The sequence below is a fragment of the Allobosea sp. 05T439 genome, from assembly GCF_056396005.1.
On sequence record NZ_JBFTKP010000007.1, the window covers coordinates 170,375 to 272,625 of the forward strand.

Below are 102,251 nucleotides of genomic sequence, written 5' to 3' on the forward strand. Positions count from 1 at the left end.
CKAAGAGATGTTTCAGGTCGATATGCGCGTTGTCCTTCCGCAGGCCGGTCGTGAGGTCAAGGATGGTGCCATTGCAATCTGGAAGCACGACCTCCAGACCCAGAACCTGTCGCCGCATGGCGCCATAACGGAGGAAGCGAGCGCCACCGGTGTTCGTGGCAATCATGCCGCCAACCATCGGATCTGCGCCGAGATCGATCGGCAGAAAGAGCCCATGCGTCGCGAGGGTCTCATTCAGCGTCGACAAGCGAACGCCGGCCCCTACCGTCACCGTGCGATTGGTCAGATCGATTTCGAGCGGAGCGCTCAAGCGGTCGACGCTGAGAACGACCTGCGTTCCCGACTGATCGGGAGTGGATCCCCCGACCACACCCGTATTCCCGCCTTGGGGCACGAGGCGAATGCCATTCGAGACCGCATAGGCGACGATGCGGGACACCTCTTCGGTTGTCCCGGGCCGGACGACGAATAGCGCCCTCCCCTCGTCATACCGTGCTCCGACCTCGTATCGGCGCCTATCGGCAGCGTCTGTGACCAATCCCTTGGTCCCGACGATTGCGCTGATGGCGTCAAGATGTCTGGTGTCGCTCATGTCTGTGCTCGATCGCTGGCAAATCCGGGCGTGTTGATCGGAACCGTTTGGGAACTCTCGCCCCGTCAGACGGATTCGCTTTGCTTGCACCGGCCACTGATTGTGCCTGGCCTTGCCGACCTAAGGTCAACAGGCGGAGTTCGGTCCGGGTGGGCTCGGCCGACAGCCCTGCCCGCCCGGGGGTTCTCAAGATCCAGTCCGTCAATCCACTCCATCGACGGGACTATTGCGGAGGCGACATGTCGGACTTGAACCATTTCATCGACAGAGTCTTGATCGTGCCATCCGCGAGTGCCTGCTCGATCGCCTGGTCAAAGCGTTGCTTGAGCTCGCCATCGTCCTTGCGCAGGCCGATCGCGACGCCACGACCAAGCAGTCCGCCGCGAAATGACGGCCCCGCAACGGTCATGCCGTTCAGTTCCTTCCTTTCACGCGACGACATCGCAGACGCGTAATCGACGAACACCGCATCGATGCGACCTGCGGAGAGATCAAGATCATGCTGCTCGGCTGTCTTGTACTCCCTGATCTCGATGTCTCCCTTGAAGTAGGTCTCCAGGAATGCAAGGGCGTTGGTCGATGTCTGCACGCCGATCGTTTTCCCCTTGATCAGCTTTTTCATCTGCTCAATCGTGTTTTTGCCGTCGTCGTTCAGAGATGTGATGTCGATCAGCTGTCCGCTCTTGGGCAGATTGAGCATTTCGCGATCGGTCATCGTCGCGAAGACGTGGCGGCTCGTGGCGTAGGGCCTCGAAAAGCCGATCACCGCCAGCCTTTTGTCGGTGATGTTCATTCCCGTCATCACCGCATCGTGCTTTCCGGCCTGGAGAGCCGGGATGATGCCGGCCCAGTCCTGACCGACGACCTTGCACTTGGCATTCATCCGGCGGCAGAGATCGTTCACCAACTCGACGTCGAAACCGCCGAGCTTCCCGCTCGGCTCGGTGTAGTTCCAGGGCATGAAGGCACCTTCGGTTGCGATGGTGATCTCCTTTCCCTGCTGCGCTTCGGCGGCAGTCGCCAGGAATGCGCAAGCGCTCAGCGCCAGCCAGCCCAGTCGAAATCTCGGGTTGTTCATCGTGTCCCCTCCTAACGATGCTCAGAGATGAATTGTCGAAACCGTGGCGATGTTGGTGCGCTGAATACTTCGCCAGGCGGCCCGTCCTCCTCCACCATCCCCTTGTGGAGGAACACCACGCGGGACGAGACATCCCGGGCAAAACCCATTTCGTGCGTGACCACGAGCATGGTGCGGCCCTCTTCCGCCAGCGATCGCATGACGCGCAGGACCTCGCCGACGAGTTCGGGATCGAGCGCCGAGGTTGGCTCGTCGAACAGCATCAGCTTCGGCTTCATGGCGAGGGCGCGCGCGATTGCGGCACGCTGCTGCTGGCCGCCCGACAGATGAGCCGGATAGTGGTTGCGCTTGTCGACGATGCCGACCTTCGCAAGCAGCGCCTCGGCCTCGGCGATGCACTCCGCCCTTGGTCGCTTTTGCACATGGATCGGCGCCTCGATGACGTTCTCAAGCACCGTCAGGTGCGACCAGAGATTGAAGCTCTGGAAGACCATCGCGACGCGGGAGCGGATCCGGTCGACCTGGGAGCGATTAGCCGGCTCCGTGCGTCCGTTTCGGCCCTTGCGCAGTGCAATGACTTCACCGCCGATCGCGATCTCGCCGGCGTCGGGCGTCTCCAGCACGTTGATGCATCGAAGCATCGTTGACTTGCCGGAGCCCGACGAGCCGAGGATTGAGATCACCTGTCCCTCGGCCGCATCGAGCGAAATACCGCGCAAAACTTCCAAGGAGCCGAAACTTTTGCGCAGATCGCGCACCGAAACGGCTGGCGTGGACAATGAGGTCACCGATCGTCTCCGCTACTCATGGACCGGCTCAAGGCGCTGAATGGGCATGGGCGCGTCCCGCAGATGCGGCGAAAGCCTGTGCTCCAGGGCTTGAATGGCCCGCGTCACGAGGAAATTGAGAATGAGGTAGATGGCCCCGGCGCAGATGAAGATCTCGATCGCGCGGAAGCTCTGCGAAATCAGCTTATGCGCAATGCCGGTCACTTCCATCATCGTGATGATCGAGGCGAGCGAGGTCGCCTTCACCATCAGGATGATTTCATTGCCGTAGCCCGGAAGTGCCTGACGGACAGCAATCGGAACGATGATCCGCCGATAGAGGAGAAGCGGCGACATCCCGCAGGCGCGTGCCGCTTCGATCTGACCTTGCGGGACGGACTGCAAGCCTCCGCGGATGATCTCGCTCACATAGGCGGCGGTATTCAGGGTCAGGGCGAGCAGAGCGCACCAATACGGCTCGCGGAAGAAACCCCATAGGTTCATGGCCTGCAGGGCCAGCCGAAATTGACCGAGCCCGTAGTAGATGAGGAAGATCTGAACAAGAAGCGGCGTCCCGCGGAACACGAACACATAGCTGCGCGCAAGCCAGTCCAGGACCGGCACCCCTGACATGCGCATCGTCGCGAGGGCCATCGCAACGATCAGACCCAGAGTGACGGATGAAAACGTGAGTTTGAGTGTGAGGGGCAGTCCTTCCAGCAGCTTGAGGAAGGTTTCCCCCATGAATGCGGCGTCAATCACGGGCTTCGCTTCTCAGGATGCTTGAGGGTGATGGGCATGTGAGCGGGCTGCATTCAGGCTCTCCGGACGCCGCGCATCGCGTAGCTCTCGGCGCGCCGGAATCCCCATGAGGAAACCGTGGTGATTGCCAGGTAGAGCACAGCGGCAGCGAGATAGAAGCTGAACGGCTCACGCGTGGAGCCGGCGCCAATGGCCGACTGGCGGAGCAGCTCGACCAGCCCCGTGACCGAGACGAGGGCGGACTCCTTCAAGGCCAGTTGCCAGACATTGCCCAGGCCCGGGATGGCATATCGCAGCACCTGTGGCGCGATGATGCGGCGGAACATCAGCGTGCGGTGCATGCCCACGGATTTCGCCGCCTCGATCTCACCCCAGTTCAGCGCCGTGTACGCGCCTCGAAAGACCTCTGACTGATAGGCGCCGGAGATAATGCCGATCGCAGCGGCACCCGCGGCGAACCCCGACACACCGACGAAGCCCCCGGGACCGAAAAGTCCCGCGATGCTGCTGAGCAGCGCGCTCCCCCCGAAATAGAAGAGGTAGATGATGAGAAGGTCCGGAATGCCGCGAAGAATCGTGGTGTAGGCATCGGCCGCAGCGCGAGCGACCGCACCGCCTGACAGCTTCACCCAGGCAACAAGGCCACCGATCACAGAACCGAGGAGGAAGCCGCAGGCGGCGACTGATAAGGTCACGCCGGCAGCGACCAGCATCGCCACGCCCCAACCGTCGGAGCCCAGACTCATCAGCGACAATGTCGACATAGGCAGCGTCTCGCGGGCTCAGGCGGACAAGACGCTCATACCAAGCCCGGAACCAATGCCCGCGGCTCCAGGGCACCTCCGCTGGGCTATGCATCCGCCGTTCGACTCGTATGGCAGTTTGATTGCGTTCACGTCAGCCTCCCCGGATGCTGCATTCTTTGTTCTTGTCTTGAACTTAACAAGCGTTTGGTTGTCGGACAAAAAGACATACTAGAAGATGGCCGTCAAGCGCGGTCGCGTTCCGCCCGACTTTGCGGATCGCGAAAACCAAGCAGCGCGAAGAATGTCCCTGAATCGAGTTACACAGCTGGGCGCGCGAGCCTTTCATAGGTTTCGCGGGAAGATGACACGCTCCGCCTGGAATCGAGCAGAGGCCTGCCCCGAGAATGTGTTCCTGCAGCATGAACAAGCGCCGCATTCCAGCGACGATCAAAGTTGCCCGACAAATATTCCTTTGATAGGGATTGGGTGAAATGAAAGCCAAGAGCGCCGGATCCACGCCTGCCGAAGAGCCTCGTCCCTTGCGACGGCCGAACCTTGCCGAGCAGATCGCCGGCGATCTCGCGGCACGCATCAGCGGGGGCGAACTCGAGATCGGCCAGAAATTGCCGACCGAGTTCGCACTCTCACGGAGCATGGGTGTCAGCCGAGCCGTCATCAGGGAAGCCATCTCGAGGCTCAAGCAGGAGGGGCTGGTCGACGCGCGCCAGGGCAGCGGCGCCTTCGTGACGAGCATGCGCGCCGCGGGATCGTTCCGGCTCGATCCACGAGAGATCGAGAATAATCGCGAGCAGCTGTCGCAGGTCTTCGAATTGCGCCTGACTCTCGAGGGTGATGCGGCGGGCTATGCCGCGCTAAGGCGTTCGGACAGCGACTTGCGCGCGCTCTCTCAGTGTCTCCACGCCATTGATGCGAATATCCGCGATGGGGATGACGGCATTGACGCGGACTTCGCTTTCCACAGCACGATCGCCAAGGCGACCGGAAATGCGTTCATTCTCGAGCTGGTTGATCTTCTTGGAGCGCAGCTCAAGAACTCTGTCCGCATCGCCCGTCTGAATTCTTCCTCCTATGTCGGCCGGCCGGAGGCAGTTCTCATGGAACATAAGGAAATCTATGACAATATTGTCGAGCAACGTGTGGAGGCGGCACGCAGCGCCGCCCGGCGGCACGTCATGAACGCAGCGAAGCGGCTGGGTCTCTCGGTCGGCTTCTAGACTCGCGCAAGGGAGGCGGATGCCCGCGCCCTGCCCCGTGAGAAGCCTCAAAATCCCTCGGTCTCCACAGAAGATCCATGCCAATCATGAACCTGGGCGATCTGCGCCCGACCCTTCCGCGCTCGGGCCGCTATTGGTTCGCCCCCGATGCCTCGATCATCGGCGACGTCATCTTCGATGACGACACCAGCGTTTGGTTCGCCGCCGTCATCCGGGGCGACAATGACCGCATATCGATCGGTGCCGGATCAAACATTCAGGACGGCGCCGTGCTCCACGTGGACGCAGGATATCCTTTGGCGGTCGGCGCCTCGTGCACTGTCGGGCACCGCGCCGTTCTGCACGGCTGCACGCTTGCCGACCGGGTGCTCGTCGGCATGGGCTCGACCATTCTGAACGGCGCCGTCATCGGAGAAAACTGCATCGTCGGCGCAAACGCTCTCATCACCCAGGGCAAGCGCTTCGAACCGAACTCGCTGATCGTGGGGGCCCCTGCCAAGGCGGTGCGGTCGTTGACGGATCAGGAGATCCACGACATCGCGGAGACCGCGGCGGAATATGTCTCCAACCACCGACGCTTCATCGCGGAGATGGCAATTGACCATCCAGCGCGGAGCTCCCGGCATCTGGTCTGACGCCGACGAGGTCAAGCGCCATGGTGGCATAGAGCCCGGCCGCTTCTTTCACGGTAAGCCTGCCGTTGCTGCGATACCAGGTGATGACGCCGTCACACATCGAGATGATTGCGAAGGCGGCAAGTGATACGTCCTTGACCGTAAACACACCCTCCGTGACCCCGCCCTGGATCACACGGCGCAGATTCTCGGTGTGCCGGCGCTGCAAGACACGCATGACGCCGCGTTGCTCGTCGGAGAGAAATTCGACCAGCGGACCCATTCCCAGGAACGTCCGGTCATAGACCCGGGCATATTCGACCTTCTCGATCTGATAGCGAACATGCGAGGCCACCAGCGCCGCGAGTTGGCGCCTTGGGTCGGGAGCTGCCTTCGCGACGGCTTCCTCGGTCGTTGCGAGGAAATCCCGTTGATTGTCCTCGAGGACGGCGAAGAGCAGCGCCTCCTTTGAGGAGAAATGGTGATAGAGGCTGGGGGCGGTGATGCCGAGCTGCTCCGCCAGGAGGCGCATGCTCACCCCCTGATAACCGCGCTCACCGAACAGCAGGGTTGCGGTGCGTACGATCGCATCCCTGCCGCTCTCCCGTTGCTCCGGTCTAAAGCTCGTCGTCATCCATCGCTTGTGCACTGGATCCCATGAGAGTTCCAGCCAGGCGTCGCGGCTCGGGCCAATCAGGCGATATGGGCCGAGCTTCCCAGGATGGTTTCGATGCAGCGAGACCAGTAGAGCAGGCGCGCATCTTCCTTGACGCAGCCGACCACCTGGAAACCGAGCGGCAAGCCTGCTGGTCCGCGAGACACCGGCAAGGTGATCGAAGGGTTGTGCAGCAGGGACCAGATGCGGATGAAGGCGGAGCTGCCGGTGCTCGTCGCCTCCGGCGCCTCGCCCAAGGTCGACGGCATGACGAGCACGTCGACATCGCGCGCGAGATCGTGGAAGGCCCTGCGGCACGCGTCCGCGGCGTCGAGCGCACGCGCATAATCGTCGGCGGAGTAGCTCTCGCCGAGTTCGAGGTATTCGATCAGTTCGCGATCGCACTTGTCCGCATGGTTGCGCTTGATGTCGGCATACTCGCGCGCCAGATCATAGGCCATGATCACATCCTGCGCTTCCCCGATCGTCTCGAAGATCGCGGGCATGACCAGCGACTGGACGGTCGCACCTGCCGCTTCCAGTTTGCGCAGATTGTCCTCGAAGATGGCCAGCGCAGCGGGATCGGCCTTATCGAAATCCTTCGTCCTCCACACGCCGACGCGCATGTCGGTACGCACGGATGTCGTTGCATCGAAGCGCGGATCGCGGGTGAAGCCGCGCATGAAGAGCGTCGCGTCTTCCACCGAGCGACAGATCGGCCCGATGACGTCGAGCGGGCGCGAATAGGTCCTGATGCCGACATAGGGAATGGCGTCCAGCGTTGGCTTGAAGCCTACCGCTCCGCAGAAGGCGGATGGCCTCAGGATCGAGCCGGCCGTCTGTGTGCCGATGGAGATCGGCGTCATGAAATCGGCGACGGCGGCGCCGGAGCCGGCCGAGGAGGCCGCCGGCGTGCGCGTCAGATCGTGAGGATTGCGTGCGGGTCCCGGCAGCATGATGGCGTGCCGCGAGACCGTGTTCTTCCCAAGGATGGTGAAGCCGAAATTGCGCGCCATCGAAACCACCGGCGCGTCGGACTGCGGCTGGCGGCGAGGAAATATCTCGGGATCGCCCAGCTCAGTCGGCATGTCGGCGGTGTCGATCGTATCCTTGAGACCGAGCGGGACGCCGTCGAACAGGCGGCTACGGCCGTTCCGGTCGAGAGCCCGCGCGTGAGCGAGGGCGGCGTCGGCGTTCACATGGACCCACGCCTTGACGCCGCCATTGCGCTCCTCGATGCGCTCCAGGCAGGCGCGTGCCCAGGCTTCGCAGGTCAGAGTCCCCTGATCGAGCGCTCGCAAGCCCTCGGTCGCGGTGAGCATGGCCGTGCGCGAGGCAGCCGGCCGTTTGGCCGTCACCGGCCGGTCGACGGAAGAAATGTCCATTGTGCCTGTCCCGTTTCTAGACGTGCGTGGAAGGTGCGTGGGGCATTGCCGCCTGGGATTGGCCGCGTCCGATATAGACGTCGCCCATTTCCTCGTTGGCTAGCAGGCTTGCGCCTGTGTCAGACAAGACGATGCGCCCCGCATCGAGGATGTATCCGCGGTCGCTGAAGGCGAGCGCCTGACGTGCCCGTTGCTCGACCATCAGCACCGCAACATCGGCCTGCGGCAGCCGCTTGACCTCCTCGAAGACCTGGTCGGTCAGCGCCGGCGACAGCGCCGCGGACGGCTCGTCAAGCAGGATCAGGCGGGGCGAGGACATCAAGGCCCGCGCAAAGGCGAGTTGCTGACGCTCGCCGCCGGAGAGGTTTTCCGCATAGGTGCCGCGCCGCCCCGCCAGAGCGGGGAAGAGATCGAACATGTCGCGGATTCGTGCGCTTTTGCCAGGCGCATGTTCCACGACCTGCAGGTTCTCCAGCACGGTCAGGGTGCCAAAGACGTTTCGGACTTGCGGCACGTAGGAAATGCCGATGCGGACGCGGTCCTCGATTTGCAGCTTCATCAGATCGATGCCGTCGAACACCATGGTGCCGGCGATACGGGGCAGGATGCCCATCGCCGCCTTGATGAGGGTCGACTTGCCGGCGCCGTTGGTGCCCGCGATCGTGACGATTTCCCTGGCGCCGACATGCATGTCGATACCGGTGATGATGTCGACATCGCCGTAACCGCCGGACAGGTTGGCGATTTGCAGAAGGCTCATATCACACCCCCCATATAGGCTTCGCGGACGCCCGGATCGGCGAGAACCGCGTCAGGCGTGCCACTGGCGATGACCTTGCCGCGATCCATCGCGTAGAGTCGGGGCACGACGCGCGCGAGCTCGGCGAGATTGTGCTCGATGATCAGCACGGCGATGCCGCGCCGGTTCAACTCGACGATCCGGTCGCAGAGCTGCTCGATCAGAACCGGATTCACCCCGGCGAAAGGCTCGTCGAGCAGGATGCATTTGGGTTCGAGCATCAGCAGCCGGCCGATCTCGAGCAGCTTCTTCTGGCCGCCCGAGAGCTTGCCCGCCAGTTCGTCCGAGACGCGCGCGAGGTTGAGGAAGGCCATCACTTCCCGCACGCGCTCGGCCAGTCGCTCTTCCTCCTGCCGGATCGCGCCGCGCGCGAAAACCAGGGCGGCGAGCTTCTCGCCACGCTGATCCCGCGCTGCCACCATCAGGTTGTCGAACACCGTCATGTGGCTGAATTCACGCGGGACCTGGAATGTGCGGGCGAGACCGCGCCGGACCCGCTGATGGACCGGCACTTCGGTGATGTCTTCGCCCTGGAAGACCACACTGCCGGACCCCGCCGGAATATAGCCGGTGGCGACCGAGAACAGCGTGCTCTTTCCCGCACCATTCGTTCCGATCAACCCGACCAGTTCGCCTTCGCCGACTTCGAGCGAAACATAGTCGAGGGCACGAAAGCCGCCGAAGCGAGCCGTGATATCGGTTATCGAAAGGAGCGCCATCAGTTGCTCCTCCGCGACGATTTTCCGAACAGGCCTTGCGGGCGGTAGAGCACGACGCAGATCAGAGCCATGCCGATGATCCAGATCCGGACGCTCGCCAGTTGGACCTCGGAGACGCCGGTGAAGACATCGCGCAGGAAACGCGAGCCTTCGAGGAACCCGACGAGCAATACGGTTCCGATGACCACGCCGCGCAATGATCCGACACCGCCCAGGACAAGGGCGATCCAGATGTAGAAGGTGATGAGCGGGACGTATTGCTCGGGGCTGATGAAGGTCAGGTAATGGGCCTGGAGTCCGCCCGCGAGGCCCGCGATTCCGGCCCCGATCATCAGGGATCGCGTCTTGAACTGGGCCGGATTCTTGCCCAGCGCCCTGACCGCTACCTCGTTGTCGCGGATGGCTTCGATCACCCGGCCGAACGGGCTCCTGATGATATGATGGATCAGCAGGAAGACCACGGCACAGACCGCAAGCAGCAAGAGAAAGATGTAGAAATCGGTCATTTTCGGATCGACCCAACCGGCAAAGAGCCTKGGGATGCCCGGCAGCCCATGCATGCCGCGCGTCAGCCATTCCTCTGTCTGCAGTGTCATGCGGACAGCTTCGGAGAAGCCGAGCGTGACGATGGCGAGATAGTCGCCGCCCAGCCGCAGCGAGATCATCCCCAACGGGTAGGCCGCGAGGGCGGCGAGCGCCGTCGCTGCAGCCAGCGAGACGGGGATCGGCACCCCTTTCAATGCTAGCAGGGCCGAGGTGTAGGAGCCGATGGCGAAGAACCCGACATGGCCGAAATTCACCAGGCCGGTGAAGCCGTATTGCAGCGCCAGCCCGCTCGCCATCAGGAGATAGATCAGCACGCTGATCGAGATCGCGATCAAATAGCCTTCCATGGCATCACCTCGCTGCAATCGGACGGCCGAACATTCCCTGCGGTCGCAGGAGCAGCACGCAAAGAAGGATCAGGAAGGCGAGAACGACCTTGTAGGCAGGGCCGACGAACAAGCTCGCGACTTCCTGCGCGATGCTGAACGTCACGATGCCCAGAACCGCGCCMACAGGGCTGCCGATCCCGCCGAGGATCACGCCAGCAAACATCGGCATCAGGAGTTCCCAGCCGAGTTCGGGCAGCACCACTGCCTTGATGCCCAGCAGCGCACCACCGAGTCCGCAGAATGCTCCGGCCACGGCCCAGAGGAAGATCATCACCCTGCGCGCTCGAATGCCGCTCGCGGCGGCCAGTTCCGAGCTGTCCGCGATCGCCCTCATGCGACGTCCCGTCGGGGTCAGATACATGACGCAGAAAACCAGCAGGAGCGCGATGATCGCAGCGCCGACGATGTAGAGATCCGTCGGCAGGATGCGGATTCCGCCGAAATTCCAGGCCCGCACCAGTGGCAGGTCCACGACATATTGGTCCTGCCCCGCGAAGAAGGTGATTGTGCTGCGAACGGCAAAGGCCACGCCGATGGAAGCAATAAGCCGGGCGACGTGCGAGCGTTCCGCCAGTGCCCGGAAGACCCAGAAATACATCAACAGCGAAACAGCGGCGGTCATCGTCATCGCGCCGAGCACGGCGGTTACGATCGAGCCTCCCAGAAACATCTGGGAGGCAATGGTCGTGTAGGCGCCCAGGGTCATGTAGTCGCCGGTGGCCGCATTGGGAAAGCGAGCAATGCCGAACACGAGCGTGATCGCGAGTGCGGGCAAGGCCAGTAACATCCCGATCACGACGCCGTTGATGACCGCGTTAGCGATCGAGATCCAATCCATCGGTGCGACCTTCCTATGCCGGCAGCTGGCCGGGGATGGTCTCTTTCAGGACGAGCTTGCCGTCCTGAATGTCGAACACACCGAAATCGGGCACCGTCTCGCCATGCTTGCCGAACTCGAGACGCGAGGACGCCCCGTCGTAATCGACCTTCTGTCCCTTGCGCAGGATATCGCGGCCTTCGACGAAGGAGTTGGCCTTGGTGCCTCCGGTCCCGGTGACCGCGCGGATCTGACCGTTGATGGCGGCGACGTCCGCCTGGGCTCCCGCAGCTTCGAGGGCAAGGGCAAGCGTGATCACCATGTCGTAGCACTGCGCGGCAAAAATATCGGGCTCGCGCTTGGTGATCGTCTTGAATTCGGCTGCGAAACGCTTGAACGCCGGATGCTGCTCGGCCGCGACATTCGAGATCGAGATCAGCCCTTCCGTCGCTTCCTTGCCGAGCGCCTTGACGAGGTCTTCGTTGGCGGTCCAGCCAGGCATGATGAACTTGCAGTCCTGGCCGCTCTGGTACCATTCCTTGAGGATGATGGTGGCGTCGGGACGATAGGCGCTGAGCGAGATGACATCCGGCTTCGACGCGAGGACACGGGCAAGCTCGGTGCGATAGCTGCTCTGGTTGGGCTCGTAGACGACAAAGGCGCTGACCTTGCCGCCATTGGCCTCCCAGGCGCTCTTGAAATAGTTCGCCTGCCCGACAAAGGTCGAGTTGTTGAAGGCCATGACGGCGGGGCGCTTGAAGCCCCGGCGCCGCGCAACCTCCGCAAAGGCATTCCCGAAGATCGCATTGGAAGCCTGGAACATCCAGGCGAGGCCCTTCTTGTTCTCGGTGAGCATCTCCGGCGCGCCGCAGGTGTTCATCGTGATCAGATTGGCGTCGTTGGTGATCGGCATCGTCGCCAGGCCGACCGAGGACGCCCAGATGCCTACGACCGCCTCGACCTTGTTGATCTCGACGAGCTTCTTGACCGCGAGGACAGCCGCCTCGGGCTTCGTCTGATCATCTTCGGCGAAGAGCTGGAACTTGCGGCCCGCCGCACCGCCCGCAGAGTTGACCTCGGCCACCGCTAGTTTGATCGCTTCCAACATGTAGGGGCCGTAGGGGCCGCCGATGCCGGTGATCGAGTTGAGCGCGCCGAGCCGAAATACCCGCTCCCCCTGCGCGAAGCTTTGGCCCGGAAGCGCCCCTAGGCCTGCTGCGGCGGTCCCTGAGACCAAAAAGGCGCGGCGTGACAGATTGTAAGGCTGTTTCATCATCGTTCCCCTATGTTGGCTTTTGCCGTTATTCTTGGACGGTTGGGGGCGGCTTTCCGCCCCCGAGTGACGGTCTATTGAACGGCGCCGCGGCCTCGTAGGCTCGCGATCTGGTCATCCGAAATGCCGAACCGACGCAGGACCCTGTCGGTATCCTCTCCGAGCAGTGGGGCCGGCTTCCTGATTGCACCTGGCGTCTTCGAGAATTTGGTCGGAATCCCGATCATCCGCATGGCACCGAGCTTGGGATGGTCGATCTCCTCGATCATGCCGCGAGCGATGTAATGCGGGTCATTCATCGCCTGTCCGAAGTCGTTAATCGGACCACATGGGACACTGGCCGCCTCGCAGCGCGCGATCCAGGTCGCAGCATCGGCGGAGGCGAAAGCCTCTTCGAGCAGGGGCTCGAGCGCCTTGATGTTCTCGAGCCGGTCCATATTGGTCACAAATCGCGGGTCGGTGATCAGTTCCGGACGGCCGATCACATCCCGGCAGAGCTTCTCCCACGTCCGCTGGTTCGCGGCTCCGATGATGATGAAGCCGTCGCCGGTGCGCAGTGCCTGGTACGGCGCCGAAACGCGGTGGCGGCTGCCCGTCGCCTTTGCCACCGTACCCTCGGCGAAATAGGCGGCAGCCTCCCAGATGAACCAGGGCAGACCGCATTCGGCGAGGGAGATGTCGATGTGCTGGCCCTCGCCGGTCTTAAGCTGATGGACATGGGCCGCGATGATCGAATAGGCGGCCGTGAGACCCGCGCCAACATCATAAATCGCGATACCGGATTTGAGGGGTCGGCCGTCGGGTTCGCCGGTCATGCTCATGATGCCGGTCAGGCCCTGGGCGACCAGGTCGAAGCCGCCCTTCCCGGAATAAGGCCCCGTCTGGCCGTAGCCGGACACCGAGCAGTAAATCAGGCGCGGATTGATCTTGCTCAGCGTCTCGTAGTCGACCCCGAGGGACTTCGTCACGCCGACCCGGTAGTTCTCCACCACCACATCGGCCCAGCGAACCATGTCGTAAAGGATATCGCGCGCCTGCGGATCCTTCAGGTTGAGGGAGATACCCTCCTTGTTCCGGTTGATCTGCGCGAAGCAAGTCGACTCGCCGTTCACATAGGGGCCCATCTCACGGGAATCGTCGCCGGTGACGGGCTTCTCGACCTTGATCACCTCGGCACCGAGATCGGCCAGGACCATGGTGCAGTAAGGACCCGCCATGATCTGGGAGAGATCGAGGACCTTCATGCCGGAGATTGGCGACGGACGGCTGCTCATCGGAATTTTACCTGTCATCTTCTTGTCAGCGCCCGACAAAAGCCGGCTTGATCTTCTGTCCGAACGCCGCTCGGCCCAGCCGGTAATCCTCGGTGTCGAAGCAGGCATAGGCTTCGTCACTTTCCTCCGGCGTCAGCGTCCCGCCCTGCCGCAGGCGCTGGATGAATTTCTTGTGCCAGCGATTGACCAGAGGCGCCGCGCCGGCGATCCGCTCTGCGGCGCCATAGGCCTCGGCGGCGACGGCATCATCATCGGCAAGCCGGGTCACGAGTCCTTTCGACAGAGCCTCCTCGGCTCCGAAGATTCGACCTTCCAGCAGGATTTCGAGCGCCGCGGAATGGCCGATGACGGCGACGATGTCCTCAAGCTCGCGGTAGTCCAGCGTGATGCCAATGCGGTTGATCGGCACTCCGAACCGGGCCGAGCACGCCGCGATCCGGATGTCGCACATCGAGGCGATCTCCAGGCCGCCCCCGACACAAGCGCCTTCGATGCAGGCGACAGTCGGGTGACGCAGGTTCTTGAGCCGGTCCGTCATCGCAAGCGTGAAGTCGGCATAGTCGCGGGCTTGCTGGCGCCCGTCGCGATCATCCCCGAAGCCGCCAATGTCACTCCCGGCACAAAAATGCCCGCCGGCGCCCCTGACGACGACGCAGCGGACCGCGTCATCACTCTCAAGCTGGGAGAAGGCTGCGCCGAACGCCTGGTACATCTCCATGGTGAAAGCGTTGCGCTTCTCGGGACGGTTGAGCAGGACCGTCACCACGCCTGTCCCGTCGCGCGAAACCTCGATGCCCATCATACGTACTCCAGCAGCAGGTCCCTGCCGCGAAGGACGGCGCGTCCATCCAGCTCGAGCGTGGCGTCGGTGAGGATGGTGTCGTAGTGGGCAGCGGCCTTTACTGTGCCGCCGATATAGGCGCTGGTGCCGAGGGCAAGCTGGATCGAGCCGTAAACGCTCTCATCGGACAGCATGGTGCCGTCGAGAACGCAGTTCGGATTCATGCCGACGCCGAGTTCACCGAGATTATAGACCAGCGGATCGTTGAAGCTCTTCAGGAGGTCGCTGAACATCCGGGCCTCGGCTCCGCCTTCGATCGCGACCGCCATGCCCTTCTCCATGTGGATGCGGACGGGCTCGTCACGGATCAGGCTCACGCCTGGAATGCTGGCGTTGACGACAATGACGCCCTCGGCCGTTCCCTCCACCGGCGCCAGGCTAGCCTCGAGACAGTAGCCTGCGGAGATGTCGACCGTGTTGGCGAAGCCATGAAGGGCGCGACCACGTCGCCCGGCGATGCTCATGGTCACGTTCGTCCCGTCGGGACTGGTGACACGGGCAGTGCCGGCCTGGGTGAAGGCATCGGCCAGACATTCGATCTGCGGCCGCAAGGCCACGAAATCCGCCTCCCAACCCTCTGCCAGGAAGAAATCGCCTTGATGCGACTCGGGCAGAACGATGACTCCCACACCGGCGCGCGTGGCCTCCTGACGCGCCTGTGTGTGTGCGATATTGGCGCGGGTCAGTCCGATGACGAGATCCGACGCCTTCATGGCTTGCGCGGTGATCTCGGAGAGCTGCCGCCCATGTCTCGACGAGCCCTCGATCTGCATGAGGTGCACGCCCGCGCCGGCTTCGGACAGGGCGATCGCCAGCGCCTCGACATTATGATCGGTGAAGAGGTCGTAAAGGACCAGAACCTGGCTGTCCGACCCGGCATTGCCGAGCAGTTTCACGACCTTGCGCGCATTTTTGAGCTTGAGAAGCGTGTTCATGTCGATCTCAGGCGCTCATTGCCAGCGGGCTGGCGCGCCGGTCTGCGGCGGCGACCGCATCGCCGAGAATGCCGAGGCCGCGCTCCAACTCCTCCGCCTCCAGCGAGAGCGGCCCAAGGAAGCGAATGACGTTGCCGTGGAAGCCAGCCTTCACCAGGATCAGACCATTGCGATAGCACTCTTCGACGATCTGAGCCGCCAGATCGCCGGCCGGCGCGTGAGATTTGCGATCCCGGACGATCTCGATGGCTCGCATCGCCCCGAGGCCACGCGCATCGCCGACGATCGCATATTGCTGCGCCCAGCCGGAGAAACGATCCTCGACGACCGCACCGATGCGGCGGGCCTTCTCCTGATAATCATCCCGTTCCATCACCGCGATCGTGGCCAGGGCGGCGGCGCAGGAAAGAGGATTGCCTCCATAGGTCCCGCCCAGACCGCCGACACGGGGCGCATCCATCAGCTCGGCGCGTCCGACTAACGCGGCGATCGGCAGCCCGCCGCCCATCGATTTGGCGAGTGTGTAAAGGTCGGCCTCGATGCCGGCATGCTGCGTCGCGAACCACTCGCCCGTCCGACAGAAACCGGACTGGATCTCGTCGGCAATGAGCACGATACCGTGCCGCGTGCAGTATTCGCGGAGCTGCCTCAGGAAGGGCGCAGGCGCAGCATGAAAGCCGCCCTCGCCCTGAAGCGGCTCGATGATCACTGCAGCGACGGCGTCGGGAGAGACCTCCATTTCGACCAGCCGAGCAAACTCGGCGAAGGCGGCCGCGCTGCAAGCCTCTTCGCTTTCATGGCCGGAACGATAGAGGACCGGGAACGGCGCGCGGTAGATCTCCGACGCCAGGGGCCCGAACCCGCTCTTATAGGCCGGCGCCTTCGCGGTGAGCGACAGAGCCATGAAGGTACGGCCATGGAAGGCTCCTTCGAAAGCAATGACAGCCTGGCGCCCCGTCGCGCTGCGCGCCACCTTGATGGCGTTTTCGACCGCCTCCGCGCCGGTCGTCTGGAGCATGACCTTCTTCGGCCATGAACCGGGAACGAGTTCGATGAGCTTCTCGGCCAGATCGACATAGCCGGGATACATAACGATATTGAAGCAGGTATGCAGGAACTGGTCGGCCTGGGCCTTCACCGCCTGCACTACGTCCGGGTGCGCGTGCCCCACGTTCAGCGTGCCGATTCCGCCCGCGAAATCCAGGAACGCATTGCCGTCGACATCCGTCAGCTTCGCGCCGGAGGCGTGTGAAGCAAAGACCGGCGGGCCATTCGCGACGCCACGCGCCACGGCGGCATTCCGCCTGTCGAGCAACGATGCGCACTCAGGGCCCGGAACGGCCAATTCTTGATTCAGCCTCATGCGGCTCCCTCCCCGGCGGCAATCGCCATGAGTGGAGTTAAGCGTGTACATTTTCGTGTGTCAACTATCTTGCAATCGATTGTACAATCTGTTGTCGAGACGATTGATCTATCTGTTCAGCCGCTCTATCGAAGGGAACCGACACCGTGAGGTTGCAGAATGCCTAGGCAAAAGAGAAAGGCGGCGACTGTCGTGGGCGCCATCGCCGACATGCGCAGGAAAATTTCCTCGCGGGCGATCAGCCCTGGCAGCCGCATTCCGGAAGAGGATCTGGCCCAGGCCTATGATTTGCCGCGAGCTAAGGCGCGCGAGGTGCTGGCGACGCTGGAAGACCGCAGCCTGATCACACGAGAACCCAACAAGGGTGCAATCGTCTCCGCGGTTGATATGGAGACCACATATCGCCTCTACGAGGTACGGGAAGCGCTCGACGGCCTCGCCGTTCGGCTGGCGACCCTGAACTCGAAAAGGGGCGATTGGGACGACATCAGCGAATTGTTCGGCCCGTCATTCGAGGAAAGCCTGAAGGCAGGCGATATCGACCGCCATGTCGAGGCAATCGAGACGTTTCGAACCCGCATAACCGAAGCCGCGCGCAACCCGGTCCTCACCGATCTGCTMGAGCGCATCTACGACCGCACCCGTGTCACGATCCGTCGGGTGGCGCTCCTTCCCGGCCGTGCCCAGGCGGGCATACTTCAATATCGGGCCGTACTGGCAGCGATCATCCGAGGCGACGCCGACGACGCCGAGATGCGCATCAGAGAACTAAACCGGAGCGCGCGCGAATACATCGAGCGTTACAAGGATTACGTCCTTTAGCGAAACGCCGGCGGCCCGGCTTCGCCCAGGTCAGGGTGCTCGCACATGGCCGAGAACGAACAAGGCGAGCGCTGCGAAGGCCCCGACGGTTGCGACCGCGGCCGACAGCAGGAGCGCACCCGCGTCGCCGTAGCGCGTGATCGTGGCCGCATAGGCGATCGGCGCCGTGGCCGATAGCAGGAAGCTCGGGGCCACGAGTGTCCCGACGAAGCGTCCATAGCTCGCCGGATCGAACAGGATGAGCGGCACGGTTCCCCGCGTGATCGTCAGCAAGCCGTTGCCGGCGCCATACATGAAGGCGAAGACAAGCGCAGCCTGCCAAGTCGACACCGCCAGGAAGCCAGCGACGAAACTGACGAGCAGGACGACGGTGGCAAAGAGGTTGAGAGCAATGGGATCGACCCGGGCTCCGAACAGGACCTCGCAGAGGCGCGCCGCCGACTGGCCGATCCCACGGAAGCTCGCGGCCATGATTGCAGTCGACGCGCTCAACCCGAGGCCGACCATCATCGCAATCATGTGCGCCGACATCGCCGAATTCAGGAAGTTCGCCAGCGTCACGATCAAGGCAAACAGGCCTGCCGCCCAAATCTTCCGACGCGGGGTTTCGATGCGGCCGGTACTGGACCGGGAGGACGACCTGATCGGCCGCGAGGGGACGGGCAATGTGATCAGCAGCGGGATCGCCAGCAGAGAAATCGCCGCATAGGCGAACACGGCTCCCCGCCAGCCCAGGGTTTCCGCAAGAGCACTGCCGATCGGCCAGAAGACCGTCGAGGCCAGGCCTCCCAGGAGCGTGATCTGGGATATCGGGCGGCGCGCGTCGCTACCCAGCAACCGCGCCAGGGTGGCGAAGGCAGCGTCGTAGAGCGACATGCGCATGCCCAGACCGAGCATGAACCAGGCCGTGAAGTAGAGCGCGAGATTGCCTCCCAGCGCGAGCAAGAGGCAGCCGAGCGCATTGAGCCACGCTCCCCCGATCATGACGGAGCGCCCTCCCCTTCGATCGATCAGTGCGCCAATCGGCGCAGAGCTCAGCCCCATCACCAGGAGGGCAAGCGAATACCCTCCGTAGACCGCCTCTCGCGACCAGCCCGTATCCGCGACGATCAGATTGCCGAACGCGCCGATCAGGTAATACGTCACCCCCCACGAGATGAGCTGCGTGAGACCGAGATTGAAGACCGCCCAGGGGCGCATCATGCCGAGGCCGATGGATACGAACCGTCATCTGGTGGCGTATGGGCTCCCTGGCCCAACGCCCTTTGCATCAGCACCGTGTCCAGCCACCCTCCCAGCTTGAAGCCGATTGCCCGAAACGTGCCGACCGGTTCGAAGCCGAGCCTGCCGTGCAAGGCGATCGAACCACGATTGTCGCTATTGCCTATGACGGCCACCATCTGGCGCCAGGGGCCCCTCTCGCAGTGGTCGATGAGGGCGGCCAGGAGCCGGCTCCCGATGCCGCGCCCTGCCATTCCCGGCGCGACATAGACGGAATCCTCCACCGTATATCGATAGGCGGGCCGGGGCCGGTAGCACGTCGCATAGCAGTAGCCGACGACCGCCGCGTCGATTTCCGCCACCAGGAAGGGCAGGCCGAGATCGAGGACAGCGGCGCGCCTGGCCGCCAACTCGTCGAGCGAAGGCGGAACGGTCTCGAAACTGGCGAGCCCATGCAGAACATGGTGCGCATAAATCTCCTGGATGGTCTCGAGGTCGCGCTCTTGCGCCGCGCGGATTGCGACCCTGGACGACGAGATGGCCGATGGCTGTGATGGGCATTCCGCCAGGCTGGGCATGTTTCGCTCTTCGAAGGTGGATCCTGGCACCCTGGCTACGCCTCCCTCCGTCATTAGGGAAGATTTGCCTCATTATACGGAGCATGAGATATTCTTTGGGTGTCCAATCTCAGTCTCGATCAGTTACAGGCCTTCGTCGACGTCGTGGAGCTGGGCAGCTTCACCGCTGCGGCCGAACGCCGAGGGCTCTCGCAGCCCGCGGTCAGCTTGCAGTTGCGCCAGCTGGAGCGGCGTCTGGGAGTGACGCTGATCGAACGGATCGGCCGCAAATGCCAGACAACCCCGGCAGGTGATGAACTCCTGGGCTATGCGCACCAGATCGGCCGCCTGGTCGGCAGCGCGACCGAAGCCATGGCACGGMATGGCAAGGGCGCGATGGGACGTGTCAGGCTCGGAACAGGCGCAACGGCCTGCATCTATCTGCTGCCACCGGTGCTGAAGGAACTCCGCCGGAAATTCCCGACGCTCGAGATCACGGTCACCACCGGCAACACGACCGATTTTCTCAAGGCCATCGAGGAGAACGCGATCGATATCGCACTGGTGACGTTGCCTGCAGCGGGCCGCATGCTGGACGTGACCCCGGTGCTCGACGACGAGTTCGTGCTCATCGCGCCGCAGGACATGCCGCTTCCCGCCAAGGTCGACCCGGCCTGGCTCGCCGGACGGCCCGTGATTCTGTTCGAGCCCGGCGGGAGGACGCGCAGCATTGCCGATGCGTGGCTCTCTCAGTCTGGGGTGATGCTCAGGCCGATCATGTCGCTGGGGAGCGTCGAAGCCATCAAGGAACTCGTCGGTGCAGGGCTGGGCTGTGCCGTCCTGCCAGGCATGGCCGTCGCAGGCCACCGAGCACCATCCGGCGTCGCGGTGAGGAGCCTGACCCCGAACCTCAAGCGCACGCTGGCGATCGTCGTCCGGCGCGACAAGAAACTGCACAAGGGCCTCATGGAAACGATCCGCGCGTTGGGCAAGCTGTCCGTCTGAACGATCCCGGCAGCGCGTTTCGGGACACTGCGAGTTCGTGGCAAGCGCGATCTTTTCAGGTGGCAGGCCACCCGGCAAAATTCTGGCACCACATGTCGGCACGGGGGCTCAAGCTTCGTCCTTGAACCGAAGGGAGGTCTGCAGATGCATTACACCGTGCTGTGCTACCATGACGAGGATATCACGACCGCCTGGTCGCGCGAGGAGGAAGCGGTCGTCGTCGACCGGTTGATTGCCGTACACGACAAATCGGGCCGGACGTTCAGGCCGGTGGTTCGGCGGATGCCCACCAATACCGCGACAAGCGTGCGCAAGAGCGGGACACTCGTCACCGACGGTCCCTTTGCCGAGACAAAGGAACAGTTGCTCGGCATCTATGTGATCGAGGTTCGTAACCCGATTGACCTGGGCTTCTTGTATAACCGCGCCTTCGAGGATCCGGACGGCCATGTCCTCGAGCTGGCGTGGATGGATATGAAGGCCGCGATGCCCGCGGCAGACACTGAGCCGGCCTGACGGTAGCGGAGCAGGTCGCGAGGCTCGGCTTTACCGTCCGCCCAGCATCGCGGCCATGTTGCCAGGTAGCCCTGCCACGCCAAAGCGCCTCGTCAACGGTGATACAAGGAAGGGCGCGCCATTGCCAAATGCGTGGCGGAGGCCGGCGCAAAGATCGAGATGGCCTTGGGATGAACCTTGAAATGGGCCGGCGTTGCAGTGACGATCTCGCCGTCAGTGTTGATCGGCATGGGCCTCTTCGTCTCGATGTCGAACTCGACGCATTTCGCAGTGCGAACCTCGCGCCACGCACCATGAGTTCCCGAGCGGAATGAACGCAGCATCAATGCCAGCTTCCAGAGGTTCGTCATCTCCAGGCTGTACAGGTCGAGATGCCCGTCATCGATCTCGGCATTCTCCTGCACCACATTGCCACCGCCATAGTGCCGCCCGTTGCCGACCGCGATCTGATAAGTCTCGACGTCGATCGCCCGCCCCTTCTCGGTGATGGTCGCGCTGAACCTCGACGCCCGGGTCATGACCTTCATGGCGGCCAGCGCGTAACCCAGCCTTCCGAAACGCCGCTTCAGCACCGGGTCGAGACTTTGCGCGAGCTCGCTGCTCAGCCCGATGCTCGCAACATTGAAGAAGGCGTGGCCATTGACCGTGCCGACATCGACCGGGCGCGTTTCGCCACGCGCGATCACATCGGCGGCTGCCAGCAGGTCCATCGGGATGTCGAGCGTTCGAGCCAGGTCATTGGCCGTGCCCATCGGGATGATGCCCAGCGGCAGGCCGCTTTCCATCGCCGCGAGCGCCGCAGAGGACACCGAACCATCGCCACCGCAAACGATGACGAGATCCGCCATGTGGCGCAGGCGTACGATATCGCGGGCGATCTCGGGCAATGCCTCGAAGGTTTCAACGCTTACGGTGAGCCCGCCGCCTTCCAGCCGCTCGAGGAGGGGCGTGATCGACTCCTGGCCACGCCGCGCCTTGGGATTGCGCAGCAGCAGCGCGCGCTTCTGGATCAATTGGCTCATCGGCTCTTGGGTTGGCAGGACATCGGGCAAGGCAGGTGGGGAAGCTGCCCGCCGATTTCAACCGCAAGGCCCCGTCTCCGGCGGTCCGACCGGGGTATGCCCTGATCGGACGGACCGGTTTCCCGATGCGCCGAAATCGGAAACCGAGCCCACCTGAGCACACTCGCGAACGGGCGTGAGGCATTGGGCCGCCCGGCTCAATCCGAAAGAACTCGCTTCCACCGAGACCTACGAAGGCGCCTTCCGGCAATCGCAGATATCGTGGGGTCCAGCGGAAACCTCAGGCTGCTTCTGCCGATGGCGGCGGCTCGGTTGGCGCCGAATCCGCTCTCACGCACAGCGCCAGCATGGCGCGCGCAATCTCGGCCTCTCCCATGATCGTCAGCGTCGCACCGCATTTGGTCAGGTGCTCGACCTCCGCATCCGAATGCGCGCGGGCGACGATCGGCAGCGTCGGGTTGTCGCGCCGGGCCTGCTCGCAAACCTGGCCGGCCTCGAAGCTCTGCGGAATCGCCACGAAGAGCCGTTTGGCCCGCGCCACACCCGCAGCCGAAAGGACTTCGGGATCAGCCGCATTCCCGACGATGATCTCGGCCCCATCGCGCCTGGCGGCTTCGATCGCATCGGACTGGTCCTCGATCACCAGCAGCTTCTCGCCATGCGCGAGCAGCCCGGCCCCCAGCAATGAGCCGACACGACCGTAACCGACGACGATCATGTGTTCGGAAAGCGAGGTCGGCACGATGTCCCGTTCGGGCTCAGGCGCCGGCGCGGGCGCCGCCACGCTCGGCTTCGGCTTCGCCGGCTGCGTCTCCGCGCTGATCTTCTCGACGATCGCGAACAGGACGGGGTTGAGAAGGATCGACAGGATCGCGCCGGCCAGGATCAGGTCGCGCCCCTGCTCCGGCAGGATCGCGAGCGAAACGCCAAGCCCGGCCAGGATGAAGGAGAACTCGCCGATCTGCGCCAGACTGGCCGAGATCGTCAGCGCCACCGCATTCGACCGGCCAAAGGCGCGCACGATCAGCCAGGCCGCCACCGATTTGCCGACCAGGATGATCGCGAGCGTCGCGAGCAGCGGGCCCGGCGCGCGCAGCAGAATCCCCGGATCGAACAACATGCCGACCGAGACGAAGAACAGCACCGCGAAGGCATCGCGCAGCGGCAGGGATTCCTCGGCGGCGCGCTGGCTGAGCGGCGACTCGCTCAAGATCATGCCCGCGAAGAAGGCACCAAGCGCGAACGAGACACCGAACAGGCTAGCTGCCAGGAAGGCGACACCGAGAGCGACAGCGAGCACCGCCAGCCGGAACAGCTCGCGCGAGCCGGTATGGGCGACCCAGTGCAGGCACCAGGGAATGACGCGACGACCGACGATGAGCATGAACGCGACGAAGGCGATGACCTTGGCGAGGGTCAGCCCGAGCACGCCCCACAGCCCCAGATCGAACTGGGCCGCAAGCGGGCTCGGCGCACCCGGCCGCGCGCCGTTCAGCGCATCGGCGACCGCCGGAATCAGGACCAGCGCGAGGACCATGGCGAGATCCTCGACGATCAGCCAGCCGACCGCGATCTTGCCCTTCTCGGTCTGGACGAGGCGACGCTCCTGGAGCGCCCGCAACAGCACGACCGTACTCGCCACCGACAAAGCGAGGCCGAAGACCACGCCTGCGACCCATGTCCAGCCCAGCAGCAAGCCGAGGCCGAGGCCCAGCAAGGTCGCGACGCCGATCTGAACGATGGCGCCGGGCACGGCAACGGCTTTGACGGAAAGCAGGTCCTTCAGCGAGAAATGCAGGCCGACGCCGAACATCAGCAGGATGACGCCGATTTCGGCCAGCTGATTGGCAAGCCCCTGATCCGCGACGAACCCCGGGGTGAAGGGCCCGACCGCGACGCCTGCGAGCAAATAACCGACGAGAGGAGGGAAGCGGAATTTCTGGGCAAGCGCCCCGAAGACGAAAGCAAGGCCGAGGCCCGCGACAAGGATGGCGATCAGCGGGCCGTGATGCATTGGTCTCCCGGAGCGGTGAGTGATGAAAAGGGGTTGTCAGACCATGGCGGGCGGAAGGTGGAATTTCAACCGCAGCGCGCCGCCCCTCTCGCTTCAGGCAGCAATAATATTGCCGATCGTGCCCGGCGAATTGTCGCAATGGGTCACTGCAGCAGCCTGATGGTGAACGGAAACTTTACGAACGCGAAGCGTTCCGGCAGCGCCCGCCACCTGTGATCAGGAGCGTGGCTTCTCGAGCAGGACCTGTCCCTGCTTCTCGACGCCGAGCTTGAGCTTCTCGGCGAAGACCGCGAGCACCCAGGGCAACATCACCTCGATGCGGACAAGCGTCTCCTCGACCTCGAGCTTGCCCCTGACGGTATAGCCGAGTGCGGCGACGCCGAACTGGACGGCCTCCCCGTCCCAGTTCTCCTCGACCAGCTGCATCTTCACCATGCCGAGCTTGTCGCGGATGCGGTCGATGCCGCTGCGCAGCCGGTCCAGGGCGGCCTCGCGTCCGAGGTCATGAGAAACGGTGATGCTGACAGGCTTGGCCATGGCGCTCTTCAATCAGGACGACTGACTGTCATGTGATGTATCGCCGCGCGATATCCAGAGGCACACCCGGCCAATGATGGCCATGAGACCGGGTTTTGGCCGAAAGGGCTTCCGCTCACCCCGAGAACGCGCTGGAGCAGAGCGAGCGCGAGGCCTGGGTATGCGCGAGCCACCAATAGTTGCGCTCGCTCAGAGCCCGGTGGCCGCGCGCAGTGACACGCCACAGGCCATCGGCCGGCTCCACGAGTCCCCGCTGCCGCAGCGACAGCAACACGGCATCGTCGAAGATGAAGTGCTTGGTCTCCTCGTCGAGGCTTTCAAGGGCAATCCATTCCGGGTCGGTCATGATGGGGTTGCACTGCATCTGAAGGTGCTGTGTTTCCATGATCATCTCCTTAGTCGATCCCGATCGGATGGTGACGACCTCGCATCCAATCTGGGCACCCTCGTGACCGGAAGTCGGCCTCAACAAGCCTTAGCCGGCAGGCTCGGCACATTTCCGTGAACGCTGACGGAACTCTGCCGCCGCAGCATCGTTCAGTTTGCACACCCGAAACGAGAGACTGGAGTGTCCGCGATGGCGACCAACAATGCGTTTCCGCCCGACATGCCGAAGGATTGGGACGAGGCAGAGGATGAGGCCAAGCGTGCCGGCAATACGATCCGCGCCAAGGCGGCCGATCTCGCTGGGACCGTCAAGGATGGCTATGATCGCGCCAAGGACGCGATCCGCGATGTAGATCCCGGCGAGGCAGGGCATTACGCCCAGGAAAAGGGCGAGGTTGCCCTGCGCGCGATCCAACGCCATCCGGTCGTCGCCTTCGGTCTCGGCGCCCTCAGCGTCGGCTTGATCGCCTGGGCGAGCATGCGCCCCGCACGACCGCAATGGGAGCCCGACTACGGGCGCCTGCGCCGGCTTTTCTCCGATTATGGCGGAGACGACATGATCAAGGCGGGGAGAGATTCGATGAAGGCCGGCGAAAGCTGGCTGCAATCGTCAGGCAATATCGCCCAGGATTATGCCCGTGATGGCAGCCGCCTGCTGGCGAAACGGACGGAGAAGGAACCGCTCGCAGCGTTGCTCGGCATTGGCATCGCGGTCTATGTGCTCGGCTCGCTGCTGACGTCATCGAGCGAGCCAGCGCCGGCTCCGGTGCGACGCCGCAGCACGAAACGCTAGAGCATCGGCCCGAGAGGTGGATCGCGGCCTTCGGGCAAGCCGATGCAAACAGAGAAGTGAAATCATTGGACGGATTTCGAGATCCAGTCCGGTGATCTTAAAAAGTGATCGGGCGAGACCTGCAGCCGGTCAACCAACCAGTGCGCGCTTCAAACAAAAACCGGGAGGCCGAAGCCTCCCGGAAATGGAATGTCACCACCAGTAGCCGGGACGGCCATAGTAATAGCCGCGACCGTAATAGGGGCGAGACGCTGCGGCACCGACAATTGCGCCGCCCACGACGCCCGCGGCAACGCCGGCGGTCACCGCACTGGCGGTCTCATTCGATGCACGGCGGTTCTCGACATAATTGGCAGAACGGCACTGCTGATAAGCGCGCGTGCCCGGACGGAAGCCCTGAGCTTCGCAGGTGATTTCTGCGTCGGCCATCGATTCCTGTGCAGTCTGGCAGCCGGCCAGCCCCGCGGCCAGAAGCCCCACGACAATAAGAGAACGCATCAATATATCCTTTTTCAGCCACCCAAGACCGCCAATTCGCATGAAAACTATCGCTACGGCAACCGTCAAGGCAGACGAGATATTAAGGTTTCCGCATGTGTGGCGTCGCGGTTACGCCTGCTAGCGGCGGGCTTTCTGCGCCGGCTTTTCCGGGGCGGCCTTTCCGGAACGGGTCAGCGAGGTGATCGCGAGAGCCGGCCTGCCGGACTTCTCCGCGATGATCTGGTCCTGTTCCATGATGGCCTCGCGCGCCGGCTCGTCACCATCGAGCCCGCCGAGCAGGTCGGAGGGAACCCGCCGGTTCGACGAGCGCGAGCCATCGGAATAGACGATGTCGAACATGACGAACTCGGCATCGAGCGGTTTGGATTTCTTGCGGGCCATGGTCGATCCTTATGCGAAAGGTCGCCGGCTGCGGCGCGTTGGGCCTGCGGCTCTTGAAGCGACCTGAGTGAAAGCGGCCCCGGGATAGAACACCTGCGTCCGCGGTTCAATGCGATCATCCGCGGCGGCCTGTTTCCCGAAATTGCAGCCAGGCGGCTGATCGTGCGAAATGTGATATGGCCACACACAGGCCTTCAGGAAAGACCCCGATGCTACTGCGCCCGATACTGCTCCTGTCGACGTTCGCACTCGCCGCCTGCGCCGTTCCGAACTCGCGCTCCAACGCAGTCGTCGTGACGGAGAACAAGGAAATCGTCCAAGCCTGCAAGCAGATCACGGAGATCAATGGCGATTCGACCATCAATCAGACGCTGCTGATCGACAGCGCACGCGACAGTGCCCTTGCCAGGCTGAAGATCCGTGCCGCCGAAGCCGGCGGGACACATGTGCTCTCACYGGTCGCGGCCCATACCTGGAAGGGACCCAGCACCGCCGGCACAGTCTATAAGTGCTGAGGCCCGCCTGAGGGATCGGCCCGAGGCTCGGATTGCGTCGGGTTTCGTTCGTTCCTTCGCGGCAGCACGACAATAGGAAACGCCGCGGCAAACGCTCGTTCGGTTCAGGAAAGACCTAGCCGAGGCGCCGGATGACCTTCTCGCCATTCGGCCAGGGGCCACGCGCGCGCCCGGAGCGTTTCTCATAAGGCACATACCGGTACCCGGACAGCACCGGCGCCGGAAACTCCGGCACAGGAGCGAAGATCCAGCATTGCCGCCTGATCCGCTCTGCTTCGGTCTGGGCTTCCGCACAGGCCATGATCTGGGAGCGCTCCCAGAAAGCCTCGGCGCGCGACGACAGTGCAGCGACGATTGTCGCTGCCGCAAGGCCGCTCAACAGAACTCTGCTCATGAGACAGTCATGGATTGGAACCTCTTCGGTCTGCGCACCCGTCTTGCACCCCCAGCATAACATCGTCTGCGTCTTACCGGGTCGTAAACACCACACTCGAAAACCTTCGGCAGTCTTCTGGCTCTGCACCGAAACTCTTCGCTTGACGATGAAACCGAGGCCGGCCCAGCTTCCCTCCGTCACGATGTGGAGACCGAATCGATGCGGCGGCACGTTTTGAAAATCGGTGCCGCAATCTGCGCCTTCGCTGGCCTGGCAGCGGGCCCGGCATTTGCGACCGAAGGCGGCGCTAGTCTTTATATCCCAGGCTTGCGCGGGGCTCTATCGGGCCTGGTGCCGCCGCCGGGCTTCTATTTTCAGAATGATTTCTACAGCTATTCCGGCAGCTTGCCGGGCTCCCGCCGTCTCCAGCTCGGCGGGGCTGTCCTCAGCGATGTCAAGGTCGAGGCGCGGGTCGATTTCCTGACACCGACCTGGGTGACTCCGCTCGAGGTCCTGGGCGGCAATCTCGGCTTCGCCGTGACCTTGCCCTTCGGCATTCCGAGAGTCAGCGCCGGAGCCCTAATTGCCGCCCCGCGCCTGGGGCGAGCTTTCGCCTTCAGCCAGCGCGACGCCACCTTCAACATCGGCGATCCCGTCGTCACCAGCTTCATCGGCTGGCATTCCGGCAATTTCCACTGGACGACCGGTGTTGCCGTCAACATTCCCGCCGGCGCCTATCAGGACGGCCAGCTGTCGAATGTCGCGCTCAATCGCTGGATTGGCGACCTCTACGGCGCCGTGACCTATCTCAACACGACCACGGGGCTGGAAGTCTCGGCCGCAGCCGGATTCGAGATCAACGGCACGAACACTGCCACCGACTACAACAGCGGCAACGCCTTTCACGCCGATCTTTCGATCAGCCAGTACCTGAGCAAGGACTTTTCCATCGGCGTGCAGGTCGGCCATTACCAGCAGGTGAGCGGGGATGGCGGCAGCGGCGCCTCGCTGGGCCCGTTCAAGGGTCGGACCACGGCGATCGGCGGAACCATCGGTTATAATTTCGAGGTTGGTGGCCTCCCGATCTCGACGCGATTGAAGGTCCTTCGCGAGGTGGGGGTCGAGAACCGCCCGCGCGGTACGATCGGGCTCTTCACAGTCGCCTTCCCGCTCGGGGGACAGGCGGCTCCGGCAGCGCCCAACCCGACCATCGTCAAGCACTGACCCCACACCCCGGCCAAGAACCTGGTCCGTCCGGCGATACCGAACTTTGCCGGCCAAGGTCGCGGACGCAGCGTCCCCATCAAGACTCCGCTCTCGCTCCACGAAGGCTGCCACAAAGCCACGCGCTGACGCTGGCCGGTGTCACCGGCATGCCAGGCTGCCGTGCCGGCTGCCTGCAGGGAATCTTGTCATTTCCGTCCATCGAGCCAAGATGCGACGCTATCATTTGCGGCGGTCGGGCCGGCCTCGCATGACATCATCCGACGGCAGCGGGCCTCGTCGTGCCAGCGCGATGCCGACGCCGGGCAATCCAGGGGAATACCATGATGGACAAGGACTCTGAGGCCGGTTCGCGCACTGCGATCGATGGCGAGATCGGAATTCTCGCACGTCGCAAGATCGAGGCCGGAATCATCGCGCCGATCTACGAGGTCATGCGTGAAAAGCTGGGCGAAGAGCTGGCACAATCCATTCTCGACACGGCGATCAGGCGGGCCGCCGTTGAGACCGGCAAGGCCTTTGCCGCCAAGACACCGGGAGGGACGACACTGCGCACCTTCCAGGAACTCCAGGATCTCTGGACGCAGGACGATGCGCTGACGATCGAGGTCATCAAGGCCACCGACGCGGAATTTCACTACAACGTCAAACGGTGCCGCTATGCCGAGACCTATCGGGAGATGGGCCTCGGCCATATCGGCCATCTGCTCTCGTGCAATCGCGACGGCGTCTTTTGCACGGGTTACGACCCACGGATCTCGCTGGAACGCAGCCAGACCGTGATGGAGGGCGCTTCGCACTGCGATTTCAAGTATCGTTTCTCGGACAGGCTCGACACCACCCCGGAGTGAGCAGCACCGCCTTCCTGCGACCTCGCTTCACCGGCACGGATCGCCGCAAGAAAGGATGCGGCTCGAGCCTAGGCGCTGGGGTCGAGCCAGATTGTCGCAGCGGGGGAACGCCGGAGCGGACCCGCGGTTTCATCCGGTTGTGACTGGCGAAGGGAGCGACTGATGGCCAGCAAGAACAGTGCCCAGCGGGAAATCCGCAAAATCGCCTATGCCCTCTGGATGGAGCAAGGCCAGCCGGACGGCCGCGATCGCGAACATTGGGAAGCGGCCAAAGTCATTTGGGCTTTCCGCAACCACGAAGCCGGCGGGACACAAGTCGGGGATACCGCGTTAGAGATCGGCTCTCACGCGGCTCGACCGCTGCCGGATCGCAGATAGTGCTCGGCCAGCTGATAGTAGCGCTCGGCCTCGATGCGATGACCGGCCAAGGCTTCGGCATCACCAAGTTTCAGGGCACGCTCATAGCGCTGCCGCGCGCCCTGGAGCGGCGCCTGTTCGGCGCKCCCGGACTGCGGCACCCGATATGGACGCGGGCGCGACGGGATGGAGTAGGTGCGAGGCATCGTTGCTTCTCCCTAACCTAGGATCTCAGCCACGATCTTGCGGAGCTCCTCACGGCTGAGGCCACAGGGTTCGGGCTTCCAGTTCGGATCTGCCCTGAGCGGGACGATGGCATTCTTCCTCAAGATCTCGGGGCGCGCACGCGCCTCAACAGGCTTCGTTTCAATGTTGTTGTGCATGTAGGTCCATTGGCCAGGCGGCGAGGCCGCAAGGCATTTGTGTTGGAGAATCGTCGAGCGAAATGCATGCGACGAGCGCGCTGCATCGAGGCAGCGATCAATCGTCGAAGGGATACGGGTTGAGGCTCCGCGCTCTCTCAGGAGACATGGGCCAAGCCGAGCATTTCTAAGTCGACCCTGCACTGTTAGCGGAACAATGTGGCGAATTCAGGTTGTCCAATTGCTGATCGAGCAACCGGCGTCGCCTTTCAGAAAGCCAGGCCATCATCCGCACCAACGGTCGGGTGCGATGCCCTGGCGCGCCACGGCGGGGCGTCGCTCAAAAAGCCAGGACCTTCGTCGCTTGCCGGGGAACAAGCGCCGCCAGCATCATGGTCCCTCCTCCCGGGGAGAGACCCAACATGATCGGATGGCTCATCCTCGCCTTCATCAGTGGGCTTCTGCTCGGAGATATCCTCGGCGCGCGTCGATGGCAGCGCCGGGCGGACGAAGCACTGCAGCTTGCAGCACAGTCTCTCCTGCTTGTCCGCCGCCGCTCGGGACCGACAGGCAATCCGAAATGAGGCGCCGGGCTTCGACCCCCAACAGGACAGATGGCGCAGATCGCATGGGCGCGGGACACCAATTGTCAGGCCCCGTTGGCAGACGATGCCGTCTGGCTCTCGCCCTTGACCTTGCACACCGTTCAAGCCCCCGCGCCCGATCATACAGATTCGCCGAAGACTGTGTCAGGAGTTGCCGCGACTGAAGCCGAAGGGGAAAAGCGATGTCCGCCCTGTGGAAAGAGGCTGCCGCCCTCCCGAACAGCAGCCTCCTCCCGCAGAACGGCGTTCCCCCGAGATTATTACTAGCCCTGCGCTCTCTCCCGGCTGACCTTACGATTCCACACGCTTCGGGAGGCCGACAGCTAGACTTTATGCTGCGTATCATCGATCTGCGGTGGTGAGCTTCGCAACTTCCGCGCGTGTCGCGCCGGGTGTCGATCGCGCCTCGTCAGTTCCGCCGCGACCGCGATGGTGAGGCGAGGGAGACGAGGCCTGGAACTGAAAACTCCGGCGCGGCGATCAATCCGGCAGACGGGTTTCCGCGAGAGTGCCGTGTCCCACAGCGTAAGGGCCCGGCGCCCCATTCGAGGAGCCGGGCCCTGTTCAAGGCTATGGCGATTGAGCCTATTTCGCGAAGCGACCTTCATATTTGAACTGCGGCGCCGCTTTCAGCTGGTCCTTGGTGGCGTTGATCCTGGCATTCCACTTCTTGTCGGTCGCATTCCAGGTGATGGCGAGCGCGTTCGGGCTGACCGCAACATAGTGCGTGCCCATTCCAAGGAAGCCGCCGACCGACAGAATGTAAGAGGCGAGGGAGTTACCGGCGATGACGACGTCCTCGATCTCACCCACATTCTCGTCACCGGCATTCTTGACGTTGAGCCCCTTGAGACTGCTGGTCAGGGCGGATGCTTCGTTCACTGAGACGAAGACCGGAGCCTGAGCCGGAGTGGGAGCGGTCTGCGCGAAAGCGGCGCTGGAAAGCACGGTGGCGGCGAGAGCAAGAGCAATGGGACGCATTTTTGGGATAACCTTCTTGTTGGGCCGCAGTCGGAGACCGCTGCGGCGTGACAGAGAGGTAATTCCCGGCCTCCCGATCGGTTCCGGGAATATTTGCAGTGCGACAAGGGGGCTCATGGCCCGGTGGGACCGCTGACATCTGCATCGCGCGCCTGGATATTCGCAGGAGCGCGCGGGCGAACATCTCTCCAGGAGATCACGATTTTCGAGAAGGACTGATCCGATCCCTGCCTCGGGCGTTTAGCCGGCAGGAGGAACGGCCATGAAACATGATCACATGCTCAAGGCATTCACCGTGATGCTTGCGACGACCGCGGTGACGCCGGCTTCAGCCCAGCAGGCCATGATCGACGAAGCGTCCTTTCTACAGGCATTCGAAGGACGCTTCACGGGCACCGGGACGCTCGAAAATGCGGGCGGATCGAGCCATAAACTGAACTGCAAATTCGACGGCGATCAGCAGGGCTCCCGGGTCACTTTAAGCGGCCATTGCTCGACCGCGCTGGTCCTCTCCACGACCGTGAAGATCGATCTGCGCTATGATCCCAGGACGCAGCGCTATGACGGTGAGTTCCGCGAGAGCAAGGGCACTGTGGCAAACCTCGCCGGCGCACGTCGTGGTGACAATCTCGCATTGTCCTTCCGCGAGACGGCGGAGAGCGTTCGGCCCAGTCCGCCGGCCACGCTAACGATCAGCCGGCACGCAGAAGGGTTGGCCCTGGCGCTCAGAGCGAGCCAGCCGGGGCAAGGGCAGAACCTCGACCTGCGCCTCAGCGGAAAACGGCGCGGCCCTTGAGGACAGGGGCTTGGCGAAGAGCAATTCGCGGATAGTCTTGCCCCATGACCAGATCTCTTCACCTCCTCGGCTCGATCGCAGCATTGGCGCTCGCTGCTTGCACGGCCGCCGGTCAACCATCCAGTGCCGCGCCGCCAAGTCCGTGCTCGCCCGAAGGAGCCAAGCGCCTTGCAGGGCAGATCGGCAAGAGCGACGCCGAGGTCATGCGTGCGACCGGCGCAAGTGTGGTGCGACGTCTTTCACCCGGCTCGCCCATGACGATGGATTACCGCCGGGAGCGGGTGACGATCGAGGTGGATGAGAGCGGAAAAATCCAGCGGGCGCTCTGCGGCTGACGCCAAACGGCGCTCCGCAGGGGGGCCATTGCTCGAGGCGATGAAACCCTGAGCGGGAAGATGGCGGACAGGGAGGGATTTGAACCCCCGATACCCTTGCGGGTATGCCGCATTTCGAGTGCGGTGCATTCAACCACTCTGCCACCTGTCCGCGGTCGCCTTCGGTCGAAGCGGGCTGGTTACTACACGCCACATCGGACGGTTACAAGTCTCCTCGCTGTCATAAATCCGACGAATCTGAAGCCTCGCGACTTGACCTGAAGAGCCGCCAAGACTATCGAGCCTCGTCCGGCGTGGGGAAACCCGCGCCTGATCTCTTTTGCGTGTCCGGCTCCGCGTTGCGGCATCCGGCATGATCGAAGAGTGAACCCGACCACGTAACGACTGCCAAAAAGCCGTCCCGCATGCGCCTCGCGAGGCCATGACAGGGCGGGGCTGAACATGGAGAACAACGATGTTCGCAGTCATCAAGACCGGCGGTAAGCAGTTCCGCGTCGCCGCGAACGATGAAATCACCATTGCCAAGCTCGAAGGCGAGCCTGGCGATACCGTTGCCTTCGGCAACGTCCTGATGCTGACCGACGGCGAGAAGTCGACGCTCGGCGCGAAGGAACTGGCCGAGATCACCGTTGCCGGTGAGATCGTGCGCCAGGCCCGCGGCGAGAAGGTCATCGCCTTCAAGAAGCGCCGCCGCCAGAACTCGAAGCGCAAGCGTGGCTTCCGCGCCGAGCTGACGATCGTGCGCATCACCGACATCCTCACGGGCGGCAAGAAGCCCGAGATGAAGAAGGGTGACGCTTCGACCGTTGCCGTGAAGGCCGCCGCCAGCGCCGTCAAGGGCAAGGCGAAGGCTGAAGCCAAGGCTGAGGCGCTCGACGCCTCGAACCTCTCGCTGATCTCGGGCGTCGGCCCGACCATCGAGAAGAAGCTGCGCGCTGCCGGCATCACCTCCTGGAACGACATCGCCGCCTGGTCCGAGGCCGACGTCGCCAAGTGGGACGAAGAGCTCAAGCTGCGTGGCCGCGCCACCCGCGAGGAGTGGGTTGTTCAGGCCAAGGAACTCCTGGCCGGCAAGCCCCCGCGCGCCAAGGTCGACCAGGCCGAACAGGCTTCCGGCGAGGACTACTGACAGCTCCTGTCAGGCAGTCTTCGGCTTTCATCTCCGAACCGGTGGCTTTTGCCGCCGATTCGGGTTAGAGAGACAACAGTAGTTTCGAGGTAGGGCGTTATGGCTCACAAAAAAGCAGGCGGCTCGTCGCGCAATGGTCGCGACTCCGAAAGCAAGCGTCTCGGCGTGAAGCGCTTCGGCGACCAGGCGGTCGTGGCCGGCAACATCATTATTCGTCAGCGCGGCACCAAGTGGCATGCCGGCGTGAACGTTGGCATGGGCAAAGACCATACGCTCTTTGCGACGACCAATGGACGAGTCCGATTCACGACGAAACTCGGCCGAGCTTTCGTGAACGTAGTCCCGGCCCAAGAGGCCGCAGAGTAAAAGGCGGATAGGGAAGTTCCTTGATCCGCCGGTTCCATCGAACCGATCGGATCAAGGGCAAGGCCCGACAAGGGTCTCCCGAAGGTCAAGCGAAAGGGGAGATGGGACCAAAGTCCCAGCTCCCTTTTTTCGTTTGCGCCGACGGAGAGACCGATGTTCCCCGAACTGACCCGCGACGATGTCTTCCGGCTCGAGACCCGCCGTCTCTGGCTGCGTTGGCCGCGCATGGCAGACGCTTCCGCCATCCTGCGCCAGGCTGGGGAGAAAGCCGTGGCCGAGATGACGGCCTCGATCCCGCATCCCTATCCGGCGGATGCGGTCGAGCCCTTCATTTTCGCCATGCGCAAGGGCAATGCGCTCGGCGAGCATCTGGCGCTGGCGATCACGCCGCGCTCCAGGCCGAACGAGCTCATCGGCATGATCGGCGCCCATAAGCAGGCGACCGGCATCCCCTTCATCGGCTACTGGCTCGGCACCCCGCACTGGGGCAAGGGCTACACGACCGAGGCCGCGCAGGCTCTGATCGACACGCTCTTCACCTTGCTCGACATTCCGGCGATCGAGGCGGACACGCGCGTCATCAACCCGGCCTCACGCCGGGTGCTGGAGAAGTCCGGCTTCCGGCAGGAGGGCTCCTTCTTGAAGTCGCTGCCGGCTCGCGGCGGGCTGTTCCCCTGCGAGCAGTACCGGCTCGACCGCTCGACCTGGGCTGCCCTGAAGAGCTGGGGAGCAACGGGCTGGACCCACGCGCCCGAAATCGAGACCCCCGGCGAATTCTGCGTCGCCTGAAACGAAACAGCCCCGGCAGATGATGCCGGGGCTGATTGCTGTTGGCCGTGAGCTCCAGGCTTACCTAACGAAGTTGCCGCCAAGCTCGTCATCGATATGGGCGCGGATGATCTCCTCGAAGCTCGCTTCCGCCTTGAAGCCGAGCGCGGTCGAACGCTGCGGGTTGAAGTTGCGCGGCCAGCCGGCAACGATGCCATCGATGACCGGGTCCGGAACCCGCTTGATCCGCTTCACCACATTCTCGCCGGCGACCTTGCGCAACGCCTCGATCTGCTCCGCCACCGTGCAGGAATAGCCGGGCATGGTCAGGGTGCGGCGAGGCCCGATGGCGCCGGTATCCATCGTCGCGGCATGGATGAGGAAGCCGACGGCCGAACGCGGCGAGGCATGCCAGTGCCGGACCTGATCGGAAACCGGCAGCACCGCCTCTTCACCGTTCAGCGGCTCGCGGATGATGTTGGAGAAGAAGCCGGACGCGGCCTTGTTCGGCTTGCCCGGACGCACGCAGATCGTCGGCAGGCGAATTCCGACGCCATCGAAGAAGCCACGGCGGGAGTAATCGGAGAGCAGCAGCTCGCCGATCGCCTTCTGCGTCCCGTAGGAGGTCAGCGGCGTGGTGAAGAACTCGTCCTCGATCTTCTCATGGAAGGGCGCACCGAAGACCGCGATCGAGGAGGTGAAGACGACACGCGGCTTGTAGCCGCCGCCGACCTTTCGGATCGCTTCGAAGAGATGGCGCGTGCCGTCGAGATTGATCCGGTAGCCCTTGTCGAAATCGGCCTCGGCTTCGCCCGAGACGATCGCCGCGAGATGGACGATCAGGTCGGGGCGGGAAGCGATCAGCGACTCGGCCTCCCCCTCGTTCGACATGTCGGAGACGACGACGTCGAAGATGAAGGGCGCTGCGGCTGGCGCGCTTGCGGCGATGACATCCTGGGCCGTGATCTTGGTGACCGGCTTGCCGCCGAGCTGACCGTCATGGGCCAGTCTTTCGATGAACTTGCGGCCGACCATGCCGGCGCCACCGAGAACGAGAATATGCATGGTGATTTCCTGGTGCTTGTTGTTGATCAGTGTGGCAGGCGCCCGCCGAGTTCATCTTCGATATGGACGCGAATGATCTCGTCGAAATCCTTTTCGGCCCGGAAACCGAGCCGAAGCGCGCGCCTGGCCTCGAAGCCGGTCGGCCAGCCGGCGACGATCTCGGTGACTGCCTTGTCCGGAGCACGGCGGATCAGATTGACCGCCTTCTCGCCGGCCACGCGCCGCAGGGCCGCGATCTGCTCCCCGACCGAGCAGAAGACGCCCGGCATGGTCAGATTGATCCGCGGGCCGAGGGTTTCGCGGTCCAGCCCGGCAGCATGGAGCAGGAAGCCGACAGCCGAACGCGGGCTCGCATGCGTGAACACGAGATCGTCGCCGACCGGCAATGACGCCTCCAGCCCGACCAGCGGCTCGCGGATGATGCTGGAGAAGAAGCCACCGGCCGAGGCGTTCGGCTTGCCCGGGCGCACGGCAATCGACGGGAAGCGAATTCCGACGCCGTCGACGAAACCCCGCCGCGCGTAATCCGCAAGCAGCAGCTCGCCGATCGCCTTTTGCGTCCCGTATGAGGTCAGCGGCGTGGCATGGAACTCGTCCGGAATCACCGCCGGATAGGGCGCGCCGAAGACGCCGCTCGACGAGGTGAAGACGAGACGGGGCACATAGGAGCCGCCATCCTTCCGTCCTTCCCGGCGGATCGTCTCGAGCAGGCTCAGGGTCCCGTCGAGATTGATCCGATAGCCCTTGTCGAAATCTCGCTCGGCCTCGCCGGAGATGATCGCAGCAAGATGGAAGATCACGAGCGGGCGGGCCCCGATCAGCTCCGCGGCGATGGCGGGATCGGCGAAATCCTCGGTGCGGATCTCGATCTCGCCGTCAAAGCCCCCCGGCGTCTCCGGCGTAACGACATCGGTCAGCGTCAGCTTGCTGATAGCCTTGCCGGCGCAAGCACCGTCAGCCGCCAGCTGCGCTGCGAGCTTGCGGCCGACCATGCCGGCCGCGCCTGTCACCAGGACGTGCATCGACGCGCCCTTCCCTGCGTCAGAGCGCGAAGCCACCATCGGCGAGATGAATCTGCCCGGTGGTGTAGCTCGACTCGTCGGAACCCAGATAGACGGCAAGCCAGGCGATTTCCTCGGCCGTGCCAAGCCGGCCCATCGGCTGGCGGTCGACGAAGGCCTGACGCGCAGCCGCCTCGGTCGTCTTCGTCACCTTGGCGAGATCGGCGATGCGCTGGTCGAGCGAGGGCGACTGGATCGTGCCCGGGCAGATCGCGTTCGCGCGAATGCCTTTCTTGATGTAGTCGGCGGCGACTGCCTTGGTCAGGCCGATCACGGCCGCCTTGGTCGCGCCATAAGCATAGCGGTTTGGAATGCCGCGCACCGAGCCGGCGCCCGAAGCGATATTCACGATGGAGCCCGCGCCCTTCGACAACATCCCCGGCAGGAAGGCCTTGGTCGTGCGGTGCATCGACTTGACGTTGAGGTCGAAGGAAAAATCCCAGGCCTTGTCGTCGCAGTCCAGAACGGTGCCGTGGTGAACGAAGCCGGCGGCATTGACCAGGATGTCGATCGGTCCGACCTTCTCGGCGAAAGCGTCGACGGCCTTGCTCGAAAGCACGTCGAGCTTGCGCTTCTTCGCCTTCGGGATTCCCTCCAGCAGCGCAACATCCTTGTCCGTTGCCCAGACCGTCGCGCCTTCCCTGACGAAGGCTTCCGCGATCGCCCGGCCGATGCCCTGCCCCGCGGCCGTGACGACGGCGACCTTGCCCTTCAAACGTCCTGCCATGTCCTTGGTCCTCTTGTTAAGCCGGCTTATTGTCAGAGCTGCTTGCGCATATGCGTCAGGCGCCGATCGGCCAGATCAGTGTGATGGGTAACCGCGAAACCCAGGCGCTCATACCAGGCGATGCGCTCGGTTAGTTTCGCGTGGGTGTAGAGATGCACCGAACCAAAGCTGAGTGCGGCGGCGCGCTCGTCGGCAAAGCGCATCAGCAGCAGACCGAGCTTGCGCCCTTGTGCCCCTGGGGAGACCGCCACGCTCCAGATCGTGAAATCGTCCGGAGAGATCTCGAGAACAAGCGCGGCATCCAGCCCGTTGTCGCCGTCGACCAGCCAGACCTCATGCTCGGCCACGACCTGCGCATAATCGGCGATCCGCGGGAGCGAAGGCACGCCGATAATGGCCTCGTTCGGCGTATAGGCTGCGCTCTTCAGCGCCCTGATGGCGGGAATGTCGCCGGATGACGCCCGGCGCAAGGACAGCCCATCGATCCCGCCCAGCATCTGGTTGAAGGTCCCGAGCGCCAGCTTCTGCCGGCCCTCGGCGTCGAAATTMGCGGGATCCAGCCAGCGCTGGAAGCCTTGCGCCCGCACCGGCCATTCGCTGTCGAGGATCGAATACCAGGCGGTGTCGCGATTCCTGCCCTTCACCACCATGTGCTGGCGGAACAGACCCTCGTATTGGAAGCCGAAGCGCAGAGCGGCCCGCTTCGACGGTTCGTTCAGGGTGTTGCACTTCCACTCGAAACGGCGATAGCCGAGCGAGAATCCGTAGGCGCCGCACAGATAGATCGCCTCGGTCGCAACCCGGGTCTTCTGCAGGCTCGGCGAATAGGTGATGTAGCCGACCTCGAAGACGCCATGCTCGGGCCTGATCTCCATCAGCCAGAGATGGCCCTTGGCCTTGCCGTCGGCCCTGTCGATCGCCGCGAACGGCACGATGCCGGCCTTCGCCGCCATCGTCGTCAGCAGCTCGCGATAGCTTTCGCGATCCTGCGGCGGATGGGCCGCCATCCAGGTCCAGATCTGATCATGCCCGCCATTGGCCTGCCAGATATCGTCAAGATGCCGGTCCGGATCGATCGGCTCGAGCCGACAATAGCGCCCTTCCAGTACCTTGGCCGGCGGAAAGGGCGGTGCTTTCCAATCAGGCGAAAGGGTCATGATTTCCCCCGCGCATGCCAGGCGGAGAGATCGAGCGAGATATTCCAGCCAGCACCGAGCTCGGCAGCGGCCGCATGGGCGAGCGCTGAACCCTCCGCCTCCCAGACAAGCCGCTCGACCTCGTTCGCGAAGGCCGACGCCGCCTCGTCCTCTTCATCGTAGATCGCGTCGAACGCATCCATCCAGGCTTCCAGCCGATCGCCGAACGCCTCGGAGAGACCGGMGTCCTCAGCGTCGATCGCCTTGCGCCTGCCCTTGGCGTCGATCATCCAGAGGCCGCTTCGCCCGAGCCATTCGGGCGCAATGACGAGTTCGCTGCTCACGAGCGCGCCTTGAGGTCGTCCTCGAAGAAATTGTTAAGCGGGACCGACGGCCCGTTGCCGGCGAAGCCTGCAAAACTGCCCTGCTCGGTGATCAGGCGTGTCGCCTCGATGAAGGCAGCCCAGGCCGCGCGCGCCAACGCCGCGCCGATCGAGATGCGCCGGACACCAAGTGCGGCGACATCAGACACCGTCAGGCCGAAATCGCCATAGATCAGCGCATTGACCGGCTTGCCGCCGGCAGCCGCGACAATCGCGGCGATCTGCTCGCGGGTCTTTGGCCCGGGTGCATAAAGCACATCGGCGCCCGCCTCGGCATAGGCGGCAATGCGCCTGACCGATTCGTTCAGCGGATCGTCATGGCCGGTGAGAAAGCACTCGGCACGCGCCGTCAGCAGAACGCCGGAGCCGGTCTCGTCAATCGCCCGCCGCGCCGCGCGGATCCGCTCGACCGCGAGCTCGAAAGGATAGAGCGGGACGTCATCGCGCCCGGTCGCATCCTCGATCGAGAGCCCGGCGACCCCGGTCGCCACACAGGCTTTCACATTGAGCGCGACATCGGCCGGTCCGTCGGCATAGCCGTTCTCGAAATCGGCATTGATCGGCAGGTCGGGTACGGCTTTCACCATATCCGCGATATGAGCGAGCATCATGTCGCGCGGCACGTCCTGATCAGCCCGCCCCTGCGTGAAGGCGAAACCGGCGCTGGTCGTGGCCAGCGCCCTGAAACCCTGCCCGCGCAGCCAGCGCGCCGAACCGACATCCCATGGGTTCGGCATGACGAAGCAGCCAGATTCGTGAAGTGCACGAAAGGCGGCGATCTGCGGACTGTCGGTCATTTTAAATCGTTTCAGATGCGAGTTGGCCGAGCGATGCCCCATACTGTCCGGGCGCGTGCCGTTTGTCAGCCCTTCACGTCATGCGTCAAGGCTCGGCACCGATGCGCAACCGGCATGGAGGCCGATCAATAGGCTGCAATCAGCTCGTAGATGAAAGCCGTGAGACCGGCCGGGCTCGGAATCCTGGAGGCAAGAGCACCGCGCAGGAGCGCAGGCAGTGCCTCCCGGTCTGAGCCGCTGAGCAGGGCAATGCCTTGCGCTGCACTCGCATCCTGCATTGTGGGAAAGGCGGGATGGGGCCTGGCCGCCAGGGCAACGCCTGTTCGGACCGAGAGGACGCCAGAACGCCCGATCAGGTCCACCAGGCTCGGTGGCGGCACCGCCTCTTCACCCGCGCCCTGCCATGTCACTCCAGCGAGATAGCGGCCGAGGCCACGCCCGGCCCGGCCCGTCTCACGATAGACAGAGCGGCTGAACGCCCCCATGGCCGGTCGCATCCTGCGCGTTTCCGGGGTCGGATTGGCAAGCAGATCGAGATATTCGGGCGTCTCCAGTGCCTCTGCCGAGCCGAGGTCGTAGAGCGTCAGATAGCGGGCGGAGGCGCCACGCCCCCCGGCGTAACGCTTCGCGGCGAGGAAGCCGGGCATCGTCAGCCGCTCCGGGACATGCTCGCCCCCGTGCCAGACCTCGTAATCCGGGCGCATGGCCGGGTCGACGCTGTTGCCGATCGCCAGGAAGACTGGTCCGGGCCAATCGGCCGAACCTGACGGCATGCCCGTCATGGCCGCAGGACGATCTTGGATGCAGTGCGACGGCTTGCTCTTGCAAAGGCGTCGAGCCCCGCTGCGAGCGGCATCTCTTCACTGATCATCCGCCGGATGCGCTCCTGTTGCGCAGCCATGAGCGCGATCACCCGCGGCCACGTTGCCAATGGCGAGCGATAACTCCCGCGAATCTGCTGGTGCCGCCGCACAAGCGCCGTCAGGTCGATTGGCGCCGGACGGGAATGAATCCCGCAGATGACAAGGACACCGCGCAATGCAAGCAGATCGATCGCCTCCCGCACCACTACCGGTGCGCCCGCGGCCTCGATGATCACATCATAGCTGACAGGCAGGCCGACGCGCGTGAGCGCCTCTCGCAAGGTCGTCCCGGCCGTGTCAACCGTCTCGGGAAAGCCGAGTGCCTCGACGGTGGCGAGGCGCACCGCGTCGTCGCGCCCAGCCACGACAACCCGCGCTGCACCAGCCACCTCGGCGGCCAGCGCCGCCCCTTGCCCGATCGTACCGGGCCCGATGACCAGCACCATATCGCCCGGTTTCACCCCGCCCGTATCGACGGCCTCGGTCGAAACCGTCATGGGCTCGGCGAGTGCCGCAACTGCATCATCGAGCTCATCGGGGAGTGCGATACAATTCTCTGTCGGAACGGCGGCAAGGGCTGCAAAGCCGCCATTGCGAGCAATGCCGATGCCGGTCCGCATGGCGCAATCCTCTGCCCGTCCTGAGCGGCAACGCTCACAACGCCCGCAGACGACGGAGGGACGCACCACCACGCGTGTCCCGACCKCGATGCCGTCGGTGCCTTCACCGAAATGCCGGACGCGGCCGACGAACTCGTGCCCGAGCGTGACCGGCATTGCGGCCGCCATCGCTTCGTACCCGCCCGACCAGTCCGCGATATGGAGATCCGTGCCGCAAAGACCTGCAGCCGTAACCTCAAGCAGCACTTCGCCGGGACCGGCACTCGGCTCGGATATCTCACCGAGCCAGAGCCCGGGCGCGGGGGCGGTCTTGCGAAGCGCGAGCATGAACCGCTCTCACTCGACCTTGATCGCAGCCGACTTGACCACCTTTGCCCAAGTTTCGGCATCCTTGGCCATGAACGCCGCGAGTTCGGCCGGCGTGCCGGGTGCCGGCTCGGCGCCGATCTCGACCAGGCGGGCGTTCACATCGGGCCGGGCCAAGGCCGCATTGATCGCGGAATTGAGCACCTGCACCACTTCGGGGGCCGTTCCCTTGGGGGCGACGAGGGCGACCCAGGCCGAGAGGTCGTAGCCGGGATAGCCTTGCTCGGCGACAGTCGGCACATCCGGCAACAGCGAGGCACGCTTGCCCGTGGTCACCGCGAGCGCCTTCATCGTGCCGCCCTTGACGTGGCTGGAGGCGCCGGCAAGGGTCGAGAACATGACGTCGATATTGCCGCTGATCGCATCGGTCAAAGCTGGCGCTTCGCCGCGATAGGGCACATGCTGGACCTTGGTATCCGAGACCAGGCCGAAGAATTCTCCAGCCAGATGCGCGACCGTGCCGGTGCCGCCCGAACCGAAGGTGATCGGCCGCTTGCTCGCCTGCCCATGCGCAGCCAGTTCCTTCATCGTATTGGCCGGATAGGATTTCCCGGCCGCAACAACGAAGGGCAGCTTCGCGATCATCGCGACCGGGACGAAATCCTTCTCCCAATCGAAGGGCACATTCGCCTTCAGCGCGGGATTGATCACCATCGTGGTCGGCGCAGCGAGCAGCGTGTAGCCGTCGGGCTCCGCCTTGGCGACGGTCTGGGAGCCGAGGATCGTGGCAGCACCGCCGCGGTTCTCGATGACGAAGCGCTGCTTGAGCACGTCGCCCGCCGCTTCGGCAACGACGCGCGTCACGACATCGACGCCACCACCTGCGGCAAAGGGCACGACAAGCTGCATGGCCCGCACCGGATAGGCCTGGGCCCGCGCCGGCCCGGCAGCCGTTGCCGCAAGCAGCCCGAGCGCCGCCGCCATCGCCTCACGCCTGCTCAGGGGGCCCGGCCGGATGGGGGTAAGCGCCAACGGGTCCGTCATGATGTTTCCTCCTGCTCTTATTGCAAACGACAAGGCCATCGATGGGGAGGGGCGACAACAGCGAATCCTGCGTCCCGCGATAGCCTGAGGCTATAGATCAGCCCCGACTTTTGAGATCTCGGCCCGCAAGGCCGTCTCGAAATGCTGGATCAGGCGACTGCGCGCGCGTTCGACATTCCGATGCAGGAAGACCTCGTACTGGGCCGGGTGATCGAGCGGCAGAAGCGCGACCACATCGCGGTTGGCCGCCAGCGCGCTGAAACGGTCGACGATGGCAAGACCGAGCCCCGCCTCGGCAAGCGCAATCGCGGTTTCGGCGAAGCGGGCGACATGCGTCCGCTCCGGCACGACGCCACCGTCGCGCAGCACCGCGTCGACGACCTGACCATGCACGGATTGTGGCTCGAACACGATGATCGGAATACCAGCCAGAGCCGAGGGCGACAGGCGCTTGGCCGAAGCCAGCGGCCAGTCACGCGGACACACGGCAACCGCCTTGCCGGTCCCGACCGATATGCTCCGGATTCCCGCATGAAGAATAGGGAACAAGGTGACGGCACCCTCGCCCTGAGCCGAGAGCAGATACTCCATCACCTGGCTGACCGACAGGATATCGAGATGTAGGCTGAGCCCGGGATGGTCGTTCAGCAGGCTGGCGGCTGCGCGCGGGATCAGGACGCGGCCAATGCTCGGCGAAGCGCCGAGACGGAGCGAGCCGGTATCGGCCCGTGCCAGCCTGAGCGCCCGCGCCAAAGCGCCTTCGAGCTGGTCGAAGGCGATGTCGACCTCACCGAGAAGACGATGCGCCTCCGCCGTCGGCGTCAGGCGGCCGCCATGCCGGTCGAACAGGGCAAACGCGCAGATATCCTCGATCCGCCGCACCGTCTTGGTCACGGTCGGCTGGGCGATACCGAGATCGCGCGCCGCACCGACGATGGTGCGAGCGCGCATCACGGCGCGGAAGACCTCGATCTGCCTCAGCGTGAGCAGCAAAGCGGCGCGCTCCTGCGCCAGCGACGACCGACTAGTGATTGTCGCGCGGAACGCCGAACTTCTTGTGGATTTTCTGGTACTTGACCGCCGGCTTCAGCACCATGCCCTCGGAGAGCTCGCCAACGATCTTGCGCTGGATCTCCTGCCAGGGGGTCTGGCTCTTCGGATATTTGTAGCCGCCGGCCGCCTTCAGCGCGACGCGGCGCTCGTCCAGCTCCTTGTCGGAAATCAGGATATCGGCCGTGCGCTTCTTCAGGTCGATGCGGACCTTGTCGCCGGTCTTCAGCAGCGCAAGTCCGCCGCCGGTCGCCGCTTCCGGCGAGGCGTTCAGGATCGAGGGCGAGCCCGACGTGCCGGACTGGCGGCCGTCACCGATACAGGCCAGCGCCGTGATGCCCTTCTTGATCAGGTAATCCGGCGGCCGCATGTTCACGACCTCGGCCGCGCCGGGGTAGCCGATCGGCCCGACGCCGCGAATGAAGAGCACACTGTGCTCGTCGATCGCGAGCGACGGATCGTCGATGCGGTGGTGGTAATCCTCCGGTCCGTCGAAGACGATTGCCTTGCCCTCGAAGGCCATTGGGTCCTTCGGGTTCTCGAGATAGCGCTTGCGGAATTCCGGCGTGATCACGCTGGTCTTCATGATCGCGGAATCGAACAGGTTGCCGCGCAGATTGAGGAAGCCGGACTGCGCCTTCATCGGCTCGTCATAGGCCTTGATGACCCGACGATCGCCGGAGAAGAAGCCTTCGCAGTTCTCGGCCAGCGTCTTGCCGTTGGCGGTGATGGCGGGCTTGATCTTGCCCTTGGCGACGAGCTCGGCAACGACCGCAGGCACGCCGCCGGCGCGGTAGAAATCCTCGCCGAGATATTCGCCGGCGGGCTGCAGGTTGACCAGCAGCGGGATGTCGTAGCCGATCGCAGTCCAATCCTCGTTGTCGAGTTTCACGCCAATATGCTTGGCGATGGCGTTGACATGGATCGGCGCATTGGTGGAGCCGCCGATCGCCGAGTTGACGACGATGGTGTTCTCCAGGGCTTCGCGCGTCAGGATCTTCGACGGGATCAGGTTCTCCCAGACCATCTCAACGATGCGCTTGCCGGTGTGATAGGCCATCTCGTAACGGTCGCGATAGGGCGCCGGGATGGCGGCGCCGCCGGGCAGGGTCATGCCCATCGCCTCGGCCAGGGAATTCATGGTCGAGGCCGTGCCCATGGTGTTGCAGTGGCCGGCCGACGGAGCCGACGACGCCACCAGATCGACGAAGCCGCGATAGTCGATTTCGCCGGCGGCCATCATCTGGCGCGCCTTCCAGACGATCGTGCCCGAACCGGTGCGCTCGCCGCGGAAATTGCCGTTCAGCATCGGGCCGCCCGGGAGTGCGATGGCCGGGATGTCGACCGTGGCGGCCGCCATGATCTGGGCCGGGGTGGTCTTGTCGCAGCCGGTCGTCAGCACGACGCCGTCGAGCGGATAGCCATAGAGGATCTCGACGAGCGAGAGATATTGCAGGTTGCGGTCGAGGCTCGCGGTCGGGCGCTTGCAGGTTTCCTGGATCGGATGGATCGGGAACTCGAAAGGCACGCCGCCCATCTCGCGGATGCCGTCGCGGACGCGGGCGGCGAGCTCGATATGATGGCGGTTGCAGGGCGCGATATCGGAGCCTGTCTGGGCGATGCCGATGATCGGGCGGCCCGACTGCAGCTCTTCGCGCGACAGGCCGAAATTCATGGTGCGCTCGATATAGAGCGCGGTCATGTCGGCATTGGCGGGATTGTCGAACCAGGCCTTGGAGCGCAGCTGCTCCGGCTTGATCTTGCGGACCGACTTCCTTGCAGGCGTCTTGGCCATCCCCGTCATTCCCTCTCGCACCGGCGCGCAGCCTTCGCGCCGCGTCCGCCATGGTCTTTAAATCGATTTGACCAGCCAATCATGCCGATCGCCATGCGCGCGACAAGAGCCAAATTCGACCAAATCGCGTCACCTGCATTCTGCATACAGCACACAAATTACTTCGCCAATCCATGCAGATGCCGGCTGCGCAGGAAAGGTCGCCGCCCTGCAGTTTGCAAGTGTTCCAAATGCGCGGGCGCCCGGCGGCCGGTGCAGACGGCGGGCTTGCATCGCCGCTGCGTTTCCGGCCAAGACAGCGCACCACGACAGCGCAAGGCCCACGACAGGGCCGCCTCGTCGAGAGCTTGCAGAGGAAAACGCACCATGACGCTGCAGACCGTCTCCTCCTTCGCCCGGATCGGCGAGGAAAACGCTTTCGCCGTGCTGGCACGAGCGACCGAGCTGCAGCGCAAGGGCAAGGACATCATCAATCTCGGCATCGGCCAGCCCGATTTCCCGACGCCCGACCACATCGTCGAGGCCGCGGTGAAGGCGCTGCGCGACGGCCATCACGGCTATACGCCGGCCAATGGCATCCTGCCGCTGCGCGAGGCGGTCGCCGCCGACCTGCACAAGCGCTTCTCGGTCGACGTCTCGCCGGAAGAGGTGATGATCGTGCCGGGCGGCAAGGTCACCATGTTCATGGCGATCCTGATGTTCGGCGAGCCCGGCGCCGAGATCCTTTATCCCGATCCCGGCTTCCCGATCTATCGCTCGATGATCGAGTTCACCGGCGCGACCCCGATCCCGGTACCGATCCGCGAGGAGAACGGCTTTGCCTTCTCGGCCGAGGAGACGCTCTCGCTGATCACGCCCAAAACCCGGCTGCTGATCGTCAATTCGCCGGCAAACCCGACCGGCGGCGTCACGCCGAAGGCCGAGGTCGACAAGCTCGTCGCCGGGCTCAGCCGCTTCCCCGATGTCGCGGTGATGTCGGACGAGATCTACGACCAGATGCTCTATGACGGCGAGAAGCACGTCTGCCTGCTGAGCTATCCCGAAATTCGCGACCGGCTGATCCTGCTCAATGGCTGGTCCAAGACCTATGCCATGACCGGCTGGCGCATGGGGTTCTCGGTCTGGCCGAAGCCGCTCTACGACAATGCCCGCAAGCTCGCGGTCAATTCGCATTCCTGCGTCAACGCCCCGGCGCAATGGGCGGGGCTCGCCGCGCTCACCGGCCCGCAGGACGCGGTGCATGCCATGGTCGCAGAGTTCGATCGGCGCCGGAAGGCGGTGGTCGCCGGCTTGAACGCCTTGCCCGATGTGTCCTGCGCCGTGCCGAAAGGCGCCTTCTACGCCTTCCCGAATATCTCGAAGACCGGGTGGAAGGCGAAGAAACTGGCCTCCGCCCTGCTCGAGGATGCGGGTGTCGCGACGATCGGCGGGCCCGATTTCGGCATCCATGGCGAAGGCTATATCCGCCTGTCCTATGCCAACTCGCTGGAGAACATCGAACGCGCGCTGGAGCGGATGAAGAGCTTCCTCGCCAACGCGAAGGCAGCATGACGATGATCACCTGCCATTTGAGCTATATCGTTGATCCCTACCAGCTGCCGGCCTTCGAGGCCTATGGCAAGCTCTGGATCAGGCTGGTCGAGAAATTCGGCGGCAAGCATCACGGCTATTTCATGCCCTCGGAAGGCACGTCGAACGTCGCATTGGCGATGTTCAGCTTTCCGTCGCTTGCGGCCTATGAGGAGTATCGCACCGCCTCGTTCAGGGACGAGGAATGCCTGGCGGCCGTGGCGATGAACGAGAAGCACCGCTTCATCATCAGCTATGAACGCTCGTTCTTCCGACCGGTCTTCGAAGACGATCAGGGTGCGCGCCGCGCACCCTGATCGCGCCGATTGGAACGGCGTCAGGCTTTCGCCGCGCTCGCGGCCGCGTCGATATTGGCGACCAGTTCGGCATCGAGCCCGACCGAGCCCGCAAGCCCGGCGAGGAAGTCCTTCTCCGCGGGCGTATCAGGATTGATGGCGATGCGAGCCGCCGTGTAGATCTGCGCCGCGAGTTCCGGCGTTTCCGCCGCTTCGGCGAGGACATCGACCGAAGCCGGATTGGCCATTTCATGGGCGAGCCAGGCATTGGCTTCCGGATCGAAACCGGCGTCGCGCAGGCCGCTGAGAATGGCATTGCGCTCCTCGGTGTCGATATGACCGTCGGCGGCAGCGGCTGCGATCATCGCCCGGGTGAAGATCAGGGCCGTTGCCTCGCTTGCGGCCTCCGGCTCGAAACCGGTCCCGACTGGTGCCGGCAGAACCTCCTGACGCTTCAGATCGAGCAGGGGTTTGCCGGCTTGATGGTTCTGGTAGGCCTTGTAGGCGAGGCCGCCGATCAGCGCGAGGCCGCCGAGTTTCGCCGCAGAGCCGGCAACCGAACGCCCTGTCGAGGAACCGAAGAGCAAGGCGCCGAGGCCGCCGAGCACCGCAGTCGCCACGGCCGGATTGCTGCTGAACATCCCCTTGGCCTGTTCCAGCAACTGGTCGGGCGTCTTGCCGCCGGAGACCTGGCCGAGAACGTCGCTCGCCTTCTGCTCCAGCCCTGTCTGGCGCGCGGCATCCTGCATGCCCTGCGTCGCCTGGCCGAGCACGCTGCCGACGAGGCCGCCAATGMCACCCGAACCACCGGCCTGCTGAACCTGTTGCGCCAGATTGCCCAGCATTCCGCCGAGCCCCCCGGACTGGCCGGCCTGCTGACCGGCTTGATTGCCGGCGCTGACCAGCGCGTCCAGCAGAGATTTTGCGTTGAACATCGAGAGGCTCCCTCGTTTAGGCCATTCACCGCAAAGCGGCGGCGTAACCTGCACCCGGGTCACGGGCTTCACAAGCCGCCCCGCATGGAAGGGAACCTTGACGCGATCATGACGAAGGCAACGGCAGGAGCCCCGGCTCCTTCAACGTCTCGAGCGCGATTTCCGAGCGGACCCGCGCGACGCTTTCATGCGGCATCAGGATCTCGTTGACGAAGCGCGAGAGCTCCTTGAGGTCGCCGACCGCAACCTTGAGCAGATAATCCGCCTCACCCGTCAGGGCATGCGCCTCCAGGATCGCGGGAGTCAGCCTGACGAGATCGCGAAAGCGGCGGGCATTGTCGCGCGAATGAGTGTTCAGCGCGACATGGATGAAGACGGTCACGCCGAGCCCGACGGCTGCCGGATCGATCAGCGCGCGGTAGCCGCGGATCGTCCCCTCCTCCTCGAGCCGTTGGCGCCGGCGGGAAATCTGGCTCGCCGACAACCCGACCTTCTCGGCCAGCGCGCCATTCGTCAGGGAGGCATCCTGCTGGAGCGCATCGATCAAGCGCCAGTCGAAGGAATCGAGACCGCTCACATCACGCACCGTTGGTGACCTCCCTGCACAAGTTGTGCGGATCTCGCGCCATGACGCGGCATTTTGCAAGCTCCTTGCCTTCGCCGTGCGCGACCATGTCGGCAATCACATCGAGAGGAGAACGCCATGGGTCCATTTCCGCACGACACCGCCCCTCCCGCTATTTCCGAGGTCAATCCGATGGGAACGGACGGATTCGAGTTCGTCGAATACGCCCATCCCGAGCCAGAGAAGCTCGGCCCGCTCTTCCAGCAGATGGGCTTCACCGCCGTCGCCCGGCATCGCTCCAAGAAGGTCACGCTGTACCGTCAGGGTGACGTGAATTTCGTCGTCAATGCCGAGCCGGATTCCTTTGCCCAGCGCTTTGCGGCCGAGCACGGCCCCTGCGCTTGCGCCATGGCCTTCCGCGTCGTCGATGCCAGGCATGCTTTCGAGCGCGCCGTGTCGCTTGGCGCCGAGCCCTATGAAAGCAAGGTCGGCCCCGGCGAGATGCAAATTCCCGCCGTGAAGGGCATTGGCGGCTCGATCCTGTATTTCGTCGAGCGTTATGGCGCGAAGGGCTCGATCTGGGATGTCGATTTCGAGTGGATCGACGAGCCGGATCCGCACCCGGAGCAGGCTGGTCTCTATTACCTCGACCACCTCACCCACAACGTCCATCGCGGCCGCATGGACCATTGGGCGGGCTGGTATGGCAAACTCTTCAACTTCCGCGAGATCCGCTTCTTCAATATCGAGGGCAAGCTCACAGGCCTGATCTCGCGCGCCTTGACCTCGCCCTGCGGCAAGATCCGCATCCCGATCAACGAGTCGCTCGACGACAAGAGCCAGATCGAGGAGTACCTGCGCCAGTACAAGGGCGAGGGTATCCAGCACGTCGCGCTCGGAGCCCACGACATTTACGCCACCGTCGAGCAGCTGCGCCGCAACGCCCTGCCCTTCATGCCGGCGCCGCCGGCAACCTATTATGAGCGCGTCGAGGCGCGCGTTCCCGGCCATGGCGAACCGGTCGAGCGGCTGAAGGCCAACGGCATCCTGATCGACGGCGAGGGTGCGGTTGCGGTCGGCTCCAAGGAGGGCCGGATGAGCAAGGTCCTGCTCCAGATCTTCTCCGGCACGGTGCTCGGGCCGATCTTCTTCGAGTTCATCCAGCGCAAGGGCGATGACGGCTTCGGCGAGGGCAACTTCCGCGCCCTGTTCGAGTCGATCGAAGAGGACCAGATCCGTCGCGGCGTGCTGAAGGTCGAGGCGGCCGAGTAACCTCCGCGATCGCGGCACAGGACGCGGCGCCGCCCCCCACGGCAGCGCCGCGTTTCGCTTGTCGGGGAGCCAAGACAAGCGTAGCATTTTCGGGAGCGCGCACGCAGCCAAGTGCGCGTCTCGAGGGACTGCCCATGTCGACAGCTGCGATCACGCGCGGTCATCAGGGTCCCTGGTGGACGCATCTCTACGTCCAGGTGCTGACCGCCATCGCGATCGGGGTGCTCGTCGGGCATTTCTATCCGCATACCGGCGAGGCGATGAAGCCGCTCGGCGACGCCTTCATCAAGGCCATCAAGATGATCATCGCGCCGATCATCTTTCTCACCGTCGTGCACGGCGTCGCGTCGATGGACGACATGAAGAAGGTCGGCCGCGTCGGCGTGAAGGCACTGCTCTATTTCGAGGTGGTGACGACGCTTGCGCTCATCGTCGGGCTCATCGTGATCAATCTCTGGAAACCCGGAGTCGGCATGAGTGTCGATGTCGGCGGGCTCGACACCAGCTCAATCACCGCGTTCACGGCCAAGGCGAAGGAGCAGAGTACCATCGGCTTCCTGATGGACATCATCCCGGCGACAGTGGTCGGTGCCTTCGCAACCGGCGAAATCTTGCAGGTGCTGTTCTTCGCCCTGCTCTTTGCCTTTGGTCTGCAGATGCTCGGCGAACGCGGCAAGCCGGTCCTGCACTTCGTCGACGATATCGCCCAGGTCTTCTTCAAGATCGTCGGCATCATCATGAAGGCGGCACCGATCGGTGCTTTCGGCGCGATGGCCTTCACGATCGGAAAATTCGGCATCGGCACGCTGCTGTCGCTGGGCAGCTTCATGGCCGCCTTCTACACGACCTGCCTCATCTTCATTTTCCTCGTGCTCGGCACGATCGCCCGGCTGCATGGCTTCAGCATCGTGAAGTTCATCGCCTATATCAAGGAAGAGCTGCTGATCGTGCTCGGCACCTCCTCCTCCGAGAGCGTCCTGCCACGGATGATCGCCAAGATGAGCTATCTCGGCTGCAAGGAGAATGTCGTCGGCCTGGTCATCCCCACCGGCTATTCCTTCAACCTCGACGGCACCTGCATCTATCTGACGATGGCCGCGATCTTTCTCGCCCAGGCAACCAATACCGAGCTGAGCCTGTCGCAGGAGATCGGCATCATCGCCGTGCTGCTGCTGACCTCGAAAGGCGCGGCCGGCGTCACGGGCTCCGGCTTCATCGTACTCGCCGCAACACTGGCCTCGGTCGGCACTATTCCCGTGGCGTCGATCGCCCTGATCCTCGGCGTCGACCGCTTCATGTCGGAGGCGCGCGCCCTCACCAATCTGATCGGCAATGGCGTCGCGACGATCGTCGTGGCGAAATGGGAAAATTCGCTCGACGAGCGTCGCATGCAGCGCATCCTCGCCAAGGAAGCCGATTACGACGCCGCCGAGCCCGAGCGCGTCGTGGCGGTCTGAGCGCTGCCAGATCATCTGACGGGATATCGTATCCAGCCCGATGATCTCACCTTTGTGTTTGCATCGGCTTTCCCGAAAACCGCGATCCACTTTTCGGGCCGATGCTTAGGGCGCGAGCTTGCGCAGCATCAGCGGTGCGCCCACCGCAGGGTCCTTGCGCCATTGGCCGTTCTCGAAGACGAGATCGACGCTGTGCCCCTTGCGTGCAACCAGCGAAAGGCGCCCGGCCGCATAGCGCCAACCGACGGGATCGAAGATCGTCAAGCCAGTATCGTCGCAGCGCCCGTCGAAACGGGCGGGAGCGCCACCCGGAGAATTTGCGGGGCCGGCCGCAAGCATGAGGCGACATCCCTCGCGGTTCTGCTGGCGCATCGTGACATAGCGGCCGGGCACGGCGTCGGTGGCAGGCGCGCCCGCAGGGTCGACAACGGTCGGCCGGGCCGCAGCGGTCGCGGCGCGCTCTGCCGCGCTCGGAGGCACTGGACGCGCGCTGCGTGGATGATCCTTCGGATCCAGCAGATAGTCCTGCCCGTCCGTGCCCTTGCCATTCAGGCCGGCGCCGGACTTGCTGAGCGTGATCACGGCCTTGCCGGCCTCGTCATTCAGGCGCAGCCCGCCCCCCTCAGCCACACTCCAGGACACAATCTGCCCGATAATGGGCAATGCGCGGCGGCAGGTGGCAGGGAAGCGCAATTGCCGCCCCTGTCCCGACTGTTCCGCTCCAAGGGTAATGGTGCATTGGCGCGGCGCGCCGACCTGTTCGAGGTTCCAGGCACCGATCATGGGGCGAACGGTGTCAGGCGCGGTCTCCGCTCCCTTCGGAAGCGGCGGCTTCTGCGCCTGTACGGGCCCCGCGAAAAGGACGCCCGCCACAAGCGGCAGGCATCCGCGCCTCATCTGAACCAAAACGTGGTGTCTCAGGCTTTCTTCCATGGTGTCTCGGCAACCGGCGTCAGAGGACCCCTGCCATCGAACCATGAAACCAGGTTGTCGACCAGAAGCTGGCCCATCTGTTCACGCGTATGCACCGATGCCGATCCGACATGCGGCAACAGCACCACATGATCCATCGCGATCAGTTCGGCCGGCACGCGCGGCTCGTCCTCGAAGACGTCCAGGCCGGCCGAAAGGATGACCTTGTTCTTGAGCGCCTCGATCAACGCCTGTTCGTCGACCACCGAACCGCGGCCGACATTGATGACGATGCCATTGGGGCCGAGCGCCTTCAGGACGTCGGCATTGATCATGTGATGAGTCGCAGCGCCGCCAGGCGCAACCGAGATCAGGGTGTCGACATCGGCCGCCATCTCGATCAGCGAAGGATAGTAGCGATAGGACACATCCGCCTGGCGGGTGCGGCCATGATAGCTGACCGGCAGGCCGAAGGCCTCGATACGCTGCGCCACGGCCTTGCCGATTCGGCCGAGCCCAACGATGCCGACCTTGCGGGTCCGCAGCGAGGTCGTCAGCGGATAGGCCTTCTCCAGCCACTTGCCGGCGCGCAGGTACCGGTCGACCTGCGGCAGCTGGCGCACCGTCGCGAGCAGCAGGCCGAGTGCCAAGTCCGCAACCTCATCGGTCAGCACGTCCGGAGTATTGGTGACGATCAGCCCGCGCTTGCCGGCTTCCTTGGCATCGACGGTGTCGTAACCGACGCCGAAATTGGCAACGATCTCCAGTTTCGGCAGGGCGTCGAACAGCGTGCCATCGATCCTGACATGCGCGCCGCCCCCGGCGACGCCACGAACCTTGCCGCCGATCTCCTTCAGCATGGCGGTCCGGTCCTCTGCCTTCCAGAGTTCATGCACCGTGAAACGGGCCTTCAACTGGTCGGCAGCATAGGCCATCAGCGGGCCGGTCATGATGATGTCGGTCATATCGTGAACTTTCGTCGGGCGTGAGTGTCAGAGCGGCTGGCTTGATTTCAATTCTTTAAAACGATTAGATCGCGAAACCTCAAGGCCTCCGCCACGCGGCATCGGCAGAGCAGTACTACACGGGCTGCAGAGCGAGAAAAGCGCGTCGTTGTCATATGTAGTATGACTTATTCAGGCGATTTTCGGGGTGCTCTGCTGTCCGGCCCATGCCAGGAAGGTGAGCGTGGTGTTCAGGCTGTCCGTTACCAGCGCACTCATCCGGGCCGCGGCGAGATCGCCGTCCCGCTGGATGATCGCATCCAGCACCCGCTCGTGATCGAACAGCGACGTGACATAGAACCCCTGATCGTCTCCCGACTTCAGCAGCAGCGACCATTGGATCGTCGCCGAGACGACGCTTGCCAGACATTGCAGCGTCGAATTCTGCGCGGCAGCGAGGATCGCCTCGTGGAAAGCCAGGTCGGCACGAATGGTTGCCTCGGCATAGGGCGGGTTGTCGATCATGCCGTGATAACCCGCCTGGATTCGTACGAGATCGGCGGGCGTACGCCGCAGGGCCGCAAGGCGCGCTGCGCTCGGCTCGACAAAACTGCGCAACTCGAACAGGTCGCGGATGAATTTCTCGTTCGGGTCGGCCTCGAAATGCCAGGACAGCACGTCGGGATCGAGCAGGTTCCAGCCGTCGCGCGGCGCTACCCGCGTGCCGCTCTTCGGGCGCGCCTCGACCAGCCCCTTCGCCGTCAGGTACTTCACAGCTTCGCGATAGGCCGTGCGCGAGACCGAGATTTCGGATTTCAGATCGGCTTCGTTCGGCAACAGCTCGCCGGCTTTGAACGTCCCTGAAATGATCGCGACCGCGAGCTTCTGAGCCACCTGCCCGAACAGGCGGTCGGGATTCAGGGTCGTCGGCCGCGAAAAGTCGCGCACCCGCATCTGCTGGCGTCCTCACCCGTTTTCAATCGCGCCCAAGCCGCCGGAAGGCGGTTTCATTGGAGCGATTCCGGCGCTTGACACGCCTGTCCGTATCGTATGACTTTATCGTAGATGAAACCCGGCGCAACAGGCACTGCCTGGTCTGCGGCGCTTTTCGTCGGTCGGTCACGAGAAGCCGACAGCAGCGGCGGTGCGGAGTGCCCGGACACGGGACGATACCGGACCCCAGAGGAAACTTAAGTCCGGGAGAGGGTTCAGATGGCCTCAGTCCAGATCGCTGATGTGCGCAAGGCTTACGGCTCGACGCAGGTCATCCATGGCGTCGATATCGACATCAACGATGGCGAGTTCGTTATTCTCGTCGGCCCCTCCGGCTGCGGAAAATCGACCCTTCTGCGCATGATCGCCGGGCTGGAGAATATTTCCGGAGGCGAGATCCGCATCGGCCCGCGCGTCGTCAACGACGTGCCGCCGAAAGAGCGCGACATCGCCATGGTGTTCCAGAATTACGCGCTCTATCCGCACATGACAGTGGCCGACAACATGGCCTTCTCGATGAAGCTGCGGAATGCCCCCAAGGCCGAGATCGACGAGCGCGTCAACAAGGCTGCCGGCATTCTCGGCCTCAACAAGCTGCTCGACCGCTATCCGCGCCAGCTTTCGGGCGGTCAGCGCCAGCGTGTCGCCATGGGCCGCGCGATCGTGCGCGATCCGCAGGTCTTCCTCTTCGACGAGCCGCTTTCGAATCTCGACGCCAAGCTGCGCGTGCAGATGCGCACCGAGATCAAGGAACTGCATCAGCGTCTCAAGACCACGACGGTCTATGTCACGCACGACCAGATCGAGGCCATGACCATGGCCGACAAGATCGTCGTGATGCATGACGGCATCGTCGAGCAGATGGGCGCTCCGCTCGACCTCTACGACCGGCCGAACAACCTTTTCGTCGCGGGCTTCATCGGCTCGCCGTCGATGAACTTCCTCAAGGGCAAGATCACCGCGGCCGGGTTCGAGACCGAGGGCGGCGTGATCTGGCCCATCGGGCAGCATCCGGCTGACTCGAACGGCAAGGCCGCGGTTTTCGGCATCCGTCCGGAGCACCTCCAACTCAACCCCAACGGCCTCAAGGCCGAGGTCGTGGTCATCGAACCGACCGGCTCCGAGACGCAGGTCGTCGTGCGCTGCGGCGGGCAGGAACTGACCTGCGTCTTCCGCGAACGCATCACGGCCAAGCCCGGCGAGACCATTGGCATCACGCCGGACACCAGCGTCACGCATCTGTTCGACGCCGCCACCGGCAAGCGTATCTGAGCTTCTGACTGCTGCGGAGGCCCGCGCCTGATTGCGCCTTGGCCCGCATGACATGACGTTACGACAGGCCAGCACGGACACCGGCTGGCCTGGCGCAGCCAAAAGAGCCGGCGATGACTTCCAGGGACGGGTCGCAGGCCACATAAAAAAGGTCCCTTCTTTCCGGGAAGGAACAACCAATGACGATTTCAAGACGCGATATGCTGCTGGGCAGCGCCGGCGTGGCTGCGGGCGCCGGCCTGATGGGGCACTTGGGGACCGCCCCCGCCTTCGCCCAGGCGGCCGCTCCAAAATTCACCCCCGAACCAGGCGCTCAACTGCGCGTGCTGCGCTGGGCCCCCTTCGTCAAGGGTGAGGAAGACGCCTGGCTCGCCAATACCAAGAAGTTCACGGATGCGACCGGCGTTCAGATCCGGGTCGACAAGGAAGGCTGGGAAGATATTCGTCCGAAGGCCGCCGTCGCCGCCAATGTCGGCGCAGGCCCCGACATCGTGCTCGTCTGGTTCGACGATGCCTTCCAGTATCCCGACAAGCTGCTCGACGTCACCGAGCTCGGCAATTATCTCGGCGGCAAATATGGCGGCTGGTATCCCGGCCTTGAAGGTTACGCCAAGAAGGACGGCAAGTTCATCGGCCTGCCGCTGGCTGCCATCGCAAACGCCGTGCTTTATCGCGACAGCTGGGTCAAGGAAGCCGGCCACTCGACCTTCCCGACCAAGACCGACGCCTTCCTCGATCTCTGCAAGGCGCTGAAGGCCAAGGGGCACCCCGCCGGCTTCACCCTCGGAAAGGGTGTCGGCGACGGCAACAACTTCTGCCACTGGCTGCTCTGGAGCCATGGTGGCCGAACCGTCGATGATGCCGGCAAGGTCGCGATCAACAGCCCCGAGACGATCGCGGCCATCAAATACGCCGCCGAGCTCTACAAGACCTTCATCCCGGGCACGGAAAGCTGGCTCGACATCAACAACAACCGCGCCTTCCTGGCCGGTGAGGTTTCGGTCACCGCCAACGGCGTCTCGCTCTATTACTCCGCGAAGAACGACCCCAAGCTCGCCGACATGGCCAAGGACATGAGGTCGGCGAACATGCCGATCGGCCCGGTGGGCCAGTCGGTCGAATTGCACCAGACCACCACCTGCGTGATCTTCAAGCACACCAAGTTCCCGCAGGCGGCACAGGCCTATCTCCAGTTCATGTACGAGCAGGAACAGATGCCGACCTGGATCACCCAGGCCAGCGCCTATTGCTGCCAGCCGCTGAAGGCCTACGCCAATAATCCGGTCTGGACCTCGGATCCGGTTCACACCCCGTATCAGAAGGCCTCTGAGACACTGCGCCCGAACGGCTATTCCGGCCCGCTCGGCTACGCTTCGGCTGCGGTGATGGCCGACTACGTTCTTGTCGACATGTTCGCGGAAGGCGCCACCGGCCAGCGGACGCCTGAGGAAGCGGCCAAGCGCGCAGAGGCACGGATCAACCGCTACTATCGCGTCTGATCGCTGCAACGAAACGGCGCGGCCACGGCCGCGCCCGCCGGCGGCGAAGAGCCGCCGGCCCTGCATCCGGGAGAGATCACCATGGCTGACACCGCAATCGCGCGGCCGGCGGAGCGTGCGAGACCTTCTATGCTGGCGCGGCTGGGCCAGAGCCGCAACGGACTCGGCATCCTGTTCATGGTGCCCGCGGCGATCTTCCTGATCGTCTTCCTCGCCTGGCCGCTGGCCCTCGGCGTCTGGCTCGGCTTCACCGATACCCGCATCGGCCGGGCGGGCGTCTTCATCGGGCTCGAGAATTACGAGTCGCTGCTGACCGACTCGGTGTTCCGGCTCGCGGTCTTCAACACCATCCTCTACACGGTCGTCGCCTCGGCCCTGAAATTCGCGCTCGGGCTCTGGCTGGCGCTGCTCCTGAACGAGCACCTACCCTTCAAGGCCTTCATCCGCGCCATTGTACTGCTGCCCTGGGTGGTGCCGACCGTACTCTCGGCGATCGCCTTCTGGTGGATCTTCGACACCCAGTTCTCGGTGATCTCCTGGGCTCTGAAGGAGCTCGGCCTGATCTCGACCAATATCAACTTCCTCGGCGACACCACGAATGCGCGCGCCTCGGTGATCGCAGCCAATGTCTGGCGCGGCATTCCCTTCGTCGCGATCTCGCTGCTGGCCGGCCTGCAGACCATTTCGCCCTCGCTCTACGAGGCCGCGATGCTCGACGGTGCAACCAACTGGCAGCGCTTCCGCTTCATCACCTTGCCTCTGCTCTCGCCGATCATCGCGGTCGTGATGACCTTCTCTGTGCTGTTCACCTTCACCGATTTCCAGCTCATCTACGTGCTGACCCGCGGCGGCCCGCTCAACGCCACTCACCTGATGGCGACCCTCTCCTTCCAGCGCGCCATCCCCGGCGGCCAGCTTGGCGAAGGCGCAGCGATCGCAGTCGCGATGATCCCCTTCCTGCTCGGAGCGATCCTGTTCAGCTATTTCGGCCTGCAGCGGCGGAAATGGCAGCAGGGCGGCGCGGACTGAGGACGCCAGCCATGACCGACATCAGTCAACCGACCGCCCCGCGCGTTCAKCTCACCGACGAAAGCGTCGGCACCAGCTACATGGCCAACCTGCCGCGTCGGCTGGTGACCACTTGGTTGCCGCTCATCGTCTTCATCTTCGTGCTGCTGTTTCCATTCTACTGGATGGGCGTGACGGCGCTGAAGCCCAATCACGAGCTGACGGATTTCAAGAGCCACAACCCGCTCTGGCCGGGCGAGCCTACGCTGCGCCACATCAAATATCTGCTGTTCGAAACTACATATCCGCACTGGCTGCTCAACACGATCTTGGTCTCGATCGGATCGACGATCCTGTCGCTCACCGCCGCCGTGTTCGCCGCCTATGCGATCGAGCGTCTGCGCTTCAGCGGCTCGCGGGTCACCGGGCTGGCGATCTTCCTCGCCTATCTCGTACCTCCCTCGATCCTGTTCATCCCGCTCGCCGTGCTGATCTTCGGCTTCGGCATCTACGACACCAAGCTCGCGCTGATCTTCACCTATCCGACCTTCCTGGTGCCGTTCTGCACCTGGCTGCTGATGGGCTATTTCCGCTCGATCCCCTACGAGCTGGAGGAATGCGCGCTCGTCGACGGCGCCAGCCGCTGGCAGATCCTGGTCAAGATCATCCTGCCACTGGCGGTGCCGGGGCTGATCTCGGCCGGCATCTTCGCCTTTACCCTCTCCTGGAACGAGTTCATCTACGCGCTCACCTTCATCCAGTCCTCGGAGAACAAGACCGTCGCTGTCGGCGTTCTCACCGAGCTGGTGCGCGGGGACGTCTATGAATGGGGGGCGCTGATGGCCGGCGCGCTGCTCGGCTCGCTCCCGGTCGTCATTCTCTACTCCTTCTTCGTCGAGCATTACGTCTCGTCGATGACCGGAGCCGTGAAGGAATAATCCAGCGGGGCCCGCCGGGCCCCGTTTGCGTTTGAGGGACTGCGTTCGTGAACGAGATCAAATCCATCGCCTTCGTCGGGCTCGGCGCCATGGGGGCGCCGATGGCCGAGAACCTCGTGAAGCGTCAGTTCCGGGTCACTGGCTTCGATATGCGCAAGAGCGCCCGCGAGGCGCTAGTTTCAGCCGGAGGCCACGCTGCCGAGAGCGCCGCGGCGGCCGCAAGAGATGCCGATGCGCTCGTCCTGATGGTCGTCAATGCCGCGCAGGCGCGCTCGGTCCTGTTCGAGGCCGGCGCCCTGGCGGCACTCGCGCCCGGCGCGAGCGTGCTGCTGATGGCGACCTGCCCTCCCGGCGAGGTCGAGGCGATCGCGACGGAGGTCACGAAAACCGGCCGTCACTTCGTCGATGCCCCGGTCTCCGGCGGCATCAGCGGCGCGCGCGGCGCGACGCTGACCATCATGGTCGGTGCGCCGCAGGAGAGTTTCGCACTGGCAAAGCCCGTGCTCGATGCGATGGGCGACAAGGTCTTCCATGTCGGCCAGAAGCCCGGGCAGGGTGCGACCGTGAAGACGGTCAACCAACTGCTCTGCGGCGTCCATATCGCGGTGGCGGCCGAAGCGCTCTCGCTCGCCGAGAAGGCGGGGATCGACGGCAAGATTCTCTTCGAGATCATGGGTGGCTCGGCTGCCTCGTCCTGGATGCTGCGGGATCGCGGTCCGCGCATGCTGCTGGAAGATGCCCCCGTCGCCAGTGCGGTCGACATTTTCGTCAAGGATCTCGGGATCGTGCTCGATGCCGGCCGCGCCGCCAGGACAGCACTGCCGCTCGCCGCCGCTGCACATCAGATGTTCCTGGCGAGCTCGGGCCTCGGCCATGGCGCGCGCGACGATTCGCAGGTCGTGCGCGCCTATCGCGCGCTCAACGCCAAACCCGCGAATGATCCATGAGCGGGATCTAGCGTTTGGGCGGTGTCGTCGTGCCCCGCACGACGAGCTCCGGCGTCAGCACGATCCGCTGCGTCGGCGCAGTCGGATTCTCGATGCGCCGGATCAGCAGTTCCGCCGATTTGCGGCCCATCTCGTCCTGGAAGTTCTTCAGCGTGGTCAGCGCCGGATACCACTGCGCCGCTTCCTGGACGTCGTCGCAGCCCACGAGCGAAAACTCGACCCCGGCCTCCAGCCCACGATGACGCAGGCCGAGCATCGCGCCGAAGGCGATGAGGTCATTGAAGCAGACGGCCGCGGTTGGCGGATTCTGCGCATCGAGCACCTTCTGAATGCCCTTGAGGCCGTTCTCGCGGGTGCCGATCGACGCATAGACCAACGCAGGATCAAGCGGAATCCCGTGCCGGGCGAGCGTCTCGCAATAGCCCCGATACCGGTTGCGGCCCGTCGAGATCAGGTTGTTTTCGCCGAGGAAGGCGATGCGCCGGTGGCCAAGACCGATCAGATGCTCCAGCGCCAGCACGGTGCCGTGATGATCATCCGACCCCACGAAATCGAGGTCGAGACCCGGAATCTCCCGGGAGAGCTGGACCAGCGGGACACCGGCCTCAATCAGATGGCCGAAGGTTTCAGCCGTGCTGCCGCCTGCGGCACAGATCACCATGCCGTCGGGTCGATACTCCTTCAGGGTGTTCAGGACCCGGTCCTGCCGCTCCAGGTTCTCCGCATAGGTACCGAGCAGGATCGAGCGGCCATGCGCCGTCGCCGTTTCCTCGATCGCGGCCAGGAGTTCGGCGAAATAGGGATTCGTGATGTCGTGGAAGCCGACGCCAAGGATATTGGTGCGGTCGGTCCTCAGCGACGCGGCGCTGCGGTTGTAGCTGTAGCCCATGTCGCGCGCGATCTGCTGAACCCGCAGCCGTGTCGCGTCCGCGACGAGAGGCGAGCCGCGCAGGGCCAGCGACACCGTCGCCGTCGACACCGAGAGATGGTCGGCGATGATCTGCAATGTCACCCGCCCACGGCCCGGCGCAGCCAGTCCCGCCTTCCCGGCTGGCCCGGCCTCGGGGGTGTGGCCGTTGCTGGTCATGACACGCCCTCTTCAGACGGAAGCGAAAGAGTCCCGCGAGTTTCAACCGGCCTGCGAAAGGCCGTCTGATCGAGTCCTTCTCATATAAGTCGGAGAAATTGAAGATGAGCACCGCGAAAGAGTCGATCGGCTTCATCGGCGTCGGCCTGATGGGGCAAGGCATGGCCCGCAATCTCCTCGACAAGGGCTTCCAGCTGACGGTGATGGGCCACCGCAACCGCAAGCCGGTCGAGGAACTGGTGGCGGCTGGTGCAACCGAAGCCAGGACACCGAAGGAACTGGCCTCGCAGGCGACGATCATCTTCCTGTGCGTGACCGGCTCGCCCCAGGTCGAGGCCGTGCTGAACGGCCCGGACGGCATCGTCGCCGGCGCCGGGCCCGGCACGATCGTGGTCGATTGCTCGACCTCAGATCCCGGTTCGACCATCCGCCTTGCCGCCGAACTCGAGGCGAACGGCCTGCATCTCTGCGACGCACCGCTCGGCGGCACGCCGGCACAGGCCGCTCAGGGCCAGCTCTCGACCATGATCGGCGCCAGCGATGCGGTCTTCGCGCGCATCAAGCCGGCCTGCGAGGCCTGGGCGCAGAAGGTCGTCCATCTCGGCCCCGTCGGCGACGGTCACAAGATGAAGCTGCTCAACAACTTCCTGTCGATGGGCTATGGCGCGATCTATTCCGAGGCGCTCGCTCTGGCCCAGAAGATCGGCATCACGCCGCAGACCTTCAACAGCGTGCTCTCCGGCAGCCGGATGGATTGCGGCTTCTATCAGACCTTCATGAAATACGTACTGGAGCGCGACCGTGACGCGCACAAGTTCACGCTGGTCAACGCGCTGAAGGATGTGCGCTATCTCGAAGGCGTCGCCAATGCGGCAGGCGTCCCGAACCCGATCGGCAACGCCGTCAAGAACGCCTATGCCTCCGCCGTTGCCAATGGCCGGGGCGATGATTACGTGCCGATGCTCTCCGACTGGATCGCCCAGCAGAGCGGCCTTTCGCTGGCCCCGAAGGACTGAGCCCTGCCAGTGCTCAATCGAGCCGGGCCGAGCCCTCGGGCACGGCCCGGACCCGCTCGCGATAGAGCAGATAGAGGCCCGACGAGATCACGATGGCTGCGCCGATGAAGGTCCAGCGGTMGGGTAGCTGCCCGAAGACGAGATAGCCCAACGTGACCATCCAGACGATCTGCGAATAGATGAACGGCGCCAGCACCGTCGCGGGCGCCAGCCGGTGCGCCAGGATCAGCAGCCAATGCCCGAAGCCGCCCATGGCGCCGGTCACCAGCATCAACGCCCAGGGCAACGGTCCATCCGGCCAGGTCCAGAACAGGGGAATAAGCGGCAGCAGCGCGACCGTTCCCGCGACGCCGGAATAGACCATTGTCGTCTCCGGCGGGTCGAAGGCCGCCAGAAGCCGGGTCGAGATCGAATAGAAGGCGTAGCAGACGACGCCGATCATGCAGAGCAGCGCCGCCGGATGCATGCCGCCAAGGCCGGGCCGTGTGATCACGAGCACGCCGATGAACCCGACACCGATCGCGACGAGCCGGCGTGGCCCGGGCCATTCTCCGAGCAGCGGCCCGGAAACCAGCGCCACCAGAAGCGGCGTCGCGAACATGATCGACACGGTCTCGGCGAGCTGCAGATATTTCAGCGCGAAGAAGTTCAGGGCCGTTGAACCGAGCAGCAACAGCGAACGCACCGCCTGCAGCCAGGGCTTCTTGGTGCGCAGGATACCGGGATGGCTCCAGGGGTTCAGCAGCAGCGAGACCAGGATCATGCTGCCGGCATAGCGCGCGAACACCACCTGAAGCGGGTCCATATGACCGGCCAGCCATTTCGCGCTGGTATCGAGCAGCGAGAAGCACAGCACGGCACCGCACATCAGCCCGATGGCGATCAGGCGGGAGCGGCCCGTTTCCGGTCGATGGGAATAGGCGGGCAAAGGACCGTCCCGTCATGCGTGAGAAGAATGACGGAGAGAGATTTAACCGATTTAGGGAACGACGCCAGCGCCAGAGGGCATGCGTTCCATGCGCTGATCAGGCCTCAGCCTCGGCCTCGTCCCCATCGGCGTCAGGCTCGTCGATTTCGGCCCCGGCCTTGGACAGGCCCTTCGAGGCCTTGCGCAGCAGCTTGCGGAGCTGCTTGCGCTCCTTGGCGTCGAGCTTTTCCAGCAGTTCGTCCTCGACCTGATTCCAGACCGCATCGAGCGCAGCCGCGGTCTTCTGACCGTGCTCGGTCAACGCGACCTGAACCAGCCGGCCATCGCGGCTACCGCCCTCGCGCGTCACCAGCCCCTGCAAGGAGAGCCGGCCAATGGTCTTGGACACGGTCGGCGGTTTGACCCGAAGCAGGGTCGCCAGTTCGCCCATCGTCATAGGGGCTGGCTGGAGGGCCTTCAGCGCCTGCTCCTGCCCGGGAAAGAGCCCGAGGCCGTTGAGCCTCTCGCCCATGCGCGCCCGATGCAGGCGCGCAGCCACAAGGAGAGCTCGACCGACGCTTTTCTCGAGGGACTTGGTCATGAGCCGGTCCTTGGAAACTGCTCGGAAATCTATTCGCCGGCTCTGAGATCGCTTGCGATCATGACAGTGTGATGACGCAAGTGCAGCGCACAATCACAGAGTACGCATCTTTTTCGAGACGCGCGCAAGGAAGGCGTCGCGGCTGCCCGCTGTTGCGCGATTCATGTCGTAGTGAGCCAGGTAAAGCGGGCGTGCACTCGGATGACAAACGGCGCGCAGGGCCCGACACACCACCTTGCGCGGCGGATCGCCCATCAGAAAGGCGCGCCAGCGCGAGCCGCCATAGGTTGTGACGGCCACGAGACGGCGAATATTCCAGAGATTGGGCCTGACCTTGCCATCGTTCAGCTTGAACGAAACACCGGGCAGGAAGACGCGATCGAAATAGCCCTTGAGGATCGCGGGATAGCCGAAATTCCAGACAGGAAAGCACAGGACCAGCGCCTCGGCTGCTCGTAGCCGCTCGACATAGCCGGCAACCGGAAGCGTGTTGCTGGCAACATCGTGATAGCCGACCCGGCCCTCCCGGCTCAGCACCGGATCGAAGCCCTCGGCATTGAGATCGCAATCGTCGACCTCATGGCCGGCCTCTTCGAGCCCCTTCACCACGGCCCGATGCAACGCCGCCCCAAAACTGTCCGGATCGGGATGAGCGTAGAGGACGAGCACGCGCATGATCATCCACCCACGCCGGCATCGGCCAGGCTGCGGAACAGGAAGGTCTTGCCAGACTTGTAATCGTAGGACGGATCCTCCCAGGCGATCATCTTGCCGGGATTGAGCAGGCCTTGCGGATCGGCCTCGCGCTTGAAAGCGAGCTGCAGCTCGTCGGTCTGCTTCATGCCGCCTTCTTCCAAGGTGTAGCGATGCGGGTTGAAGATCGGCGCTCCCATCTCCTCATGAATCGCCATGATCTCCTCGAGCCGCTCCTCGCTGGTGAAGCGCACCAGCGGCAGGCCGAAGCAGGTGACCTTGCCGTCGAAGCGGACGAATTCGAGATGGCAGCGCACCTCGTCGCCAAAGCGCTCATGAATGCGCTGGATCAGCTCGACCTGGTTCGGGAAGGGGTAGAGCACCTGGAGATAGGTGATGGACGGGTCAACCCGCAGCGCCCGCAGCGTCGTGTGGTTCCAGCCCAGCTCATAGCCGGGCGGCAGGCCCTTGGCCTCTTCCGGCGAGAGTTTGTCGGAGCGCATCAGCAGTTCGGCGCCGCGGAAATGCCGGGCATAGGCGAGCAGTGCATCGACTGCGAAATCCGCCGCCATGACGATCACGACATGGCTGTCGCGCGGCAGGAATTTCTTGTGCCGCAGAAAATAGTCATGCGGCGCMGGGGCCGCGACGACCGCGAGGTTCTTCAGAGCCAGCCCGTCCTGCTCACCAAGCGCATTGGCGAACTCGGTCGCCGCGCGCAGCGTGTCGAAGCCGAGGATGACGTCGACCCAGTCATAGGCGGGCCCGAGCGGCATCTCGACCTCGGTGATGATGCCGTTGGTGCCATAGGCATGGGCAACCTTGTGCAGGTCGTCGCCGGTGAATTCGAGGATCCGGGGCGAGGCCTCCATCGTCGCGACCTTGAGCCGGATGATGTTGCCCCAGTCGCGCAGGCCACCCCATTTGATCGAGCCGACGCCGCCCGAACCACCGGCGATGAAGCCGCCGATCGAGGCGGTCTGATAGGTCGAGGGATGCAGGCGCAGCTCCTGCCTGGAATGCGCCCGCGTCTGCTCGTCGATGCGGGCCATGACCGCGCCCGGCTCGGCGACATAGCGTCCAGGCCCGATCGACTTGACCTTGTTGAACCCCGAGAGATCGAGCAGCACCCCGCCAGAGAGCGGCATCGCCTGGCCGTAATTGCCGGTCCCGGTGCCGCGCGGCGTCACCGGAATGCCGAGTGCATGAGCGGCCGCAAGGACGTCCAGCACCTCGGCCTCGCTGGTCGGCGAGACGATGATATCGGCCGTGACGTGGTCGAGCTGACGCTTGAGGGTCGGCGAGTACCAGAAGAAGTCGCGGCTCTTCTGCTTCACCAGCGCCGGATTGTCCTCGGTCCTGATTCCGCCGAGACGGTTCTTCAGGGCGGCGATGTCGTAGCGGGGGCTCATGCGCTCTTGCTCATCAGATGGTCGAGTTCGCGGTAATCCGGCAGCGTCCGGTCGATCGCCTTGCCGGCGACCAGCACCGTGCGATCAGCCTGGGGGCGCGCGAAGAATTCGGTCCAATCGCGGGCGCGGGTCAGGATCAGGTCGGCGGACAGTCCTGGCGCCACAACGCCCTTGTCGGCGACGCCCATGATCGCAGCCGGTGCGCGCGCGATCATCGCCGCGAAATCGGTCGGGCCATGATCGAGCTGGAGGATGCGGGTGCCTTCGCGCAGCACCTCGACGAGGTCGAGATCGCCATAGGCATAGAACGGATCGCGCGTATTGTCGGAAGCGATCATCACCGCCACGCCGGCAGCCTTCAGTTCGTGCAGCGCAGTGACGCCGCGCCAGCGTGGCGTGCGGCCGCCGTCGCGGTCCTGCAGATACATGTTGCACATCGGCAGGGACACAACCGMAATGCCGGCTTGCCCGACCTTGGCGATGATCCGCGCCTCATCCTGCGGAGCCTGCACAGCGAGCGAACAGCAATGGCCGGCGAGGATCTTTCCGGTGAAGCGATGCCGGAGTGCGGCCTCGGCAATGTATTCAAGCGACCGCGCCGCCGGATCATTGGTCTCATCGACATGGAAGTCGAGATCGAAGCCGTTCTCGATCGCCGTGCGGAAGACGATGTCGAGCGCCTCCGCGAGCTCCGGGATCATATAGGTGACGCAGCCGAAGATGCCGTCGCCATGCGCCTTCACGGCCCGCGTCACCGCCTGCATGTGCTCGGCGTCGAGCGCAAACTGGATGCCGAAAAGCGGCGAGGCCTGCAGCGCGACACGCCCGGCCCATTCCGCCCGCATCTCGGCCAGCACCGGCCAGGAGATGCCGATCTGCTTGCCGAGCGAGTCGATATGGGTGCGGACCGCGCTCGTGCCATGGGCGAAGGCGCAGCGCAGGCCGAAATCCATGCGGGCACGCACATCTTCCGACGTCCAATTGGCCTCGCGATCGGCCATGACATTCTCGAGTGCGCCCATGAAGGTGCCGTCCGGATTGCGGCGGCGCGGCCAGATATGGCCCTTGTCGAGATGGACATGCGCATCGACCAGCCGCGGCAGCACGATGCCGCCATCGAGATCGAGCCTGGGACCGCCCTCCGGCGCTTCCGTACCGGCCGGCAGGATCGACGCGATGCGCCCATCCTCGACGCGAAGGTCGACCAGCGCCAGTCCATCACGATCGGCAGCAAGGTCCGCGCCCTCGATCAGGCAGAGCGGGGAGCGGGCATTGGTCAGGCGATAGCTGGTCGAGGCGGGAATGGCGGCAAATCCTGTCGTCACGTCGTCAGCACTCCATCCCGTCAATCGCTGCCTTGCCCTCGCTCGATACAGGCCAGCATGAGTGGCGGCAAGGCGGCGATCACGCTGCCGTCGCCGCAGGCAAGAACAGCGCCTTTGGCGCAAATGGCCAAGGCGACGGCGCATCGATAATGGTGCGTCGATACTTGCCGCCCGCACGATGATCGCGCATGAGGAGCACTCAGCGAAACACAGGCGGTGGGTCATGGCGGATCAGGCGCGCATCATCGACGGCAAGGCGGCAGCTGCGGCACTGCGTGCCGAGATCGGCCAGGAGATCACCGCGATCAAGGCTGAACGGGGCCTGGTCCCCGGCCTGCATGTCGTGCTCGTCGGCGACGACCCGGCGAGCCGTGTCTATGTGAACTCCAAGGAAAAGCTTGCCGGCGAGATCGGCATGAACTCTGCGGTTCACCGCCTGCCGGCCGAGACCAGCGAAGCGGAGTTGCTGGCCAAGGTCGCCGCGCTGAATGCCGACGACAGAGTCGACGGCATTCTGGTGCAATTGCCCTTGCCGAAGCACATCAATCCCGACCGTGTGATCGAGGCGATAGACCCCGCCAAGGACGTCGACTGCTTCCATCCGATCAATGTCGGCCGCCTCGCCAACGGCCAGGCCAGCCTGATCCCCTGCACGCCGCTCGGCTCGATGATCCTGCTGAAGCAGACCCTGCCAACGCTCGCCGGACTGGAAGCCGTGGTGATCGGCCGCTCGGGCATCGTCGGCCGGCCGATGGCGCAGTTGCTGGTCCAGGCCGACTGCACCGTCACCATCGCCCATTCCCGTACCCGCGATCTTCCCGCAATCTGCCGGCGCGCCGACATCCTGGTCGCGGCGGTCGGGCGGCCCCACTTCGTAAGGGGTGACTGGATCAAGCCCGGCGCCACCATAATCGATGTCGGCATCAACCGCCTGCCCGACGGCAAGCTCGCCGGCGATGTCGACTTTGCCGAGGCCGTGAAGGTTGCAGGCGCGATCACGCCTGTACCGGGCGGCGTCGGCCCGATGACCATCGCCTGCCTGCTGCGCAACACCCTGACCGCCTTTCATGCAAGGCGGGGCCGATAAAGCCGAGGTCACGCGGACGCCGGTTCTGCCTTCGCATCACCCGAAACGTGAAACGCCCGGCGAAGCGCCGGGCGTTTGTCATAGGGGCTGAGATTCCCGGGCCTCCGCCTACGCTTCGGCCGGGAATCGAGATGCCGCTCACATATGGATCGCGCGCTTGTCGACGGCGAGCGCAGCTTCCTTGACCGCCTCGGCCAGCGTCGGATGAGCATGGCAGGTGCGGGCGAGATCCTCCGACGAGCCGCCGAACTCCATCAGCACCGTGACTTCGGCGATCAGGTCCCCGGCATGCGGGCCGATGATATGGCAGCCGAGCACGCGGTCGGTCGCCGCATCGGCGAGGAACTTCACGAAGCCCTCTGTGTGGCGCATGGCGCGGGCGCGGCCATTGGCGGTGAAGGGGAACTTGCCGATCTTGTAGGCGATGCCCGCAGCCTTCAGCTCCTCCTCGGTCTTGCCGATCGCGGCGACTTCGGGAGCCGTGTAGATGATGCTCGGGATGGCGTCATAGTTCACATGCCCAACCTTGCCGGCGATCAGCTCGGCCACCGCCATGCCCTCGTCCTCGGCCTTGTGAGCGAGCATCGGACCGCGCACCACGTCGCCAATGGCATAGATGCCCGCGACGTTGGTCTTGAAATGGTCGTCGATCACGACGCGACCACGCTCGGTCGCGACACCAGCGGCGTCCAGGCCGAGGCCATCGGTGTTCGGACGACGGCCGATCGCGACCAGCACGATATCGGCAGACAGCGTCTTGGCCTCACCGCCGGCGGCGGGCTCGACCGTGACGGTCGCGCCCTTCTTGCCCGTCTCGACCTTGGTGACCTTGGAACCCAGGTGGAATTCGAAGCCCTGCTTCTGCAGGATGCGCTGGAATTGCTTGGCGATCTCGTCATCCATGCCGGGCAGGATGCGGTCGAGATATTCGACCACGGTGACCTTGGCGCCGAGACGGCTCCAGACCGAACCGATTTCGAGACCGATTACGCCGGCGCCCACCACCAGCAGCTCCTTCGGCACGGACGCAAGCTCGAGTGCGCCGGTCGAGGTCACCACGGTCTTCTCGTCGATCTCGACGCCCGGCAGGCCGGCCGCTTCCGAACCCGTCGCAATGACGATGTTCTTGGTCTCGAGGACCTGGCTCTTGCCGTCCGCACCCGTGACCTCGACTTTCCCCGCGCCGGGGATGCTCGCGGTGCCCTGGAAGGCCTCGATCTTGTTCTTCTTCAGCAGGAAGGCGACGCCATTGACGTTCGCGTCGATCGTCTCCTGCTTGTGGACCAACATCTGCTTGAGATCGAGCTTGGGCGTGCCGACGCTGATGCCGAGACTCGGGAAGGTGTGGCCGGCCTCTTCGAACATTTCCGACGCGTGCAGCAAGGCCTTGGACGGGATGCAGCCGACATTCAGGCAGGTGCCGCCATGAGTCTTGCGCTTCTCCACCACGGCGACCTTGAGGCCGAGCTGAGCGGCGCGGATGGCACAGACATAGCCCCCGGGGCCAGTACCGATGACGACGAGATCGTAGGACATGACTTCCTTCCGTTGAGCAGGCAATGCGCGCCGACACTCGCGGCGCGGCGTCTTACCGGCCGCAATACATCGCTTTGACGCAGTCCGCCATGCCCGCAATAGATGTCGACATTGCGAGCGCGATTGCTATCATTTCCGTTGATTGAGCGTATAATTCGCAACAATACCAAGAAGCACATTTCGCGTTCCCGCCTTGCGACGGCTCAAGGGAAGATAGCGCCATGTGGAATCAGGTCTACGACCCATTCGGAAACAGCGCCCTGTCGACGCTCGCCGCAGCGCTTCCGGTCCTTGTATTATTAGGATTGATCGCATCAAATACCGTCAAAGCACATATTGCAGCGATCATTGCTCTTATTGTCGCCAATCTTGTGGCGATATTTATATTCACGATGCCCGCCGGAATGTCGGCCCGCGCTACGGCGCTCGGAGCGGTGACTGGATTCTTCCCAATAGGCTGGATTGTCCTAAATGTGATCTTTCTCTACCGGCTTACGGTCGAGAAAGGCGCCTTCGAAACCTTGCAGACCACGATCGGCGGAGTGACCAGCGACCGACGGATTCAGCTCCTGCTGATTGCCTTCGCCTTCGGAGCCTTCTTCGAGGGCGCTTCGGGCTTCGGCACCCCGGTCGCGGTGACCGGCGCGATTCTGATCGGGCTCGGCTTTTCCCCCTTGGCAGCATCTGGGCTCTCGCTCATCGCCAATACGGCGCCGGTCGCCTTTGGTGCTCTTGGAACACCGATCCAGGGGCTCAGCCAGGTCACCGGAATTGATCCGTTCCTGCTTGGAGCCATGGTCGGCCGACAATTGCCGTTCTTCTCGTTGCTCGTGCCGTTCTGGCTGATCTGGGTCTTCGCCGGCCGGCGTGGCATGCTGCAGATCTGGCCGGCCATATTGGTCACCGGCGTCTCTTTTGCGGTGCCGCAGTTCCTCATCTCGAACTTCATCAATCCCTGGATCGTCGATATCGGCGCCTCGCTGATCTCGATGGCTTGCCTGATCGGCTTCCTGCAGATCTGGAAGCCCCGCGAGATCTGGGCCTCACCGGCCCTGCGCGGCCATGACGTCTCCGCCGAGGGGCGAATCATACCGGCTGTATCCACGGAGCGATCCGCACCTGCGCAGGTCTGGATGGCCCTGGCGCCCTGGATCATCGTTTGCGCGATCCTGCTGATCTGGGGCACGGACTGGTTCAAGACCAGTGTGAATTCCTGGGCCGTGTGGAGCTATCCGGTGCCGGATCTCCATAACCAGATCGCCAAGGTGGCGCCGGTTGCGCCACGTCCGACACCGGAGGCCGCCGTGTTCTCGTTCACCTGGCTCTCCTATACCGGCTCGGGCATGTTGATCGCAGCGATCATTTCCGGCTTCGTCATGGGATTCACGCCTGGTCGCATGATCATGACCTATGTCCGGACGATCAGGCTCTGCGCCTATTCTCTGATCACCATTTCGGCCATGCTGGCGATTGGTACCCTGACCAGGCTCTCAGGCATCGATGCCACCCTCGGGCTCGCCTTTGCCGGAACCGGGGTGCTCTATCCCTTCTTCGGCACCCTGCTCGGCTGGCTCGGCGTGGCGCTGACGGGCTCGGACACCGCCTCGAACGTGCTGTTCGGCAATCTGCAGAAGGTCACCTCAGAACAGCTCGGCCTTTCGCCGATCCTGATGGGGGCGGCGAACTCGTCCGGCGGTGTCATGGGCAAGATGATCGATGCCCAGTCGATCGTCGTCGCCTCCACGGCGACAAACTGGTTCGGGCACGAGGGCACGATCCTGCGCTTCGTCTTCTGGCATTCGATCGCGCTAGCCTGCCTCGTCGGCGGCCTCGTGATGCTGCAGGCCTATGTCCACCCCTTCTCGGCGATGGTCGTGCACTGAAGCAATGGCGCGATMGGGCTTAGGCTTCAGCCCGGCGCCAGCGGCGCGTTGAAGGCCCAGACATGGCCGAAGGGATCGGTCAGGCGGCCGTAACGCGCGCCCCAGAACACATCGCCCGCCGGCATGAAGGTGATTGCGCCCGCAGCTTCCGCCCGGGCCATTGCCGCGTCGACATCGCTCGGGCTCGGCAGATTGACGTTGAGCGCGATGCTGGCGCCGCCATGTGCATGCGGCGAAGCGACAGGCCCCCCGAATTCCGGGAACTCGTCATGCAGCAGGATTTCGCTGCCGAACAGCGCAAGATTGGCGTGCAACACCCGCACGCCATCCTGCGCCATCTGCTTGAAGGTGCACTCGGCGCCGAAAGCCTTCTCGTAGAAGGCGATCGCCTGGAGGCCGCCCTTGACGCAAAGATGCGCCTGGAGCGAGGGAGGATTGGGGCCAAAAGCCATCGCGAACTCCTTCCCTATCCCTGATCCCAGCGCGAGACCGCAAGACAAGCCGAGTGGTCGCGCAGCCGGATCAGGCCCTTGAAATGGGAACCAAGCTCGCACCCGGCGATGGCCGCCTGAGCGACGTGCCGGGCACGGGCACGGTTCCCGCAGTCCTATGCGAACTCAGAGGTCCAGGACGAGACGTGCCGGGTCCTCAAGAGCTTCCTTGATGCGAACGAGGAAGGTCACAGCCTCCTTGCCGTCGATGATGCGGTGATCGTAGCTGACCGCCAGATACATCATCGGGCGCACGACGATCTGGCCGCCGACCACCATTGGGCGCTCCTGGATCTTGTGCATGCCGAGGATAGCCGACTGCGGCGCGTTCAGGATCGGCGTCGACATCAGCGAGCCATAGACGCCGCCATTCGAGATCGTGAAGGTGCCGCCCTGCATGTCCTCGATCTTGAGCGCGCCATCGCGCGCCTTCTTGCCGAGCACACCGATTTCCTTCTCGACACCGGCAATCGAGAGCTGGTCGGCATCGCGAACCACCGGCACGACGAGGCCCTTGTCGGTGCCGACCGCGACCGCGATATGGTAGTAGTTCTTGTAGACGATATCGGTGCCGTCGATCTCGGCATTGACCGAGGGGATTTCCTTCAGGGCCTGCACGCAGGCCTTCACGAAGAAGCCCATGAAGCCGAGCTTCACGCCGTGCTTCTTCTCGAACACGTCCTTGTACTGGTTGCGCAGCGCCATCACAGCCGACATGTCCACCTCGTTGAAGGTGGTGAGCATGGCGGCAGTGTTCTGCGCCTCCTTGAGGCGGCGCGCGATGGTCTGGCGCAGCTTCGTCATCTTGACGCGCTCTTCGCGCGAAGCGTCATCGGGAGCCGACGGGGCGCGGACCTGGACCGGAGCTGCGGGCGCGGCCGCAGCCACTGAACCCGTCGCGATGGCGGCCAGCATGTCGCCCTTGGTGACGCGACCGTCCTTGCCAGACGCCGCGACATTCGCCGGATTGACGCCGCTCTCGGCGGCGAGGCGCGCGACGGCCGGGCCGGAATCGGCAGCCTTGGTCGCCGGCGCAGCAGCAGCGGCCGGAGCAGCGGCAGGCTTCGCAGCCTCGGCAGCCGCGACAGGCTTTGCCGGAGCTGCAGCCACGCCGTCACCGGCCGAGATCGAGCCGAGCAGGGCGTTGACGCCGACCGTTTCGCCTTCCTTGGCGACGATCTCGCCGAGGACGCCGGCAGCCGGGGCGTTCACCTCGAGCGTGACCTTGTCGGTCTCGAGCTCGACCAGGGGCTCGTCGGCCTTCACAGCCTCGCCCGGCTTCTTGAACCATTTGCCGATCGTCGCCTCCGAGACGGATTCGCCGAGTGTGGGTACGCGGATTTCGGTCGCCATATCAGGCCTCTTGTTCGTGTCTTTGTCTGGCGTCTTCGGACAGGGTCAGGCCGCGAAGGCCTCGTCCATGAACGCTGCGAGCTGGGCGGTATGCTTCGACATCAGGCCGGTCGCTGTCGCGGCCGAGGCCGGGCGTCCGACATAACGCGGGCGCTTCGGCTTCGAGCCGGCATGGCCCAGCACCCATTCGAGATAGGGCTCGACGAAGGTCCAGGAGCCCATGTTCTTCGGCTCCTCCTGGCACCAGACCACATCGGCGGCCTTGAAGCGCGCCAACTCCTGCGCCAGCGTCTTCAGCGGGAACGGATAGAGCTGCTCGACGCGCATCAGGTAGACGTCGTCGATGCCGCGCTTCTCGCGCTCGTCGAGCAGGTCGAAATAGACCTTGCCGGAGCACAGCACGACCCGGCGGATCTTGCCATCCTTGACCAGCTTCGTCTCGGACCGGCCGCGCTCGGCATCATCATGCAGCACGCGGTGGAAGGTCGAGCCCTCGGCCAGCTCCGACAGGTCGGAGATGCAGCGCTTGTGGCGCAGCAGCGATTTCGGCGTCATCAGGATCAGCGGCTTGCGGAAGTCGCGCTTCAGCTGCCGGCGCAGGATGTGGAAATAGCTCGCAGGGGTCGAGCAGTTCGCGACCTGCATGTTGTCCTCGGCGCACATCTGCAGGAAGCGCTCGAGGCGGGCCGAGGAATGCTCCGGCCCCTGGCCCTCATAGCCATGCGGCAGCAGGCAGACGAGGCCCGACATGCGCAGCCACTTGCGCTCACCCGACGAGATGAACTGGTCGAACACGACTTGCGCGCCATTGGCGAAATCGCCGAACTGCGCTTCCCAGGCAGTCAGGGCGTTGGGCTCCGACAGCGAGTAGCCGTATTCGAAGCCGAGCACCGCCTCTTCCGAGAGCATCGAGTTGATGACCTCGTAGCGTGACTGGCCTTCGCGGATGTTGTTCAGCGACGTATGGCGGGCCTCAGTCTCCTGGTCGATCAGCACCGAGTGGCGCTGCGAGAAGGTGCCGCGTTCGCAATCCTGGCCGGAGAGACGCACGGGGTGGCCGTCGAGCAGCAGCGAGCCGAAGGCGAGCGCCTCGGCCGTCGCCCAATCGATGCCCTGCCCGGCCTCGACCGCCTTGCGGCGATTGTCGAGGAAGCGCTGGATCGTGCGATGGACGTTGAAGCCGGGCGGCGTCGAGGTGATCTTCTCGGTGATCTCCTTCAGCACCGCGGCCGGAACGCCGGTCGCGCCGCGGCGCGGGTCGTCCTCGTCGGCGCGGATCGCCTTCATGCCGGCCCAGCGCCCGTCCAGCCAGTCGGCCTTGTTGGGCTTGAAGGTCTGGCCGGCGTCGAACTCGATCTCGAGCTTGCCTTTCCAGGCCGCCCTCATCTCGTCGAACTCGCCCGGCTGCACCACGCCTTCGGCTTCCAGCTTGGTGGCGTAGAGCTCCAGCGTGGTCTTGTGGCCGCGGATCTTGCGATACATCAGCGGCTGGGTGAAGCCCGGCTCGTCGCCTTCGTTATGGCCGAAGCGGCGATAGCAGAACATGTCGATGACGACCGGCTTGTGGAATTTCTGCCGGAACTCGATCGCGATCTTGGCGGCGAACACGACCGCTTCGGGGTCGTCGCCGTTCACATGGAAGACCGGCGCCTCGACCATCTTCGCCACGTCGGACGGATAGGGCGAGGACCGCGAATAGCGCGGATAGGTGGTGAAGCCGATCTGGTTGTTGATGATGAAATGCACCGAGCCGCCGGTGCGATGGCCCTTCAGTCCGGACAGCCCGAGGCACTCGGCCACGACACCCTGGCCGGCGAAGGCGGCATCGCCATGCAGCAGCAGCGGCAGCACCTTGGAGCGCTCGACGATATCGCCGAACTGGTCCTGCTTGGCGCGGACCTTGCCGAGCACCACGGGATCGACGATCTCGAGATGCGACGGGTTGGCGGTCAGCGAGAGATGGACGTTGTTGCCGTCGAACTCACGGTCGGACGAGGCACCGAGATGGTACTTCACGTCGCCCGAGCCCTCGACATCGTCGGGAGCGAAGGAGCCGCCCTTGAACTCGTGGAACAGCGCGCGGTGCGGCTTACCGAGCACCTGGGTCAGCACGTTGAGGCGGCCGCGATGGGCCATGCCGAAGACGATGTCGCGCACGCCGAGCGCGCCGCCGCGCTTGATGATCTGCTCCAGCGCCGGGATCAGCGCCTCGGCGCCATCAAGGCCGAAGCGCTTGGTGCCGGTATATTTCAGGTCGATGAACTTCTCGAAGCCCTCGGCCTCGACCAGCTTGTTGAGGATCGCCTTCTTGCCTTCGCGGGTGAAGGCGATCTCCTTGTCCGGCCCCTCGATCCGCTCCTGCAGCCATGCCTTCTGCTCCGGATCGGAGATGTGCATGAACTCGATGCCGATCGTGTTGCAATAGGTCCGCTGCAGGATCGCGACCATCTCGCGAAGCGTGGCGAACTCCATGCCGAGCACGTTGTCGATGAAGATCTTGCGGTCGAGATCGGCGTCGGTGAAGCCGAAAGTGGCCGGCGACAGCTCCTCGGGATCCCTCGCCTGCTCAATGTCGAGCGGATCAAGCTTGGCGTGGAGATGGCCGCGCATCCGGTAGGCGCGGATGAGCATGATGGCGCGCACGGAATCCCGCGTCGCCTGCTGCACGTCCGACGCGCTGAGCGTCGCGCCGGCAGCCTTGGCCTTGGCGCTGAGCTTGTCGCCGATGACCTTCTCGACCACGCCCCAATGGCCATCGAGCGCCGAGATGAGCTCGCCGTTGGCATGGATCGGCCAGTTCGGCTTCGTCCAGGACGCACCCTTGGCGTTCTGGATAATGGCCGGGCCATCATCCTTCAGCCCGGCGAAGAACCCGCGCCACTGCTCGTCGACCGAATTCGGATCGGCCTGATAGCGCGCATAGAGGTCCTCGATATAGGCCGCGTTGCCGCCATAGAGGAAACCCGTCTGCGCGAGAGCCTCGTTGATGTCCTGGCGAGCCATTGTCGTCCTGCCTTCTACCGTCGTCCTGCCCCGTTCCCGGAGCGTCTCATGCCGTCATTGCGTCTTAAGTAAGATGGCCGGGCTGGCCCGGCCATCTCGTCGCGTGGGCGTTCAGCCCTTCAACACGTCGACCAAGGTCTTTCCGAGGCGAGCCGGCGAAGGCGAGACCCGGATACCGGCCGCTTCCATCGCGGCGATCTTGTCTTCCGCGCCGCCCTTGCCGCCGGAGATGATCGCGCCGGCATGGCCCATGCGGCGGCCGGGAGGAGCCGTGCGGCCGGCGATGAAGCCGACCATCGGCTTCTTGCGGCCGCGCTTGGCCTCGTCCTTGATGAACTGCGCGGCGTCCTCTTCCGCCGAGCCGCCGATCTCGCCGATCATGACGATCGACTCGGTCTTGGGGTCGGCCAGGAACATCTCGAGCATGTCGATGAACTCGGTGCCCTTGACCGGGTCGCCGCCGATGCCGACGGCCGTGGTCTGGCCGAGACCCTCGCGGGTGGTCTGGAATACGGCCTCATAGGTCAGCGTGCCGGAGCGCGAGACGATGCCGACCGAGCCGGGCTTGAAGATATTGGCCGGCATGATGCCGATCTTGCTCTGGCCGGCGGTGACGACGCCCGGGCAATTCGGCCCGATCAGGCGCGACTTCGAGCCGGAGAGCGAACGCTTGACCCGCACCATGTCGAGCACCGGGATGCCTTCGGTGATGCAAATGATCAGCGGAATCTCGGCGTCGATCGCCTCGCAGATCGCGTCGGCCGCGCCCGGAGGCGGCACATAGACGACGGAGGCATCGGCCCCGGTCGCGTCGCGCGCCTCGGCGACGGTGTCGAAGACCGGCAGGCCGAGATGCAGCGCACCGCCCTTACCGGGCGAGGTGCCGCCGACCATCTGCGTGCCATAGGCGATCGCCTGCTCGGAGTGGAAGGTGCCGTTCTTGCCGGTGAAGCCCTGGCAGATGACCTTGGTGTTCTTGTCGATCAGGATGGACATTGTTTTTCCTCAAGCCTTCTTGACCGCAGCGACGATCTTCTGTGCCGCATCGTCGAGGTCGTCCGCCGGGATGACATTGAGGCCGGAGGTCCGGATGATCTCCTTGCCTTCCTCGACATTCGTGCCCTCGAGGCGCACCACCAGCGGGACCTGGAGGCCGACCGCCTTCACGGCGGCGATGACGCCGCGCGCGATGACGTCGCACTTCATGATGCCGCCGAAGATGTTGACCAGGATGCCCTTCACCTGCGGGTCGGCGGTGATGATCTTGAAGGCTGCAGTGACCTTCTCTTCCGAGGCGCCGCCGCCGACATCGAGGAAGTTCGCCGGCTCCTCGCCGTAGAGCTTGATGATGTCGAGCGTCGCCATGGCGAGGCCCGCGCCGTTGACCATGCAGCCGATCGTGCCGTCGAGCGCGATATAGGCGAGGTCATACTTGGACGCCTCGATCTCCTTGGCATCCTCTTCCGTCTCGTCGCGCAGCGTCATCACCTCGGGGTGACGATAGAGCGAGTTGGAATCGAACGAGACCTTGGCGTCGAGGCACTTGAGCTGGCCCTGCGTCGTCACGATCAGCGGGTTGATCTCGAGCATCGCCATGTCCTTGCCGACGAAGGCGGCATAGATCTGGGCGATGACCTTCTCGGCCTGCTTGGCGAGGTCGCCGGTGAGACCCAGCGCCTTGGCAACGGTGCGGCCGTGATGCGGCATGATGCCGGTCGCGGGATCGACCGAGAAGGTCAGGATCTTCTCGGGCGTGTCATGGGCGACAGCCTCGATGTCCATGCCGCCTTCGGTCGAAACCACGAAGGCAACGCGCGAGGTCTCGCGGTCGACCAGGGCCGAAAGGTAGAATTCCTTCTCGATGTCCGAGCCGTCCTCGATATAGAGGCGGTTGACCTGCTTGCCGGCCGGGCCGGTCTGGGCCGTCACGAGCGTGTTGCCGAGCATTTCCTTGGCATGGGACTCGACCTCTTCGATCGACTTGGCGAGACGCACGCCCCCCTTCGCATCGGCCGGCAGTTCCTTGAACTTGCCCTTGCCGCGACCACCCGCATGGATCTGKCTCTTCACGACATAGAGCGGGCCCGGGAGCTTCTTGGCGGCCTCGACGGCTTCCGCCACCGTAAGGGCCGGGAAGCCGGCGGAGACGGGCGCGCCGTACTCCTTGAGGACCGCCTTGCCTTGATATTCGTGGATGTTCATGTGCTCGAATTCCTTGCGTGCGCTGGCGAGGGCGAATGGAAGGGCGCGCAGCAGTGAGACTGCCGCACGCCCTTCGCTCTATCTCACGCCAATGACGAATCGATGGACTTGCAGGCGTCGATCAGGCCCTGCACCGAAGCCACCGACTTCGAGAGCATTTCCTGCTCCGCCTTGTTGAGACGGATCTTCACGACCTTCTCGACGCCCTTGGCGCCGATGACCACGGGAACGCCGACGAACATGTCGCGCACGCCGTACTGGCCCTTCAACGCGGCAGCCGCCGGCAGGACGCGCTTCTGGTCCTTGAGGTAGCTCTCGGCCATCGCGATGGCCGAGGCCGCCGGAGCGTAGAAGGCCGAGCCGGTCTTGAGCAGGTTGACGATCTCGCCGCCGCCCTTGCGGGTGCGCTCGACGATGGCGTCCAGACGCTCCTGCGTCGTCCACTTCATCTTGACGAGATCGGGCAGCGGGATGCCGGCGACGCCGGAATAGCGCACCAGCGGCACCATGTCGTCGCCATGGCCGCCGAGCACGAAGGCCGAGACGTCCTTGACCGAGACCTGGAACTCTTCAGCCAGGAAATGGCGGAAACGGGCCGAGTCGAGCACGCCGGCCATGCCGCAGATCATGTTGGGCTTCAGGCCCGAGAACTTCTGCAGGGCCCAGACCATCGCGTCGAGCGGGTTGGTGATGCAGATCACGAAGGCCTTCGGCGCATATTGCTTGATGCCCTCGCCGACCGACTTCATCACCTTGAGGTTGATGCCGATCAGGTCGTCGCGGCTCATGCCGGGCTTGCGCGGCACGCCGGCGGTGACGATGACGACATCGGCGCCCTTGATGTCCTCATAGGACTGGGTGCCCTTGTAGCCGGCGTCGAAGCCGTCGACCGGGGATGACTCGGCAATGTCGAGGCCTTTGCCCTGCGGGATGCCTTCGGCGATGTCGAACAGCACGACGTCGCCGAGTTCCTTGAGCCCGGCGAGATGGGCGAGCGTGCCGCCGATCTGGCCGGCGCCGATGAGGGCGATCTTCTTGCGGGCCATAGCCTAGTCCTTGTGCTTGCGCTGCGAGATGCCGGAGACCCGGCGAAACCGTGGGTTTCTTTGGCCCAAACAGGCCTTTTGCTGCAAGTCGTCTTATGGCGATCACGGTCGGGCTGGAGCGCACGCGCCCTGGAAAACAGCCTTCACCTTTCTCGCCGTCAAATCAATGTCTTGCGCAATGCACGCCTCGCGCGAGGCAGGAATAAGGCGGGCAAATTTCCGATTACAAATTACAAAAAATGTAATTTGTAGCCAGAATTTTCAGACGATGCCCGTCGCCAGCACGCGCAGGATGACCCTGATCAGCGTCGCCAACCGAAGGTCTACCGAAGCCTGCGGCACATCCGCGTCGAGCGCCAGCGCAGCAGGGTGAATGAAGCGATGCGTGGCATCGATGACGAAGGCGATCGCCCTGTCGCGATCGCGCGGTTCGAAGGCGCCCGAGCCGATGCCCTCGTCGATGACCCGCTCGAACAGCGCCCTCACCCGGGTGCGGTTGCGACGGCTGATCGCATGACGCCCGGCGACAGCCTGCGACAACGCGGCGAACAGATGCCGGTCCTCCAGCAGCAGGTCGCGATTGGCCTTGGCCAGAGCCAGGATCAGCCGCTCCAGCTTGTCATGGGCGGGGTCTGGTCCGTCGGCGATGTCGGCGAGGCTGCGCTCCGTCGCCTTGAGCCAGACATCGACCACGGCGTCGACGAGCGCAGCCCGCGACGGGAAATAGCGATAGACATTGGCATGCGTCATGCCGGCTTCTTCGGCGACCGCCACGACGGTGAAGCGCTTCAGCCCGTGCAGGCGCAGATGCTCGCTGGCGACGGTGAGGATGCGGGTTTCGCTCGGCTCGCGCGTCGGCATGCGGCGACGCTTCTCAAGTCTCGACCAGGCCGGTCGTGTCGCCGCTGGCGGCGGAATCGACACGGCCATGCGGCAAGGCCAGGTAATCGCCGGAGCGCATCTCGATCAGCCGCGAGACCGTACGGTCGAACTCGAACGCCTCGCGACCGCTCGTGGCGATGTAGAGTTCGTGCGGCTCGGCCTGCGCCGAAGCGATCAGCTTCACATGGAGCTCATAGAGCGTGTCGATCAGGATGATGAAGCGCTTCGCCTCGTTGCGCTGCGTCTCGTCCATCACCGGAATGTCTTCGATCATCAGCGTATGGAAGCGCTCCGCCAGCTCGAGATAATCCGAGGCGCCATAGGCCTCGGCGCAGAGATCCCTGAAACCGGCGCGCGCGACGCCCCCGGCCGCTTCCGGCACGCGCAGCTCATGCCCCTTGACCGACAGGACGAGCGGCCGCCCATGGGCGACCCCGCTCAGAGTCAGAAAAGCCTTGTCGAGCGCGGCCCTGGCCGTTGCATCGGCAGGCACATGATAGGTCGGTGCGCCGCCAAGCTTCTCCAGCCGGAAGTCGGTGCGGGCATCGAGACGCAGCACATCGACCTTCTCGGTCAGCAATGCGATGAAGGGCAGGAACAGCGCTCGGTTGAGCCCGCCCTCATAGAGACGCGACGGCTCGACATTCGAGGTTGCGACCACCACCACGCCGGCCGCGAAGAGCGCCGTGAACAAGCGCCCCAGAATCATTGCATCGGCGATATCGGTGACGGTGAATTCGTCGAAGCAGAGCAGCGTTGCCTCTTCGGCGAGTTCGGCTGCGACGGGACCGATCGGGTCGGGCTCCTTGACCTCGCCCGCCTTCAGGCGCTGGCGGTAGGCGTGGATGCGCGCATGGACATCGGCCAGGAAGGAATGGAAATGCACGCGCCTGCGGGCCATAACCGGCGCCGAGTCGTAGAACATGTCCATCAGCATGGTCTTGCCGCGGCCAACCGAACCCCAGATGTAGAGGCCCTTGATGCCATTGGCCGACGCCTGCCGCTTGCCGAACAGCCAGCCGAGCGCACTGCTCTTTCTGGCCAGTTGGCGTGAGGCGAGTGTCTCCGACAGCGCCTCGAACCGCTTCACCACGGCGAATTGCGCCGCATCGCGCTCGATGACGCCGGCCTCGACCATGGCGACATAGCGTTCGGAGATGGTGGCGGGCATGGCCTGCGGGCGGGACAGCATCGGCTGCCCGGGTTAAGCCAGGCTCGATGCAACCGCAAGCCTGCTGGCTGATGCACGCTTAGGCATGGGCCGCAGATCGGGGCAGATTGGGCGAAATATCCGCGCTCCCGCCCAAATTTGCCACAGCTTCGCCTCTTGCATTCCCAGATTGGCGGCGCATCTTCCGACCCGAGCTCTAGGGACGAACGCCTCCTGGACGGTAGCGCGACATGGCGCTGTGACAGGAGAAGACAATTGGCTCGTTCGACAAAGGCCGGCGCAATGTCCGGCCAGGGTGAAATTCGCCGGCTCTGGCCTGCGGAACGCACCCTCTTCATCGATCATCTGCTGCGCTTGGACGTGCTTACGCGTCGCGAGCGCTTTGGCACGGCCGTCAACGACGATTTTCTCGTCAATTACGCTGAGACCACCTTCGGCGTCGGCGGGCTGGTCTATGCCTATATCGAGGACGGAAAGGTCCGCGGCGCGGCCGAACTGCGCGGCCTGGAAGACATCGTCACCCAGACGGGCGAAGCCGCGTTCAGCGTCGAGAAGGCCTGGCGCCGGCAAGGCATCGGCGAAGCGCTGTTCACGCGGCTGATCACGGCCTCGCGCAATCGCGGCATTCGCACGCTCTACATGACCTGCCTGCCCGAGAACGCTGCCATGCGCCGGCTGGCGCGCAAGTTCGAGGCCGAGCTGATTGGCGGCTACAACGATGTCGAGGGGACGATCGCCACCGGCGGGCCGACGCCTTTCACCGTCCTCGACGAAGCCTTCGACAATGCCAAGGGCTTTGCCACTCTGGCGCTGTCGCTGCAGCGCCGGTTCTGGCGCCCGGCCTTTTTCGCGAGATCGTCGTCGCGCCCATGAGGCGCGACGAGCAGGCCCGCCTCAGCGGTTGAGCGAGAGGGCGGCGCCGGATTTGGTGACAGCGCCGTTCATGCTGCCGCTGTCCCCGGCACGCAAACGCGCGACTACCGTGCCGCCCGGCTGGTAGAGATAGACCTCGCCGTCGCGATAGTCCCAGGCATTGACCTTCTGCAGGTCACGATTGGCGCAGCCTGCCGCATTGGCGCGGTAGAGATCGAGAGCCGGCGTGCTCGACAGCTGGATCCGGCAGGAACTGCCCGTCGCCTCGCGCGCGGTCCAGCTCCCGATGACGCTGTCACGCGAAGATCCCGCGCTGCGGGCGGGGGCGGCGCCCTGGCCCAGCGTCGCGACCTGGCCGCTGCCGCCTCTGAGTTGCGGAATCTCGGTTGCCCCGGCGACAGGCGGCGCGCTCTGCGGTTGCGGCCGTCCTGCATTGGGATCGAAGAACGGATCCTGCGGCGCCGGCAGGGCTCCCGGCGACGAAGGCGCGGAGGCGGCCGGATATCCGCCCGGCGGCGGCAAGGGCTGCGACGTCACGGGAGCAGAGCTGATCGGCGGAGCCGATTGCAGCTGAGGCTGGCCGTAGCCCGGCCCACCGGAAAAGCCGGGTCCCGGCCCGTTGAAACGCTGCGATCCCGCGCAGGCCGTGAGCGCAAGGAAGGGCAGCAGGCAGGCGGCCTTGAAGAAGCGATGTCGTGTCGCGGTCACGGTCGTCATGCGGTGCCTATTCCCGTCTCGTTGGCTCAGCTGATTCGCAAGCCTAGGCCTGCGCAATGAACGTGGCATGAGCACCTCAATCCCCCAAATACCGGAACTGATCAACTCCGCCACGGGGCATTTGGTTCTTGGGTGCCCGGCGCGGCATAGTCCGGCAGCTTTGGAGAACCAGCATGAAGCCGCTCAACCCGCCCTCGATCCGCCCGCCCTTCGCCCGCTATAGTCATGGAGCCGAACTGCCCGGCGGGCAGCGCCTCGTCTTCTGCTCCGGGCAGCTCGGCATCACGGCCGATGGCGGCATTCCCGAAGATGCACGGGCTCAGGCCGATCTCTGCTTCGCCAACATCGCCAAGATCCTCGGCGAAGCCGGCATGACGCTCGCCGATATCGTGCGGATCAATGCCTATGTCACCGACCGGGCGTATATGAAGCCTTATATGGAATCGCGTGACGCCCATGTCGGCACGCCGCCTCCGGCCTCGACCCTGATGATCGTCTCCGGCTTCACGCTGCCCGAGTTCAAGGTCGAGATCGAGGTCGTGGCCGCAGCAGCCTGATCCGAGCGATCAGGCCTCGGCGCGCCACGGATAGCTCCAGGTCTCCGTCAGCGTCTTGTCGCCGCTCTTCAGGAAGGCACGCATCTCTGCGAGTTGCCCGGGCTCGACGACGATGTCGATGAAGGCGCGGAAACCTTCGGTCTTCGGGTTGGGCACGATAAAGGCGCGGTTGATCCGGCCGTAGGCGATCGAAGGCACGATCTCGACCTTCTCCGGCTGCTTCAGGTGATAGTCGAGATCGCCGCCGGCGAAATCGACGATGAAGCGGCGCGCGCCATCGGTGACGGGCTCGCCCGAGCCGAGCGCCTTCGGCTTCGCCTGGTAGGTGTTGATCACGCGGCCGCCGGGGTGGAGGTCGCTGGAGTCGAGCAGCGCGGTCAGCTTGTAGCCGAAGCGGAACTCGCGGCCGGCCTCCAGCGCGGCCTTGGGCGCCCAGAGCGCGACGATATTGTCGTTGGTCTCGTCGCCGGTCGGCAGTTCGATCAGCTCGACCACGCCCTCGCCCCAGTCGCCCTGAGGCTCGATCCAGTAGGACGGCCTGAGCTCGTAGCTGAGATCGAGATCCTGATAATGCTCGAAGACACGGTCGCGCTGCATCAGTCCGAAGCCGCGCACATTGCTTTCGACGAAGGAGGAAACCGCCTGCTGCCGCGGATTGCGCAAGGGCCGMCAGATCCATTCGCCGGTGCGCGAGTGCACCATCAGGCCGTCGGAATCATGCAGCTCGGTCCGGAAATCGTCATGGAAGCGCCGGTCGTTCTCACCGGTGAAGAACATCGAGGTCAGCGGCGCGAGGCCGAGCTTTTCGATCGTCTTGCGCGGGAACAGCGCGACGCTGATATCGACCACGCTGTCGACATCCGGATAGATATGGAACTGGTAGGCGCCCGATACCGAGGCTGAATCGAGAAGCGCATAGACCGTGACGCGCTCGGCGCCCGCGCTCGGTGCCTCCACCCAGAACTCGCGGAAGACAGGGAACTCCTCGCCTCCGGGCACGCCGGCACCGATGGCCAGGCCGCGCGCCGAAAGCCCGTAACGCTGCTCGCGGCCGAGCACCCGGAAATAGCTGGCGCCGATGAAGGAGATCAGCTCGTCGAAAATGCGCGGATCGTTGAGCGGATAATGCAGGCGGAAGCCGGCAAAGCCGAGATTGACCGGCAGCGGCTTCTCGAACTTGATCCGGCCATAGTCGAACAGGTTCGACGAATAAGGCACCGGTGTCGGTACGCCGTCGCGCACGATGTTCACGGTCACCGGGCGCGTGAACAGGAAGCCGGGATGGAACATCTGCATCCGGAAACCCGAACCGGTCGGCGCCAGCAGCGCCCGCTCGGGGCGGAAGCGGATATCGCGCCAGGCGTCGAAATCGAGACGCGACAACGGTTCCGGCAGAGTCGGACCAGGCTCATAGGGCGCGGCCGCGATCTCGCGAGCCCGGCGCACCACGTCCTCGAAGCCGAAGCGCGGCTGCGGTGGGGTCGGGGCCGGAGCCGGCTGCGTCTCCGGCTGCTGCGCGAGCAGCGCGGCGGGCGCCACGGAAAAGCTCAAGGCGGCGGAAAGGCCGGCCAGGATCTGGCGGCGATTGGATACGGTCATGATTCGAGGAAGCCCCGTCGCGTTTGCGCCCGAAGGCGCATCTCGCCAACGACTTAGGCGATGAAATGGGGCCGGTCTAGGGCGCAGCGGCGGCGCATCTCCGGCACGCACGATGTTGACAGCCGATCGCCCTGTTTTCTACGTTTCGCCCCGGGCCGGATGCAGCCMGCCGCTCGCGCCCTCCCAGGGCATGGTGAATGCATCCCGCTTCCGTCCCGATCCCGATCGATCCGGTGGACGCTTCCAGCAATGCGAGCCCTGGCCGCTTCGTCCACCATCGAGAAGGATTGTGACCATGCGCACCTATCGCGATGCGAAACTGATGGCCAAGGCCCTGCGCGAAGCCGTGGCTCCGCAGACCGCGCTTTCACATGCCCAGGCGCTCGAAATCGTCGCCCGGCAGTTCGGCTATGACGACTGGAACATCCTCGCGGCGAAAATCGGCGAGGCAGAAGCCCGCCCGGCCGCCGGCACCGACCAGACAGGCGTGACCCTGAATATGGGTATCCCGATCCTGCGGATCTTCGACCTGGAGAAAGCCAAGGAGTTCTATCTCGGCTTCCTCGGATTCAGCATGGATTGGGACCACCGCTACGGACCTGAATTCCCGATCTACATGCAGGTTTCACGCTCGGGCCTGCAACTTCACCTCTCCGAGCATCATGGCGACGCCAGCCCAGGGTCGACCGTCTTCGTCTGGATGCAGGGCGTGGACGCCTATCGCGCCGAACTGATCGGCAAGCGCTATCCCTTCTCGAAACCCGGTATCCAGGAAAATGGCCCGGGCGGTCGCACGCTGGAGGTGCCGGACCCATTTGGGAACCGCATCCGCTTTTGCGAGAAGCGGGTCTAGATTGAGGCTCGATCAGCCTCGATACCTGCGGTTGCGCGCCCGTCGACCAGCCCGGCGCGCTTCTGCCTCGCGCGTTCGGCGAAAAAACCGAACCCCGAGGTCAAAAAGAACTTGTAGAGGGGGGCCGCAGTTCGTATATGCGGCTTACCCAATTCGCACGTGCCTGTGGCCGCGTGCTGGTCGGTGGGCATTCGGACAAGAGGCCGGACAGCCGCCAGGGATGGGAAACGGATGGAGGGGGATGGATATCCCCTCAAATCACGCTCCCGGTTCTCGCAAGAGAGCCGCTCCCGAACAGCGACCAGCAGCCGGAGGCGAAACCGGCAAACCCCGAATCTCCACGGGGGACGCAGCTTAAAGCAACGACGGAGCGGGCTTTTTTGGTCTCGTTGGCTTTCCACAGGTCAACACCGAAGAGGCTTGTCCTTCATTGCCGGCCGTGCGGGGGGTCCCCAATCGACGGTGTTTCGGGTCCGGACGTTTCGTCCGCTGTTCTCGGCGTCTCCATCGCGCCGTGACCTGCGAACGACTCACCCGGCGATACGTCGTATCGGCGCCGCTTGCGCCGTAGGGGAGTCGCGCCGATGACCGAGCGCATCCGTGAATTTCTGCGCAACCGCCGTGAAGACGGTCCCTGCGTCGTCATCGATCTCGATGTCGTGCGCGAGAATTATCGTGCCTTCTCCCGGGCCCTTCCCGACACGCGCGTCTTCTACGCCGTGAAGGCGAACCCGGCACCGGAGGTGCTTGCCCTGCTGGCCAAGCTCGGCTCCTGCTTCGATTGTGCCTCGGTCGTCGAGATCGAGCTCGCTCTCGCGGCCGGCGCCACCGCTGACCGCATCTCCTATGGCAACACGATCAAGAAGGAGCGCGACGTCGCGCGCGCCATGGAGCTCGGCGTGCGCTTGTTCGCCGTCGATTGCGTAGCCGAGGTCGACAAGATCGCCCGTTCCGCCGCCCTCACCKCGGTCAAGGACGCGCGCATTTTCTGCCGCATCCTCTGCGACGGCGCCGGCGCCGACTGGCCGCTCTCGCGCAAGTTCGGCTGCGTGCCCGAAATGGCCGCGGACGTGCTTGAGCATGGCCATCGTCTTGGCCTGGGCGCCTATGGCATCTCGTTCCATGTCGGCTCGCAGCAGGCGAATGTGAACGCCTGGGATTCCGCTCTGGCCTCGGCCTCGGCGGTGTTCAAGGAATGCGCCACCCGTGGCATGTCGCTGTCGATGGTCAATCTCGGCGGTGGCTTCCCGGCGCGCTACCTGCGTCCGATCCCGGGCGTTCCGGCCTATGGCGATGCGATCTTCCGGGCGCTGTCGAAGCATTTCGGCAACCAGCTMCCGGAGACGATCATCGAGCCGGGCCGCGGCATGGTCGGCGAAGCCGGCATGATCGAGGCCGAGGTCGTGCTTGTCTCGAAGAAGAGCGAGGACGATCAGGTTCGCTGGGTCTATCTCGACATCGGCAAGTTCAGCGGTCTCGCCGAGACCATGGACGAGGCGATCCGCTATCCGATCCGCACCCCGCGCGACGGTGACGCGACCGTGCCGAGCGTCCTGGCCGGCCCGACCTGCGACTCGGTCGACGTCATGTACGAGAAGACCCCGTACATGCTGCCGTTCAGCCTGGAGATCGGCGATCGGGTGCTGATCGAGGGCACCGGTGCTTATACGACGACCTATTCGGCCGTCGCCTTCAACGGCTTCCCGCCGCTGAAGCAATACGTCATCTGACGTTCTGGCTCCGGCACCTGCCGGAGCCGCCCCCCAAATCATTCTGTTTGGCCGCGTTCGCGCGCGGCGCCGGGAAGGTCTGCGCTCTTGCGCAGGCGCTCCGGCCGGAGGTGCGTCATGATCACGATCCGCGAGGAAACCGCGTTCGACATCCAGGCCCGTGAGGCCCTGCTCGACCGTTGCTTCGGCGAGCGCCGTTTCGCCAAGACCAGCGAACGCCTGCGTGAAGGCCGGATGCCGGCCGCCGGGCTGGCGCTTGTCGCGGAGCGCGACGGCGCAGTCGTGGCAACCGTCAGGCTCTGGAACATCGATGCCGGCGGCCATGATGCGCTGCTGCTCGGGCCGCTCGCCGTCTCCCCGGATCTGCACGGCGAAGGGCTCGGCAAGACGATGATGCGCGAGGCGATCTGGCGCGCCGCCTGCCATGGCCACGGCGCTGTGCTGCTGGTCGGCGATGCGCCCTATTACGCTCGGTTTGGCTTCTCGGCCGAGCCGATGCGCGATCTTGCCATGCCCGGCCCCGTCGAGCGCGAGCGCTTCCTCGGCCTCGAACTGCGCCCCGGCGCGCTCGCGGGCGCCGCCGGCGTCCTGTCCGCAACGGGGCGCCTGATCGAGCCCCTGCCTGCCGCGGCGCTCGCAGCCTGATCGCGAGCGTCACCGCGGCGTCATCCGCACCGGGTTGTCTTCAGCGTCGTCGGGGTCGGAATCGACCCTGGCGGCGCAAAAATGGCGTTCCGGATTGACGAGCGCGGCCGCTCTCCATACGAGCCCGCGAAAGATTTACCCCCGTTCCACCCCAACCAAGGAAACATCATGACTCATTGGCCCGTCCACGGCACCATCACCGGACCGATCGTAATGATCGGGTTCGGCTCCATCGGACGCGGAACACTGCCGTTGATCGAGCGGCATTTCGAATACGACCGCAGCCGCTTCGTCGTCATCGACCCGCATGACACCAACCGTGCCCTCCTCGACGAGCGCGGCATCCGCTTCATCCAGGAAGCGGTGACCCCCGAGAACTACAAGAGCCTGCTGCAGCCGCTTCTCACCGAAGGCGGTGGCCAGGGCTTCTGCGTCAACCTGTCGGTCGACACCGGCTCGCTCGACATCATGCAATTCTGCTCCGAGCTTGGCGCACTCTATATCGACACCGTCAACGAGCCTTGGCTCGGCTTCTATTTCGACCACAGCAAGGGTCCCGAGGCCCGCTCGAACTATGCGCTGCGCGAAGCCACCATGGCTGCCAAGCGCGCGCGTCCGGCCGGCACCACCACGGCAGTCTCCTGCTGCGGCGCCAATCCCGGCATGGTCTCATGGTTCGTCAAGCAGGGCCTGCTCAACGTCGCGGCCGATCTCGGCCTCCAGACCCCCGAACCGAAGAACCGCGCCGAATGGGGCGCCCTGATGCAGCAGGTTGGCGTCAAGGGTATCCATATCGCCGAGCGCGACACCCAGCGGGCCAAGCATCCCAAGCCGCGCGATGTCTTCGTCAACACCTGGTCGGTCGAGGGTTTCGTTTCGGAAGGCCAGCAGCCGGCGGAGCTCGGCTGGGGCACGCATGAGCGCTGGATGCCAGAGAACGGGCGCACGCATGAGGCTGGCTGCCAGTCTGCGATCTATCTGCTCCAGGCCGGGGCCGAGACGCGCGTGCGGAGCTGGTGCCCGACACCCGGCCCGCAATACGGCTTCCTGGTGACGCATAACGAGGCGATCTCGCTCTCCGATTACTTCACCGTACGCGACGAGGCCGGCAACCCCACCTATCGGCCGACCTGCCACTATGCTTATCACCCCGCCAATGACGCCGTGCTTTCGTTGCATGAGATGTTCGGTAGCGCCGGCAAGGTGCAGGAGAAGCAGCACATCCTCGAGGAGAGCGAAATCGTCGATGGCATCGACGAACTCGGCGTACTGCTCTATGGCCACGGCAAGAATGCCTACTGGTTCGGCTCGCAGCTCTCCGTGGAAGAGACCCGCCGGATTGCGCCTTATCAGAACGCCACGGGCCTCCAGGTGACCTCCGCCGTGCTTGCCGGCATGGTCTGGGCCCTGGAGAACCCGAAGGCCGGCATCGTCGAATCCGATGAGCTCGATTTCCGTCGCTGCCTGGAAGTGCAGTTGCCCTATCTCGGCCCGGTGGTCGGGACCTATACCGACTGGACGCCGCTGCAGGGCCGCCCGGGCTTCTTCCCGGAGGATATCGACACCAGCGATCCCTGGCAGTTCCGGAACATTCTGGTCCGCTGACGCCTACCATCCTCGGGACGCCTCGCACCGGCCCGAGGGTCTCCGGACCCCGTTGCACCGCCTGAAGCAAGGCAGCACGCACCAAACAGAAAGGCCCGCCGATCCGGCGGGCCTTTCTCGTCTCTGCCCGGACGGCTCAGAAGCCCGGCGTCGAAAACGTGTTCCGGAACGGGTTCACACCGGCGCCGATGCGCGGCGGCAAGGTGCTATCGCCGTAAAGCTCAGCGACATTCGAATAGACCGGGGGTGAGATGAGCTGCTGAGTGGCGTATCGGTTCAGCGAGCCGACCGGCACGACATTGCCGGGATCGAGATAGCTGCGCTTCTGCACGATCACGCGCAACGGCTTGCGCTGCTGCTGCGCCTCGGCCACCGAAGCGACCGCGGTCAACGCCACGAGCGAAATGCCGAGACCGGCGGCGAGACGCTTGAAGGAATTCATGGCGAGGGTCTCCTGAGGCGATGACCAAGGGGAAGTAAAGCGGCGATTGATAGCGCCAAATCTATCCCGCCGCGGTTAACGCTTTTACTGCCCCATAGCTCTGAGATAACGCTCGGGCAGCCGATTTCAACGGCCGCCCCCTCACCTTTTCGCGGCCGCCTGGTGGCTCGGCACCGTGCCTTCGGCGTCGAGCGATGACGTCTTGCGACCGGCCGCGGATGGGCGCGGCGGTGAGCAGGCGCCGCCGCGGTTACGTTCAGCTGCGGCAAAGAGGCTACGCAGCACTTGATCCTCGCCGGCGCTGAGCAGGGCAAGCCCATCGACCAGGCAGGCCAGTTGCTGACGATCGACCGGGCGCGCCGCCCCACCGCACCACCAGCCGCTCAGTCGCAGCGGCGTGTCGCCGCCCCGGTGGCGGAAGCCGATGCAGGCGCGTTCATTCGCACCATCGCTCAGGGTCACATCCGTAGCTTCGACAGAGCCGAATTTGGTGGTGAGCCCTGTCGGCGCACCGCTGCGCTGCACGGACATGCCGCGCGCAGCGGCCTCGCGCACCAGCGCGATGATGAAGGGCTGCGTCAGATGATCGTCGCCATGGTCAACGACGAGGCGCAGGAGCAGATGCGGCTTTGCCTCGGTGAACGCCCCAAAGCTCAACACATCCTCACGCTTCGCGCCGTCCTGGCTCCGGCTCGCCTCATAGGCCATGGCCTGGCGCTCCAATTCCGGAGAGTCGAGGCCAAACATCGCGATCGGCCGCGCGATCCTGGTCCAGTCTTCATGTTGGGCGCCGAGCAGGCGCGGCTCCTGGCGAACGTCCCGAACGGACCGGATCTCCGCAGCCGGTTGCTCGGCAAGGCTGGCGACCTGCATCTCGCCGCCATCGCCCGAAAGGCCCGTGACGAGCGCAGCCGCCATCCCGATACCGGCAACGGCTGCCAGGCCGCGCCAGGCCAGACCGCCGGTCAGGCCCAGGCCACGATGGCGGACGGCAGCGCGCATCCAGCGGAGGATTGTCCGCATCGCTGCCTCGACATGGTCCATCACGCTGATCAAGGCGCCAATCGGATCGGGACCGCCGAGCTTGCCCTTCACGCTGCCCGCCACAGGCAAGGCACGATGTGCGGCCGCCGAGCCGAGCTCCCGGCAGCTCGAGCCGAGCCGGCGAAAGCCATTGACCAGTAACGCTGCGAACTCACGCGACACGACAAGACCCCGCTCGTTGCCTGCGCCTCCGCGCCAGCAGCCTGTCCTCACCCGCCGGCGACGCTGAGGGCATCCGGGTCAGTATCGGGTTACCGGCGGCCTGCGAACCGCGATTGTCGTGAATCGCTGGTTAGGAGGCAGGGTTAATCCCGTCCTGACGCGCTGGGCTGCCGAGATCAATTGACTTTTTATCGCCGCGGGTGTTCTGGATGAGCATCGCGAGGCGAGCATCCACTCGAGCGCGACCGCGAATGCTTTCAGCCCTATGGGATTTGGCTCTGTGATTGTCGCCCTGACGACGAAACGCACGACCAAAACGACGACCGGCACGCTCCGGACGTCGCGCTGACGCTTCGCCTCGGTTCCGGGCCCTCCCCCCCGGCGGGGGCTACGGCCGAACCCGCCATCCAGACCAGGCGGGTCGGCATCTCCCGGGGGAGACAGAACCGGTTACTTCCAAAAGGAACAGCAGCATGAGCTTCAAGGTCGCGGTTGTCGGCGCCACAGGCAATGTGGGTCGCGAAATATTCGACATCCTTGCCGAGCGGGCTTTCCCGGTGAGCGAGGTCGTGGCGCTTGCCTCCTCGCGCTCGATTGGTACCGAGGTCTCCTTCGGCGACAAGACGCTGAAGGTGAAGGCGCTCGATCACTATGATTTCTCCGATACCGATATCTGCCTGATGTCGGCGGGGGGCGAGGTCTCGAAGCAATGGTCGCCGAAGATCGGCGGCCAGGGCTGCGTCGTCATCGACAATTCCTCGGCCTGGCGCATGCATCCCGACGTGCCCCTGATCGTGCCGGAGGTGAATGCCGCAGCGGCCGCCGGCTTCTCCAAGATGAACATCATCGCTAACCCGAACTGCTCGACCGCGCAGCTCGTCGTGGCGCTGAAGCCGCTGCATGACCGCTTCGGCGTCAAGCGCGTCGTCGTCTCGACCTATCAGTCGGTCTCCGGCGCCGGTAAGGAGGGCATGGACGAGCTCTTCAACCAGACGCGCGCCGTGTTCTCGGCCGGCGACGTCGTCACCAAGAAGTTCCCCAAGCGCATCTCCTTCAACCTCATCCCGCAGATCGACGTCTTCATGGAGGACGGCTTCACCAAGGAAGAGTGGAAGATGATGGCGGAAACCAAGAAGATCCTCGATCCGAAGATCAAGCTGACCGCCACCTGCGTGCGCGTGCCCGTCTTCATCGGCCATTCCGAGAGCGTCAACATCGAATGCGAGAAGCCGATCACCGCCGACGAGGCGCGCGAGGTGCTCCGCACCGCGCCCGGCATCCTCGTCATCGATAAGCACGAGCCCGGCGGCTACATCACCCCGCACGAGGCGGCCGGCGAGGACGCGACCTATGTTTCGCGCATCCGCGAGGACAATACGGTCGAGAACGGTCTCGCCTTCTGGTGCGTCTCGGACAATCTGCGCAAGGGCGCAGCCTTGAACGCCGTGCAGATCGCCGAGGTGCTGGTCAACCGCAAGCTGATCCAGCCGCGCAAGAAGGCGGCCTGATTCCGATAGCTCGGAAAGCTCCACGAAGGCGGGCTCAAGCCCGCCTTTTTCATGAAGGGCCCGGGCGCATGGGCGCTGTTCCGAGTTTGCGCGCCCGCCGCAGGCAAATCCTGCTAGCGTCGTCCCACTCTCCAGTTCCGGCGTCGCCTTGTCCTCTCCCCACCCTTCAAAAGCTCCGGTACCGGCCTTGCCCGCGCATACCGAGGCCGTTCCTCCCGTGCCGCAACGTCGCGATGCTGCGCTGCGCGGCATCGGATTGATGCTGCTTGCCAGCATCTTCCTGTCCAGCTCCGACGTCGCTTCGAAGTATCTCGCGGCGACCATGCCCGCGCTACAGATCACCTGGCTGCGCTATGCCGCCTTTACGGCGATCATGTTGGCGGTGGCACTGCGCGGCGGCGCAGCACGCCTGCGACCGAAGCGTCTGCACATGCAGTTGCTGAGAGGCGTCGCAGTCACCCTCTCCTCCATCATCTTCGTCTCGTCGCTGCGATACCTGCCGATCGCTGATGCGACCGCGACAAGCTTCATTGCGCCGCTCTTCGTCACGGCCTTGTCGATCCCGATGCTTGGGGAGAAGGTTGGCTGGCGGCGCTGGACCGCGACCCTGGTCGGTTTGGCCGGTGTCCTGATCATCGTCCGGCCCGGAGGTGCCAACTTCCACGCCGCGTCGCTTTTGCCAGCGCTTTCAGCCGCGACCTGGGCCTTTGCCCTGATCGTTACCCGCATGATGAGCACGACCGAGGATCCGGTGACGACGCTGACCTGGTCGGCCGTGGTCGGCTTCCTGCTGCTGACCGTACTGCAGCCCCTCGGCTGGCAGCCACTGACGGCTGAGGCGATCGCCATCGGCATCTTCATCGGCGTCGCTTCGACCATCGGGCACTGGTTCGTCATCATCGCCTTCCGCCATGCCGACGCCTCGCTGCTCGCGCCCTTCTCCTATGTGCAGCTGCTCTGGGCTTCGGTCTTCGGCTTCTTCCTGTTCTCGGTCCTGCCGGATCTCTTCACCTTGCTGGGCTCGGTGATCATCGCCGCCTCGGGCCTCTACACCGCCCATCGCGAGCGGATGCGGGCGCGAGCCTTGTAAGCGGACTATCGCTTGCCGTATCGCGCGAGGAACATTGCGACCGCCGAGGCAACCACGCGGGAGATCTCGGCCTCGGACGGTCGCTCGCGCACCGCATTGAACAGGCGCGGGCGCAGCACGGTCGACTGACACAGGTCAACGAATTGCACGGCTGCCAGCGCGGTATCGTCGATCTCCAGCTGTCCCTCCGCGACCTTGCGGTCGAGATAGCCGGCGATGCGCCGTGCGCCCTGCAACGGTCCGTTCTCGTAGAATTCACGGCCGAGATCGGGCATGCGCTCCGCCACGCCAACGACGATGCGCTGGGCGCTGAGCGCAAAATCGCAGACCAGGAGCTGGACGATCCGCTCGCCGAAATGCGTCAGCGCATGACCGAGATCGGGATCATCGTCGAGCGCTTCGAAGATCCCGCGCTTCTGTTCTTCACGCTCGCGTTCGATCAGGGCGACGAAGAGATGTTCCTTGTCCTCGAAATAGACATAGAGCGTGCCCTTCGAGACATTCGCGGCCGCGGCAATGTCGCTCATGCTGGCATTGTCGAACCCGCGCGTCAGGAAGACCTCATGGGCTCCGTCCAGGATCTGGCGACGTTTGTCGGGATCTGCGCCCGCCGCACGCCGCTTCCGGCGCGGCGGCACTCCTGCGATCTTCACAACCTCGTCCATAACCCCATCTCGTCCCGGCATTTTGCGCCGCACAAAAATAATCGAACCGATCAGTTCGATTTCACTTGATATGCGCCATCGCCAGCGCTATTTCAACTGAAATCGAACCGATCGGTTCGAATAGTGATTATCAGGATCGCCCATGTCCGCCGAGACAAAGACTGAGTCGCGTCGGGACCGGCTGAAGCTGGTCGACCCCGCGCTCGAAACCACGCCGCTCCCCGCCCAGGCCCGCAAGGCCGACGAGGCAGCTCCGCGCGAAGCGGAAAGCCCTGCCGCCGCCAAGCCGCGCGGCAAGACGATGCGCCGTGCGGGGATGATGCTGCTGGCGACAGCCGCGCTCGGCACCGGACTCTGGTTCGGCGTCGACTGGTGGCGCAATGGGCGCTTCATCGTTTCGACTGATGACGCCTATGTCGGCGCCGAGATGGCCACGATCTCGGCCAAGCTCGCAGCCAATGTCGCAACTGTCGCCGTCAAGCAGAACCAGCAGGTCAAGGCCGGCGAACCGCTGGTCACCCTCGACGATGGCGACCAGCGCATCGCACTGGAGAGCGCCCGCGCCAAGAGCGCGACGGCAGCCGCGACGCTGCTGCGCATCGACAGCCAGATCGAGGCCGGCCGCGCCAGCCTGCTGCAGGCCCAGGCGCAGCGGGACTCGACCCAGGCCGATATCATCCGCACCGTCGCCGATTTCGACCGCGCCAACAGCCTTGCCGCCAAGTCCTACGGATCGCAGGCGACCCTCGATGCGGCAACGGCAGCGCGTGACCGAGCTCGCGCCGCACTGGCCAGCGCCGAGGCCGGGGTCTCCGCGGCCGAAGCCAATATCAAGGTGCTGGAGGCACAGCGCAACGAAGCCTCCCGCCAGATGGACGAGCTGAAGGTCGCCGAGGACAAGGCCGCCCGCGACCTGTCCTTCACCAGGATCGCAGCGCCGATCGACGGACTGGTCGCCAACACCAATGTCCAGCTTGGCGACCTCGTCAGTGCCGGCAAGCGGCTGATGTCGATCGTCCCGCTCGACCAGGTCTATATCGATGCCAACTTCAAGGAGACGCAGGTTGGCGGCCTGAAGATCGGCGACAAGGCAAGGGTCACGGTCGACGCCCTGCCCGATCAGGTGTTTGACGGCGTCGTCAGCGGCATTTCCGGCGGCACGGGCTCGGTGTTCTCGCTGCTGCCTCCTGACAACGCCACCGGCAATTTCACCAAAATCGTCCAGCGCGTCCCGGTGCGCATCACGCTCAGCCCGCAGGCCATTGCGCGCCATGCGCTGCGCCCGGGCATGTCGGTCGTGGTGAAGATCGACCCGCGCCCTCAGGCCTGAACGGAACGACAAGACCCATTCCGGATGGCGCGTCGCGACGATCCGGAATCCATGCAGCCGTAACGCCCACCGATTGACCCCGGCTTTGCGCGGCCAATGCCGCTTGGCCAGGGCGACGGTGCGGGGCGCCAGGAAGACGAGGCCGTCATGGCCACTGCAACACTGACAGCCGGCGCGCCGGCGGCCTCCGACGCCATCCCGATGCGGCGGATCTTCGCCTTCCTGGCGATGGTCTTCGGCATGTTCATGGCGATCCTCGACATCCAGATCGTCTCCGCCTCACTGGCCGAGATCCAGGCGGGCCTGTCAGCCAGCGCCGACGAGATCGCCTGGGTCCAGACCGCCTATCTGATCGCAGAAGTGATCATGATCCCGCTCTCCGGCTATCTCAGCCGGGCGCTGTCGACCCGCGTCTTCTTCTCGATCGCCGCAGCCGGGTTCACGGTCTCGAGCGTGCTGTGCGCGATGTCGTCCTCGATCAACGAGATGATCCTGTGGCGCGCGGTCCAGGGCTTCATCGGCGGCGGCATGATTCCCGGCGTCTTCGCGGCCGCCTTCACCATCTTCCCGGCCTCGAAGCGGCCGATCGTCTCGCCGCTGATCGGGCTTGTCGCGACGCTCGCGCCGACCATCGGCCCGACGGTCGGCGGCTATCTCAGCCATGCCTTCTCCTGGCATTGGCTCTTCCTGGTCAACGTCATCCCCGGCATCGGCGTCACCATCGCAGCCTGGACGCTGATCGATTTCGACAAGCCGCAGCCCGGCCTGCTCAAGCGTTTCGACTGGCTCGGCCTCGCCAGCATGGCCGCCTTCCTCGGCAGCCTCGAATATGTGCTGGAGGAAGGCACGCGGCTCGACTGGTTCCAGAGCCACGAGATCGTGTTCTTCACCGCGTTGATGCTGGTGGGCGCGGTCCTGTTCTTCTGGCGGGCGCTGACGCGCGAGGATCCGCTCGTCGATCTCTACGCCTTCACCAACCGCAACTTCGCCTTCGGCTCGCTCTTCAGCTTCACGATGGGCATTGGCCTCTACGGGCTGACCTATCTCTACCCCGTCTTTCTCGGCCGCATCCGCGGCTATGACGCGCTGATGATCGGCGAGACGATGTTCGTCACCGGCCTGTGCATGTTCCTGACGGCGCCCGTCGCCGGCAAGCTGTCGCAGAAGCTCGATCCACGCGTGATGATGATGATCGGTTTCGCCGGCTTCGCCGCCGGCACCTATCTCGCGTCCTTCATCACCAAGGACTGGGACTTCCACGAACTGCTGCTGCCCCAGATCCTGCGCGGCGTCTCGCTGATGCTGTGCATGGTGCCGATCAACAATCTGGCGCTCGGCACCTTGCCTCCGGCGCAGCTCAAGAACGCATCGGGCCTCTACAACCTGACGCGCAATCTTGGCGGCGCGGTGGGCCTCGCCGTKATCAACACGCTGCTGAACACCCGGACCGACCTGCACATCACCCGGCTGCATGAAGCTGTCGCTGTCGGCAGCCAGGTCGCCGAAGAGAGGCTGGCCCAGATGATGCAGCTTTTCGCCAGCTATGGCGCCAATGCCGAGGCGATGGCGCTCGCCAAAATCAGTCAACTCGCCCATCGCGAGGCCTTGGTCATGGCCTTCGGCGATGTCTTTCTCGGCCTGACCTGGATCTTTGCAGGGCTGGTCGTGCTGGCCGTGTTCATGCGCAAGCCGCCCAAAGCGCCCCCCGCCGAGGCCGGGCACTAGCCGCGCCGGGACCTGATGCACCGTGTCGCAGCCGGCTCCGGATTGACATTCGCGCGGAGTCCCGCCAAATATAGCAATGATATCAGTAGTTTAGATATTTTCTAAACTACGAGGCCGGCATGCCGGCGATGTGGAAGGCGTACCGATGAGCGTTTTGCCCGTGAAGGATCCCAGCCAGGCCCGTGCTGCCGCGGAACAGATTCCGTGGCCGCAGAAGAGCCCTGCTTCCTGCCCGATCAGCGCGGTGAAAACGCGGCTACGCAATGCTGGCCTGCGTCCGACCAGGCAGCGCATGGCGCTGGGCTGGCTGCTCTTCGCCAAGGGCGACCGGCACGTCAGCGCCGAAATGCTCTATGAGGAGGCGCTGCGCGCCCGCGAACCGCTGTCCCTCGCGACCGTCTACAACACGCTGCGGCAGTTCTCGGAAGCTGGCCTGCTCCGCCAGGTTTCGGTGTCCGGCCCCAAGACTTTCTTCGACACCAATGTGTCGGAGCATCACCATTTCTATAACGAGGACGACGAAACCGTCGTCGACATCCCTGGCTCGGAAATCCAGGTCTCCGGCCTGCCCGTCGCCCCGGAAGGCATGATGATCTCGTCCGTGGAGGTCATTGTCCGCCTGCGCAACGCCGATGGCGCCGAAGTCGAGACCCGGGTCGCCGCCGGAGCTGGGCACCACGCGTGATCGTCTGCTCCTGCAACGTCCTGTCCTGTCGGCAGATCAAGGGAACCATTGCCCCCGATGGCACTGGACCGGTGACGGCTGGCGAGGCCTATGACTGTCTGGGCTGCAGCCCGGACTGCGGACGTTGCGCCCGGGCCGTCAGAGCCATTCTTGCTGAGGCCCGCGCCGCCTGCGCCAGCCAATGCCATTCCTGCGCCAGTCGCGACGTTGAATGCGCGGTGCATGTCTCCGTCACCCAGATGATGGACGGGCTGGCGATCGAGAAAGACACGATCGCGGCCTGAGGCTTCTCGGCCGCGGGCCACGTCGATATTTCCCGGTCCTGGCGCGACTTCTCCCTTTCATTCTCCGAATTGCCGCTCTACATTAGGATCATTCTAATGTGATGCGAGCCCGAGGAGAGCTGCGATGAAGGGTGACAAGAAGGTCATCGAATACCTCAACAAGGGGCTCCGCTCCGAGCTGACCGCGATCAATCAGTACTGGCTGCACTACCGGATGCTCGACAATTGGGGGCTGAAGGAGATGGCCAAGACCTGGAAGAAGGAATCGATCGAGGAAATGGTCCATGCCGACCGTTTCGTCGACCGCATCCTTTTCCTCGAGGGCTTCCCCAATCTGCAGACGCTTGACGCACTGCGCATCGGCGAGAACGTCAAGGAAGTGATCGAGTGCGATCTCAAGGCCGAGGTCGAGGCGCGCGGACTCTATCAGGAAGCGGCCAAGTATTGCCGCGAGGTCGGCGACTACCCGTCCGAGGACCTGTTCAAGGCGTTGATGAAGGATGAGGAAGGTCATATCGACTTCCTCGAGACCCAGCTCGACCTCATCGAGCGCGTCGGCATCGAACTCTACACCCAGAAACATATCGGCGGACTCGAAGCGGATCATTGATCCCCGAAGCATTCCGACGCCGGTCGCAAGCCGGACCTGCCCCGCAGGTCCGGCTTTTTCGTGCGGAAGCAGTGGCCCGAAGTCGGAACAGGACCACCGCCTTGACGGCGCGATTGAAAGCGACCTAATTCATAGGCTGATACCGACGTAGTTTGTAATGATTATCGTTCAATACTGAAGCTCTACGGAAGATCAGCGCCGAACCTTGTCTGCCTCCTGCAGATTATCGATTTGGATCGCTGCGATGAGTTCCGTTCCGCCATCTGATCTTGCTGGCAAGACAGCACCCCACTCCGGACAATCGGACGTCCCGGTCGTCGACGTCCGCCAATTGGTCGGCACCGGACGCGAGGTCATCCTGATGCATCTTGGCGAGGCCTATCGCCTGCGCGTCACCGCCCGCGACCGGTTGATCCTGACCAAATAGCGCCCCGCTCGCCAAGCCACGCGCTCTGTGCCAGAGAGCCTGCTTCCGTCCCGGACTCCTCTCCGCTGTCCTCGGGCGCGATTCCGAGGGCCGGCTCGTTCGCAAGTCCGGAATCATGGCGATCGTTCTGGCGGGCGGCGAAATCCGCTCAGGCGATGCCATCGGCCTGACCTTGCCTGACCTCCCGCATCGCGCGCTCGAACGGGTCTAGTCGAGCGCTCGCAACCAAGACTCGCTCGGCCCTGAGCGATCATTGCGCCAATCGAAGAGCGCCGTGTGCGTCGCTCGCCAATGTTCGGGCGTGCGCGCTGCCAAGAGGCCAGAGCCGTCTTGTCCAGCGCGATAGGGCGAACCATCCCAGCGCGCGACGCGGCCGCCAGCCTCGCTCAGGAACAACGTTCCGGGCAGATGATCCCATGGCAGCGTTCGCCAGAAGACGGCGAAATCGCGCTCGCCAGTGGCAATGGCAGGATATTCGGCCCCCGCGCAAAGCAGCGGCGGCACGATCAAGGGCACTCGATCCAAGCGCGCCTCGATGACCTCAAGCACGTCAGGCGGCAGGAAACGAGTGGAGATCGAGCCCCGCCGCAGCCCATCCGGCTTCCCATCAGCGACCACGGGCACTCCATTGATCTGGGCGCCGCTGCCCAGTTCGGCGACATGAAGCTGATCCGACAACGGATCGAGCATCCAGGCTGCGACGACCTCGCCTTCGCGAAGCAGTGCAAGCATGATCGAAAATGGTCCTCGGCCGGAAATGAAATTTCCGGTGCCGTCCAGCGGATCGATCAACCAGACGGTGCCCCGATCGAGAGTGTCAGCCAATGCAGGCGTCTTGGCGCAGGCTTCCTCGCCCACGACCCTGGCGGACGGATCGAGCAGCAGCAATTGCTCGCCGATCAACCGTTCGGCATGCTGATCGGCAACGGTGACGAGTTCTCCCGGGGACTTTTCCTCCACATCACGCGCGGTCAGATTGCGAAAGCGCGGCAAAATCGCCTCTGCAGCTGCCTGTCGCAGAACCGTCGATACTTTATCGATCAGACTCATCGTGATTTCGGCTCCCCTATCTCGGGCTTGCCTTCTGGATCCCGCCAATTTGCCAAGGACCGCCTACCACCACCCAAACCGGCGCCGCGTTTCAAAGGAAGCGCCCCGAACTCGCGCCCGAACCGCGAGCACCGATCGCGAAACAAAAAGATCGGGTTGTTGGGGCTCCGGCCGCCCGTTGATACGGGATGACGGAGAGCGGTCTTCCGGTCAGGCTCCATCGATCCAACCGGTCAGGAGGCCTGCCATGGAGCTGTTCGTCGGTCTTGATGTGTCTGTTCGCACCACCA

106 protein-coding genes and 1 tRNA gene (1 of these 107 cut by a window edge) are annotated in these 102,251 nt (G+C 64.3%); 42 read left to right on the forward strand and 65 right to left on the reverse strand.

Going from position 1 to position 102,251, the window contains the following annotated elements:
• The 5 genes from AC1DIO_RS10570 to AC1DIO_RS10590 all read right to left on the reverse strand — a co-directional run.
• Positions 1 to 592: the 5' portion of an FAD-binding oxidoreductase gene (locus AC1DIO_RS10570; RefSeq protein WP_476853387.1), read on the reverse strand. The gene continues 839 nt to the left of window position 1, outside the view; only the first 592 of its 1,431 coding nucleotides appear in the window; the start codon lies at positions 590 to 592; the stop codon falls past the left edge of the window.
• Between the two features lie 223 nt (positions 593 to 815).
• Complete coding sequence (locus AC1DIO_RS10575) at positions 816 to 1,670, reverse strand: transporter substrate-binding domain-containing protein (RefSeq protein WP_441505739.1); 855 nt, start codon at positions 1,668 to 1,670, stop codon at positions 816 to 818.
• A gap of 11 nt (positions 1,671 to 1,681) precedes the next feature.
• Positions 1,682 to 2,428 (reverse strand): ABC transporter ATP-binding protein, encoded by a 747-nt coding sequence (locus AC1DIO_RS10580; RefSeq protein ID WP_476853388.1) that lies wholly within the window; start codon positions 2,426 to 2,428, stop codon positions 1,682 to 1,684.
• 42 nt (positions 2,429 to 2,470) lie between these two features.
• On the reverse strand, positions 2,471 to 3,196 hold the full coding sequence (locus AC1DIO_RS10585; protein ID WP_441505814.1) for an ABC transporter permease: 726 nt from the start codon (positions 3,194 to 3,196) through the stop codon (positions 2,471 to 2,473).
• A gap of 56 nt (positions 3,197 to 3,252) precedes the next feature.
• The gene (locus AC1DIO_RS10590; protein ID WP_441505741.1) at positions 3,253 to 3,963 is read right to left on the reverse strand and encodes an ABC transporter permease; all 711 of its coding nucleotides are present in this window, start codon (positions 3,961 to 3,963) and stop codon (positions 3,253 to 3,255) included.
• Positions 3,964 to 4,436: 473 nt separating this feature from the next.
• On the opposite strand from AC1DIO_RS10590, the gene AC1DIO_RS10595 reads away from it, so the two are divergent.
• Together AC1DIO_RS10595 and AC1DIO_RS10600 are read left to right on the forward strand one after the other, a co-directional pair.
• Entirely contained in the window at positions 4,437 to 5,180 is a 744-nt protein-coding gene (locus AC1DIO_RS10595) for a FadR/GntR family transcriptional regulator (protein WP_441505742.1), read from the forward strand.
• Between the two features lie 77 nt (positions 5,181 to 5,257).
• A complete protein-coding gene (locus AC1DIO_RS10600; RefSeq protein ID WP_441505743.1) occupies positions 5,258 to 5,815 on the forward strand; it encodes a gamma carbonic anhydrase family protein in 558 nt (185 codons plus the stop codon).
• On the opposite strand, the gene AC1DIO_RS10605 is transcribed toward AC1DIO_RS10600, so the two are convergent.
• The 11 genes from AC1DIO_RS10605 to gabT all read right to left on the reverse strand — a co-directional run bounded on the left by AC1DIO_RS10605 (position 5,760) and on the right by gabT (position 16,790).
• Positions 5,760 to 6,428, reverse strand: a complete 669-nt coding sequence (locus AC1DIO_RS10605) for a TetR/AcrR family transcriptional regulator (protein WP_441505744.1) — start codon at positions 6,426 to 6,428, stop codon at positions 5,760 to 5,762. The two genes, AC1DIO_RS10600 and AC1DIO_RS10605, sit on opposite strands and share 56 nt — an antisense overlap.
• A gap of 59 nt (positions 6,429 to 6,487) precedes the next feature.
• Complete coding sequence (locus AC1DIO_RS10610) at positions 6,488 to 7,834, reverse strand: amidase (protein ID WP_441505745.1); 1,347 nt, start codon at positions 7,832 to 7,834, stop codon at positions 6,488 to 6,490.
• A gap of 16 nt (positions 7,835 to 7,850) precedes the next feature.
• Positions 7,851 to 8,594 carry an ABC transporter ATP-binding protein gene (locus AC1DIO_RS10615; RefSeq protein WP_441505746.1) on the reverse strand — a complete coding sequence of 248 codons (744 nt, stop codon included), beginning with the start codon at positions 8,592 to 8,594 and terminating at the stop codon, positions 7,851 to 7,853.
• Complete coding sequence (locus AC1DIO_RS10620; RefSeq protein WP_441505747.1) at positions 8,591 to 9,352, reverse strand: ABC transporter ATP-binding protein; 762 nt, start codon at positions 9,350 to 9,352, stop codon at positions 8,591 to 8,593. The genes AC1DIO_RS10615 and AC1DIO_RS10620 overlap by 4 nt, the downstream gene beginning before the upstream one ends.
• A complete protein-coding gene (locus AC1DIO_RS10625; protein ID WP_441505748.1) occupies positions 9,352 to 10,245 on the reverse strand; it encodes a branched-chain amino acid ABC transporter permease in 894 nt (297 codons plus the stop codon). Before AC1DIO_RS10625 ends, AC1DIO_RS10620 begins: the two co-directional genes overlap by 1 nt.
• 4 nt (positions 10,246 to 10,249) lie before the next feature.
• Entirely contained in the window at positions 10,250 to 11,125 is an 876-nt protein-coding gene (locus AC1DIO_RS10630; protein ID WP_441505749.1) for a branched-chain amino acid ABC transporter permease, read from the reverse strand.
• A 13-nt stretch (positions 11,126 to 11,138) separates the two neighbouring features.
• A complete protein-coding gene (locus AC1DIO_RS10635; protein WP_441505750.1) occupies positions 11,139 to 12,377 on the reverse strand; it encodes an ABC transporter substrate-binding protein in 1,239 nt (412 codons plus the stop codon).
• Positions 12,378 to 12,451: 74 nt separating this feature from the next.
• Positions 12,452 to 13,651, reverse strand: a complete 1,200-nt coding sequence (locus AC1DIO_RS10640) for a CaiB/BaiF CoA transferase family protein (RefSeq protein WP_441505751.1) — start codon at positions 13,649 to 13,651, stop codon at positions 12,452 to 12,454.
• Positions 13,652 to 13,676: 25 nt separating this feature from the next.
• Entirely contained in the window at positions 13,677 to 14,450 is a 774-nt protein-coding gene (locus AC1DIO_RS10645; RefSeq protein WP_441505752.1) for an enoyl-CoA hydratase/isomerase family protein, read from the reverse strand.
• Positions 14,450 to 15,427: an aminopeptidase gene (locus AC1DIO_RS10650; protein WP_441505753.1), complete on the reverse strand. Its 978-nt coding sequence runs from the start codon at positions 15,425 to 15,427 to the stop codon at positions 14,450 to 14,452. The genes AC1DIO_RS10645 and AC1DIO_RS10650 overlap by 1 nt, the downstream gene beginning before the upstream one ends.
• A 7-nt stretch (positions 15,428 to 15,434) precedes the next feature.
• Positions 15,435 to 16,790, reverse strand: a complete 1,356-nt coding sequence (gene gabT, locus AC1DIO_RS10655) for a 4-aminobutyrate--2-oxoglutarate transaminase (RefSeq protein ID WP_441505754.1) — start codon at positions 16,788 to 16,790, stop codon at positions 15,435 to 15,437.
• A gap of 192 nt (positions 16,791 to 16,982) precedes the next feature.
• Between gabT and AC1DIO_RS10660 the strand changes: the two genes are divergently transcribed.
• Positions 16,983 to 17,612 (forward strand): GntR family transcriptional regulator, encoded by a 630-nt coding sequence (locus AC1DIO_RS10660; protein ID WP_441505755.1) that lies wholly within the window; start codon positions 16,983 to 16,985, stop codon positions 17,610 to 17,612.
• A gap of 30 nt (positions 17,613 to 17,642) precedes the next feature.
• Here the strand turns inward: AC1DIO_RS10660 and AC1DIO_RS10665 are convergent, their stop codons facing one another.
• Together AC1DIO_RS10665 and AC1DIO_RS10670 are read right to left on the reverse strand one after the other, a co-directional pair.
• Positions 17,643 to 18,815, reverse strand: coding sequence for an MFS transporter (locus AC1DIO_RS10665; RefSeq protein WP_441505756.1), 1,173 nt, complete (start codon positions 18,813 to 18,815; stop codon positions 17,643 to 17,645).
• A complete protein-coding gene (locus AC1DIO_RS10670; RefSeq protein ID WP_441505757.1) occupies positions 18,812 to 19,411 on the reverse strand; it encodes a GNAT family N-acetyltransferase in 600 nt (199 codons plus the stop codon). Before AC1DIO_RS10670 ends, AC1DIO_RS10665 begins: the two co-directional genes overlap by 4 nt.
• 99 nt (positions 19,412 to 19,510) lie before the next feature.
• On the opposite strand from AC1DIO_RS10670, the gene AC1DIO_RS10675 reads away from it, so the two are divergent.
• On the forward strand, positions 19,511 to 20,395 hold the full coding sequence (locus AC1DIO_RS10675) for a LysR family transcriptional regulator (RefSeq protein ID WP_476853389.1): 885 nt from the start codon (positions 19,511 to 19,513) through the stop codon (positions 20,393 to 20,395).
• Positions 20,396 to 20,539: 144 nt separating this feature from the next.
• Positions 20,540 to 20,911 carry a YciI family protein gene (locus AC1DIO_RS10680; protein ID WP_441505759.1) on the forward strand — a complete coding sequence of 124 codons (372 nt, stop codon included), beginning with the start codon at positions 20,540 to 20,542 and terminating at the stop codon, positions 20,909 to 20,911.
• Between the two features lie 92 nt (positions 20,912 to 21,003).
• Here AC1DIO_RS10680 and AC1DIO_RS10685 read toward each other — a convergent pair whose 3' ends face one another.
• The 4 genes from AC1DIO_RS10685 to AC1DIO_RS10700 form a co-directional block, all read right to left on the reverse strand.
• Positions 21,004 to 21,933, reverse strand: coding sequence for a lipid kinase (locus AC1DIO_RS10685; protein ID WP_441505760.1), 930 nt, complete (start codon positions 21,931 to 21,933; stop codon positions 21,004 to 21,006).
• 280 nt (positions 21,934 to 22,213) lie between these two features.
• Positions 22,214 to 23,947, reverse strand: coding sequence for a YbaL family putative K(+) efflux transporter (gene ybaL / locus AC1DIO_RS10690; protein WP_441505761.1), 1,734 nt, complete (start codon positions 23,945 to 23,947; stop codon positions 22,214 to 22,216).
• Positions 23,948 to 24,163: 216 nt separating this feature from the next.
• Positions 24,164 to 24,484 carry a polyhydroxyalkanoic acid system family protein gene (locus tag AC1DIO_RS10695; protein ID WP_441505762.1) on the reverse strand — a complete coding sequence of 107 codons (321 nt, stop codon included), beginning with the start codon at positions 24,482 to 24,484 and terminating at the stop codon, positions 24,164 to 24,166.
• 115 nt (positions 24,485 to 24,599) lie between these two features.
• Complete coding sequence (locus AC1DIO_RS10700; protein WP_441492482.1) at positions 24,600 to 24,869, reverse strand: hypothetical protein; 270 nt, start codon at positions 24,867 to 24,869, stop codon at positions 24,600 to 24,602.
• Positions 24,870 to 25,061: 192 nt separating this feature from the next.
• Here AC1DIO_RS10700 and AC1DIO_RS10705 point away from each other — a divergent pair, with 192 nt between their 5' ends.
• Positions 25,062 to 25,664, forward strand: a complete 603-nt coding sequence (locus tag AC1DIO_RS10705; RefSeq protein ID WP_441492481.1) for a hypothetical protein — start codon at positions 25,062 to 25,064, stop codon at positions 25,662 to 25,664.
• Between the two features lie 192 nt (positions 25,665 to 25,856).
• Here the strand turns inward: AC1DIO_RS10705 and AC1DIO_RS10710 are convergent, their stop codons facing one another.
• Positions 25,857 to 26,162 carry a hypothetical protein gene (locus AC1DIO_RS10710; protein WP_084651267.1) on the reverse strand — a complete coding sequence of 102 codons (306 nt, stop codon included), beginning with the start codon at positions 26,160 to 26,162 and terminating at the stop codon, positions 25,857 to 25,859.
• Between the two features lie 120 nt (positions 26,163 to 26,282).
• Positions 26,283 to 26,546 carry a hypothetical protein gene (locus tag AC1DIO_RS10715; protein ID WP_441492480.1) on the reverse strand — a complete coding sequence of 88 codons (264 nt, stop codon included), beginning with the start codon at positions 26,544 to 26,546 and terminating at the stop codon, positions 26,283 to 26,285.
• 209 nt (positions 26,547 to 26,755) lie between these two features.
• Between AC1DIO_RS10715 and AC1DIO_RS10720 the strand changes: the two genes are divergently transcribed.
• Positions 26,756 to 27,061, forward strand: a complete 306-nt coding sequence (locus AC1DIO_RS10720; protein ID WP_476853390.1) for a hypothetical protein — start codon at positions 26,756 to 26,758, stop codon at positions 27,059 to 27,061.
• Positions 27,062 to 27,176: 115 nt separating this feature from the next.
• Here the strand turns inward: AC1DIO_RS10720 and AC1DIO_RS10725 are convergent, their stop codons facing one another.
• Positions 27,177 to 27,455: a hypothetical protein gene (locus AC1DIO_RS10725; protein WP_441492478.1), complete on the reverse strand. Its 279-nt coding sequence runs from the start codon at positions 27,453 to 27,455 to the stop codon at positions 27,177 to 27,179.
• A gap of 201 nt (positions 27,456 to 27,656) precedes the next feature.
• Between AC1DIO_RS10725 and AC1DIO_RS10730 the strand changes: the two genes are divergently transcribed.
• The 3 genes from AC1DIO_RS10730 to AC1DIO_RS10740 all read left to right on the forward strand — a co-directional run bounded on the left by AC1DIO_RS10730 (position 27,657) and on the right by AC1DIO_RS10740 (position 29,890).
• Positions 27,657 to 28,661, forward strand: a complete 1,005-nt coding sequence (locus AC1DIO_RS10730) for a SphA family protein (protein ID WP_441505764.1) — start codon at positions 27,657 to 27,659, stop codon at positions 28,659 to 28,661.
• 326 nt (positions 28,662 to 28,987) lie between these two features.
• Entirely contained in the window at positions 28,988 to 29,512 is a 525-nt protein-coding gene (locus AC1DIO_RS10735; protein ID WP_441492476.1) for an L-2-amino-thiazoline-4-carboxylic acid hydrolase, read from the forward strand.
• A gap of 162 nt (positions 29,513 to 29,674) precedes the next feature.
• A complete protein-coding gene (locus AC1DIO_RS10740; RefSeq protein WP_441505765.1) occupies positions 29,675 to 29,890 on the forward strand; it encodes a DUF2934 domain-containing protein in 216 nt (71 codons plus the stop codon).
• Here the strand turns inward: AC1DIO_RS10740 and AC1DIO_RS10745 are convergent.
• Complete coding sequence (locus AC1DIO_RS10745; RefSeq protein WP_476853391.1) at positions 29,857 to 30,075, reverse strand: DUF4167 domain-containing protein; 219 nt, start codon at positions 30,073 to 30,075, stop codon at positions 29,857 to 29,859. The two genes, AC1DIO_RS10740 and AC1DIO_RS10745, sit on opposite strands and share 34 nt — an antisense overlap.
• 578 nt (positions 30,076 to 30,653) lie before the next feature.
• Between AC1DIO_RS10745 and AC1DIO_RS10750 the strand changes: the two genes are divergently transcribed.
• Positions 30,654 to 30,815, forward strand: coding sequence for a hypothetical protein (locus AC1DIO_RS10750; RefSeq protein ID WP_441492474.1), 162 nt, complete (start codon positions 30,654 to 30,656; stop codon positions 30,813 to 30,815).
• Between the two features lie 606 nt (positions 30,816 to 31,421).
• Here AC1DIO_RS10750 and AC1DIO_RS10755 read toward each other — a convergent pair.
• Positions 31,422 to 31,817 carry a PRC-barrel domain-containing protein gene (locus AC1DIO_RS10755; protein ID WP_069878801.1) on the reverse strand — a complete coding sequence of 132 codons (396 nt, stop codon included), beginning with the start codon at positions 31,815 to 31,817 and terminating at the stop codon, positions 31,422 to 31,424.
• 262 nt (positions 31,818 to 32,079) lie between these two features.
• On the opposite strand from AC1DIO_RS10755, the gene AC1DIO_RS10760 reads away from it, so the two are divergent.
• Complete coding sequence (locus AC1DIO_RS10760) at positions 32,080 to 32,613, forward strand: hypothetical protein (protein WP_441505767.1); 534 nt, start codon at positions 32,080 to 32,082, stop codon at positions 32,611 to 32,613.
• A gap of 44 nt (positions 32,614 to 32,657) precedes the next feature.
• A complete protein-coding gene (locus AC1DIO_RS10765; RefSeq protein ID WP_441505768.1) occupies positions 32,658 to 32,948 on the forward strand; it encodes an I78 family peptidase inhibitor in 291 nt (96 codons plus the stop codon).
• Positions 32,949 to 33,009: 61 nt separating this feature from the next.
• Here AC1DIO_RS10765 and AC1DIO_RS10770 read toward each other — a convergent pair.
• Positions 33,010 to 33,099: transfer RNA gene (locus AC1DIO_RS10770), tRNA-Ser, on the reverse strand.
• Between the two features lie 303 nt (positions 33,100 to 33,402).
• Here AC1DIO_RS10770 and rplU point away from each other — a divergent pair.
• From rplU to AC1DIO_RS10785, 3 genes are all read left to right on the forward strand, one after another.
• The gene (rplU, locus tag AC1DIO_RS10775; RefSeq protein ID WP_069878798.1) at positions 33,403 to 34,077 is read left to right on the forward strand and encodes a 50S ribosomal protein L21; all 675 of its coding nucleotides are present in this window, start codon (positions 33,403 to 33,405) and stop codon (positions 34,075 to 34,077) included.
• 99 nt (positions 34,078 to 34,176) lie between these two features.
• A complete protein-coding gene (gene rpmA / locus AC1DIO_RS10780; RefSeq protein WP_043241804.1) occupies positions 34,177 to 34,443 on the forward strand; it encodes a 50S ribosomal protein L27 in 267 nt (88 codons plus the stop codon).
• A 153-nt stretch (positions 34,444 to 34,596) separates the two neighbouring features.
• A complete protein-coding gene (locus tag AC1DIO_RS10785) occupies positions 34,597 to 35,232 on the forward strand; it encodes a GNAT family N-acetyltransferase (protein ID WP_069878797.1) in 636 nt (211 codons plus the stop codon).
• A 60-nt stretch (positions 35,233 to 35,292) separates the two neighbouring features.
• Here AC1DIO_RS10785 and denD (AC1DIO_RS10790) read toward each other — a convergent pair whose 3' ends face one another.
• The 11 genes from denD (AC1DIO_RS10790) to AC1DIO_RS10840 form a co-directional block, all read right to left on the reverse strand.
• A complete protein-coding gene (gene denD / locus AC1DIO_RS10790; RefSeq protein ID WP_441505769.1) occupies positions 35,293 to 36,276 on the reverse strand; it encodes a D-erythronate dehydrogenase in 984 nt (327 codons plus the stop codon).
• A gap of 26 nt (positions 36,277 to 36,302) precedes the next feature.
• A complete protein-coding gene (gene denD, locus AC1DIO_RS10795) occupies positions 36,303 to 37,298 on the reverse strand; it encodes a D-erythronate dehydrogenase (RefSeq protein ID WP_441505770.1) in 996 nt (331 codons plus the stop codon).
• Between the two features lie 19 nt (positions 37,299 to 37,317).
• Positions 37,318 to 38,064, reverse strand: coding sequence for an SDR family oxidoreductase (locus tag AC1DIO_RS10800; protein WP_441492468.1), 747 nt, complete (start codon positions 38,062 to 38,064; stop codon positions 37,318 to 37,320).
• A gap of 32 nt (positions 38,065 to 38,096) precedes the next feature.
• Positions 38,097 to 39,221 (reverse strand): GNAT family N-acetyltransferase, encoded by a 1,125-nt coding sequence (locus AC1DIO_RS10805; RefSeq protein ID WP_441505771.1) that lies wholly within the window; start codon positions 39,219 to 39,221, stop codon positions 38,097 to 38,099.
• Positions 39,218 to 39,544, reverse strand: a complete 327-nt coding sequence (locus AC1DIO_RS10810) for a hypothetical protein (RefSeq protein ID WP_476853392.1) — start codon at positions 39,542 to 39,544, stop codon at positions 39,218 to 39,220. The genes AC1DIO_RS10805 and AC1DIO_RS10810 overlap by 4 nt, the downstream gene beginning before the upstream one ends.
• Positions 39,541 to 40,380 (reverse strand): isocitrate lyase/PEP mutase family protein, encoded by an 840-nt coding sequence (locus AC1DIO_RS10815; protein ID WP_441505772.1) that lies wholly within the window; start codon positions 40,378 to 40,380, stop codon positions 39,541 to 39,543. The genes AC1DIO_RS10810 and AC1DIO_RS10815 overlap by 4 nt, the downstream gene beginning before the upstream one ends.
• Positions 40,381 to 40,505: 125 nt before the next feature.
• A complete protein-coding gene (locus AC1DIO_RS10820; RefSeq protein WP_441505773.1) occupies positions 40,506 to 41,162 on the reverse strand; it encodes a hypothetical protein in 657 nt (218 codons plus the stop codon).
• The gene (locus AC1DIO_RS10825; RefSeq protein ID WP_476853393.1) at positions 41,159 to 42,190 is read right to left on the reverse strand and encodes a zinc-dependent alcohol dehydrogenase; all 1,032 of its coding nucleotides are present in this window, start codon (positions 42,188 to 42,190) and stop codon (positions 41,159 to 41,161) included. Before AC1DIO_RS10825 ends, AC1DIO_RS10820 begins: the two co-directional genes overlap by 4 nt.
• 9 nt (positions 42,191 to 42,199) lie before the next feature.
• A complete protein-coding gene (locus tag AC1DIO_RS10830; protein WP_441505775.1) occupies positions 42,200 to 43,213 on the reverse strand; it encodes a tripartite tricarboxylate transporter substrate binding protein in 1,014 nt (337 codons plus the stop codon).
• 90 nt (positions 43,214 to 43,303) lie between these two features.
• On the reverse strand, positions 43,304 to 44,206 hold the full coding sequence (locus AC1DIO_RS10835; RefSeq protein WP_441505776.1) for a LysR family transcriptional regulator: 903 nt from the start codon (positions 44,204 to 44,206) through the stop codon (positions 43,304 to 43,306).
• A gap of 31 nt (positions 44,207 to 44,237) precedes the next feature.
• Positions 44,238 to 46,058 (reverse strand): IlvD/Edd family dehydratase, encoded by a 1,821-nt coding sequence (locus AC1DIO_RS10840; RefSeq protein WP_441492460.1) that lies wholly within the window; start codon positions 46,056 to 46,058, stop codon positions 44,238 to 44,240.
• A gap of 366 nt (positions 46,059 to 46,424) precedes the next feature.
• On the opposite strand from AC1DIO_RS10840, the gene AC1DIO_RS10845 reads away from it, so the two are divergent.
• Together AC1DIO_RS10845 and AC1DIO_RS10850 are read left to right on the forward strand one after the other, a co-directional pair.
• Complete coding sequence (locus AC1DIO_RS10845; RefSeq protein WP_476775529.1) at positions 46,425 to 47,609, forward strand: pyridoxal phosphate-dependent aminotransferase; 1,185 nt, start codon at positions 46,425 to 46,427, stop codon at positions 47,607 to 47,609.
• Between the two features lie 2 nt (positions 47,610 to 47,611).
• Positions 47,612 to 47,944, forward strand: coding sequence for an NIPSNAP family protein (locus AC1DIO_RS10850; protein WP_441505815.1), 333 nt, complete (start codon positions 47,612 to 47,614; stop codon positions 47,942 to 47,944).
• A 20-nt stretch (positions 47,945 to 47,964) separates the two neighbouring features.
• On the opposite strand, the gene AC1DIO_RS10855 is transcribed toward AC1DIO_RS10850, so the two are convergent.
• On the reverse strand, positions 47,965 to 48,858 hold the full coding sequence (locus AC1DIO_RS10855; RefSeq protein ID WP_476853394.1) for a tellurite resistance TerB family protein: 894 nt from the start codon (positions 48,856 to 48,858) through the stop codon (positions 47,965 to 47,967).
• Positions 48,859 to 48,964: 106 nt separating this feature from the next.
• Entirely contained in the window at positions 48,965 to 49,444 is a 480-nt protein-coding gene (locus AC1DIO_RS10860; RefSeq protein WP_441505779.1) for an Lrp/AsnC family transcriptional regulator, read from the reverse strand.
• 117 nt (positions 49,445 to 49,561) lie between these two features.
• Between AC1DIO_RS10860 and hppD the strand changes: the two genes are divergently transcribed.
• Both hppD and AC1DIO_RS10870 read left to right on the forward strand, forming a co-directional pair.
• Positions 49,562 to 50,695, forward strand: a complete 1,134-nt coding sequence (gene hppD, locus AC1DIO_RS10865) for a 4-hydroxyphenylpyruvate dioxygenase (RefSeq protein WP_441505780.1) — start codon at positions 49,562 to 49,564, stop codon at positions 50,693 to 50,695.
• A gap of 134 nt (positions 50,696 to 50,829) precedes the next feature.
• Positions 50,830 to 52,152, forward strand: a complete 1,323-nt coding sequence (locus AC1DIO_RS10870; RefSeq protein WP_441492455.1) for a dicarboxylate/amino acid:cation symporter — start codon at positions 50,830 to 50,832, stop codon at positions 52,150 to 52,152.
• Positions 52,153 to 52,257: 105 nt separating this feature from the next.
• On the opposite strand, the gene AC1DIO_RS10875 is transcribed toward AC1DIO_RS10870, so the two are convergent.
• The 3 genes from AC1DIO_RS10875 to AC1DIO_RS10885 all read right to left on the reverse strand — a co-directional run bounded on the left by AC1DIO_RS10875 (position 52,258) and on the right by AC1DIO_RS10885 (position 54,962).
• Positions 52,258 to 52,935 carry an AprI/Inh family metalloprotease inhibitor gene (locus AC1DIO_RS10875; protein WP_441492454.1) on the reverse strand — a complete coding sequence of 226 codons (678 nt, stop codon included), beginning with the start codon at positions 52,933 to 52,935 and terminating at the stop codon, positions 52,258 to 52,260.
• 134 nt (positions 52,936 to 53,069) lie between these two features.
• Positions 53,070 to 54,029 (reverse strand): 2-hydroxyacid dehydrogenase, encoded by a 960-nt coding sequence (locus tag AC1DIO_RS10880; RefSeq protein ID WP_441505781.1) that lies wholly within the window; start codon positions 54,027 to 54,029, stop codon positions 53,070 to 53,072.
• Between the two features lie 171 nt (positions 54,030 to 54,200).
• A complete protein-coding gene (locus AC1DIO_RS10885; protein WP_441505782.1) occupies positions 54,201 to 54,962 on the reverse strand; it encodes a FadR/GntR family transcriptional regulator in 762 nt (253 codons plus the stop codon).
• Between the two features lie 258 nt (positions 54,963 to 55,220).
• Between AC1DIO_RS10885 and AC1DIO_RS10890 the strand changes: the two genes are divergently transcribed.
• From AC1DIO_RS10890 to AC1DIO_RS10910, 5 genes are all read left to right on the forward strand, one after another.
• The gene (locus AC1DIO_RS10890) at positions 55,221 to 56,273 is read left to right on the forward strand and encodes an ABC transporter ATP-binding protein (protein ID WP_069878780.1); all 1,053 of its coding nucleotides are present in this window, start codon (positions 55,221 to 55,223) and stop codon (positions 56,271 to 56,273) included.
• A 179-nt stretch (positions 56,274 to 56,452) separates the two neighbouring features.
• Positions 56,453 to 57,772, forward strand: coding sequence for an ABC transporter substrate-binding protein (locus tag AC1DIO_RS10895; RefSeq protein ID WP_441492451.1), 1,320 nt, complete (start codon positions 56,453 to 56,455; stop codon positions 57,770 to 57,772).
• Positions 57,773 to 57,901: 129 nt separating this feature from the next.
• Complete coding sequence (locus AC1DIO_RS10900) at positions 57,902 to 58,801, forward strand: carbohydrate ABC transporter permease (protein WP_441492533.1); 900 nt, start codon at positions 57,902 to 57,904, stop codon at positions 58,799 to 58,801.
• A gap of 11 nt (positions 58,802 to 58,812) precedes the next feature.
• Positions 58,813 to 59,718, forward strand: coding sequence for a carbohydrate ABC transporter permease (locus tag AC1DIO_RS10905; protein WP_476853395.1), 906 nt, complete (start codon positions 58,813 to 58,815; stop codon positions 59,716 to 59,718).
• 47 nt (positions 59,719 to 59,765) lie between these two features.
• A complete protein-coding gene (locus AC1DIO_RS10910; RefSeq protein WP_441505784.1) occupies positions 59,766 to 60,665 on the forward strand; it encodes an NAD(P)-dependent oxidoreductase in 900 nt (299 codons plus the stop codon).
• A gap of 7 nt (positions 60,666 to 60,672) precedes the next feature.
• Here the strand turns inward: AC1DIO_RS10910 and AC1DIO_RS10915 are convergent, their stop codons facing one another.
• Positions 60,673 to 61,752: a LacI family DNA-binding transcriptional regulator gene (locus tag AC1DIO_RS10915; RefSeq protein WP_441505785.1), complete on the reverse strand. Its 1,080-nt coding sequence runs from the start codon at positions 61,750 to 61,752 to the stop codon at positions 60,673 to 60,675.
• A gap of 98 nt (positions 61,753 to 61,850) precedes the next feature.
• On the opposite strand from AC1DIO_RS10915, the gene AC1DIO_RS10920 reads away from it, so the two are divergent.
• Complete coding sequence (locus AC1DIO_RS10920) at positions 61,851 to 62,768, forward strand: NAD(P)-dependent oxidoreductase (protein WP_441505786.1); 918 nt, start codon at positions 61,851 to 61,853, stop codon at positions 62,766 to 62,768.
• Positions 62,769 to 62,781: 13 nt separating this feature from the next.
• Here the strand turns inward: AC1DIO_RS10920 and AC1DIO_RS10925 are convergent, their stop codons facing one another.
• From AC1DIO_RS10925 to AC1DIO_RS10945, 5 genes are all read right to left on the reverse strand, one after another.
• The gene (locus AC1DIO_RS10925) at positions 62,782 to 63,696 is read right to left on the reverse strand and encodes a DMT family transporter (protein WP_476853396.1); all 915 of its coding nucleotides are present in this window, start codon (positions 63,694 to 63,696) and stop codon (positions 62,782 to 62,784) included.
• Positions 63,697 to 63,793: 97 nt separating this feature from the next.
• Positions 63,794 to 64,276 (reverse strand): MarR family winged helix-turn-helix transcriptional regulator, encoded by a 483-nt coding sequence (locus AC1DIO_RS10930; protein ID WP_441480592.1) that lies wholly within the window; start codon positions 64,274 to 64,276, stop codon positions 63,794 to 63,796.
• Positions 64,277 to 64,369: 93 nt separating this feature from the next.
• A complete protein-coding gene (locus AC1DIO_RS10935; RefSeq protein ID WP_441505788.1) occupies positions 64,370 to 64,951 on the reverse strand; it encodes an NAD(P)H-dependent oxidoreductase in 582 nt (193 codons plus the stop codon).
• A gap of 2 nt (positions 64,952 to 64,953) precedes the next feature.
• Positions 64,954 to 66,381, reverse strand: a complete 1,428-nt coding sequence (locus AC1DIO_RS10940; protein ID WP_069878773.1) for an FAD-binding oxidoreductase — start codon at positions 66,379 to 66,381, stop codon at positions 64,954 to 64,956.
• Positions 66,378 to 67,706, reverse strand: a complete 1,329-nt coding sequence (locus AC1DIO_RS10945) for a cytosine deaminase (RefSeq protein ID WP_476853397.1) — start codon at positions 67,704 to 67,706, stop codon at positions 66,378 to 66,380. The genes AC1DIO_RS10940 and AC1DIO_RS10945 overlap by 4 nt, the downstream gene beginning before the upstream one ends.
• A gap of 223 nt (positions 67,707 to 67,929) precedes the next feature.
• On the opposite strand from AC1DIO_RS10945, the gene folD reads away from it, so the two are divergent.
• Entirely contained in the window at positions 67,930 to 68,793 is an 864-nt protein-coding gene (gene folD, locus AC1DIO_RS10950) for a bifunctional methylenetetrahydrofolate dehydrogenase/methenyltetrahydrofolate cyclohydrolase FolD (RefSeq protein ID WP_441505790.1), read from the forward strand.
• 138 nt (positions 68,794 to 68,931) lie between these two features.
• Here the strand turns inward: folD and lpdA are convergent, their stop codons facing one another.
• Entirely contained in the window at positions 68,932 to 70,329 is a 1,398-nt protein-coding gene (lpdA, locus tag AC1DIO_RS10955; RefSeq protein ID WP_441505791.1) for a dihydrolipoyl dehydrogenase, read from the reverse strand.
• Positions 70,330 to 70,550: 221 nt separating this feature from the next.
• On the opposite strand from lpdA, the gene AC1DIO_RS10960 reads away from it, so the two are divergent.
• Entirely contained in the window at positions 70,551 to 72,212 is a 1,662-nt protein-coding gene (locus tag AC1DIO_RS10960) for an L-lactate permease (protein ID WP_441505792.1), read from the forward strand.
• Between the two features lie 26 nt (positions 72,213 to 72,238).
• On the opposite strand, the gene AC1DIO_RS10965 is transcribed toward AC1DIO_RS10960, so the two are convergent.
• The 8 genes from AC1DIO_RS10965 to zapE all read right to left on the reverse strand — a co-directional run bounded on the left by AC1DIO_RS10965 (position 72,239) and on the right by zapE (position 82,381).
• The gene (locus AC1DIO_RS10965; RefSeq protein WP_441505793.1) at positions 72,239 to 72,664 is read right to left on the reverse strand and encodes a VOC family protein; all 426 of its coding nucleotides are present in this window, start codon (positions 72,662 to 72,664) and stop codon (positions 72,239 to 72,241) included.
• A gap of 165 nt (positions 72,665 to 72,829) precedes the next feature.
• Positions 72,830 to 74,056, reverse strand: a complete 1,227-nt coding sequence (odhB, locus tag AC1DIO_RS10970) for a 2-oxoglutarate dehydrogenase complex dihydrolipoyllysine-residue succinyltransferase (RefSeq protein WP_441505794.1) — start codon at positions 74,054 to 74,056, stop codon at positions 72,830 to 72,832.
• A 45-nt stretch (positions 74,057 to 74,101) separates the two neighbouring features.
• The gene (locus tag AC1DIO_RS10975; protein ID WP_441492437.1) at positions 74,102 to 77,059 is read right to left on the reverse strand and encodes a 2-oxoglutarate dehydrogenase E1 component; all 2,958 of its coding nucleotides are present in this window, start codon (positions 77,057 to 77,059) and stop codon (positions 74,102 to 74,104) included.
• Between the two features lie 111 nt (positions 77,060 to 77,170).
• On the reverse strand, positions 77,171 to 78,055 hold the full coding sequence (gene sucD / locus AC1DIO_RS10980) for a succinate--CoA ligase subunit alpha (RefSeq protein WP_069878765.1): 885 nt from the start codon (positions 78,053 to 78,055) through the stop codon (positions 77,171 to 77,173).
• Positions 78,056 to 78,064: 9 nt separating this feature from the next.
• Positions 78,065 to 79,261: an ADP-forming succinate--CoA ligase subunit beta gene (sucC, locus tag AC1DIO_RS10985; RefSeq protein WP_476853398.1), complete on the reverse strand. Its 1,197-nt coding sequence runs from the start codon at positions 79,259 to 79,261 to the stop codon at positions 78,065 to 78,067.
• An 83-nt stretch (positions 79,262 to 79,344) separates the two neighbouring features.
• Positions 79,345 to 80,307 carry a malate dehydrogenase gene (gene mdh / locus AC1DIO_RS10990; protein ID WP_043241858.1) on the reverse strand — a complete coding sequence of 321 codons (963 nt, stop codon included), beginning with the start codon at positions 80,305 to 80,307 and terminating at the stop codon, positions 79,345 to 79,347.
• A gap of 261 nt (positions 80,308 to 80,568) precedes the next feature.
• Positions 80,569 to 81,168 (reverse strand): TetR/AcrR family transcriptional regulator, encoded by a 600-nt coding sequence (locus tag AC1DIO_RS10995; RefSeq protein WP_441492435.1) that lies wholly within the window; start codon positions 81,166 to 81,168, stop codon positions 80,569 to 80,571.
• A gap of 13 nt (positions 81,169 to 81,181) precedes the next feature.
• Positions 81,182 to 82,381, reverse strand: coding sequence for a cell division protein ZapE (gene zapE, locus AC1DIO_RS11000; RefSeq protein ID WP_476853399.1), 1,200 nt, complete (start codon positions 82,379 to 82,381; stop codon positions 81,182 to 81,184).
• A gap of 234 nt (positions 82,382 to 82,615) precedes the next feature.
• Between zapE and AC1DIO_RS11005 the strand changes: the two genes are divergently transcribed.
• Complete coding sequence (locus AC1DIO_RS11005; RefSeq protein WP_441492433.1) at positions 82,616 to 83,233, forward strand: GNAT family N-acetyltransferase; 618 nt, start codon at positions 82,616 to 82,618, stop codon at positions 83,231 to 83,233.
• A 21-nt stretch (positions 83,234 to 83,254) separates the two neighbouring features.
• Here AC1DIO_RS11005 and AC1DIO_RS11010 read toward each other — a convergent pair whose 3' ends face one another.
• Positions 83,255 to 83,950, reverse strand: a complete 696-nt coding sequence (locus AC1DIO_RS11010) for an AprI/Inh family metalloprotease inhibitor (protein ID WP_441505796.1) — start codon at positions 83,948 to 83,950, stop codon at positions 83,255 to 83,257.
• A 173-nt stretch (positions 83,951 to 84,123) separates the two neighbouring features.
• Between AC1DIO_RS11010 and AC1DIO_RS11015 the strand changes: the two genes are divergently transcribed.
• A complete protein-coding gene (locus AC1DIO_RS11015; RefSeq protein WP_441505797.1) occupies positions 84,124 to 84,507 on the forward strand; it encodes a RidA family protein in 384 nt (127 codons plus the stop codon).
• A 9-nt stretch (positions 84,508 to 84,516) separates the two neighbouring features.
• On the opposite strand, the gene AC1DIO_RS11020 is transcribed toward AC1DIO_RS11015, so the two are convergent.
• On the reverse strand, positions 84,517 to 86,106 hold the full coding sequence (locus tag AC1DIO_RS11020; protein WP_476853400.1) for an OpgD/OpgG family glucan biosynthesis protein: 1,590 nt from the start codon (positions 86,104 to 86,106) through the stop codon (positions 84,517 to 84,519).
• A gap of 295 nt (positions 86,107 to 86,401) precedes the next feature.
• On the opposite strand from AC1DIO_RS11020, the gene AC1DIO_RS11025 reads away from it, so the two are divergent.
• From AC1DIO_RS11025 to AC1DIO_RS11040, 4 genes are all read left to right on the forward strand, one after another.
• Positions 86,402 to 86,959: a glyoxalase superfamily protein gene (locus AC1DIO_RS11025; RefSeq protein WP_441505799.1), complete on the forward strand. Its 558-nt coding sequence runs from the start codon at positions 86,402 to 86,404 to the stop codon at positions 86,957 to 86,959.
• 584 nt (positions 86,960 to 87,543) lie between these two features.
• Positions 87,544 to 88,689 (forward strand): type III PLP-dependent enzyme, encoded by a 1,146-nt coding sequence (locus AC1DIO_RS11030; RefSeq protein WP_476853401.1) that lies wholly within the window; start codon positions 87,544 to 87,546, stop codon positions 88,687 to 88,689.
• A 117-nt stretch (positions 88,690 to 88,806) separates the two neighbouring features.
• Positions 88,807 to 89,334, forward strand: a complete 528-nt coding sequence (locus tag AC1DIO_RS11035; RefSeq protein ID WP_441492428.1) for a GNAT family N-acetyltransferase — start codon at positions 88,807 to 88,809, stop codon at positions 89,332 to 89,334.
• Between the two features lie 168 nt (positions 89,335 to 89,502).
• Positions 89,503 to 90,939, forward strand: coding sequence for a homospermidine synthase (locus AC1DIO_RS11040; protein WP_476826759.1), 1,437 nt, complete (start codon positions 89,503 to 89,505; stop codon positions 90,937 to 90,939).
• A 136-nt stretch (positions 90,940 to 91,075) separates the two neighbouring features.
• Here AC1DIO_RS11040 and AC1DIO_RS11045 read toward each other — a convergent pair whose 3' ends face one another.
• Together AC1DIO_RS11045 and AC1DIO_RS11050 are read right to left on the reverse strand one after the other, a co-directional pair.
• Entirely contained in the window at positions 91,076 to 91,381 is a 306-nt protein-coding gene (locus AC1DIO_RS11045) for a hypothetical protein (protein ID WP_441492426.1), read from the reverse strand.
• 141 nt (positions 91,382 to 91,522) lie between these two features.
• Positions 91,523 to 92,587 carry a hypothetical protein gene (locus AC1DIO_RS11050; RefSeq protein ID WP_441505801.1) on the reverse strand — a complete coding sequence of 355 codons (1,065 nt, stop codon included), beginning with the start codon at positions 92,585 to 92,587 and terminating at the stop codon, positions 91,523 to 91,525.
• Positions 92,588 to 93,060: 473 nt separating this feature from the next.
• On the opposite strand from AC1DIO_RS11050, the gene AC1DIO_RS11055 reads away from it, so the two are divergent.
• Both AC1DIO_RS11055 and AC1DIO_RS11060 read left to right on the forward strand, forming a co-directional pair.
• Positions 93,061 to 94,095: an aspartate-semialdehyde dehydrogenase gene (locus AC1DIO_RS11055; protein ID WP_441492424.1), complete on the forward strand. Its 1,035-nt coding sequence runs from the start codon at positions 93,061 to 93,063 to the stop codon at positions 94,093 to 94,095.
• 187 nt (positions 94,096 to 94,282) lie between these two features.
• A complete protein-coding gene (locus AC1DIO_RS11060) occupies positions 94,283 to 95,185 on the forward strand; it encodes a DMT family transporter (protein WP_441505802.1) in 903 nt (300 codons plus the stop codon).
• A gap of 5 nt (positions 95,186 to 95,190) precedes the next feature.
• Here the strand turns inward: AC1DIO_RS11060 and AC1DIO_RS11065 are convergent, their stop codons facing one another.
• On the reverse strand, positions 95,191 to 95,850 hold the full coding sequence (locus AC1DIO_RS11065) for a TetR/AcrR family transcriptional regulator (RefSeq protein ID WP_441505803.1): 660 nt from the start codon (positions 95,848 to 95,850) through the stop codon (positions 95,191 to 95,193).
• A 142-nt stretch (positions 95,851 to 95,992) separates the two neighbouring features.
• On the opposite strand from AC1DIO_RS11065, the gene AC1DIO_RS11070 reads away from it, so the two are divergent.
• From AC1DIO_RS11070 to hemP, 6 genes are all read left to right on the forward strand, one after another.
• A complete protein-coding gene (locus AC1DIO_RS11070) occupies positions 95,993 to 97,180 on the forward strand; it encodes an HlyD family secretion protein (protein WP_441505804.1) in 1,188 nt (395 codons plus the stop codon).
• Between the two features lie 147 nt (positions 97,181 to 97,327).
• On the forward strand, positions 97,328 to 98,905 hold the full coding sequence (locus tag AC1DIO_RS11075; protein WP_441505805.1) for a DHA2 family efflux MFS transporter permease subunit: 1,578 nt from the start codon (positions 97,328 to 97,330) through the stop codon (positions 98,903 to 98,905).
• Positions 98,906 to 99,050: 145 nt separating this feature from the next.
• Entirely contained in the window at positions 99,051 to 99,590 is a 540-nt protein-coding gene (gene irrA, locus AC1DIO_RS11080) for an iron response transcriptional regulator IrrA (protein ID WP_441492420.1), read from the forward strand.
• On the forward strand, positions 99,587 to 99,874 hold the full coding sequence (locus AC1DIO_RS11085) for a (2Fe-2S)-binding protein (RefSeq protein WP_441505806.1): 288 nt from the start codon (positions 99,587 to 99,589) through the stop codon (positions 99,872 to 99,874). Before irrA ends, AC1DIO_RS11085 begins: the two co-directional genes overlap by 4 nt.
• Positions 99,875 to 99,998: 124 nt before the next feature.
• Positions 99,999 to 100,484, forward strand: coding sequence for a bacterioferritin (gene bfr, locus AC1DIO_RS11090; protein WP_113517171.1), 486 nt, complete (start codon positions 99,999 to 100,001; stop codon positions 100,482 to 100,484).
• A gap of 244 nt (positions 100,485 to 100,728) precedes the next feature.
• Positions 100,729 to 100,911 (forward strand): hemin uptake protein HemP, encoded by a 183-nt coding sequence (gene hemP / locus AC1DIO_RS11095; protein WP_441505807.1) that lies wholly within the window; start codon positions 100,729 to 100,731, stop codon positions 100,909 to 100,911.
• 207 nt (positions 100,912 to 101,118) lie between these two features.
• Here the strand turns inward: hemP and AC1DIO_RS11100 are convergent, their stop codons facing one another.
• Positions 101,119 to 102,009, reverse strand: a complete 891-nt coding sequence (locus AC1DIO_RS11100) for an inositol monophosphatase family protein (protein WP_476833318.1) — start codon at positions 102,007 to 102,009, stop codon at positions 101,119 to 101,121.
• Between the last annotated feature and the right edge of the window lie 242 nt (positions 102,010 to 102,251).

Bases quoted from the DNA above. Each gene is read 5' to 3' on its own strand.
- gabT (WP_441505754.1), bottom strand. From the start codon at position 16,790: ATGAGGCTGAATCAAGAATTGGCCGTTCCGGGCCCTGAGTGCGCATCG.
- AC1DIO_RS10700 (WP_441492482.1), bottom strand. From the start codon at position 24,869: ATGGAAACACAGCACCTTCAGATGCAGTGCAACCCCATCATGACCGAC.
- bfr (WP_113517171.1), top strand. From the start codon at position 99,999: ATGAAGGGTGACAAGAAGGTCATCGAATACCTCAACAAGGGGCTCCGC.
- AC1DIO_RS10915 (WP_441505785.1), bottom strand. From the start codon at position 61,752: ATGACCAGCAACGGCCACACCCCCGAGGCCGGGCCAGCCGGGAAGGCG.
- AC1DIO_RS11035 (WP_441492428.1), top strand. From the start codon at position 88,807: ATGATCACGATCCGCGAGGAAACCGCGTTCGACATCCAGGCCCGTGAG.
- AC1DIO_RS10820 (WP_441505773.1), bottom strand. From the start codon at position 41,162: ATGACGGGCATGCCGTCAGGTTCGGCCGATTGGCCCGGACCAGTCTTC.
- hemP (WP_441505807.1), top strand. From the start codon at position 100,729: ATGAGTTCCGTTCCGCCATCTGATCTTGCTGGCAAGACAGCACCCCAC.
- AC1DIO_RS10650 (WP_441505753.1), bottom strand. From the start codon at position 15,427: ATGAACACGCTTCTCAAGCTCAAAAATGCGCGCAAGGTCGTGAAACTG.
- AC1DIO_RS11040 (WP_476826759.1), top strand. From the start codon at position 89,503: ATGACTCATTGGCCCGTCCACGGCACCATCACCGGACCGATCGTAATG.
- irrA (WP_441492420.1), top strand. From the start codon at position 99,051: ATGAGCGTTTTGCCCGTGAAGGATCCCAGCCAGGCCCGTGCTGCCGCG.
- AC1DIO_RS10685 (WP_441505760.1), bottom strand. From the start codon at position 21,933: ATGAGCCAATTGATCCAGAAGCGCGCGCTGCTGCTGCGCAATCCCAAG.
- odhB (WP_441505794.1), bottom strand. From the start codon at position 74,056: ATGGCGACCGAAATCCGCGTACCCACACTCGGCGAATCCGTCTCGGAG.
- mdh (WP_043241858.1), bottom strand. From the start codon at position 80,307: ATGGCCCGCAAGAAGATCGCCCTCATCGGCGCCGGCCAGATCGGCGGC.
- AC1DIO_RS10710 (WP_084651267.1), bottom strand. From the start codon at position 26,162: ATGCGTTCTCTTATTGTCGTGGGGCTTCTGGCCGCGGGGCTGGCCGGC.
- AC1DIO_RS10840 (WP_441492460.1), bottom strand. From the start codon at position 46,058: ATGGCCAAGACGCCTGCAAGGAAGTCGGTCCGCAAGATCAAGCCGGAG.
- AC1DIO_RS10635 (WP_441505750.1), bottom strand. From the start codon at position 12,377: ATGAAACAGCCTTACAATCTGTCACGCCGCGCCTTTTTGGTCTCAGGG.
- AC1DIO_RS10975 (WP_441492437.1), bottom strand. From the start codon at position 77,059: ATGGCTCGCCAGGACATCAACGAGGCTCTCGCGCAGACGGGTTTCCTC.
- AC1DIO_RS10715 (WP_441492480.1), bottom strand. From the start codon at position 26,546: ATGGCCCGCAAGAAATCCAAACCGCTCGATGCCGAGTTCGTCATGTTC.
- AC1DIO_RS10575 (WP_441505739.1), bottom strand. From the start codon at position 1,670: ATGAACAACCCGAGATTTCGACTGGGCTGGCTGGCGCTGAGCGCTTGC.
- lpdA (WP_441505791.1), bottom strand. From the start codon at position 70,329: ATGTCCTACGATCTCGTCGTCATCGGTACTGGCCCCGGGGGCTATGTC.
- AC1DIO_RS10740 (WP_441505765.1), top strand. From the start codon at position 29,675: ATGGCCAGCAAGAACAGTGCCCAGCGGGAAATCCGCAAAATCGCCTAT.
- AC1DIO_RS10620 (WP_441505747.1), bottom strand. From the start codon at position 9,352: ATGGCGCTCCTTTCGATAACCGATATCACGGCTCGCTTCGGCGGCTTT.
- AC1DIO_RS10890 (WP_069878780.1), top strand. From the start codon at position 55,221: ATGGCCTCAGTCCAGATCGCTGATGTGCGCAAGGCTTACGGCTCGACG.
- AC1DIO_RS10665 (WP_441505756.1), bottom strand. From the start codon at position 18,815: ATGATGCGCCCCTGGGCGGTCTTCAATCTCGGTCTCACGCAGCTCATC.
- AC1DIO_RS10610 (WP_441505745.1), bottom strand. From the start codon at position 7,834: ATGGACATTTCTTCCGTCGACCGGCCGGTGACGGCCAAACGGCCGGCT.
- AC1DIO_RS10640 (WP_441505751.1), bottom strand. From the start codon at position 13,651: ATGAGCAGCCGTCCGTCGCCAATCTCCGGCATGAAGGTCCTCGATCTC.
- AC1DIO_RS10765 (WP_441505768.1), top strand. From the start codon at position 32,658: ATGACCAGATCTCTTCACCTCCTCGGCTCGATCGCAGCATTGGCGCTC.
- AC1DIO_RS10605 (WP_441505744.1), bottom strand. From the start codon at position 6,428: ATGACGACGAGCTTTAGACCGGAGCAACGGGAGAGCGGCAGGGATGCG.
- AC1DIO_RS10750 (WP_441492474.1), top strand. From the start codon at position 30,654: ATGATCGGATGGCTCATCCTCGCCTTCATCAGTGGGCTTCTGCTCGGA.
- AC1DIO_RS10595 (WP_441505742.1), top strand. From the start codon at position 4,437: ATGAAAGCCAAGAGCGCCGGATCCACGCCTGCCGAAGAGCCTCGTCCC.
- AC1DIO_RS10900 (WP_441492533.1), top strand. From the start codon at position 57,902: ATGCTGGCGCGGCTGGGCCAGAGCCGCAACGGACTCGGCATCCTGTTC.
- AC1DIO_RS10895 (WP_441492451.1), top strand. From the start codon at position 56,453: ATGACGATTTCAAGACGCGATATGCTGCTGGGCAGCGCCGGCGTGGCT.
- AC1DIO_RS10935 (WP_441505788.1), bottom strand. From the start codon at position 64,951: ATGCGCGTGCTCGTCCTCTACGCTCATCCCGATCCGGACAGTTTTGGG.
- AC1DIO_RS11055 (WP_441492424.1), top strand. From the start codon at position 93,061: ATGAGCTTCAAGGTCGCGGTTGTCGGCGCCACAGGCAATGTGGGTCGC.
- AC1DIO_RS10885 (WP_441505782.1), bottom strand. From the start codon at position 54,962: ATGCGGGTGCGCGACTTTTCGCGGCCGACGACCCTGAATCCCGACCGC.
- AC1DIO_RS10800 (WP_441492468.1), bottom strand. From the start codon at position 38,064: ATGGCAGGACGTTTGAAGGGCAAGGTCGCCGTCGTCACGGCCGCGGGG.
- rplU (WP_069878798.1), top strand. From the start codon at position 33,403: ATGTTCGCAGTCATCAAGACCGGCGGTAAGCAGTTCCGCGTCGCCGCG.
- AC1DIO_RS11025 (WP_441505799.1), top strand. From the start codon at position 86,402: ATGCGCACCTATCGCGATGCGAAACTGATGGCCAAGGCCCTGCGCGAA.
- sucD (WP_069878765.1), bottom strand. From the start codon at position 78,055: ATGTCCATCCTGATCGACAAGAACACCAAGGTCATCTGCCAGGGCTTC.
- AC1DIO_RS10670 (WP_441505757.1), bottom strand. From the start codon at position 19,411: ATGCCCAGCCTGGCGGAATGCCCATCACAGCCATCGGCCATCTCGTCG.
- AC1DIO_RS11070 (WP_441505804.1), top strand. From the start codon at position 95,993: ATGTCCGCCGAGACAAAGACTGAGTCGCGTCGGGACCGGCTGAAGCTG.
- AC1DIO_RS10600 (WP_441505743.1), top strand. From the start codon at position 5,258: ATGCCAATCATGAACCTGGGCGATCTGCGCCCGACCCTTCCGCGCTCG.
- ybaL (WP_441505761.1), bottom strand. From the start codon at position 23,947: ATGCATCACGGCCCGCTGATCGCCATCCTTGTCGCGGGCCTCGGCCTT.
- AC1DIO_RS11045 (WP_441492426.1), bottom strand. From the start codon at position 91,381: ATGAATTCCTTCAAGCGTCTCGCCGCCGGTCTCGGCATTTCGCTCGTG.
- AC1DIO_RS10965 (WP_441505793.1), bottom strand. From the start codon at position 72,664: ATGGCTTTTGGCCCCAATCCTCCCTCGCTCCAGGCGCATCTTTGCGTC.
- AC1DIO_RS10705 (WP_441492481.1), top strand. From the start codon at position 25,062: ATGGCGACCAACAATGCGTTTCCGCCCGACATGCCGAAGGATTGGGAC.
- zapE (WP_476853399.1), bottom strand. From the start codon at position 82,381: ATGCTGTCCCGCCCGCAGGCCATGCCCGCCACCATCTCCGAACGCTAT.
- denD (WP_441505770.1), bottom strand. From the start codon at position 37,298: ATGCACGTCCTGGTGACAGGCGCGGCCGGCATGGTCGGCCGCAAGCTC.
- AC1DIO_RS10680 (WP_441505759.1), top strand. From the start codon at position 20,540: ATGCATTACACCGTGCTGTGCTACCATGACGAGGATATCACGACCGCC.
- AC1DIO_RS10645 (WP_441505752.1), bottom strand. From the start codon at position 14,450: ATGGGCATCGAGGTTTCGCGCGACGGGACAGGCGTGGTGACGGTCCTG.
- AC1DIO_RS10755 (WP_069878801.1), bottom strand. From the start codon at position 31,817: ATGCGTCCCATTGCTCTTGCTCTCGCCGCCACCGTGCTTTCCAGCGCC.
- folD (WP_441505790.1), top strand. From the start codon at position 67,930: ATGGCGGATCAGGCGCGCATCATCGACGGCAAGGCGGCAGCTGCGGCA.
- AC1DIO_RS10760 (WP_441505767.1), top strand. From the start codon at position 32,080: ATGAAACATGATCACATGCTCAAGGCATTCACCGTGATGCTTGCGACG.
- AC1DIO_RS10725 (WP_441492478.1), bottom strand. From the start codon at position 27,455: ATGAGCAGAGTTCTGTTGAGCGGCCTTGCGGCAGCGACAATCGTCGCT.
- AC1DIO_RS10845 (WP_476775529.1), top strand. From the start codon at position 46,425: ATGACGCTGCAGACCGTCTCCTCCTTCGCCCGGATCGGCGAGGAAAAC.
- AC1DIO_RS11015 (WP_441505797.1), top strand. From the start codon at position 84,124: ATGAAGCCGCTCAACCCGCCCTCGATCCGCCCGCCCTTCGCCCGCTAT.
- AC1DIO_RS10875 (WP_441492454.1), bottom strand. From the start codon at position 52,935: ATGATCGGTGCCTGGAACCTCGAACAGGTCGGCGCGCCGCGCCAATGC.
- AC1DIO_RS10615 (WP_441505746.1), bottom strand. From the start codon at position 8,594: ATGAGCCTTCTGCAAATCGCCAACCTGTCCGGCGGTTACGGCGATGTC.
- AC1DIO_RS10930 (WP_441480592.1), bottom strand. From the start codon at position 64,276: ATGACCAAGTCCCTCGAGAAAAGCGTCGGTCGAGCTCTCCTTGTGGCT.
- AC1DIO_RS10830 (WP_441505775.1), bottom strand. From the start codon at position 43,213: ATGACGGACCCGTTGGCGCTTACCCCCATCCGGCCGGGCCCCCTGAGC.
- AC1DIO_RS10730 (WP_441505764.1), top strand. From the start codon at position 27,657: ATGCGGCGGCACGTTTTGAAAATCGGTGCCGCAATCTGCGCCTTCGCT.
- AC1DIO_RS10995 (WP_441492435.1), bottom strand. From the start codon at position 81,168: ATGCCGACGCGCGAGCCGAGCGAAACCCGCATCCTCACCGTCGCCAGC.
- AC1DIO_RS11010 (WP_441505796.1), bottom strand. From the start codon at position 83,950: ATGACGACCGTGACCGCGACACGACATCGCTTCTTCAAGGCCGCCTGC.
- denD (WP_441505769.1), bottom strand. From the start codon at position 36,276: ATGCATATTCTCGTTCTCGGTGGCGCCGGCATGGTCGGCCGCAAGTTC.
- hppD (WP_441505780.1), top strand. From the start codon at position 49,562: ATGGGTCCATTTCCGCACGACACCGCCCCTCCCGCTATTTCCGAGGTC.
- AC1DIO_RS10870 (WP_441492455.1), top strand. From the start codon at position 50,830: ATGTCGACAGCTGCGATCACGCGCGGTCATCAGGGTCCCTGGTGGACG.
- AC1DIO_RS10590 (WP_441505741.1), bottom strand. From the start codon at position 3,963: ATGTCGACATTGTCGCTGATGAGTCTGGGCTCCGACGGTTGGGGCGTG.
- AC1DIO_RS10960 (WP_441505792.1), top strand. From the start codon at position 70,551: ATGTGGAATCAGGTCTACGACCCATTCGGAAACAGCGCCCTGTCGACG.
- AC1DIO_RS10735 (WP_441492476.1), top strand. From the start codon at position 28,988: ATGGACAAGGACTCTGAGGCCGGTTCGCGCACTGCGATCGATGGCGAG.
- AC1DIO_RS10695 (WP_441505762.1), bottom strand. From the start codon at position 24,484: ATGGCCAAGCCTGTCAGCATCACCGTTTCTCATGACCTCGGACGCGAG.
- AC1DIO_RS10880 (WP_441505781.1), bottom strand. From the start codon at position 54,029: ATGACCGACATCATCATGACCGGCCCGCTGATGGCCTATGCTGCCGAC.
- AC1DIO_RS10850 (WP_441505815.1), top strand. From the start codon at position 47,612: ATGATCACCTGCCATTTGAGCTATATCGTTGATCCCTACCAGCTGCCG.
- AC1DIO_RS10785 (WP_069878797.1), top strand. From the start codon at position 34,597: ATGTTCCCCGAACTGACCCGCGACGATGTCTTCCGGCTCGAGACCCGC.
- AC1DIO_RS10815 (WP_441505772.1), bottom strand. From the start codon at position 40,380: ATGACCGACAGTCCGCAGATCGCCGCCTTTCGTGCACTTCACGAATCT.
- rpmA (WP_043241804.1), top strand. From the start codon at position 34,177: ATGGCTCACAAAAAAGCAGGCGGCTCGTCGCGCAATGGTCGCGACTCC.
- AC1DIO_RS11065 (WP_441505803.1), bottom strand. From the start codon at position 95,850: ATGGACGAGGTTGTGAAGATCGCAGGAGTGCCGCCGCGCCGGAAGCGG.